Here is a 112679-nt window from a genome sequence, read left to right as displayed (position 1 = left end):
CTACGGCCTGTCGGTGATCCTGGGCTTCATCGGCGTCAAGCTGGTGCTCCACGCGCTGCACGAGAGCGGTGTGCACGTGCCGGAGATCTCCATCCCCTTCTCGCTCACGGTCATCTGCGGTGTCCTGGTGATCACCACGATCACCAGCCTGATCGCCTCCAAGCGCCAGGCGGAGCGGGAGGCGGCCGCGTCCGCGGAGTCCGACGAGGCCTCCGGGGAGGGCCCCGCGAAGGACAGCGTGGACGCCTGACCGCGCACCACCCCCTACGGCGGCTCCGCCAGGCCGCCCCGAGGACGGCCCCGCCGGACCGGATGCCCCCCCCGCAGCCGGACCGGCGGGGCCGTCCGCGTCCCCGTCCCTCTCCCCCGGCCGGGGGAGAGGGACGGGGAGGCGCCCGCCCGGCATACGGTGGTGGACCCGACCACCCCGGCAGGAGGGGCGGCCCCGGCACCCGAGGACGTGACCCGCCATCGCGCTACGACAGCAACGCCCCGCGCCGCCTCCCGCCCTGGTGCTCGACCGGACCGAGACCCGGCCCGGCGCCGCCGTCCTGATCCTGCACGGCGGCCGCGCCGACGGGCCCGGGCCCCCTCCCGCGGTGAACCTGCCCGGACTGCGGATGCGCCCCTTCAGCCGCGCCCTCGCCGCGGCCACAGCCGGCCGCGGCGTCGTGCTGGGCCGGGTCCGCTACCGGTGCCGCGGCTGGAACGGGGAGCAGGCGGACGCCGGACGCGACGCCCTGAGGGCGCTCGACGAACTGGACGCGGTGCTCGGGGCCCCGGTCCCCGTGATGCTCGTCGGGCACTCCATGGGGGGCAGGGCCGCACTGCACGCCGCGGGCCACGCCCGGGTGCGCGGAGTGGTCGCCCTGGCGCCCTGGTGCCCCGCCGGCGAGCCGGTCGCCCATCTTCGGGGGCGTGACCTGGTGCTCCTCCACGGGGATCGCGACCGGGTGACCGCCGCGGCCGACTCCTGGGCGCTGGCGGGCCGTGCACGGGAGGCGGGCGCCCGGGTCTGCGCGCTGCGGATGCCGGGCGGGGACCATGCGATGCTGCGCGACGCCGGGACCTGGCACGGACTGACCACGCGCCTGGTGACGGGCCTGCTGGGGCTGTCCCCGCTGCCCCCTGCCGTGGCGGCCGGACTGGAGGGCGGGGGCGGGGAGCCGGCGGACGCCCGGACGGTGGCCGCGGGCGGCTGAGGCATACCGAGCCCGGGGAGGCGGCCCGCCGCTACCGGCCTCGGCGGCGCCACTCCGCGAGCGAGGGCCGCTCGGCGCCGAGGGCGGTGTCCTTGCCGTGGCCGGGGTGGACCCGGGTCGCGTCCGGGAGCGGGACACGAGACGGGCCCGCGCGACCGGTATCCGGTCGCGCGGGCCCTTGCGCTGCGCGGGTGGGAGACGGATGCCGGCTCACTCGGGAGCGCGGACTCGTCGCCCGGCGCAGAGCGGGCAGCCGCTAGTAGCCGAGGTCCTTCTGCTCGGTGATCAGACGTCCGGCGATGTGCAGGTTCCCGTGGGAGTCGAGCACCGCGATGATCTTCTTCGTCGAGCCGTGATGGGTCGTGAAGTAGATCTTGTCCGCCTCCTGGGAGGTGGAGTAGTTCGAGTTCACCGAGAGCTCGATGCTCACGGGGGAGCTGATGAGCACGTCCTTCTTGGGCGAGTTCGGGTAGACCTGGTTCTGCCGCAGCCTGACACGGCCGTGGGTGTCACCCTCGTCCCAGTCCGTCGCCACTCCGAGATCGATGTCAGCCATGTGGCCTCCCCCTTCAGCTCTGGTGAATGGGTCTTCGCCCGGGCCGCTGCAGAGCGCCCGGACCACGGCTGAATCTAGGCGGAGAGTGCGGGCGCCGTCGCTGAGAGTTCTGTGTATGGCTGGATTTCTGCCTGAACGGTCTCGAATCAGCATTCAGGTCGTCAAAGGGCGGAACGGCAGGAATTCGCAGGGGCAACCGGGGGCTGCCGACTGCGCCGACGCGCACGGGTGCCGCCGGCTGTGCAGGATGCGTCGTGGCTACCAGCCTCGCGCGCGCCATTCCGCGAGGTGGGGCCGTTCGGCGCCGAGGGTGGTGTCCTTGCCGTGGCCGGGGTAGACACAGCTTCTCCTCCACCCCGTCGGGCAGGCTGGTGGTGTTGCCCACGCCCCCCCCGGGAAGTCCTAGGGTCCTGTCCCTTCGTCTCCGCCGCCTGGTGGTCGGTGTGGGGCGGCCTCGCCTACAAGTTGCGCCCCGCCCTCGCCGCCCGTATGGTCCACCGACTCGATCGTGCAGATCGGGGTGACCGGCGACCGCTCGGGATGCCTCCAGGCAATCGGCTGGTGCTGCGCACCAGTTACTACGTCTACGTCGAGCACGAGTGGCAGAACCCGGAATCGTGTTTCCTGGGTGTTCCAGCTCGGCGCTGTCCGAAACCTGTGGGAAACCCGGCGGTCCCCGGACCGACCCCGCACCGCACAACCCCACCCCGAGGGCGGGCCCGGCATCACGGGCCCGCCCTCAGTCATGTCGTGCAGGGCCGGATCCCGGCAACGGTGAGCTCAAGGAATCCCCCTTACGGTCAGCCAAGACGTGACCTTGAGTAGTCGACCTTCGGTGGCCCCTGAGGTGAGCTGAGTAACCGGCCTTGTGCCTGGCTGCCCGCGCCCAAAGGTGGGGCCGGAGCGTCCGGCTAACCCGCCGCTCCCGCGAACGAGGGCATGAGTGCCTGTTCGGGTGTGAGGCCGAAGCCGAGACTGGTGCCGTAGACCGCCATGGCGAGGGCCTGAAACATCGGGGGTGGCGTGATGGCGTTGGGGTTCTTGGTGGAGACGACCTCGATCGCTGTCTGGAGCGTGGGTGAGTACATGGTGGTGGACTCGTAGCCGGCGAAGCTGCCTTCTCCGCCGATGAACCCGCCGGACTCGACGAAGCCCAGTCCGTAGCGCCACTTGCCGGGCCCGTTGTAGTTCCCCGTGAAGACGAAGGGGACCGTGTTCTTGGTCGCTTCGGCCCAGACCGCCGGCTTGAGCAGTGCACCGGTCGCCAGGGCGCGGGACCAGATCCGCATGTCCGAGAGCGTCGAGACCATGGCTCCGTGGGCCCAGAGGCACGACGCCGGGATGGCCGTCGCGTCATCGGCGGCGGTGGGTGCCTGGGTGGGGCCCACGTCGCCCAGTCCGTAGCCGTGAGTGAAGGGTGGGGTGAGGCCGTTGCCCGACGTCGGGAGCAGGGTGCGGCGGAGTCCGAGCGGCCGGGCGATGCGCTGCTGTACCGCGGTGCTCAAATCCTGGCCGCCGGCCAGCTCCACGACGCGGCCGAGCAGGTTGTAACCGTAGTTGCTGTACGACCACTTGGCTCCGGGAGCCGCGACGGGCGGGAACTTCGCCTCCGCGTCGAGGAGCTCCTCGACGGTGCAGCCGGTGGGGATCTTCCCCTGGACGGTAGGCGAGGTGAACCCGTCGGCGAGGCCGCTGGTGTGGTTGAGGAGCTGGCGGATCGTGATCCGGTCCCCGTTGGGGACTCCTGCCACCCACTTCGAGATGCGGTCCTCCAAGGCGACTTTCCCCTCGCCCACCAGCTGCAGGACGAGGTTGGCCGTGAACGTCTTGGTCTGGCTCGCGATCTTGAACTGCATGTCCGTACGGAGCGGCGCCCCCGTCGCGAGGTCGGCGACACCAGTGGCGCTGACGAAGGTTCCCTTCGGGCTCCAGATGCCGACCAGGACCCCCGGAGTGCGGTTCGTGTCCTTGAACCGGCGGACGATCTGCTTGACCTTGGCTTCGGTCGGAGCGTCGAGAGCTCCACTGCCGCTGCCGCCCGACACCGCAGTGCCGGCGTGCGGCGACTGGCAGGCCGACACTGCCAGGACTCCGAGCAGGATCAGGGCACCGAGCGAGCGTCCTCTGTACCGGCCCATGGGTCCACGACTCCCGTGTGTTGATCTCTCCGGTCCCCGGCGAGCGAGAAGTCCGGCCGTCTCGCCAGCGTCACGGGTGGGGCGGAGGTGTGCATCCGGGTCACGCCCATCGGAGTGGCGAACGGCCCGGCGAAGCCAACGCCGGTCCGTCACCCAGGGGCGCTCGCTGTCCGGGCCTCCAACCCCTGGCCGACTGAGGAACCCGTCCCGCTGACGGGCCGCGGCGGTACCGCAACCCTGCAGACGAGGCAGCGTTCGCGGTCCCGCCGACCGTCTCGCAGCGGCCTGGGAGCGTACTCGCGTCGCGTGGGCCGTCGAGGACGCCCGCCGTACGGAGGCGTGGCGCAGTCAGGATCCGGGGCTCGCCGCCGACCTCGACACGTTCGCTCGGCGCCCGGCCGCAGTCGCTGCGTACGTCACCGGTGGCCGTCGTACGTCATCGCGTTGACGTACGACGGCGACCATCAGGAGCACACCGTGCACCAGCAGCCGTACGGCTGCGCCCCCGCTCCCGTGGTGGGAGCGGGGGCGCGGTGAGGCCGGAGTCCAGGGCGGATCAGGGGTCTCGTTGGTCGCCCCGCAGTTCCAGCAGTCCTGTTCGTCAGGGACCTCGAACAGCTCCACCCAGAAGCCTTTCGGCTTGCCCCACACGGTGCGGTCGGCGCCGCAGCACCAGCACACGAACGCGAAGTGCACGTGATCCTCCCGAGTTGCTTCCGGGGGTCAGAGTGCCCGGTCCTGGGGCCGTGGGGGTGGCTATCGGACAGGACGACCCGGCCGGGGTCGGCGGGCGGCCGGGGCCGTTGCCAGGGTCACCAGCCGCGGGCGCGCCATTCCGCGAGGTGGGGGCGCTCGGCGCCGAGGGTGGTGTCCTTGCCGTGGCCGGGGTAGACCCAGGTCTCGTCCGGGAGCGGCCCGAACAGCTTCTCCTCCACCCCGTCGAGCAGGCTGGTGAACGCCCCGGGGTCCTGGTGGGTGTTGCCCACGCCCCCCGGGAACAGGCAGTCGCCGGTGAAGAGGTGCGGGTGCCCGTGCGGGTCGTCGTAGACCAGGGCGATCGACCCGGGGGTGTGGCCGACGAGATGGCGGGCGGTGAGCTCGACCCGGCCCACCCGGAGGGTGTCCCCGTCGTCCACGGCCGTGTCCGTCGGCACCGGGATGCCCTCGACGTCCTCGCGGCCCGCGCAGGTGCGGGCTCCGGTCGCCGCGACCACCTCCGCCAGCGCGCCCCAGTGGTCGGCGTGGCGGTGGGTGGTCACGACGGTGGTGATCGAGTCGTCGCCGATCAGGCGGAGCAGCGTGCCGGCCTCCGCGGCGGCGTCGATCAGCAGCTGCTCGCCGGTGGCGCGGCAGCGCAGCAGGTAGCAGTTGTTGTCCATCGGTCCCACGGCGACCTTGGAGATCATCAGGTCCGTGAGCTCGTGTACGTCCGCCGGGCCGCCGACCCGCACCGCTCCGCTGTATGTCATGACTCTCAGCCTATAGCGGGGGCAGCTTCGGCAGGGGGCCTCCCTCCGCCTTCAGCGCCGCCCCGTCGCGCCGCCCGGACAGCCAGCCCAGCACGTCGGCGGGGGCTCCGGAGACGGTGGTCGCGGGGCCCTCGGCGCCGCCGGTGCGCCACTGCCCGGCGTCCGTGACGACCAGGGTCGGGGGCACGTCGGGCCGGCCCTCGAAGCGCTGGGCGAGGAACTCGGTCTCCCGCTCCGTGAAGGCGGGGGACAGGTGCTCCAGCTCGTACCCGAGGCCGAGGTCGACGTGGTGGAGCTCGACCTCCACGAGGCGGCGGAAGGGTACCCGGGCCGCGCGGTCCGTGACGCCGTTGCGCAGCTCCACGGTGCGCTCCCAGTCGGCGGGGAGCGCGGCCTGCGCGTCGAAGCGGGCGGCGCTGTCGCGCAGGTCGTCGAGGTGGGCGTCGAGCGGCCGGACGGCGTCGCGGGCGATGTCGGCGTCGCGGGCCTCGCCGCTGGCGTACATCGGTTCGCCGCGCAGGACGTTCACCAGGGCGTCGGCGTTGCGGGAGAGATGGGCCAGCACATGGCCGCGGGTCCATCCCGGAAGCCGTGACGCTCCGGCCGCCGCGGCGTTGTCGGTACGGGAGAGCGAGTCCAGGAGCCGGTCCGTCGCCTCGCGCACGGAGGCCAGGTCATGCACATGGTTGATCATGCGCCTGACGATAGCTCCGCCACACGATCGGGTGAAGCAGGCGGTAAGCGTCCATAAATCGAATGTGCGTGCTATACGCTCGGTGGAGGCATCCTTGAAAGCCAGGCATCCATCGATCTGGCGGCCCCACGGTCCCTGAGCACTCCGGGACGGGGGCCCTGCCTCCGCTTCTCTCGAGAAAGGTGCGGACCGGCGTGGCCGACCGTCTCATCGTCCGTGGCGCGCGCGAGCACAATCTGAAGAATGTCTCGCTCGACCTCCCGCGCGACTCCCTCATCGTCTTCACCGGGCTCTCGGGGTCGGGCAAGTCGTCCCTCGCCTTCGACACGATCTTCGCCGAGGGGCAGCGGCGCTACGTCGAGTCCCTGTCCTCCTACGCCCGGCAGTTCCTCGGCCAGATGGACAAGCCGGACGTGGACTTCATCGAGGGACTGTCCCCCGCCGTCTCCATCGACCAGAAGTCCACCTCCCGCAACCCGCGGTCCACGGTCGGCACGATCACCGAGGTCTACGACTACCTCCGGCTGCTCTTCGCGCGCATCGGGAAGCCGCACTGCCCCGAGTGCCGCCGCCCCATCTCGCGCCAGTCGCCGCAGGCGATCGTCGACAAGGTCCTCGCGCTGCCCGAGGGCAGCCGCTTCCAGGTGCTGTCGCCCCTGGTGCGCGAGCGCAAGGGCGAGTTCGTCGACCTCTTCTCCGACCTCCAGACCAAGGGGTACAGCCGGGCCCGGGTCGACGGCGCCACGGTGCAGCTCGCCGACCCGCCGGCGCTGAAGAAGCAGGAGAAGCACACCATCGAGGTCGTCGTCGACCGCCTCACCGTCAAGGACAGCGCCAAGCGCCGGCTCACCGACTCGGTGGAGACGGCCCTCGGCCTCTCCGGCGGAATGGTCGTCCTCGACTTCGTCGACCTGCCCGAGGACGACCCCGAGCGCGAGCGGATGTACTCGGAGCACCTGTACTGCCCCTACGACGACCTCTCCTTCGAGGAGCTGGAGCCCCGCTCCTTCTCCTTCAACTCCCCCTTCGGAGCCTGCCCCGACTGCACGGGCATCGGCACCCGGATGGAGGTCGACCCCGAGCTGATCGTCCCCGACCCGGAGAAGTCCCTCGACGAGGGGGCCGTCCACCCCTGGTCGCACGGCCACACCAAGGAGTACTTCGGGCGGCTGATCGGCGGCCTCTCCCAGGCGCTCGGCTTCTCGACCGACATGCCCTGGGCCGGTCTGCCCGCCCGTGCCAGGAAGGCCCTGCTCCACGGGCACAAGACGCAGGTCGAGGTCCGCTACCGCAACCGCTACGGCCGCGAGCGCGCCTACACCACCCCCGCTTTCGAGGGGGCCGTGCAGTTCGTGAAGCGGCGCCACTCGGAGGCGGAGAGCGACGCCAGCAGGGAGCGCTTCGAGGGCTACATGCGCGAGGTGCCGTGCCCCACCTGCGAGGGCACCCGCCTCAAGCCGATCGTGCTCGCGGTGACCGTGATGGAGCGGTCCATCGCCGAGGTCTCCGCGATGTCCATCAGCGAGTGCGCCGAGTTCCTGGGGCGCCTGAAGCTGAACGCCCGCGACAAGAAGATCGCCGAGCGCGTCCTGAAGGAGGTCAACGAACGGCTCCGCTTCCTGGTCGACGTCGGCCTGGACTACCTCTCCCTCAACCGCGCCGCGGGAACCCTCTCCGGCGGCGAGGCCCAGCGCATCCGGCTCGCCACCCAGATCGGTTCCGGTCTCGTCGGTGTGCTCTACGTGCTCGACGAGCCGTCCATCGGCCTCCACCAGCGCGACAACCACCGGCTGATCGAGACCCTGGTGCGCCTGCGCGACATGGGCAACACCCTGATCGTCGTGGAGCACGACGAGGACACCATCAAGGTCGCGGACTGGGTCGTCGACATCGGCCCCGGGGCGGGCGAGCACGGCGGCAAGGTGGTCCACTCCGGGCCGCTGAAGGAGCTGCTGCGCACCAAGGAGTCCCTGACCGGGCAGTACCTGGCCGGCAAGCGCTCCATCCCGACGCCGGAGCAGAGGCGGCCCGTGGACCCGCAGCGGCGCCTGACGGTCCACGGCGCCCGGGAGAACAACCTCCAGGACATCGACGTCCCGTTCCCGCTCGGGGTGCTCACCGCCGTCACCGGCGTCTCCGGCTCGGGGAAGTCGACACTGGTCAACGACATCCTCTACACCCACCTCGCCCGCGAGCTGAACGGCGCGAAGTCCGTGCCCGGCCGCCACACCCGGGTGGACGGCGACGACCTGGTCGACAAGGTGGTCCACGTCGACCAGTCGCCGATCGGCCGCACGCCCCGGTCCAACCCGGCCACGTACACCGGGGTCTTCGACCACGTCCGCAAGCTCTTCGCCGAGACCATGGAGGCGAAGGTCCGCGGCTACCTGCCGGGGCGCTTCTCCTTCAACGTCAAGGGCGGGCGCTGCGAGAACTGCTCGGGCGACGGCACGATCAAGATCGAGATGAACTTCCTGCCGGACGTGTACGTCCCCTGCGAGGTCTGCCACGGAGCGCGCTACAACCGGGAGACGCTGGAGGTCCACTACAAGGGCAAGTCCATCGCCGAGGTCCTGGACATGCCCATCGAGGAGGCCCTGGAGTTCTTCGAGGCCGTCCCGACCATCTCCCGCCACCTGCGCACCCTCAACGAGGTGGGGCTCGGGTACGTCCGGCTCGGCCAGTCGGCGCCCACCCTCTCCGGCGGCGAGGCCCAGCGGGTGAAGCTGGCCTCCGAGCTCCAGAAGCGCTCGACCGGCCGCACCGTCTACGTGCTGGACGAGCCGACCACCGGCCTCCACTTCGAGGACATCAGCAAGCTGATCACGGTGCTCTCCGGTCTGGTCGACAAGGGCAACACGGTCATCGTCATCGAGCACAACCTCGATGTGATCAAGACGGCCGACTGGGTCGTCGACATGGGCCCCGAGGGCGGCAGCGGCGGCGGCACGGTGGTCGCCGAGGGCACCCCCGAGCAGGTCGCCGGGGTGCCCGCCAGCCACACCGGCAAGTTCCTGCGCGACATCCTGGACGCCGACCGGATCAGCGACGCGGCTCCCGCGGCCGGGGCCCGGACCAGGAAGACGGCGGCCCGCCGGAAGAAGTGAGCGGGCGGCCGGAGAGGGGGCCGCCGAACCCCTTCTCCGGCCGCCGGTCCCGCCGCCGGTATCGTCGGAGGCCACAGCCTCGCGACGCGGCCGACGGCGTGCGTCGACGTTCCGACCCGTGGAGTACCCATGCCCGGCCAGACGCCCGCCCGCCGCACCGTCCTGAAGGGGGCGGCCCTGGCCGGTGCCGCCGGGCTGGGCGCCGCCGCCTGCTCCACCGAGTCCAAGCTGGGCCATGCACAGGTCCCGACCCCCACGGCCCCCGTCGACCTCGGCGCCGCCGAGGCCGTGCCGGTCGGGGGCGCCCTGCTCTTCCGGGAGCAGCGGGTCGTGGTGCACCGCCCCTCCGAGGGCGAGTACCGGGCCTTCAGCGCCCAGTGCACCCACGCCGGCTGCGTCCTGGACAAGGTGGAGGGCACCGAGGGCAACTGCCCCTGCCACGGCAGCCGTTTCGACGTGACGACCGGCAGGGCCCTGGTCGGCCCGGCGACGGTGCCCCTGCCCGAGGTACCGGTGCGCGCCGAGGGCGGCCGCCTCGTCGCAGGGCCCGAGGCGTAGGGCCCGGTCGGCACGGGGCGGCCGGCCGCACACGCCGGCCCCGGGCGCGCTGCGGGGGCCGTGTGCGCGCCTCGGCCCGCTGTCCGGGCACCCCGGGGTGTCGGTGCCCGCCAGTAGGGTGGGCGGTATGGCAGACCCCTCCAGCTACCGCCCCAAGCCGGGACAGATCCCCGACTCGCCGGGGGTCTACAGGTTCCGCGACGAGCACCGGCGCGTGATCTACGTCGGGAAGGCCAAGAGCCTGCGCCAGCGCCTGGCCACCTACTTCCAGGACCTGGCCGGACTCCACCCGCGCACCCGCACCATGGTCACCACCGCCGCCTCCGTCGAGTGGACCGTGGTCGCCACCGAGGTCGAGGCGCTCCAGTTGGAGTACTCCTGGATCAAGGAGTACGACCCCCGCTTCAACGTCAAGTACCGCGACGACAAGAGCTACCCGTACCTCGCGGTCACCCTCGGCGAGGAGTACCCGCGGGTCCAGGTGATGCGCGGCGCCAAGCGCAAGGGCGTGCGCTACTTCGGCCCCTACGCCCACGCCTGGGCGATCCGTGAGACGGTCGACCTGATGCTGCGCGTCTTCCCCGTGCGGACGTGCTCCTCCGGGGTCTTCCGCAACCACGTGCAGAAGGGGCGCCCCTGTCTCCTGGGGTACATCGGCAAGTGCTCCGCCCCCTGCGTCGGGCGGGTCACCCCCGAGGAGCACCGGGAGCTCGCCGAGGACTTCTGCGAGTTCATGGGCGGCCGCACCGGCGCCTACCTCCGCCGCCTGGAGCGGCAGATGGCCGAGGCCGCCGAGGAGATGGAGTACGAGCGGGCCGCCAGGCTGCGCGACGACATCGGGGCCCTCCGGCGCGCCCTGGAGAAGAACGCCGTCGTCCTGGGCGACGCCACCGACGCGGACCTCATCGCCCTCGCCGAGGACGAACTGGAGGCGGCCGTGCAGATCTTCCACGTCCGAGGGGGCCGGGTGCGCGGCCAGCGCGGCTGGGTCACCGACCGGGTGGAGCACGTGGACACCGCCGGTCTCGTGGAGCACGCCCTCCAGCAGCTCTACGGCGAGGAGAGCGGCGACGCCGTCCCCAAGGAGGTCCTCGTGCCCGCGCTGCCCGAGGACGAGGCCGCCGTCAGCCAGTGGCTCGGCGACCGCCGAGGCTCCCAGGTGTCCCTGCGCGTCCCCCGGCGCGGCGACAAGAAGGCCCTCATGGAGACCGTCGAGCGCAACGCCCAGCAGGCGCTCGCCCTCCACAAGACCCGGCGCGCCAGCGACCTGACCACCCGCTCGCGGGCCCTGGAGGAGATCGCCGAGGCGCTGGGCCTGGACTCCGCCCCGCTGCGCATCGAATGCTTCGACATCTCCCACCTCCAGGGCGAGGACGTGGTGGCGTCCATGGTGGTCTTCGAGGACGGGCTGCCCCGCAAGAGCGAGTACCGCCGCTTCCAGATCAAGGGCCGGGTCGGCGGCACCCAGGTCTGGCACGGGCAGGGCCAGGACGACGTCCGCTCCATGCACGAGGTGGTCTCCCGCCGCTTCCGCCGCTACCTCGCGGAGAAGGACCGCACGGGGGAGTGGATCGGCGAGGACGAGCCGGACGGCGCCGACCCCGCCACCGGGCCGCAGGCCGGGGCCCCCGGCGACGGCCGGCCCGGGAAGTTCGCCTACCCCCCGCAGCTCGTCGTCGTCGACGGCGGCCGCCCGCAGGTGGAGGCCGCCCGGCGCGCGCTCGACGAACTCGGCATCGACGACGTCGCCGTGTGCGGGCTCGCCAAGCGCCTGGAGGAGGTCTGGCTGCCGGACGAGGACGACCCCGTGGTGCTGCCACGCTCCAGCGAGGGCCTCTACCTGCTGCAGCGGGTCCGGGACACGGCGCACGACTTCGCCATCCGCTACCAGCGCTCCAAGCGCACCGGGAGGATCCGCACCGGTCCGCTGGACGCCGTGCCCGGGCTCGGCGAGACCCGCAGAAAGGCGCTGATCAAACACTTCGGTTCGGTGAAGCGGCTGCGGGGCGCGACAATCGAGCAGATCTGCGAGGTCCCCGGCATGGGCCGCAAGACGGCCGAGTCGGTCCTCGTCGCCCTCGCCGAGGCGGCTCCGGCCGCACCCGCCGTGAACACGGCCACAGGAGAGATCATGGAAGAGAACGACGGGGGAAGCCCGACATGACCGAGCACGACGGAGACGGAGCAGCAGACGTGAGTACGGGCAATACGGCCGAGCCGGACGCGGCCGCGGACGTGGCCATCCCCGAACTGGTGATCATCTCCGGCATGTCCGGAGCCGGACGCAGCACCGCGGCGAAGTGCCTGGAGGACCTGGGCTGGTTCGTCGTCGACAACCTGCCCCCCGCGCTCATCCCCACCATGGTGGAGCTGGGCGCCCGCTCGCAGGGCAACGTCGCCCGCATCGCCGTCGTCGTCGACGTGCGCGGACGCCGCTTCTTCGACAACCTCCGCGAGTCCCTGGCGGACCTCGACGCCAAGCAGGTGACCCGCCGGATCGTCTTCCTGGAGTCCTCGGACGACGCCCTGGTGCGCCGCTTCGAGTCGGTCCGCCGCCCGCACCCGCTGCAGGGCGACGGCCGCATCGTCGACGGCATCGCGGCCGAGCGCGACCTGTTGCGCGAGCTGCGCGGCGACGCGGACCTCGTCATCGACACCTCCAGCCTCAACGTCCACGAGCTGCGGGCCAAGATGGACGCCCAGTTCGCGGGCGAGGAGGAGCCCGAGCTGCGGGCGACGGTGATGTCCTTCGGCTTCAAGTACGGCCTGCCGGTGGACGCCGACCTCGTGGTGGACATGCGCTTCCTGCCGAACCCGCACTGGGTCCCGGAGCTGCGCCCCTTCACCGGGCTCAACGAGGAGGTGTCCAACTACGTCTACAACCAGCCCGGTGCCAAGGAGTTCCTGGACCGCTACACCGAGCTGCTCCAGCTGATCGCCGCGGGCTACCGGCGCGAGGGCAAGCGCTACGTCACCATCGCGGTGGGCTGCACCGGCGGGAAGCACCGCTCCGTCGCGACGTCCGAGAGGCTGGCCGCCCGCCTGTCCGCAGCCGGTGTCGAGACCGTGGTCGTGCACCGGGACATGGGGCGCGAGTGACCGGACGCACTCTCCGTCTGCGGCGGCTGCGCAGGACGACCAGACCGTCGGCACGGAAGCGCGGCGCACAGCCCAAGGTCGTCGCCCTCGGCGGCGGCATGGGCCTGTCGGCGTCGCTCGCGGCCCTGCGCCGCATCACCGGCGACGTGACCGCCGTGGTCACCGTCGCCGACGACGGGGGCTCCAGCGGCCGGCTCCGCGAGGAGCTCGGCGTGCTGCCCCCCGGCGACCTGCGCAAGGCGCTCGCGGCCCTGTGCGGGGACGACGACTGGGGCCAGACATGGGCGCGCGTCATCCAGCACCGCTTCCAGTCCCGGGGCGATCTCCACGAGCACGCGGTCGGCAACCTGCTGATCGTCGCGCTGTGGGAGCAGCTCGGCGACCATGTCCAGGCGCTCGACCTGGTCGGCAGGCTGCTCGGCGCCCACGGCCGTGTGCTGCCGATGTCCGCCGTTCCGCTGGAGCTCCAGGCCCTGGTACGCGGCCACGACCCCGCGCGCCCCGGGGAGACGGGGCTGGTGCGCGGGCAGGCGACGGTCGCGCTCACCACCGGCGAGGTCCAGTCGGTGCACCTGGTGCCCCACGATCCGCCCGCCGTGCCGGAGGCCGTGGAGGCCGTCCTTGACGCCGACTGGGTGGTTCTGGGCCCCGGATCGTGGTTCTCCTCCGTCATCCCCCACCTCCTCGTCCCCGAACTGCTGGATGCGCTGGTGGAGACCAGGGCGAGGCGGGTCCTCTCCCTCAACCTGGCGCCCCAGCCCGGCGAAACCGAGGGTTTCTCCCCGCAGCGTCATGTGGAGGTTTTGGGACGACACGCGCCTAAACTCGCCCTGGACGTGGTGCTGGCCGACGAGGCCGCGGTGCCCGACCGCGCGTCACTGGCCGATGCCGCCAAGCGTCTCGGGGCCGCGGTCGAGCTGGCCCCGGTGGCCTCTCCCGACGGACTCCCCAAGCACGACCCGGAGCTGTTGGCCGCCGCGTACGACCGTATTTTCCGGATGCATGGAAGGATCGGCCCATGGCGATGACGGCAGCGGTGAAGGACGAGATCTCCCGGCTCCCCGTCACCCGGACCTGCTGCAGAAAGGCGGAGGTCTCGTCGATCCTGCGGTTCGCGGGCGGTCTCCACCTGGTCAGCGGCCGCATCGTGATCGAGGCGGAACTGGACACGGGCATCGCGGCGCGCCGCCTCAAGCGGGACATCCTGGAGATCTTCGGGCACGGCTCCGAACTGATGGTCATGGCCCCCGGCGGCCTGCGCCGCGGCTCGCGCTTCGTGGTGCGCGTCGTCGCGGGCGGCGACCAGCTCGCCCGCCAGACCGGCCTGGTCGACGGACGGGGACGCCCGATCCGCGGTCTGCCGCCCCAGGTCGTCTCCGGGGCCACCTGCGACGCCGAGGCCGCCTGGCGGGGAGCCTTCCTCGCCCACGGCTCCCTCACCGAACCGGGGCGCTCCTCCTCCCTGGAGGTCACCTGCCCGGGGCCGGAGGCGGCCCTGGCGCTGGTGGGTGCCGCCCGCAGGCTCTCCATCGCCGCCAAGGCCCGCGAGGTCCGCGGTGTGGACCGTGTCGTCGTCCGCGACGGCGACGCGATCGGGGCCCTGCTCACGCGACTCGGTGCCCACGAGTCCGTGCTGGCGTGGGAGGAGCGCCGGATGCGCCGTGAGGTCCGTGCCACGGCCAACCGCCTGGCCAACTTCGACGACGCCAACCTGCGCCGCTCCGCCCGCGCGGCGGTGGCCGCCGGGGCCAGGGTGCAGCGCGCCCTGGAGATCCTGGGCGAGGAGGTGCCCGAGCACCTCGCGGCCGCCGGGCGGCTGCGCATGGAGCACAAGCAGGCATCCCTGGAGGAGCTCGGGGCCCTCGCCGACCCGCCGCTCACCAAGGACGCCGTCGCGGGCCGGATCCGGCGGCTGCTGGCCATGGCCGACAAGCGGGCCCAGGACCTGGGTGTCCCGGGGACGGAGTCGAGCCTGACCGAGGAGATGGCCGAGGGGCTGGTCGGCTAGCCGTCCGCCCCGGGCGCACGGCCGGCAAGCGGGCCCGGGACCTGGGTGTCCCGGGGACGGAGTCGAGCCTGACCGAGGAGATGGCCGAGGGGCCGGTCGGCCAGCCGGGCGCCCGGCCGTCCGCCGGGCGGTCGCAGGCGCGGGTACGGCCCGACACGCCCCGGCGGCGATTTTCCCGGTGGTTTTCCGACGCCTGTTCCCCCGCTTCCGTGGTAACCGTGTGCTGTTCCGTGGCCCGTGGATGCGCAGGTGGTGCGGGATGCCTCGGTTACTGCGGATACTCACGTGACTTCCGGTGATTCCCGTTGCCCGGGAGATTGCCGGCCCGTACGGCGAACGCCCTCCCCGCCCTTTGCGCGGGGAGGGCGTTCGCCTATCCGGCCTCCTCGCCCCCGCTTCCGTCCCCTCGTGCCCTGCTCCCCTGCGTTCGTGCAGGCCACAGGGCTTTGGCCGGAGCGGGGGAGAGGTGGTCCACCGGTGTGCAGGGGGGCGCTCATTCGGGCGCACATAATGTGCGGACCTCCGCTCAGAAGTGCGTTCCTCTGGGCGTGCAGGTGCTCATGAGAGCGAATTTCCGCGCCGAACCGCCGCCCGGACCGCTTACTGGCCGGTAAACGGCTTCCCCGCGGATACACCGGGCTCTCGATGTCACTCACGGGCCTTTGGAGCGGTAGGGTCGTAGGCGGTCGGGGACATCCCTTATAAAACTCGCCGGCGTCGAAACCGGCGTACCCAACGAGGAGATCGGTTCGTGACGATCCGCGTAGGCATCAACGGCTTTGGCCGCATCGGTCGTAATTACTTCCGCGCGCTGCTGGAGCAGGGTGCTGACATCGAGATCGTGGCTGTCAACGACCTGGGTGACACCGCGACCACCGCTCACCTGCTGAAGTACGACACGATCCTCGGCCGCCTCAAGGCCGACGTGTCCCACACCGCAGACACCATCACCGTCGACGGCCGCACCATCAAGGTGCTCTCCGAGCGCAACCCCGCCGACATCCCGTGGGGCGAGCTGGGCGTCGACATCGTCATCGAGTCGACCGGCATCTTCACCAAGAAGGCCGACGCCGAGAAGCACCTCGCCGGAGGCGCCAAGAAGGTCCTCATCTCGGCTCCGGCCACGGACGAGGACATCACCATCGTGATGGGCGTCAACCAGGAGAAGTACGACGCGGCCAACCACCACGTCATCTCCAACGCCTCCTGCACCACCAACTGCGTGGCGCCGATGGCCAAGGTCCTCGACGAGAACTTCGGCATCGTCAAGGGCATGATGACCACGGTCCACGCCTACACCAACGACCAGCGCATCCTGGACTTCCCCCACAAGGACCTGCGCCGCGCCCGCGCCGCCGCGGAGAACATCATCCCGACGTCCACCGGCGCCGCCAAGGCCACCGCCCTGGTCCTCCCGCAGCTCAAGGGCAAGCTGGACGGCATCGCCATGCGCGTCCCCGTCCCCACCGGCTCGGTCACCGACCTGGTCCTGGAGCTCGACCGCGAGGTCACCAAGGACGAGATCAACACCGCCTTCCAGAAGGCGGCCGAGGGGCAGCTGCAGGGCGTCCTGGAGTACACCGAGGACCCGATCGTCTCCTCGGACATCGTCAACTGGCCGGCCTCCTGCACCTTCGACTCCTCCCTGACCATGGTCCAGGGCAAGCAGGTCAAGGTCGTCGGCTGGTACGACAACGAGTGGGGCTACTCCAACCGCCTCGTGGACCTCACGGTCTTCGTCGGCGACCGGCTCTGACCTGCGCGATCGACAGATCCGCACCGAGAGCACCACGATGTGAGCAACAGGGTCCGGGCAGCGCGACGGCGCGCTGCCCGGACCCTGTCGCGCGTGGGAGGGGACCGCTCGCGTAGGCTCCCAACGCCCCGCCGGAGCCCCTGTCGCCGCGGGTCCCGCGGCGTTCGTCCGCGGCCCGTCGGGCCCGGGAGGCTCCCTGCATCCGAACCCACTCACCGATCCGGCCCGATCCGAAGGAAGAGCCCCCTATGAAGACCATCGACCAGCTGCTGGCCGACGGGGTCGCGGGCAAGCGGGTGTTCGTCCGCGCCGACCTCAATGTGCCGCTCGACGGGACGACCATCACCGACGACGGCCGCATCCGCGCCGTGCTGCCGACCGTCACCCGGCTCGCCGAGGCCGGCGCCCGCGTCGTCGTGGCCTCCCACCTGGGCCGTCCCAAGGGCGCCCCCGACCCGGCGTTCTCCCTCGCGCCCGCGGCCGCGCGCCTGGGCGAGCTGCTCGGCACCGAGGTCGCCTTCGCCTCCGACACGGTCGGCGAGTCCGCGCGGGCCACCGTCGAGGGCCTCGCCGACGGCCGGGTCGCGGTCCTGGAGAACCTGCGCTTCAACCCGGGTGAGACCGCCGAGGACGATGCCGAGCGCGGCGCCTTCGCCGACGCCCTCGCCGCCCTCGCCGACGTCTACGTCGGCGACGGCTTCGGAGCCGTGCACCGCAAGCACGCCTCGGTCTACGACCTTCCCGCCCGCCTTCCGCACGCGGCCGGGCAGCTGATCGCGGCCGAGGTCGCCGTCCTGCGCAGGCTCACCGAGGACGTGGAGCGCCCGTACGCGGTCGTGCTCGGCGGCGCCAAGGTCTCCGACAAGCTGGGAGTGATCGACCACCTGCTGGAGAAGGCCGACCGCATCCTGATCGGCGGCGGCATGGCGTACACCTTCCTCAAGGCGCAGGGCCACGAGATCGGCACCTCGCTGCTCCAGGAGGACCAGATCCCCGCGGTCCGCGACTACCTCAAGCGGGCCGAGGAGCGCGGCGTGGAGTTCGTGCTCCCGGTCGACGTGCTGGTCTCCCCCGCGTTCCCCGACCTCGGCACCAAGGCCCCGGCCCACCCGGCCGTGGTCGCCGCCGACGCCATCCCGGCCGACCAGCAGGGCCTCGACATCGGCCCCGCGAGCCGTGAGCTGTACGCGTCCAAGCTGGCCGACGCGGCCACGGTCTTCTGGAACGGCCCCATGGGCGTCTTCGAGCACCCGGACTTCGCCGGAGGCACCAGGGAGGTCGCCCGGGCGCTCGTGGACACCCCGGCCTTCACCGTCGTCGGGGGCGGCGACTCCGCCGCCGCCGTGCGGATCCTGGGCTTCGACGAGGCCGCCTTCGGCCACATCTCGACCGGTGGCGGCGCCAGCCTGGAGTACCTGGAGGGCAGGACCCTCCCCGGTCTCGCCGCCCTGGAGGACTGACCTCCGCACCCGCGGCGGGCCCTGGCCCGGGCCGTCCGCTCAGCGCACCCGTACACCCACCCCGCACCTCCCGGCGCCGCGCGGCCGGAGCCGCGGGAACCCCCGGGTGCCGAATCCGGGGGACACACCGAAGGAGCTGCATGACCACCCGTAAGCCGCTGATGGCGGGCAACTGGAAGATGAACCTCAACCACCTGGAGGCCATCGCCCACGTCCAGAAGCTCGCCTTCGCCCTCGCGGAGAAGGACTACGAGGCCGTCGAGGTCGCCGTGCTGCCGCCCTTCACCGACCTGCGCTCGGTCCAGACGCTGGTCGACGGCGACAAGCTGTCCATCGCCTACGGCGCCCAGGACATCTCCGCGCACGACTCGGGCGCCTACACCGGGGAGGTCTCCGGTCCGATGCTGGCCAAGCTGAGGTGCTCCTACGTGGCCGTCGGCCACTCCGAGCGGCGCCAGTACCACGGCGAGACCGACGAGATCTGCAACGCCAAGGTCAAGGCCGCCTTCCGGCACGGCATCACCCCGATCCTCTGTGTCGGCGAGGGCCTCGACGTGCGCAAGGCGGGTGACCAGGTCGCCCACACCCTCGCCCAGCTCGACGGCGGCCTGAAGGACGTCCCGGCCGAGCAGGCCGGGACCGTCGTCATCGCCTACGAGCCGGTCTGGGCGATCGGCACCGGCGAGGTGGCCACCCCCGCGGACGCGCAGGAGGTCTGCGGTGCGATCCGCGGACGCCTGGCCGAGCTGTACTCGCAGGAGCTCGCCGACGCGGTGCGCATCCAGTACGGCGGTTCGGTGAAGTCGGGCAACGTCGCCGCGATCATGGACCAGCCCGACGTCGACGGCGCGCTGGTCGGCGGTGCCGCACTGGACGCCGACGAGTTCGTGAAGATCGTCCGCTTCCGCGACCAGTGAGCAGGACCGGTGGCGCGCCGGCGGGCAGCCGGTGCGCCACCGGTGAGTATGCGGTGGCGCCGATCCGGCGTACCCTGGCGGGGGCCCGGCTCCGCGAGCCGGCCCCCGCATTCGTCACATCGTCCAGATCAGTCCGAGGAAGTTGGTCCAGCCGTGGTTATGGGGTTCTCGATCGCCCTGATCGTCTTCAGTCTGCTGCTGATGCTGCTGGTGCTGATGCACAAGGGGAAGGGCGGCGGCCTCTCCGACATGTTCGGTGGCGGAATGCAGTCCTCCGTCGGCGGGTCCTCGGTGGCCGAGCGCAACCTCGACCGGATCACCGTCGTGGTGGGCCTCCTCTGGTTCGCCTGCATCGTCGTGCTCGGTCTGATCATGAAGCTGGACGGCTGACACCGGGCCGATCCCTCCCGGCCGGGTTGTCGCTTCCAATCACTGGACGAGCGTGGGGCCTTACGTAGACTGGTGCACTCGCGGCGCAGCCGCTGTGGAACGCTGTGCAGCACCATCACGCAGGGAGTTACGACCGTGGCAAGTGGCAACGCGATCCGGGGAAGCCGGGTCGGCGCGGGGCCGATGGGCGAGGCGGAGCGTGGCGAGTCCGCTCCCCGCCTGCGCATCTCCTTCTGGTGCTCGAACGGGCACGAGACGCAGCCGAGCTTCGCCAGCGACGCACAGGTCCCCGACGCCTGGGACTGCCCGCGCTGCGGGTTCCCGGCCGGCCAGGACCGGGAGAACCCGCCGGACCCGCCCCGCACCGAGCCCTACAAGACGCACCTCGCCTATGTGCGCGAGCGTCGCAGCGACGCGGACGGCGAGGCGATCCTCGCCGAGGCGCTCGCCAAACTCCGGGGCGAGATCTAGGACCTGACGTCCGGCCGGGCTCCGCGCAGGCGACGGCCGGACACCGCGCCCCGGGCCCCCTTCGAGCCCGTCCGCGCCCCGCCCCCGGACGCAGGGACGCGGTGCACCCTCCCGCGGACGGAGGCCCCGCCCGGCGACCGAACGGCCCGGGCCCCTTCCACAGACGCGGACCCCCGCTGTCGGTGCCTCCCCCTACGGTTCCTCCGAGGACCGAGATCCGAGGGGGAGCAGTGGCCGTCACCGAGGCCGGAGCAGAGCGCACACCGCCGTGGCGCGGGGGTTTCGGCAGACTGTGGACCGCCGCCGTGCTGTCCCGCTTCGGGGACTCCCTGCGCACCGCCGCCCTGCCGCTGCTCGCCGTGTCCCTTACCGACGACCCCGTGCTCATCGCCGCGGTCACCGCCTGCGGATACCTGCCCTGGCTGCTCTTCGGCCTGCTCGGCGGCGCCGTCGCCGACCGCGTCGACCAGCGCCGGGCCATGTGGGCCGTGGACGTGGCCCGGGCGGTCCTGGTGGCGGCCTTCGCCGTCGCCGTCTGGGCCGGTGCCGCCTCGATCGCGCTGCTCCTGACCCTCGCCTTCGCCCTCACCACCCTGCAGACCCTCTTCGACAACGCCGCCACCGCGCTGCTGCCCTCGGTGGTGCCCACCGGTGCGCTGGGCAGCGCCAACGCCCGCCTGATGACGGCGCAGCAGGTGGCAGGCGGTCTGCTGGCGGCCCCGCTCGTGCCACTGCTGCTCGCGGTCGGCTCGGCCGTGCCCTACGCGGCGGACGCCCTCACCTACCTGCTGGCCGCGGCGCTGATCGCCTCACTCCGGCCGAACGCGCCCGCTCCCGAACGGCCGCCGCGCCCCGACGGGAGCACGCTGCGGGCGGAGGTGGCGGAGGGGCTCCGCTTCCTGCTCCGGGACCGTCCGCTGCGCGGGCTGTGCATCGCCACCACCCTGTGCAACATCGGGATGGGCGCGCTGATCGCCACCCTGGTCGTCCATGTCACCCGCTGGCTGGGCGCCGGGCCGGGCGGGTACGTGGCCGTGGTCACGGCCTTCGGCGCCGGCAGCCTGGCCGGCGGCCTGGTGGCGGCCCGGATCGCCGTGCGCCTCGGGCGGGTCCGCAGCGTGGCCGCCGCCGGTGCCGTCCAGGCGGTGTGCCTCGCGGTCCTGGGCGGGGTGCGCTCCCCGGTGTCGGCCGTCGCCGCGATGGCCGTGTTCGGTGCCATGGGCATGGTGTGGAACGTCAACCAGGCCACTCTGGTGCAGGAGCGCGGCCCCGCTCCGCTGCTCGGCAGGATCAGCTCCGCCTTCCGGACGCTCGCCGTCGCCGGGGCACCGCTCGGGGCCCTAGCCGGGGGCGCCGCCGCGGCCGCATGGGGGCCGAACGCGGCGGCCCTGCTCGCCGCGGCACTCTTCGTCCCGGCTGTCGCCTCCCTGGCCCCTCTGATCAATTAGGTTGGAGAGGCAGCGGGGCATGCACGCACGTACGAGAAGAAGTGGGCTGATGTCCGAGATGAACGCAGAACGTCCTACGAGGCTCAACCAGATGTCGCCATGGGTCGCTCTCGGCAAGCACCGCGAGCAGCTGGGCGGGACACACCTGCGGGACCTGTTCGCCGCCGACCCGGAGCGGGGGAGCGCCTACACCCTCCAGGTCGGCGATCTGTACATCGACTACTCCAAGCACCTGGTCACCGACGAGACGCTTCGGCTCCTGCGCGAACTCGCCGACGCCACCGGCGTGGCCGCCCTGCGGGACGCCATGTTCCGCGGCGAGAGGATCAACACCACCGAGGACCGCGCCGTCCTCCACACCGCGCTCCGCGCCCCGCGCGACGCCGTCGTGGAGGTGGACGGCGAGAACGTCGTGCCCGGGGTGCACGCCGTGCTCGACAAGATGGCGGCCTTCTCCGAGCGGATCCGCTCCGGCACCTGGACCGGACACACCGGACGGCCCATCAGGAACATCGTCAACATCGGAATCGGGGGATCCGACCTGGGCCCCGCGATGGCCTACGAGGTCCTGCGGACCTACACCCGGCGGGACCTGACGGTCCGCTTCGTCTCCAACGTCGACGGCGCCGACCTCCACGAGGCGGTGCGGGACCTCGACCCGGCCGAGACCCTGTTCGTCATCGCCTCGAAGACCTTCACCACCGTCGAGACGATCACCAACGCCACCTCGGCGCGCGCCTGGCTGCTCGACGGCCTCGGCGCCGGTCCCGAGGCCGTCGCCAAGCACTTCGTCGCCCTGTCCACCAACGCCGGCAAGGTCGCCGACTTCGGCATCGACACGGCCAACATGTTCGAGTTCTGGGACTGGGTCGGCGGCCGCTACTCCTACGACTCGGCCATCGGCCTCTCCCTGATGATCGCCATCGGCCCCGAGCACTTCCGGGAGATGCTCGACGGCTTCCACCTCGTCGACGAGCACTTCCGCACGGCACCCCCCGAGGCCAACGCCCCGCTCCTGATGGGGCTGCTCGGCATCTGGTACGGAGGCTTCCACGACGCCCAGTCGCACGCCGTGCTGCCCTACTCGCACTACCTCTCCCGGTTCACCGCCTACCTCCAGCAACTGGACATGGAGTCCAACGGCAAGTCGGTGGACCGCCAGGGGCAGCCGGTCGACTGGCAGACCGGCCCGGTGGTCTGGGGCACCCCGGGGACCAACGGGCAGCACGCCTACTACCAGTTGATCCACCAGGGCACCAAGCTCATCCCCGCCGACTTCATCGGCTTCGCCCGCCCCGTGGCCGACCTGCCCGAGGCCCTGGTCGCCCAGCACGACCTGCTGACGGCCAACTTCCTCGCCCAGACGCAGGCGCTCGCCTTCGGCAAGACACCCGACGAGGTGAGGGCCGAGGGGGTGCCGGAGGAACTGGTCCCCCACAAGACCTTCCGCGGCAACCACCCCACCACCACCATCCTCGCCGCCGACCTCACGCCCTCGGTGCTGGGCCAGCTGATCGCCCTCTACGAGCACAAGGTCTTCGTCCAGGGCGCCGTCTGGAACATCGACTCCTTCGACCAGTGGGGAGTCGAGCTGGGCAAGGTCCTCGCCAAGAGGATCGAGCCCGTGCTGACCGAGGGCACGGGGGGCGAGGCGCTGGACAGCTCCACCGCGGCACTCGCCGGCAGGTACCGGACACTGCGGGGGAGGTAGACCGTGCGGGGGGAGGAAGAGGTGCGCCTGAGGCCGCCGCGCCACCGGGTCGACCGCAGGGCCGTCGCCTGGTGGCGGGTGCGCTGCCTGCTGGCGGCGGCCGTGCCGGTGGCCGTCACGGGCGCCGTCGGCGTGTTCGTCGGGCCGGCCCGCCCCGGCCTCTGGTACGCGGCGGCCGCGATCGCCGCCGCGGGCCTGCTGGTGGCCGCCTTCCTCCCCCTGTGGTGGTACCGGGTGCACCGCTGGGAGGTCACCGAGGACGCCGTGTACGTCCGCACCGGAGCGCTCTGGCAGGAGTGGCGGATCGCCCCGATGTCCCGCATCCAGACCGTGGACACCGTCCGGGGGCCCCTGGAGCAGGGCTTCCGGCTCGCCACGGTCACCGTCACCACCGCCTCCGCCAAGGGCGACATCCGGATCGAGGGCCTCGACCACGCGCGTGCGGCCGAACTCGCGGAGCAGCTCACCCGGATCACCGGCGCCACCCCGGGGGACGCCACATGAGCGGCCCGGAGACCGGGTGGCGCCGACTCGACCCACGGACCGTCCTCGCCACCTCCGCCCTCGCCGCCGGCGTGGCCGGGGGCGCGGCCCTGCCCGCGCTGTTCGCCCTGGGCGGCCGGATGCCCCTGGCGCGCGCCGTGCTGCTGGTGCTCGCCGGCGCCGTGCTGGTCACCGGGGGCGGTGCGGCGGCCGGCTGGGTGCGCCGCCGCCGCACCCGGTACCGCATCGGTCCCGAGCGGGCCGAGCTGCACACGGGGGTGCTGCTGGTCAAGCGCCGCTCGCTGCCCCGGGAGCGGATCCGTTCCGTGGACCTCTCCGCCCGCCCGCTCCTGCGCGCCCTCGGCCTGGTCACGGTGCGCATCGGGACGGGCGAACAGACCGGAAGCGGCGAGTCCACCCTGCTGCTGGACGCCGTGTCCCGGCAGGAGGGCGAGCGGCTGCGCAAGGAACTCCTCGACCGCGGGGTCCCCGTCGCGGGAGGGGAGGGACACCGCGACGGCACCCTGGCCGTGCTCGACCTCCGGTGGATCCGCTACGCGCCCGTCTCCTTCGTCGCCCCGCTGCTCGGCGGGGCCGCGGTCGGCGCCGTGCTCCAGGTCAGCGAGTGGTTCGGGGTGCGGGACCGGGTGATCGGCTGGACCTGGGACCACCTCCGGGACGTGCCGCTGCTGTGGGCCGTGCCCGCCCTCGCCGCCTTCGCCCTGCTGACCGGCGTCGTCGGGGCGCTCGGCCTGTGGATCGAGATGTGGTCCGGGTACCGGCTGGAGCGGGAGCCCGGTGGCACCCTGCGGGTCCGCAGGGGGCTGCTGACCAGCCGCTCGATATCGCTGGAGGAACGCCGACTGCGCGGGGTGGACCTCGTCGAGCCGCTGGGCGCCCGGATCCTCGGCGGCATCCGGCTGGACGCGGTCGCCACCGGCCTCGCCACCGGCGGGGGCGAGCACGCCTCCTCCAACGTCCTGGCCCCCGTGGCGCCGCGCGCCGCGGCGCAGGCCCTGGCCGCCCTGGTCCTGCGCGAGCCGGTGTCCCCGGTCCGGGAGGAGGCGCTCACCCGCCATCCCCCGGCCGCGCGCACCCGGCGACTGCGCTGGGCGCTCTCGGCCGCCCTGGCCCCGGCCGCGCTCCTGGCCCTGCTCGGCCTGCTGTTCACCGGAGTGCTGCTGTGGACGGCGCTGGTGGTGGCCGCGGTGGCCGTCCCCGTCGCCGTCCTGCTGGCCCTCGACGCCTACCGCAACCTCGGCCACGGCACCTCCGGCGCCTATCTGCTCACCCGCTCGGGGACCCTGCGCCGCAGCACGGTGGCGCTGCAGCGCAGCGGGGTCATCGGCTGGACGGTCCGGCAGTCGGTCTTCCAGCGCCGCGCGGGCCTGCTCACCCTGGCGGCCACGACGGCGGCGGGCGCGGGTGCCTACGAGGTGCGCGACGCCGCACGGGACGAGGCCCTGGAGTTCGCCGACGCGGCCGTCCCGGGGCTGCTCGCGCCCTTCCTGGAGCGCGGCTCCGGGCCGCGACGCGGGGCGCAGGCACCGGGGGCGGTACCCCCGGCACGGGGTGCGCGGAACCCTGGTTGATCATGGGCGGCATGACACTGACCAGCAGACGTGCCGTCCTGTCCGCCCTTGCCGCCGCAGCCGTCGCCGGCCCCGCCGCGGCCGGTGCGACCGCGACGCCCGCCCACGCCGCCGGCGACAGCGACGCCTACCGCTCCAACAGCGACCTGTACACGCGGCTCGCGGGGCAGGAGGGCGTCCAGTTCGGCCGCCGCTACCGGCGCCACGGGTACGCGGACGGCTCCGAGAGCCTCGGCTACCCCTACCACCGCACCACCGTCATGGCGCTGCACGGCGGGGGCGTCGAGATGGGCACGTCCGAGCTGTGCCTCGCCATCGCCGGCTACCACCCGAAGACGCTGGCCCCCCTCCAGGACGGCCGTGGAGCCCACGACTACTGGATGTTCGAAGGGCTGCGCTCCAGCGGCAACAGCGAACTGCACGTCACGTCGACGAACTGCGACGACCGTGTCGCCCTGTCCATGGCCGCGTCCAGCCTGAACGTGCTCAGTCTGCACGGGTGCACGGCGGCGCAGGCCGGCACCGTGCCGCGGGCCGTCGTCGTCGGCGGGCGCAGCACCCGCTTCAGGTCGCTGCTGAAGGCCGAGTTCGACACGGTGGGCATCGCCTGGCGTGACGGCTCCGAGGTCCCCGCCCTGGCCGGGGTGGACCCGGACAACCCGTGCAACCGCACCATGCTCGGCAAGGGCGGCCAACTGGAGCTGACCACGGAGCTGAGGGCGGCCATGTTCGCCGTGAACACCCGGGCCGGGCGGGCAGGGAGCACCACGGACCTCTTCGACGACTTCGTCGGAGCCTGCCGGGCGGCGATCGCCCGTCTGGAGCAGGACCCGGAGCAGGCCGTGCTCTGAGGCCGTCCGCACCACCGGACGCACGCGGCCCCGCCCGTCGGTACGGGCGGGGCCGACGGCGCGTCAGGCCGGGTGCGACGGCAGCAGGTCCGCGGGCAGGCGGGCGGCCGCCGCCTCGTCGAGCAGCCAGAGCGTGCGCTCCGTGCCCCGTGCCCCCGCCGCCGGGGCGTCGACCTCGTCGGCGCCCGAGAGCACCGTCCACACCGCCTCGGCCTTGTCCTCTCCCGCCGCCAGCAGCCACACCTCGCGCGCCGCGCGGACGGCCGGGAGCGTCAGCGAGACACGCGTGGGCGGAGGCTTCGGGGACCCGTGGACGCCCACGACGGTCCGCTCCCTCTCCCGCACGCCTGCCAGGCCGGGGAAGAGCGAGGCGACGTGGGTGTCCGGGCCGACGCCCAGCAGCAGCACGTCGAAGGCGGGCACCGCCGCCGACCCACCGGGGCCCGCCGCTGCCGCCAGCTCGGCCGCGTAGGCCCCGGCCGCGGCATCGGCGTCCGCACCGTGGGGCCCGTCGGAGGCCGGCATCGCGTGGACCCGGGCGGGGTCGAGCGGCACACCGTCGAGCAGGGCCTCGCGGGCCTGGGTGGCGTTCCGCTCCGGGTCGCCCTCGGGCAGGAAGCGCTCGTCGCCCCACCACAGGTCGAGCCGGGACCAGTCGACCGCGTCCCGCGCCGGTGCCGAGGCCATCGCCGCCAGCAGGCCGTTGCCGTTGCGTCCACCGGTGAGGACCACCGAGGCCTTGCCGCGGGCGGCCTGCGCATCGGCGATCGCCGTGATCAGCCGCGCGGCCGCGGCCTGGGCCATCAGTTCCTTGTCGCGGTGCACGACGAGCCTGGGGGCGCTCACGAGGCTGCCGCCTTCCCGGACCGGCCGGAGTGGCGCCGGGCGCCGGGCTTCCTGCGCAGTACCGTTCCGTCCGCTTCCTTGGACTGGGAGCCGGACTCCGGGCCGGAGCCCTCCGCCTCCCGTGCCGCGGCCCCGGCCGGAGGCGAGCCCGCCGGGTCGCCCAGCCGGCCCACGCCGTAGCGGAGCGCCGAGGCGTAGGTGTCGTCCGGGTCCAGCCGGCGCAGCTCCTCCGCGATCAGCTCCGAGGTCTCCCGGCGCTTGAGCGCCACCGCTCGGTCCGGCTGGCCCTCGATGGACAGCGTGGCCAGCGAGCCGTCCGCGCGGTCGAGCACGATCGGCCCGCAGCTGGACTCCAGGCGCACCGAGGTGAGTCCCGGCCCGGGGGAGAGCGACCGGCGGACCGGGACGTCCAGCCGGTCGGCCAGCCACATGGCCAGCAGCTCGACGCTCGGGTTGAACTCCTCGCCCGCCACCTCCACCGAGGTGACCTCGCAGACCACCTGGTCGAGCGCCGCGGCCAGCATCGAGCGCCAGGGCGTGATGCGGGTCCAGGCGAGGTCGGTGTCGCCCGGGGTGTAGGCCCCCGCCCGGGATGCGAGTTCGCGCACCGGCTCCTCGGCGGAGTAGGTGTCGGTCACCCGCCGCTGGGCCAGGGCGCCCAGCGGGTCGGAGGCCGGGTCCGCCGGGGCGTTGACCGGCCACCAGACCACCACGGGGGCGTCCGGCAGCAGCAGGGGCAGGACCACGGACTGCGCGTGGTCCACGACCTCGCCGTACAGCCTGAGGACGACCGTCTCACCGGTGCCGGCGTCGGCGCCGACCCTCACCTCGGCGTCCAGCCGGGTGTTCGCCCGGTCGCGTGGCGAGCGGGAGACGCGCTTGATGACCACCAGGGTGCGCGAGGGGTGCTCGCGGGAGGCGTCGCCCGCGGCCTTCAGCGCGTCGTAGGCGTTCTCCTCGTCGGTGACGATGACGAGGGTGAGGACCATGCCGACGGCCGGGGTGCCGATCGCCCGGCGCCCCCGTACCAGCGCTTTGTTGATCTTTCCGGCGGTGGTGTCCGTGAGGTCGATCTTCATGGCCTGCGCCAGCTCCGTCCGTCGCGTGCGAGCATCTCGTCGGCCTCCACCGGCCCCCAGGTCCCCGAGGGGTACTCCGCGGGCTTGCCGCTCCGCTCCCAGAACTCCTCGACGGGGTCGAGGATCTTCCAGGACTGCTCGACCTCCTCGGTGCGCGGGAAGAGGTTGGAGTCGCCGAGCAGGACGTCCAGGATGAGGCGTTCGTAGGCCTCCGGGCTGGACTCGGTGAAGGACTCGCCGTAGGCGAAGTCCATCGACACGTCCCGTACCTCCATGGAGGTGCCCGGCACCTTGGAGCCGAAGCGCAGGGTGACGCCCTCGTCCGGCTGGACGCGGATGACCAGGGCGTTCTGGCCCAGTTCCTCGGTCGCGGTGGAGTCGAACGGCGAGTGCGGGGCGCGCTGGAAGACGACCGCGATCTCCGTCACCCGGCGCCCGAGGCGCTTGCCGGTGCGCAGGTAGAACGGGACTCCGGCCCACCGGCGGTTGTCGATCTCCAGTTTGACCGCGGCATAGGTGTCGGTCGTCGACCGGGGGTCGATGCCCTCCTCCTGGAGGTAGCCGACGGCCTTCTCCCCGCCCTGCCACCCGGCGGTGTACTGGGCCCGCACGGTGCTCGCCGCCAGGTCCCGGGGGAGCTTCACGGCTCCGAGCACCTTGGTCTTCTCCGCGGCCAGTGCGTCGGCGTCGAAGGAGGCGGGCTCCTCCATCGCGGTGAGGGCGAGGAGCTGGAGCAGGTGGTTCTGGATGACGTCCCGGGCCGCGCCGATGCCGTCGTAGTAGCCCGCCCGGCCGCCGATGCCGATGTCCTCGGCCATCGTGATCTGCACATGGTCGACGTAGGACCGGTTCCAGATCGGCTCGAAGAGGGTGTTGGCGAAGCGCAGCGCCAGGATGTTCTGGACGGTCTCCTTGCCGAGGTAGTGGTCGATCCGGAAGACCTCGTCCGAGGGGAAGACCTCGTGCACGACCTGGTTGAGCTCCTTGGCGGTCTCCAGGTTGTGCCCGAAGGGCTTCTCGATGACCGCGCGGCGCCAGGAGCCCTCCTTCTGGTCGGCCAGCCCGTGCTTCTTGAGCTGCCGGACGACCTTGGGGAAGAACTTCGGCGGCACCGACAGGTAGAAGGCGAAGTTGCCGCCGGTGCCCTGCGCCTTGTCGAGTTCCTCGATGGTGGACTTCAGCTGCTCGAAGGCGGCGTCGTCGTCGAAGGTGCCCTGCACGAAGCGCATCCCCTGGATGAGCTGGTGCCAGACCTCCTCGCGGAAGGGGGTGCGCGCGTGCTCCTTGACCGCGTCGTGGACCTCCTGGGCGAAGTCCTCGTCCTGCCACTCGCGGCGGGCGAAGCCGACCAGGGAGAAGCCCGGCGGCAGCAGACCCCGGTTGGCGAGGTCGTAGACCGCGGGCATCAGCTTCTTACGGGACAGGTCGCCCGTGACGCCGAAGATGACCAGGCCCGACGGCCCCGCGATCCGCGGGAGCCGTCGGTCGGCAGCATCACGGAGCGGGTTGGCTCCGTCAACACTGGACAAGGTAGGTCAGCCCTCCGAGGGAGCGAGACGCTTGAGCTCCGCCTCGGTCGAGGCGAGCAGTTCGTTCCACGAGGTCTCGAACTTCTCCACGCCCTCGTCCTCCAGCAGCTGGACGACGTCGTCGTAGGAGATGCCCAGGGCCTTCACGGCGTCGAGGTCGGCGCGGGACTGCTCGTACGTGCCGCGGATCGTGTCGCCGGTGATCGCGCCGTGGTCGGCCGTGGCGTCGAGGGTGGCCTCCGGCATGGTGTTGACCGTGCCGGGAGCGACCAGCTCGTCGACGTACAGGGTGTCCTTGTACGCCTTGTCCTTGACGCCCGTGGACGCCCACAGCGGGCGCTGCCTGTTGGCCTGCGCCCGGTCCAGGGCGGCCCAGCGCTCGCCGCCGAAGACCTCCTCGTAGGCCTCGTAGGCCAGACGCGCGTTGGCCAGGGCGGCCTTGCCGCGGACGGCGGCGGCCTCGGGGGTGCCGAGGGCGTCGAGCCGCTTGTCGATCTCGGTGTCCACACGGGAGACGAAGAAGGACGCCACCGAGTGGATCTTCGACAGGTCCAGGCCGCGCTCCCTGGCCTTCTCCAGGCCGGCCAGGTAGGCGTCCATCACCTCGCGGTAGCGCTCCAGCGAGAAGATCAGCGTGACGTTGACGCTGATGCCGAGGCCGATGACCTCGGTGATCGCCGGCAGGCCCGCCTTGGTCGCGGGGATCTTGATCAGCGTGTTGGGGCGGTCGACCAGCCAGGCGAGCTGCTTGGCCTCGGCGATCGTCGCCCGCGTGTTGTGCGCCAGCCGGGGGTCGACCTCGATGGAGACCCGGCCGTCCTGACCCTGCGTCCGCTCGAACACCGGGCGCAGGATGTCGGCGGCGTCGCGGACGTCCGCCGTGGTGATCATCCGGACCGCCTCCTCGACGGTCACCCGGCGGGCGGCGAGGTCCTCCAGCTGCGGGTCGTAGCCGTGGCCGTCCGAGATCGCCTTCTGGAAGATCGACGGGTTGGTGGTGACACCGACGACGTGCTGCTGGTCGATCAGCTCGGCGAGGTTGCCGGAGGTGATCCGGGTGCGGGACAGGTCGTCCAGCCAGATCGCCACGCCCTCGTCGGAGAGGCGCTTGAGTGCGTCTGTCATGAGAGTTGCATCTCCTAGTCGTCTTGTACGGGCGTCAGCGCGCGGCGGCGGCGACGGAGTCGCGCGCGGCGGCGGCGACCGCCTCGGGCGTGAAGCCGAACTCGCGGAAGAGGACCTTGCCGTCCGCCGAGGCGCCGAAGTGCTCCAGCGAGACGATCCGGCCCGCGTCGCCCACGTAGCGGTGCCAGGTCAGGCCGATGCCGGCCTCCACCGCCACCCGCGCCTTCACCGACGGCGGGAGCACGGCGTCCCGGTACCCCTGCTCCTGCTCCTCGAACCACTCCACCGACGGCATCGACACCACGCGGGTGGGGACGCCCTCGGCCTGGAGCTGCTCGCGCGCCGCGACGGCGAGCTGGACCTCGGAGCCCGTGCCGATGAGCACGACCTGCGGCGCGGCGGCCGCGCCGTCGGAGCCCTCGGCCTCGAAGAGCACGTAGCCGCCCTTGGCCGCGTCCTCGTTTCGCTCGTAGGTCGGCACGCCCTGGCGGGTCAGCGCCAGGCCGTGCGGGGCGCCCACGCCGAACTCCTTGGTGTACCGGCGCAGGATCTCGCGCCAGGCGACGGCGGTCTCGTTGGCGTCCGCCGGGCGCACCACGTTCAGGCCGGGGATGGCCCGCAGCGAGGCCAGGTGCTCCACGGGCTGGTGGGTCGGGCCGTCCTCGCCCAACCCGATCGAGTCGTGCGTCCACACGTAGGTGACCGGCAGGTGCATCAGGGCCGACAGGCGCACGGCGTTGCGCATGTAGTCGGAGAACACCAGGAAGGTGCCGCCGTAGATGCGGGTGTTGCCGTGGAGCGCGATGCCGTTCATCACGGCGGCCATCGCGTGCTCGCGGATGCCGAAGTGCACCGTGCGGCCGTACGGGTCGGCCTCGGGCAGCGGGTTGTCCGCGGGCAGGAACGACGAGGTCTTGTCGATCGTCGTGTTGTTCGAGCCGGCCAGGTCGGCGGAGCCGCCCCAGAGCTCGGGCACCACGGCGCCGAGCGCCTGGAGGATCTTGCCGGAGGCGGCGCGGGTGGCCACGCCCTTGCCGGTCTCGAACTCCGGGAGCTTCTCCTCCCAGCCCGTCGGCAGCTCGCCCGCGCGGATGCGGTCGAACTCGGCGGCGCGCTGCGGGTTGGCCGTGCGCCAGGCGGCGTACGCCTTCTCCCACTCGGCGCGGACCTCGCGGCCGCGGTCCAGGGCCCCGCGGGTGTGCGCGAGGACCTCGTCGGAGACCTCGAAGTGCTGCTCCGGGTCGAAGCCCATGACGCGCTTGGTGGCCGCGACCTCCTCCTCGCCCAGCGCCGAGCCGTGGGCGGCCTCGGTGTTCTGGGCGTGCGGGGCGGGCCACGCGATGATGGAGCGCATCGCGATGAACGACGGGCGCCGGGTCTCGGCCCTGGCCGCCTCGATCGCGGCGTGGAGGGCGGCCGGGTCCAGGTCGCCGTTCTCCTTCGGCTCCACGCGCTGCACGTGCCAGCCGTAGGCCTCGTAGCGCTTCATGGTGTCTTCGGAGATGGCGGTCTCGGTGTCGCCCTCGATCGAGATGTGGTTGTCGTCCCACAGCATGATCAGGTTGCCGAGCTGCTGGTGCCCCGCGAGCGAGGACGCCTCGGCCGAGATGCCCTCCTGGAGGCAGCCGTCGCCCGCGACCGCGTACACGAAGTGGTCGAAGGGCGAGGTGCCCGGGGCGGCCTCGGGGTCGAACAGGCCGCGCTCGTAGCGGGCGGCCATGGCCATGCCCACCGCGTTGGCGACGCCCTGCCCGAGGGGGCCCGTGGTCGTCTCGACGCCGGTGGTGTGGCCGTACTCCGGGTGTCCGGGGGTCTTGCTGCCCCAGGTGCGGAAGGCCTTGAGGTCGTCCAGCTCCAGGCCGAAGCCGGCCAGGTAGAGCTGGATGTAGAGGGTCAGGGAGGAATGGCCCGCGGACAGCACGAAGCGGTCGCGGCCGGTCCAGTCGGCGTCCGCCGGGTCGTGCCGCATCACCTTCTGGAAGAGGGTGTAGGCGGCCGGAGCCAGGCTCATGGCCGTACCCGGATGGCCGTTGCCGACCTTCTGTACGGAATCCATGGCCAGAACACGGACCGTGTCCACTGCCCGCTCGTCCACTGCGGTCCACTCGAGATCTGTGGTGGTCGGCTTGATGCTCACCCTGGGTCAGGGCTCCTCTCCGCATGTCGATCCCGGCGACGAGGGGTGTTACCGGGCGCTGTCGAGCCTACCTTTGCAGCAATCGGGGTCCCCTCGTACAAGCGTCTTACCTGTCGGCCGCGCTTCTGCCAGAGTGCGTGCCCGGCGCGCCGTTCGCCTCTCGGGTGCGTATACGGACGGCGCGGCCGGGGGGCTCAACACGAGGACACCCCCGCGAAGATCGGCGTCCGGGCAACGTCTAGAGTGGTGTGGTACGCGCAAGCGTCCACCGGGTTGTCGCTCCCCGTCACCGTTCGCAGGCGTTCGGGCGGGGCACCCGCTCGCGGAGCTTGCTGGGATTTCTCTGTCAGGGGTGTGCGTGACGGCCGTCGAGTCCCGACCCGCAGGGGTCGTCTTGGCCACCGGCCCGGGGGGCCATCGACCGTTCGGGGCCCGCGTCAAGGCATTCGTGGCGCTGACCAAGCCCAGGATCATCGAGCTGCTGCTCATCACCACCGTCCCGGTGATGTTCCTGGCGGAGCAGGGCGTGCCCGACCTCTGGCTGGTGTTCGCCACCTGCTTCGGCGGCTACCTCTCCGCGGGCGGCGCCAACGCGCTCAACATGTACATCGACCGGGACATCGACGCCCTGATGGACCGGACGGCGCAGCGCCCCCTGGTCACCGGCATGGTCTCGCCGCGCGAGGGACTGGTCTTCGGCCTCGTCCTGGCCGTGGTCTCCACCGTGTGGTTCGGCCTCCTGGTCAACTGGCTGTCCGCGGCGCTGGCGCTCGGCGCCCTCCTGTTCTACGTCGTCGTCTACACGATGATCCTCAAGCGCCGCACCGCGCAGAACATCGTCTGGGGCGGCATCGCCGGGTGCATGCCGGTCCTCATCGGCTGGTCCTCGGTCACCGACTCGATGTCCTGGGCCGCGGTCATCCTGTTCCTGGTCATCTTCTTCTGGACGCCGCCGCACTACTGGCCCCTGTCGATGAAGGTCCGGGAGGACTACGCCAGGGTCGGCGTCCCGATGCTCCCCGTGGTCGCGGGCAACACGGCCGTCGCCCGCCAGATCGTCCTCTACAGCTGGGTCATGGTGGCGGTGTCGCTGCTGCTCACCCCGCTCGGCTACACCGGCTGGTTCTACACGGCCGTGGCGCTGGCCGCGGGCGGCTGGTGGCTCTGGGAGGCGCACGGCCTGCAGAACCGGGCCAAGGAGGGGGCGACGGGCGCCAAGCTCAAGGAGATGCGCCTGTTCCACTGGTCCATCACCTATGTGTCGCTGCTCTTCGTCGCCGTCGCCGTGGACCCCTTCCTGCGCTGAGGCCCTAGCCCTTCCCGTTCCTGCGCTGAGGCCCTTCCCGGTCCGGCTCCGCCCGGCCGCGTCCGCTCCGCTGCCCCGCCCCCGTCGGGCGGGGCAGCGGAGCGGACGCGGCCGTGGGGCACGCCACGCCGCCCCGGCGTCGCCAAGCGATCTACCCGCCGGTAGCATCCAGGCCATGGCAGAAACCCAGGTTGACGAGAACGCACAGGACTCCGGGCGGGACGCGCGGGCCGCGCGCAAGGCGGCCAGGCTCGCCAAGCAGATCCGCTCCTTCGCCGACGCCCACGGGGGCGCCGAGGGCCAGCTCGCGTACATCGGCCAGACGGGTACGAGGATCGTGCTCGTCGGCGAGGACGGCGCCTGGGGAGACCTGGTCGCCCCCACCCATGCGATCGCCGTCGGCGCCGCCGAGAAGTCGGGCATCACGCTCCACGAGCACTTCGACGGCGAGTTCGCCGGGAAGGTCCGCACCGGCCCCTACGAGTGGACCCGGATGGCGGGCATCCAGGTCGGCGGGCCCTCGGCCGGCTGAGCGGAACCCCGCACCGGGCCGCCCCGAGGGGACCGGGGACCCCGCCCCTGCGGGCACCCGACCGGTGCCGCCCCCCGGTGCGCCGGTCGACCGGAACTGCCACGGCCCGCACGTGCGGAACCGGGCCCCGACGGTGTCGGGGCCCGGTTCCGCAGGCGTGTCCGGTGGGGCTCAGGCGGGGGAGAGCACCTCGCCGGACGGGGCGGGCGCGGAGGCCGCGGGCACGACCTGGCGCTCCCGGAGGCTCAGGGCCAGGCGGACCACCGCGACCCACATCACCGCGGACCCCAGCATGTGCACCCCGACCAGCAGCTCGGGGACGCCCGTGAAGTACTGCACATAGCCGATCACGCCCTGCGCCGCGACCACCAGCAGCAGGTCCCGCGCCCGGGCCCGGACGTCGTCGGGCGCGTCGACCACCCTGGCCGCCAGCCACATGGCCACGGCCAGCCCGCAGACCACCCAGGCGGCGATCGCGTGCACATGCGCGGCGGCGGTCCAGTCCCAGGGCATCCGCGGCACGTCGCTGCTGTCCCCCGCGTGCTTGCCCGAGCCGGTGACCGAGGTCCCCAGCGCGATCAGCAGGGCGGAGACCCCGACGATCGCCCAGGACAGCCTCCGCACCGGCCGCGGCACCCGGGGCCTCGGCGCGGCGTCGCCCTCCCCGGCCCGCACCCAGGTGAGCGTCGTCACCGTCAGCAGGCCGGTGGCCAGCAGGAAGTGCCCCGCCACCGTCCACGGGTTCAGGCCCGCCCAGACGGTGATCCCGCCCAGCACGGCGTTGCCCATCACGATCCAGAACTGCGACCACGCCAGCCGGGACAGCCCCCTGCGCCGCGGTGCGACGCAGCGCGCGGCGACGATCGTCCAGCCCACGGCCGCCGACAGGACGTAGGTCAGCATCCGGTTGCCGAACTCGATCGCACCGTGCAGACCCTGCTCCGGGGTGGCGAAGAGGCTGTCGTCGGTGCACTTGGGCCAGGTGTCGCAGCCGAGTCCGGACCCGGTCAGGCGGACGGCACCGCCCGTCACGATGATGACCACGCTCATCACGAGAGCGGAGAGCGCGGCACGGCGCAGGGTCCGGGGGGACGGGGTCCAGCGCTGGGCGATGTAGGCGAGGGGGGTCTGCACGGGCCCTATCGTAGGCGGGGGCTTGTGCATGCGTTCACGAGGGGTCCGGTCCGGGTGGATACGTCATCCGGACACGTGATCCGTCCAGGTGGTCCTCCTCGTCCCACCACAGCGCGAAGCGCCACCGGACGGGCTCCGGGGGAAGCACCCCCGAGCTGCGGAAGGCGTCCGCCAGCTCGGCGGCCACCGCGGCGGCGGTCCGGTCGGTCACCGCGTCCATCCCCCGCCACGGGTGCGCCAGCGGCGTCCACGTCCCGCCGTCCGCGCACACGTCGAAGCGCCAGACGGCCCGCCACGAGTGCGACCTCAGGATGCGCCGCACCTCCGCCCGCTCCAGGCCGAGGCCCGAGGCGATGGCCTCCGGCTCCATCCCCTCGATGCGCCCGGCCACCACCGCCAGCCCGAGCAGCCGCTCCGGCAGCAGCCCGCGCCCGCGCAAGCGGGTCAGGCCCTCCGCGAACGGGCACCTGCGCAGCCGGCGCTCCAGCTGGTCGCCGAGGTGCTCCAGCACCGCCGTGCGCGCCCGCTCGCCCGGCCCCGCGTCCGGACGCACCGCGCGGAACGCGCGCTCCGCCCGTACCGCCCACTCGGCCGCGTCCACCGGGCGGCCGAGCTCCTCCAGCCGGTCGCCCAGGAAGGCGTACGCCTGGGCGAGCCCCTCCCGGTTGCGTGGATCCTCCTGGTCGAGCCCCTCCCAGACCGCGATCGCGCGGCGCGTGGACTCCACCGCCGCCGCCCCCGCCAGCAGGTCCTCGGCCGGCGGCCGCTCCCCCTGCGGATGGAAGGCGTAGCGCGGCAGGCCCAGCTCGTCGCTGAGCGGTTCGGCGAGGTAGACGGCCTGGTCGACGAGGGCCCGCGCATGGGCCCGGGCCGATCGCGCATCGTGCCGCGCCCCGGCGGCGCAGCACCGGACGGCATGGGCCGCGGCCGCCAGCGCGTCGACCCGTCCGCCGACGTCGAAGTGGTGCCGGGCCAGGTCGCCGTAGCGCAGTCCGAGGGTGGTGGTGAGCGCGGGGTCGTCCACCGCGTGCGGGGCGAGGGCGGCGATCAGTTCGGTCAGTATCCGCTCGCGCTCGCCGGGTGCCGATCCGGGTCTGCCGGTCCGGATCCTCGCCCACTCCTCGTCGAGCCGCAGCGCTGCGCACCGTTCCATCCAGACCTCCACCTCGTGCCGGTCCCGAGGGGAGCATCCTGGCGCCGGGTCACTCCCAGCGGAAGAGCCGGGCGGCCGCGCCCAGTCCGAGGACGGCCCACACCGCCAGCACCCCCAGGTCGCCCCAGGGGACGCCGGAGCCGTGCTGGAGGACGTCCCGCAGCCCCTCCGAGAGCGCGGCGATCGGCAGCAGGGACAGCACGGAGGCGGCGGTGCCGGGGAACCGGTCCAGCGGCACGATCACCCCGCCGCCCACCAGGAGCAGCAGGAAGACCAGGTTGGCGGCGGCGAGCGTGGCCTCCGCCCGCAGCGTGCCGGCCATCAGCAGACCCAGCCCCGAGAAGGCCGCGGTGCCGGCCACCAGCAGCAGCAGGACGGGGAGCGGGCCGCCCCGGGGGGACCAGCCGAGCCCGAAGGCGATCAGGGCCAGAAGGGCGACCTGGAGCACCTCCGTCACCAGTACGGACAGCGTCTTGGCGCACATCAGCGCCCAGCGGGGCAGCGGCGAGGCCCCGAGCCGCTTGAGGACCCCGTACCGGCGCTCGAAGCCGGTGGCGATCGCCTGCCCCGTGAAGGCCGTCGACATCACCGCGAGCGCCAGCACGCCGGGGGCCAGGAAGTCGACGGGCTCCCCCGCGCCGGTGTCGACGACGTCGACGGTGGAGAACAGCACCAGCAGCAGGGAGGGGATGACCACCGTCAGCAGCAGCTGCTCGCCGTTGCGCAGCAGCATCCGCGTCTCCAGGGCGGCCTGGGCGGCGATCATGCGCCCGATCGGCGCCGCGCCCGGTCGGGGGGCGAAGGTACCGGTGCTCATCCGCGCAGCTCCCTGCCGGTCAGTTCGAGGAAGACGTCCTCCAGGGTGTGCCGCTCGACGGCGATGCCGTCGGGCATCACACCGTTCTGGGCGCACCAGGAGGCCACCGTGGCCAGCAGCTCGGGCCCCACATCGCCGCTGACGCGGTAGGTCCCGGGGACCGGCTCCGAGGCGGCCGTGCCGTCCGGCAGCGCCTTCAGCAGCGAGCCGAGGTCGAGTCCGGGGCGCCCGGTGAAGCGGAGGCTGTCCTCCGCCCCGCCGCGGCACAGCTCCTGCACGGTGCCCCCGGCGATCACCCGCCCGGCGTCCAGGATGGCGACCCGGTCCGCGAGCTGCTCCGCCTCGTCCATGAAGTGGGTGGTCAGCACGGTGGTCACACCGTCGGCGCGCAGTCGGCGCACCAGCTCCCAGGTGGCGCGCCGGGCCTGCGGGTCGAGGCCGGCGGTCGGCTCGTCGAGGAAGACCAGCTCGGGGCGGCCGACCACGGCCATGGCCAGGGACAGCCGCTGCTGCTGGCCGCCGGAGAGCCTGCGGTAGGGTGTCCGGCCGCAGGAGCCGAGGCCCAGCAGCTCGACCAGGAAGTCCACGTCCAGCGGATGGGCGTGGAGCCGCGCCGTGTGGGCGAGCATCTCCCCGGCCCGCGCCCCCGGGTAGACCCCGCCGGACTGGAGCATCACGCCCACGCGCGGGCGGAGCCGCGCCGTGTCCGCCACGGGGTCCAGGCCCAGGACGCGCACGGTGCCCGCGTCGGGGCGCCGGTAGCCCTCGCAGGTCTCGACCACGGTGGTCTTGCCCGCCCCGTTGGGGCCCAGTACGGCCGTCACCGAGCCCGCGGGCACGTCCAGGTCCAGGCCGTCCACGGCGGTCTTGTCGCCGTAGCGCGCCACCAGGCCCCTGACGCGCACGGCGGGCTCGTTGCTCATGCCCGGAAGTCTAAGGAGCCCGCGCCCGGACCCCGCCGCCGGGCCCCGCCGCCGCGCACTGGCGGGCCGCCCCCGGCGAGCGCGCATGGTCGGGGGCGGCGGGGGAACCCGGGCGGGGTGCCCGTCCTCCTCGGCACCTCCGGGTGGCAGTACGACGACTGGCGGGGCGTCCTGTACGACGAGGGCGTACCCCGGCGGCGGTGGCTTGAGGTGTACGCCCGCAGCTTCCGCACCGTGGAGAACAACAACGTCTTCTACCGGCTCCCCGAGGAGGCCACCTTCGCCGGATGGCGGGAGCGCACGCCTCCCGGCTTCGTCATGGCGGTGAAGGCGAGCCGCTTCCTGACGCACGTCCGGCGGCTGCGCGACCCCGAGGAGCCGGTGGCACGGCTGATGGAGCGGGCGCGCGGGCTGGGCGGGCGGCTGGGGCCGGTGCTGCTCCAGCTGCCGCCGACGCTCCGCGGCGACCCGGCCGCGCTCGACGCGGTGCTCGGCTGCTTCCCCGCCGGCGTGCGGGTGGCCGTGGAGCCGCGGCACCCCTCGTGGTGGACGGCGGAGGTCCGCGGAGTCCTCGCCGCGCACGGTGCGGCCCTGTGCTGGGCCGACCGCGGGTCGCGGCCGGTCTCGCCGCTGTGGCGGACGGCCGAATGGGGGTATCTGCGGCTCCACGAGGGCCGGGCCGCGCCATGGCCGCGCTACGGGCCCGGGGCGCTGGACTCCTGGGCGGGCCGCCTCGCGGACGCCTTCGGACCGGGTGGTGACGTCTACGCCTACTTCGACAACGACACCGGCGGCGCGGCCGTCCTCGACGCCCGCGCCTTCGCGCACCGGGCCCGCGCGCGGGGCCTGCGGGTGCCGTCGGCGGACGGGGACGGGGCCCGGCGGGACGCCTCGCCGGACGGTGCCGGGTGATCGTTCCCGCAGGTCAGCTTAGGTATGCCTAAGTGATGCACGGCACCGCGCGGTGATCGGGACGCGGCTTGTCACGCTCCGAGGAATTACGCAACAATGGCGTTGTGAAAAACGTCGGCGAGTCTCTCCAGACGGACCACGCGACCGGTGAGCGCTCCACGCGCAACCGCGTCGCGCGTTCCATCCTGGACCACGGGCCGTCCACCGTGGCCGACCTCGCCGGGCGCCTCGGCCTCACCCAGGCCGCGGTCCGGCGCCACCTCGACGCACTGGCCTCGGAGAACGTCGTCGAGCCGCGCGAGCAGCGCGTCTACGGCGCCCGCACCCGGGGCCGCCCCGCGAAGGTCTTCGCCCTGACCGACTCCGGCCGGGACGCCTTCGACCAGTCCTACGACACCCTCGCGGTCGACGCCCTCGGCTGGATCGAGCGGTCGGCCGGGGGAGGCGCGGCAGGCGAGGCCGCCGTCGCCGCCTTCGCCCGCGACCGGATCGAGTCCCAGGGCGAGAACTACCGCGCGGCCGTCGAGGCCGCGGCTCCCGAGGGGCGGGCCGAGGCGCTGGCCCGGGCGCTGAGCGCCGACGGGTACGCTGCTACGGCCCGCAGCGCGCCGGTCGGCGAGCAGCTCTGCCAGCACCACTGCCCGGTCGCCCACGCCGCGGAGAAGTACCCGCAGCTGTGCGAGGCGGAGACGGAGTTCTTCTCCCGCCTCCTCGGCACCCATGTGCAGCGGCTCGCCACCATCGCCCACGGCGACGGCGTGTGCACCACCTTCATCCCGCGCGGGTCACCCCCGGGCGGCACCGCGTCCACCACCACACCAGCATCTGCCAGCAAGGCCGGGAGGAACCCCGCATGACTCTCCCCACGGAGACTGCCCACCCCGAACTCGAGGGCCTGGGTACGTACGAATTCGGCTGGGCCGACTCCGACGAGGCCGGCGCCGCGGCCAAGCGCGGTCTCTCCGAGGAGGTCGTCCGCGACATCTCCGCGAAGAAGAACGAGCCGGAGTGGATGCTGAAGCTGCGCCTGAAGGGCCTGCGGCTGTTCGACAAGAAGCCCATGCCGAGCTGGGGCTCCGACCTCTCCGGCATCGACTTCGACAACATCAAGTACTTCGTCCGCTCCACCGAGCAGCAGGCCGCCTCCTGGGAGGACCTGCCCGAGGACATCAAGAACACCTACGACAAGCTCGGCATCCCGGAGGCGGAGAAGCAGCGCCTGGTCGCCGGCGTCGCCGCCCAGTACGAGTCCGAGGTCGTCTACCACCAGATCCGCGAGGACCTGGAGGCGCAGGGCGTCATCTTCCTCGACACCGACACCGCGCTGAAGGAGCACCCGGAGCTCTTCCAGGAGTACTTCGGCACCGTCATCCCGGTCGGCGACAACAAGTTCGCCTCGCTGAACACCGCCGTGTGGTCCGGCGGCTCGTTCATCTACGTGCCCAAGGGCGTCCACGTGGACATCCCGCTCCAGGCCTACTTCCGCATCAACACGGAGAACATGGGCCAGTTCGAGCGGACGCTGATCATCGTCGACGAGGACGCCTACGTCCACTACGTCGAGGGCTGCACCGCGCCGATCTACTCCTCGGACTCGCTGCACAGCGCCGTGGTCGAGATCATCGTCAAGAAGGGCGGCCGCTGCCGCTACACGACCATCCAGAACTGGTCGAACAACGTCTACAACCTGGTCACCAAGCGCGCCGTCGCCTACGAGGGCGCCACCATGGAGTGGGTCGACGGCAACATCGGCTCCAAGGTGACCATGAAGTACCCGGCCGTCTACCTGATGGGCGAGCACGCCAAGGGCGAGACCCTGTCCATCGCCTTCGCGGGCGAGGGCCAGCACCAGGACGCGGGCGCCAAGATGGTCCACATGGCCCCCAACACCTCCTCCAACATCGTCTCCAAGTCGGTGGCGCGGGGCGGCGGCCGCACCTCCTACCGCGGCCTGATCGAGATCGGCGAGGGCGCCCCCGGCGCCAAGTCCAACGTGCTCTGCGACGCGCTGCTCGTGGACACGGTCTCCCGCTCCGACACCTACCCCTACGTCGACGTCCGCGAGGACGACGTCTCCATGGGCCACGAGGCGACCGTCTCCAAGGTCTCCGAGGACCAGCTCTTCTACCTGATGAGCCGCGGCCTGAGCGAGGACGAGGCGATGGCCATGATCGTGCGCGGCTTCGTCGAGCCGATCGCCAAGGAGCTCCCCATGGAGTACGCGCTGGAGCTGAACCGGCTGATCGAGCTGCAGATGGAGGGCTCGGTCGGCTGACGCCGCCCCGCCCCGCAGCGATCGACTTCTCACGCAGGTACGCAGGAAGAGAGCAACACGACAGCCATGGCTGAGGCCCAGAACATCCCGGTGGGATCCACCACCGCCGGCTCCATCGCGGTGGCCGCCGAGTCGACCGTCGCCACCCGCATGAGCGCCCCCCCGTCCTTCGACGTGGCGGACTTCCCCGTCCCCCACGGCCGCGAGGAGGAATGGCGCTTCACCCCGCTGGAGCGGCTGCGCGGGCTGCACGACGGCACCGCCACCGCAACCGGCTCGGGCGTCAAGGTCGCCGTCGAGGCGCCCGCCGGCGTCACCGTGGAGACGGTCGGCCGCGACGACGCCCGGCTCGGCCGGGCCGGCACCCCCGTCGACCGCGTCGCGGCCCAGGCGTACTCCTCCTTCGAGCAGGCCTCGGTCGTCACCGTGCCCAAGGAGACGGTGCTCACCGAGCCGATCCGCATCGCCGTCCACGGCGAGGGCGGTACCGCCTACGGCCACCAGGTCGTCGAGCTCGGCGCCTTCGCCGAGGCGGTCGTCGTGATCGACCACACCGGCGACGCGGTGCTCGCCGCCAACACCGACTACGTCCTGGGCGACGGCGCCAAGCTCACCGTCGTCTCCGTCCAGGACTGGGACGACACGGCCGTCCACGTCGGGCAGCACAACGCCCTGATCGGCCGCGACGCCTCCTTCAAGTCCGTGGTCGTCACCTTCGGCGGCGACGTGGTCCGCCTGCACCCGCGGGTGGCCTACGCCGGCACCGGCGGCGCGGCCGAGCTCTTCGGGCTCTACTTCACCGACCGCGGCCAGCACCAGGAGCACCGCCTGCTGGTCGACCACAACACCCCGCACTGCACCTCCAACGCGGTCTACAAGGGCGCCCTCCAGGGCGACGACGCCCACGCGGTGTGGATCGGCGACGTGCTCATCCAGGCGGCCGCCGAGGGCACCGACACCTACGAGATGAACCGCAACCTCGTCCTCACCGACGGTGCGCGCGTGGACTCCGTGCCCAACCTGGAGATCGAGACCGGCGAGATCGCCGGAGCCGGGCACGCCTCCGCCACCGGCCGCTTCGACGACGAGCAGCTGTTCTACCTGATGGCCCGCGGCATCCCCGAGTCCGAGGCGCGCAGGCTGGTCGTCCGCGGCTTCTTCGCCGAGCTCGTCCAGCAGATCGGCCTGGCCGACGTCGAGGAGCGCCTCATCGCCAAGATCGAGGCCGAGCTGGAGGCGTCCGTCTGATGGCCTTCGTCCGAGCCTGCGCGCTGAGCGAGCTGGAGGAGGACACCCCGAAGCGGGTGGAACTCGACGGCACGCCGGTGTCACTGGTGCGCACCGAGGGCGAGGTGTTCGCGATCAACGACATCTGCTCGCACGCGAACGTCTCCCTCTCCGAGGGCGAGGTCGAGGACTGCGCCATCGAGTGCTGGCTGCACGGCTCCAGCTTCGACCTCCGCACCGGCAAGCCGTCCGGTCTTCCCGCGACGCGCCCCGTCCCCGTTTACCCCGTACAGATCGAAGGGGACGATGTGCTCGTCTCCGTCACCCAGGAGTCCTGAGTCACCCATGGCAACGCTTGAAATCCGCGACCTGCACGTCTCCGTCGAAGCCGACAACGCTTCCCGGGAGATCCTCAAGGGCGTCGACCTGACCGTGAAGCAGGGCGAGACCCACGCCATCATGGGCCCCAACGGCTCGGGCAAGTCGACCCTCGCGTACTCCCTCGCAGGCCACCCCAAGTACACGGTCACCGGCGGCACCGTCACGCTGGACGGCGAGGACGTCCTGGAGATGAGCGTCGACGAGCGCGCCCGCGCCGGCGTCTTCCTCGCCATGCAGTACCCGGTCGAGGTGCCCGGCGTCTCCGTCTCCAACTTCCTGCGCACCTCCGCCACCGCGATCCGCGGCGAGGCCCCCAAGCTGCGCACCTGGGTCAAGGAGGTCAAGGAGGCCATGGCCCGGCTCTCCATGGACCCCTCCTTCGCCGAGCGCAACGTCAACGAGGGCTTCTCCGGCGGTGAGAAGAAGCGCCACGAGATCCTCCAGCTGGAGCTCCTCAAGCCGAAGATCGCCGTTCTCGACGAGACCGACTCCGGTCTCGACGTGGACGCCCTGCGCATCGTCTCCGAGGGCGTCAACCGCGTGCGCGAGTCCGGTGAGGTCGGCACCCTGCTGATCACCCACTACACGCGCATCCTGCGCTACATCAAGCCCGACCACGTGCATGTGTTCGCCGACGGGCGCATCGCCGAGTCCGGTGGCCCCGAGCTCGCCGACAAGCTGGAGGCCGAGGGCTACGAGGCGTACACGAAGGGCGGCGTATCCCTGTGAGCGACGCGCGCACGGCGGCCGGCCGTCACACGGCCTGCGCGGCCCCGGCGCGTCCCGCGGGCGGAGAGAACAGCGAGAGGGGAGCAGTGGCGTGACGCAGTCCCACCAGGGTCTCAGCGGACTTCTGGACACCGAGGCGATCCGCAAGGACTTCCCGGTCCTCGACCGGGTGCTCCACGACGGCAAGCGGCTCGTCTACCTGGACAACGCGGCGACCTCCCAGAAGCCGCGCCAGGTCCTCGACGCCCTGACCGGCTACTACGAGCGGCACAACGCCAACGTCCACCGCGGCGTGCACGTGCTCGCCGAGGAAGCCACGGCGCTGTACGAGGGCGCCCGCGACAAGGTCGCGGCCTTCGTCAACGCCCCCAGCCGCGACGAGGTGATCTTCACCAAGAACGCCTCCGAGTCGCTCAACCTCGTGGCCAACATGCTCGGCTGGGCGGACGAGCCCTACCGGGTCGACCACGACACCGAGGTCGTCATCACGGAGATGGAGCACCACTCCAACATCGTGCCCTGGCAGCTGCTCTCGCAGCGCACCGGCGCGAAGCTGAAGTGGTTCGGGCTCACCGACGACGGCCGCCTCGACCTGTCCACGATCGAGGAGACCATCACGGAGAAGACGAAGATCGTCTCCTTCACCCTGGTCTCCAACATCATGGGCACGATCAACCCGGTCGAGGCGATCGTGCGCCGCGCCCAGGACGTCGGCGCGCTGGTGTGCGTCGACGCCTCCCAGGCGGCGCCCCACATGGTGCTGGACGTCCAGGAGCTCGGAGCCGACTTCGTGGCCTTCACCGGCCACAAGATGTGCGGCCCCACGGGCATCGGGGTGCTCTGGGGGCGGCAGGAGCTGCTGGAGGACCTGCCCCCCTTCCTCGGCGGCGGCGAGATGATCGAGACCGTCTCGATGCACTCCTCGACGTACGCCCCCGCCCCGCACAAGTTCGAGGCGGGTACGCCCCCGATCGCACAGGCCGTCGGGCTGGGCGCGGCCGTGGACTACCTGGCCTCGATCGGCATGGAGCGGATCGCGCAGCACGAGCACGCGATCACCGAGTACGCCGTGCGCAGGCTGCTGGAGGTCCCCGACCTGCGGATCATCGGCCCCTCGACGGCCGAGGACCGCGGCGCCGCGATCTCCTTCACGCTCGGCGACATCCACCCGCACGACGTGGGCCAGGTCCTCGACGAGCAGGGCATCGCGGTGCGCGTGGGACACCACTGCGCGCGCCCCGTCTGCCTGCGGTACGGAATTCCCGCGACCACGCGGGCGTCCTTCTATCTGTACTCCACGCCGGCTGAGGTCGACGCCCTCGTCGACGGCCTGGAGCACGTCCGGAACTTCTTCGGCTAGGGGACGATGTGAAGCTGGATTCCATGTACCAGGACGTCATCCTGGACCACTACAAGAACCCCCACGGGCGGGGCTTGCGTGACGGTGACGCCGAGGTGCACCACACCAATCCGACCTGCGGTGACGAGATCACCCTCCGGGTGAGGTACGAGGGCTCGCGCGTCGCCGACGTCTCGTACGAGGGGCAGGGCTGCTCCATCAGCCAGGCCAGTGCCTCCGTCCTCAACGACCTGCTGGTCGGCAAGGAGCTGGCCGAGGCGCGTCGGATCCAGGACACCTTCCTGGAGCTGATGCAGTCCAAGGGGCGCATCGAGCCCGACGACGCCATGGAGGAGGTGCTGGAGGACGCCGTGGCCTTCGCCGGCGTCTCCAAGTACCCGGCCCGGGTGAAGTGCGCCCTGCTGAGCTGGATGGCCTGGAAGGACGCCACCGCCCAGGCCCTGGGCGAGGCAGCCGACGCCGAGCCCGCCGACGCCGAGAGGAAGACGGCATGAGCGAGAACGAGACCACGGCCCTGAAGCCGGCCTCCGAGGAGGAGGTCCGCGAGGCGCTGTACGACGTCGTCGACCCCGAACTGGGCATCGACGTGGTCAACCTGGGCCTGATCTACGGCATCCACATCGACGACTCCAACGTCGCCACCCTGGACATGACGCTGACATCCGCGGCCTGCCCGCTGACCGACGTCATCGAGGACCAGGCCAAGTCGGCCACGGACGGCATCGTGAACGAGTTGAAGATCAACTGGGTCTGGATGCCGCCGTGGGGCCCGGAGAAGATCACGGACGACGGGCGCGAGCAGCTGCGCGCCCTCGGCTTCAACGTCTGACCGGCGTCCCCGCGACACCCGGCTCCGGGCGGACCTGCCGGGGCCGGGCTCGCCGGGTCGCTGCGGACAGGGCCGTGCCCGCCGGTACACCGGCGGGCGCGGCCCTTTCGCCTGACCGGATCGCCGTGGACTGCCGCGACCCCGCCCGGCCTGCCGACTTCTCGTGCCGGCCGCTGGACCGGCGGACAGTGTTCGGACGCCGACGAGGTCGTCATCGGCTCGGGCCCCGATGTGTTGCCCGGCCCGGTCTTCCTGCCCGTCCCCGAGCGGAAGACGGGGAAGAACCGGCTCCACCTGGACCTGACCCGGCGACCAGGAGGCCGAGGTGGCCCGCCTCCTCGGCCTGGGCGCCCGCCGCATCGACGTCGGACAGCTGCGGAGCGCCCCTCGGGTGGTCCTCGCCGATCCCAACACGCCGGACCAGCGGTTCTCCGGGACGTACTGGTCAGGGCGTGGAACGAACGCCCCGCCCACGTGCCGGCAACGCGCGAGCTGGGCGGTTGCGGGGGCCTCAGACGGGCCAGTGGTCGGCTGGGTCGTCCAGCCAGGCGGTGTGCCCTTCCGCCGTCACGGTGAGCCCGAACCGCTCATGGCCGGGCTCGCCCTTGTCCCGCCACCACTCATAGGCCGCCTCTGCTTCGTCCCACAGACGGCGGGTCCCGGACTGCCAGACCGACGCCGTACCCGAGTCACGGAACATCACGCACGCCCATGACCTGTCACTGAGGCTGTACAGCCACACGGGCCGTGCGCCCTCGCGCCTTTCGGCCACCACATGTGCGCAGTCGCGCACACGCAGCCCGACCGCGAACCTTTGGGGACTGAACCGATCCGCTCCAAGGAACGCGCCCTCCGTGACCGTGGTGGACGACTTGTCACGGTCTCCCACGCCGCCGTCCACGTACTCCTGGTGAACCAGCGGGGCGAGACGCTGAGCCCGTAGCTTCATGAACTCCACAGGCCCCGTGAACGCACCTGACGCGCTGCTGCCGTCCCCGGCGACCACCAGCCGGGCCACGGCGTCACCGTTGCCCCAATGGGTTCCCCACGGGACAACGATCACCCCTCGCGGCCGACACTGGGCCACCCACGCGTGCGGGATGGTCCGTAGTCCGCACGTGGCGATGATCCGGTCATACGGCGCGGCGTCGGCGCAGCCGGTGAAGCCGTCACCGTGGACGACGCGAACGGGCGTGCCGAACCGCACCAGGGCGGCGCGTGCGGCGTCTGCAACCGCTCGATCCACCTCGATGGTCACGACGTTCTCAGCGCCGAGCCTGCGCGCCAGAAGGGCGGCGTTCCAGCCGGTACCCGTGCCGACCTCCAGCACGCGGCCACCAGGGGGAACGTCCAGGTCCCGCAACATGCGGAACACCACACTCGGCATGGAGGCGGACGACGTGGGCATCTGCCCCGGTTCGCTGCCCTGGTGCGCGCCGTCGTCCCACTGCGTCACGATCGGCACGTCAGCATCCGCGTAGCCCTGCCACTCCTGCGGGTCATCGCTGTGGGACACGGGCACGCTGCGCCCGGATGCCATGTCGAACGGCCAGATGAGATTCGGCAGGAAGGCGGAGCGGGGGACGCTTGCGTACGCAGGTGCCCAGTCCGCGGAGAGGAGACCACCTGTCATGAGGACGCGCCCCAGCTCGGTGCGGCCGGGGCGGTCCTGGTGTGCGTCGGCTGTCACGATGTTCGTGACCCTACTTCTTCGGCGGGTTGGGTACGCCGGGTCCGCCGTCCGGGGTGGGCGGCTGGTGCGGGCCGGGGTAGGGCTCCCCCGGCAAGCCGTCGCCCCCGCTACCGCCACCGTTGGTCAGTACGGGCAGTGTCATGACGTACTCCCTTGTCTCGTCGGCCTGTGTACCTGCACCCGCCCTGACTGCCGACCGTCGCGCAGACAGCGGGGCGGGTCGTCCCCTTGCCCGGACTCGAACCGGGGCCTCCGCGCGCTCACGGTGATGTGACGAGCTTCCGCGCGCGGGCTCTTCCTGACTGAGCTACAAGGCGTGGTGCCCGTCCCCGTGTCGGGATCCCTCCGGCGGTGGGAAACCGGAACAAGGCGTCCGGCGCGGGGACGGGGGTCTACCGGTGCATCTCTCTGAATCGGTCCTCATACGGTCGGGCCGGGGTCCGGAGCCGGTCCCGTTCGCGGTCGGCGGCCGGACGCAGCCGGTTCCGGTAGGCATCCCACTTCGGCCGGTCGAGCGGCAAGCCACACAGCGTGCCCGTCCCGTTCGGCCATCACGCCCGGCATCTCGTCGTCCAGGTGGAACCCGAGCATTCCGGGGCGCAGGTCCGAGGGACGCGTGAAGCCGGACGGGCGGCCCCTGGCCGCAACGGCGCGTGTCACTGCGGGAGAACGGGTTGAGCCATCGTCGCCACGCCCTTTCGCCGTGCCGCTGTCTGTAACGAACCTACTCACAGCGTGGCCGCTCAGGCGTAGGCTCAACAGGGGCGGAGCCATTCCAACCGGGGCGGAATGCCGGGGAGTTGAATGTATGAGCGAAGGTGTCGAGCAAGCGAACGGGCCTGCCAACGCTGCCGCCTACTTCGGCCAGGAGGTCCAGGCGCTACGCGAGTCGCTGGGCATGTCGCAAGGGCAGTTCGCGGCAGAGCTGCACTACCAGCAGGCGCAGGTCAGCAAGGTGGAGAACGGCGTGGTGCTGGCATCGGCAGCGTTCACAGCGGCCATGGACCGCGTAGCCGGTACGCCAGGGGTGTACACCCGGCTGCGAGCCAGACTGAGCAAGGCAGGGCATCCTTCGTGGTTCGTTCCGTACATCACGCTCGAGGAGTCGGCGAGCGGCGTCACGGACTACTCCTGCACCTTCCTCATGGGGCTGTTGCAGACACCGGACTACGCGGCAGCCGTGTTCCGCGCCGCGCACCCGCGCGAGTCCGCTGACCAGATCAAGAGCCGCGTTGAGGCTCGGCTCATGCGCCGAGAGGTGATGGAGCGGGAGGAACCACCGCTCCTGTGGGTGATCGTGCACGAAGCTGTCCTACATGCCGAAGTGGGCGGCCGGTCCGTCATGCTCGCTCAGCTCGAAGGCCTCGTGTCGCAGATGGAATCACCCCACGTAACGGTTCAGGTTCTGCCCTACTCGGCGGGTGCGGCTCCCGCCCACCTGCCGTTCACGCTGCTCTCGTCCACCGGCAAGCCCCACGCGGTCTACACCGAAACGCCCACCCATGGTGGGCAGGTGGACGACACGGCTAGCGTGGTGGCTACTGCGGTCGGCACGTTCGATCGTCTACGCATGACGGCACTCTCCGAACATGAGTCGCTGGCCCGGATTCGCAAGATCATGGAGGATCACGCGAGATGAGCAACGCCCACAGCCCCCGCCCTGCTCGGTGGGTCAAGAGCACATACAGCGGTGGCGACGGGGGCCAGTGCATCGAGTGGGCCCTCGACCAGGCGACGACCACCGGTGCAGTCCGGGTCCGCGACAGCAAGAACCCGAACGGCCCCCAGCTGACCCTGACGCACGGGACCTTCGCTCAACTGGTGGAGATCGCCAAGCACGCCGAGCTGTAGCACCCACCCCGCCGGACCGGAATCCCCGTCACCCACTCCCGGGGCGGCGGGGCGCGCGTTCCTGCCGTTGGATCTTTCGATGGAAGATACTCGTGCGGGATTGCGTGACAATGCGTGTTCAACTCGGTCCGACGATGTCTGGATCGAAGTTGAACCAGTACAGGGTACAGAGGTGCCTTCACCTCGCGGTTGGGAAGGCTTCATTTCCCGAGGTGCCCCCACCTGTTCCGCCACTGAACGTCACCATCGCGTGTAAGGCGGCGGTCCGTGCCGCACCGGGCCGCAGGGCGTGCGGCCCCCGGGCCCGTGCCGGCCGCCCCGTCGGCCTCCCGCCCTAGACAGTGCCCGCCGGGCAGGAGGCGCGGGCGTCGTGGGCGCTGAGTGCGGCCCGGACCCGGACGACGTCGCTGCCCGAGGTCGCGTCGAGGCCGGTGGCCTCCGCGGCACGGCGCAGCCGGTAGTCCACCGTGTTCGGGTGGATCCGCAGCCGCTCGGCCGTGAGCTGCCGGCTCAGCCCGCTCTGCAGGAAGACCCGCAGCGTGCCGAGCAGCTCGGGGCGGCCCTCCAGCGGGCGCATCAGGTCCGCGAGTGCGTCGCGCGCCGGGCCCGGCTGCATCAGCTGGTACTCCAGCAGCACCTCCGAGAGCAGATGCAGGCCGGGCCCCCTGCCCGAGGCCGTCGCCACCCGGCGGATGTCCTGGGCGAGCCGGGCCGCGTCGCGCACCCCCTCCGGCGCGGCCGCCGCCGCCCCGGCCCGGATCTCCACCCCCGCCACCCGGCTCATGTGGGAGACCACCCCCGACAGCCGCTGCCAGTCCCCGGGGCCCACCTCCCCCGGCCCGACCCGGTGCGGCACCAGCGCGATCCCGCCGTCCGGCCCCAGGGAGGACAGCACCGCCCCGTCGGTGTGCCGTTCCAGCTCCACCCGCAGCCGCCGCAGCTTGCGCTTGGTGGCGATCACCGGGCTCACCCCGTCGGCGCTCTCGTCCGGGTGCAGTCCGATGCCCAGGGCGAGCACCAGGTAGCAGGGCGGCAGCTCGAACCCCCGGTCGCGGGCCCCGGCGCGCACGTCCCCGCCGTCCAGCAGCGCGGTCAGCACCCCCTGACGCACCAGCTGCTCCTCGCCCGCCGTGGCGTGGCGCACCGCCACGTACCCCTCGACGACCGTGGCGGTCATCTGCTCGACGAACCGCAGCACCAGCAGGGCGGTCTCCTGGACGGCAGCCATGTCCCCGGGGCCCGCGTGGGAGAGCATCCGGGCCAGGCACTCCTGGGCGCCGACGTGGTAGGCCCGGATCACGGCCTCGACCGGAACGCCCTCCTCGGCGCGCTTGGCGGCGGACTGCCGCAGTACCTGCAGGCGCTCCTCGCCCGGCAGCTCACCGGAGCGCAGGATCGCGAGGAAGGTCCGGATGCCCTGCTCGATCACGCGCCGGGTCTCGCTGCCCAGCTGCTCGGTCGGCAGCGTCCCGTATACGGGCACCCGGGCGACCAGCCGGGCCAGGACGGCTGAGGTGAGTTCCGGCAGCGCGGCGGCCAGCCGCGCCTGCAGCGGTACACCGCCGAAGGAGAGCGGCTCCCAGGCGGCGGCCTCCGCCGTCCGCTCCGTGACACCCCGATCCATGGTGAGACCCCCGACATCTCGTCCTTACTTCCCGGTAACCAAGGTCGCCGCAGCGCAGCCGGGGTGTCAAGGCGCGTGCGCCCGCGTGCTGCACGCCGTGGGGCGCCGCCCCCGCCGCGCCGGATGCCGGGCGCGGGGCGCCCCGCCCGGCACCTGAGACCGGTTCGCTCCCGCGCGCCCCGGACCGTTAGGTTTCCTGTCATGACTGACTCGCCCGACAGCACCACCGCTCAGCGCACCACCGGCGCCGTCGCCGCCGGCCTGGCCACCCTCACCCCCGAGGGCGTCGTCCTCGACACCTGGTTCCCCGCGCCCCGGCTCGCCGAGGAGCCCGGCCCCGCGGCCACCGAGAGGCTGACGGCCGAGCAGGCCGTCGAACTGCTCGGTGCGGGTGCCGCCAAGGCCGTCGGCACCGATGCCCGGCGCGGCGTCGAGGTCGTGGCCGTCCGCACGGTGATCGCCTCCCTCGACGACAAGCCGCTCGACGCCCACGACGCCTACCTGCGTCTCCACCTGCTCTCCCACCGGCTGGTCCGGCCGCACGGGCAGAACCTGGACGGCGTCTTCGGCCTGCTCGCCAACGTGGCCTGGACGAGCCTCGGCCCCGTCGCGGTCGACCGGCTGGAGGAGGTACGGCTCAACGCCCGTGCCGAGGGGCTGCACCTCCAGGTCACCTCCGTCGACAAGTTCCCGCGGATGACGGACTACGTGGCTCCCAAGGGCGTGCGGATCGCCGACGCCGACCGGGTGCGCCTCGGCGCCCACCTCGCCGAGGGCACCACCGTGATGCACGAGGGCTTCGTCAACTTCAACGCCGGCACCCTCGGCACCTCCATGGTCGAGGGCCGGATCTCCGCGGGCGTCGTCGTCGGGGACGGCTCGGACATCGGCGGCGGCGCCTCCACCATGGGCACCCTCTCCGGCGGCGGCAACGTCCGCATCGTGATCGGCGAGCGCTGCCTCGTCGGTGCCGAGGCGGGCGTGGGCATCGCGCTGGGCGACGAGTGCGTCGTGGAGGCGGGGCTGTACGTGACGGCGGGCACCCGCGTCACGCTGCCGGACGGCCAGATCGTCAAGGCGCGGGAGCTGTCCGGGGCGAGCAACATCCTCTTCCGCCGCAACTCGGTCTCCGGTGCCGTCGAGGCCCGCCCGAACAACGCGGTGTGGGGCGGCCTCAACGAGGTCCTGCACAGCCACAACTGACCATCGGCGGCCGCGGCCTGCGGCCGTCCCGGCGATCAACGCTCCGACCTGCCTCCGAGCGGTCGGCGGCCGTCGACGCTGGTCATCGTCGAGCGCCCTTCCCACGGCCCGGGGGGGGGCGCTCGACTCGTTGCGGGACACACGCCCCGCGAGATCCGGGTCCGCTGCGGCTGCGGCTGCGGCTGCGGCTGCGGTCTGCGCTTGGACGCGGGACGGCCGGGCCGCGCGCGGGAAACCCCGTCGACGGCGCGGAAGCCCCCTTGCTACGGTGCGCGGATGCCCGCGATCAAGCAGTTCCAGGTCACCTTCGACTGCGCGGTACCCGAGCGCGTCGCCCGCTTCTGGTGCGAGGTGCTGGGGTACGTCATGCCCCCGCCCTCGGCGGAGTTCGCCACCTGGGAGGACTACCGCCGCGCCCAGCCGCCGGAGAAGCAGGGCTCGTGGGCGGCGTGCCAGGACCCTTCGGGCGCCGGCCCCCGGCTGTACTTCCAGCGCGTCCCCGAGGGGAAGGCGGCCAAGAACAGGGTGCACCTCGACGTGCGGGCGGGCACCGGCCTCGTCGGGCAGGAACGCCTTGCCGCGCTGGAGGCCGAATGCGCACGACTCCTCGCGCTCGGCGCGGTCCACGTGCGGACGATGGTCGCGGACGAGGAGAACGAGTCCTGCATCGTGATGCAGGACGTCGAGGGCAACGAGTTCTGCCTCGACTGACCGGTTCTCCGGCCCCGGGACGCGCCTGCCGAGGGCTCGCCGTCCCGGGGCCGGTCCGGCCCGCGCGGGGAAGAGGCGCGGGCCGGACCGGACGCCGGTGCTACGGGCGGAAGCGCAGCACCTGCGGGTCGTGGTCGCTGTTCTGGTCGGCGAACTCCGCGTTGATGTGCACGCTGTCGTAGGCGAAGCGGCGGATCGCCGGGCTGGTCAGGATCTGGTCCAGCACCTGGCTGTTGCCGTCGTAGACGTAGGAGTAGCGCTCGGAGCGCGGCAGGGAGGTGATCGCCGCGTGGAGCACGCCGCCGTGTGTCAGCGCCCGCGTGGTCCCCGAGAACTCGAAGTCGTTGATGTCGCCGACCACCAGGACCCTGGCCCGCCGCTCGGTCGCGAGGACGTCCTTCACGAAGGTGTTGACCGTCTGCGCCTGGAGCAGGCGCTGCGCCTCCGAGGAGCGGTTCGGCGGCTGGTGGTGCGAGGTGAGCGACTCGTCGCCGCCCTTGGACGCGAAGTGGTTGGCGATCACGATCACCGGGCGCCCCCGGAAGCGGAACTCGCCCGCCAGCGGCTTGCGGCTGTCCTCCCAGGCGGCGTTCGCGGGGTCGATCCGGCCGGGGGAGTGGGTCAGCGCCGCGCGGCCCCGCTCGCGCACCACCCCGGTGGCGGTCGTGGCGTCGGCCGCGCCCCGGTCGGTGAAGGACACCCGCTCGGGGTTGAAGAGGAACACCTGGCGGATGTTGCCGCCGGGCTGGCCGCCGTCCTGGTTGTTCTCCGGGTCGACGGCGCGCCACTCGTAGGCCGGGCCGCCCGCCGCCTTGATCGCGTCCGTGAACATGGTCAGCGTCCGCTCGGCCGAGACGGTGCCGTCGTTCTTGCTGCCCGTGTCGTCCTGGATCTCCTCCAGGGCGAGGATGTCGGGGGACGCCAGGTTCTCCACGACCGCCCGGGCGAGGGCGTCGAACTTCTCCTGCGGGTCCGAGGGGTCGAGGTTCTCGACGTTGTAGGTGGCCACCGCCAGTTCGCCGGAGCGCTGCGGCCGGGTCTTCTCCGGACGCAGGCCGCGGTCGTGCACCGTGCCGAGGGTGCGGGCCGCCAGCGTGTAGCCGCCGTACTGGTTGAAGTCGAGTGGGCCCTCGGTGGTGCCCAGAAGGTCTCCGACGTTCGCGTCCGGGAAGGGCTGCTCGGCCAGCGGGGTGAGCGACTGCACCTTCAGGCGGCCGGTGTTCTGGGAGCCGTAGGAGCCGTAGACCGTGCCACCGCGCAGGTTGGCGTGCTCCCACGGCTTGACCGTCACCCACAGCTCGGCGTAGGGGTTGGTGGCCCCGACCACCCGCGAGGTGCCGATGCGGATGTTGGTGCCCTCCAGGGACTCGTAGTAGTCCAGGGCGTACGAACGGGGGCGCAGAGTGCGGCCGTTGATGCTGCCCCCGTCCTCGGGGTCGCCCTGCGGGGCGTACGCCGACGGCACCGACCAGGCCCACACGGTCACGGGGGCCGGGACCGGGTTGCCCTGGGAGAGGACGGTCACGGTCGGCTTGGATATCTGGGTCACCGACTGGTTGCCGGAGGAGGTCCCGCCGGGGACGTACTCGCCGACGGTGCCGGAGACCAGCACGTCGTCGCCGACGGAGACGGTGGGCACCGAGCCGGTGTAGACGAACACGCCCTCGCTGGTGGCCGGGTCGTCGTCGGGCCGGGTGTCCTGGATCCAGAAGCCCCGCGAGCCGTAGGTCCGCACGCCCGTGACGATGCCCGGCACGTCGGCGACCTGGCTGCCCGCGAGTGGCGAGATACGGGTGGTGCCCTGGATGTCATGGATGCGCACCGAGGGGTTCTCGGCCGCGGAGGCGCCGGTGGAGCCGGCGAGCAGGCCCGCGGCGAGCGCGGCGGCGACGAGCGCCGCGACGGCGGGGGTTCTCGGTACGACGGAGGAAGGCATCAACGTACTCCGGTGATGAGAGGTGAGGGGTTTCGCGCTGTTCCACGGTCGTGAACAGGACAAGCTCTACGCGCGTCAATCTCTTGGCTGGGAAGCCCACTTGTCAAGAGCTGCCGTCTGTACGTACAGGGAAGCGCAGGTGAACCGCCCCGCCGGGGGCGCCCGGCGGGGCGCGGCGGCCGCCCGGACGGGGCGAACCCCGGCCCCCGGGGCACTAGGCTGGACGTGCCCCGACAGAGCCCACGAGGCCGACCGGGCCCGTACGCGCGGAGGAGACCCGATCCAGATGCCAGAAGACCGCCCCGCCCTCCCGCCGGTGCTGCTGCCCTCGGACGCGGAACTGGCCCGGGACGCCCTCGCCGCCCCGCTGCTCGCGCGGGCCGTGCGGCTCGCGCGCTGGGCGGGCCCGGGGACCCGGGTCGGTGCGGGCGGCGAACTCGTCGAGGAGCAACTCGCGCCCGCCGCGCGGGAGCTGGGGCTGCCCGACGGTCCCGACGACGACGGCCCGGCCTACGCCAGCGAGGCGTGGCGGGTCGCCGTCGACACCGGCCTCGTGGACGTCGAGGACCCGCAGGACGAGGACGGGCCCGAGCCCGCCGGGGCCCCCGGCGGACCGGCGGGGAGCACGGCCGGGGAGGCGACGGGCGGTGCCGTCGCGGGGGCCAACCTGGCGCTGGTCACCCGGGGTTCGCCGAAGGACGTCCTCGGACTGTGGCTGGACGCCCTCGACGTGGCGCTCGCCGACGCGGAGGCGCCCGTCGTGGACGACATCGGCGCGCTCGTCGGCGAGGACGGCGAGATCGACTTCGAGGCGCTCGACTGGGACCCCGAGGCCGAGGCCGAGTTCCTGGAGGGCGTCCTCCTCAACCTCTACCTCCTCACGGTCTCGGAAGGCGCCGAGGCCGCGGCGGTCCCCCTCCCGGCCCTCGCCGCCTCGGTGGTCGTGCCGGAGGATATGGCGGAGCCCACCGACGAGGTGCTGGAGCAGGTCTCCGAGGCGATGATGCGCCTGGACGACCAGTTCCGGCTGCTGGAGCCGATCGGGCTGGTGGCCTACCAGCCCGTCGACGAGGCGCTGATGGCCGCCGAGGACGACGCCGACGACGGGGAGGAGCCCGCGGAGGAGGACCTCAGCCGCTACGGCCTGGTCCGCCTCACCGCGCTCGGCCTGTACGGCGTCCGCGCGCGGCTGCTGGAGGCCGGGCTCGCGGCACCCGCCGTGGGCGAGCTCGCGGACAAGGGCGCCGACGTCCTGCTGGACGGGCTCGCCCACTATCCCGAGGCCGCCGTCCACGCCGAGACCGAGCAGTGGCTCGCCCCGCGTCCGCCGGCCGAGGCCGCCCGTGAACTGCTCGCCGCCGCCCGGGGGCGCGACGAGGGCGGGCCGCTGCGCCGACTGCACTGCCAGCAGGCGCTGGCCCTCGTCGGCCCCCGGGCCGAGGCCCCGGTGCGCGCGGTGCTCGACGACGCCGAACTGGGCGGACTGGCCCGGGTGTGGCTCGCCGAGCACGGTGCCGCGGACGTGCCGCCCCCGCCCGAGTCGATGGTCTTCTGGCTCGCCGTCGACACGATCGCCGCCCAGCTGGCCGCCGGCGGAGAGACGGGCGAACTCCGGGAACTCGTGGAGGGGCTGGTGGGCCAGCACCGGGGCTTCTTCGACGCGGCCTGGCGGGTCGACCACCCGGCGACCGCACGGGTGCTGGAGGCCATGGGGACCCTGCACCCGGACAAGGGCCTCGCCAAGGAGGCCCGCAAGGCGGCGTTCAAGGCGCGCTCGCGCACCGGGGCGGCCTGAGGCCGCCCCCGTGCGCCGTGTCTGCCGGCCGGGGCGCGGATGCCGGCCGCCCCGCCCCGTGGAGGAGCAGAGGCGGCCGACGGGTCCGCCGGTCCCGTCAGCCGCCGTCGGCGTCCGTGCGGGGGAGGACGACCGGCGGTCCGGACGCCTTCGCCGCCACCGCGACACCGCCCCTGGCCGACGTCGTCGTCCTGTCGTCCGGCGCGCCCGGCTCCGTCAGGACGGCCCCGGCCGGCCGTTCCCGTGCCTCCGGCCCGGGGAGGAGGCCACCGGGTGCAGCCGGGCCGTCGTCGAAGCCGCCGTACGGGGTGTCCACCGGCAGCCCGCAGAACGGTTCCGGGCCCGGGCCCGGTCACCCGCCCCTCGCCGTTCCGCACGGTGGCGCCGGGGACTCCCGCCGTGCCCGCGGGACTCCCCGGGGCTCAGAGCGCCTGGGCCGCGGGCTTGACCATGCCGCGCACGGTACGCGACTTCACGAAGTCGCCCATCGCCGTCATCTCCCACTCGCCGGAGAACTGGCGGATCAGCTTCGCCATGATGACGCCGGTCTGGGGCTCGGCGTCCGTGAGGTCGAAGCGCACCAGCTCCTCCCCGGTGGCGGCGTCGATCAGGCGGCAGTACGCCTTGGCGACCTCGGTGAACTTCTGCCCGGAGAAGGAGTTCACCGTGAACACCAGACCCGTGGCGTCGGCGGGCAGGCGGCCCAGGTCCACCACGATGACCTCGTCGTCGCCCGCGCCCTCGCCCGTCAGGTTGTCCCCGGAGTGCTTGATGGCGCCGTTGAGGATGGAGAGCTTGCCGAAGTAGCAGCTGTCCAGGTGGTTGCGCCGGGGGCCGTAGGCGATGACCGAGGCGTCCAGGTCGATGTCCTTGCCCCGGAACGCGGGCTCCCAGCCGAGGCCCATCTTCACCTGGGAGAGCAGCGGGCGCCCGCCCTTGACCAGCGACACCGTCTCGTTCTTGCGCAGGCTGACCCGGCCCTTGTCCAGGTTCACCTTCCCCGCACCGGGCGCGGGCGCCGGGGGCGCGGGCGGGGCCTGGGGCGCGGCGGCCGGAACCGCGGCGACGGGGGGAGCCGGGGGTGCGGGGGGCATCGGAGGAGCCGCGGGGGCCGCGGCGGCGGGGGGAGCCTCGTCCACCGACACGCCGAAGTCGGTCGCGATGCCCGCCAGGCCGTTCGCGTAGCCCTGGCCCACCGCCCGGGCCTTCCACGCCCCGCCGCGGCGGTAGAGCTCGACCACCACCAGCGCCGTCTCGGACCCCAGCCGGGGCGGCGTGAACGAGGCCAGCGCGCTGCCGTCGTCGGCGTTGCGGACGGTCGCGGTCGGCTCGATGCCCTGGAAGGTCTGCCCCGCCGCGTCCGGGCTCGCCGTGACGACGACCCTCTCGATACCGGGCGGGACCGCCGCGGTGTCCACCACCACCGCGTCCGGGGCCGTCCCGCCGCCGGACCGGTAGCTGACACCGGGGCCCTGCGGCTGGTTGTAGAAGATGAAGTCGTCGTCGGAGCGCACCTTGCCGTCGGCGGTGAGCAGCAGGCCCGATACGTCGAGCCGCACCGGGGCGGTGACGTCCACCGCCACGCGCACGGCGGTGAGAGGGATGTTCGAGCCGGGGGTCATAGCTGTCATGAAAGGCGTAACGAGCGAGTCCGCTTTACCGTTCCCTTACTCTTTCGGCCCCGTGCTCCCGGGCGCTCCTCGGCCCCGTGCTCCCGAGGCGCTCCTCCGGTCCCTTCGGCGACCGGCTCGGGGGGACGCCCGTCGCCGCGGTCGGGCTCTCGTGACGCCCCGCCCCGGGTTTCCGGGCCACCGGTGCCCGGTCCGCCGCCCCGGACGGGGCGGACCGGAAGCCGGGCGGAATGCGGGGCGCCGCCGCGGTGTTCCCCCTGCGGCCGCCGTCGCAACCGGCGGCAGACCCGTACGACCTGGAGTGATGAGAGAACCATGCGTGTCGAGATCTGGTCCGACGTGGCGTGTCCCTGGTGCTACATCGGCAAGGCCCGCTTCGAGAAGGGGCTCGCCGCGTTCGCCCACCGCGACGCGGTCGAGGTGGTGCACCGCTCCTTCGAGCTCGACCCGCACCGCGCGCCGGGAGACGTCGCCCCGGTGATCGACATGCTCGCGCGGAAGTACGGCCGCACCCTCGACGAGGCCCGCGCCATGGAGGAGCACGTCGCCTCCAACGCCCGCGCCGAGGGGCTCGGCTACCGCACCGAGGGCCGCGACCACGGCAGCACCTTCGACATCCACCGGCTGCTCCACCTCGCCAAGGCCCGCGGCCGCCAGGACGCGCTGCTCTCGCTCGCCTACCGTGCGAACTTCGCCGAGGAGCGCTCCGTCTTCGACCGCGCCGTCCTGGTGGACCTGGGCGTCGAGGCCGGGCTGGAGGAGGCCGAGGTGCGCGCCGTGCTCGACGACCCCGCGGCCTACGCCGAGGAGGTGCGGGCCGACGAGAGCGAGGCGGCCTCGCTCGGCGCCACCGGTGTGCCGTTCTTCGTCTTCGACCGGCGCTACGGGGTCTCGGGCGGCCAGCCGGCCGAGCTGTTCACCCAGGCTCTGGAGCAGGCGTGGCGGGGCCGCCAGGACACCGGGCCCGCGACCGGCGCGGTGCCGGAGGCCCGGCACCCCGCCGGCCCCGGCGGGGCCGCCGCCTGCGACGCCGACGGGGCCTGCGAGGTCCCCGCCCGCTGAGGGCCGTCCCGCCCTCCCCGCCGCTCGAAGGCGAGCACGGCGGGTGCGTGCTCCGCGCGAAGGGCCCGCGGCCGGGCGCGGGCGATGGCGGCACCGTACCGGCCAACACCCGGCCCGGCCCCGCCGGTTGACCGGCGGCCGTGCGCGGACCAGGGTGATCACATGGAGACGACACCGAGCACCCCCGGCCTTCATCCGCTGGCCGCAGCCGAGTTCGCGCCCGCCTCGACCTACCTCAACACCTCGCTCTGCGGGCTGCTGCCGCACCGGGCGGTGCGCGCCGTGGGCAGGCTGGCGCAGGAGCTGGCCGACGGGCGGGCGGGCGGCTCCGGGGACTGGGCCGCCGTCGAGGCGGTGCGGGCCTCCTTCGCCCGGATCGCGGGTGTGGACGCGACCCGGGTGGCCGTCGGCGGATCGGTCTCCGTCCATGTCGGGCTGATCGCCGCGTCGATGCCGCGCGGGGCGGAAGTCCTCTTCCCCGAGGGCGAGTACGCCTCCGTGATCACACCCTTCACGGTGCGCGGCGACCTCACGGCGCGCTTCGCACCGCTGGAGTCGCTGGCCGAGGCGGTCGGGCCGGACACGGCGCTCGTCGCGCTGTCCTCGGTGCAGTCCTCGGACGGCCGCGTGGCCGATCTGGAGGCCGTCCGGGCGGCGGCCGCGGCGCACGGGGCGCGCACGCTGCTCGACGCGAGCCAGTCGGCGGGCTGGCTGCCGCTGCGCGCGGGGGAGTGGGACTACACCGTGACCGGCGGCTTCAAGTTCCTGCTCTGCCCCCGCGGGGTGTCCTTCCTGACGGTGACGGAGGAGGCGCAGCGCACGCTGCTGCCGATGCACGCGGGCACCTTCGCCGCGGAGCGGCTGTGGGAGACGGTGTACGGCCCCATCGGCGAACTCGCCCACTCGGCGCGCCGCTACGACGAGCCCCCGGCCTTCCTCTCCTACCACGCCGGGCGCCAGTCGCTGGCCCTGGTGGAGGAGGTCGGCACCGAGGCGCTCCATGCCCATGCGCTGAGCCTGGCCGACCGCTTCCGCGCCGGTCTGGAGGCCCTCGGCCGGGAGCCGGTGCAGGCGGCTTCGGCCGTCGTGGGGGTGACCGGGCTCGGCGGGTGCGCCGAGGCGCTGGCCGCCGACGGCATCTCGGTGTCGGCGCGGGCGGGGAACCTGCGGGCCGCCTTCCACCTGTACAACACCGCGCACGACGTGGACCGCGCGCTGGACGCGATCGAGCGGGCCGTGGGGAAGCGGGCCTGAGCAGCCCCGGAACCGCGCGCCGGGCGCCCGCCCCGGAGCGCCGCTCGGCTCAGCCCGGGACGGGGCCGGGCTCGGCGGCGCACTCCGGCACGGCGAGGCCCTCGGGCGCCGCGGCCTCCCGCCCGAGGGGGCAGTCCGCCGACTCCACGCAGAGGTTGGCCTCGACCTTGCCCAGCAGCCGGGCCAGCTCCTGCCGCTCCCCGGGTTCCAGGCCGGCCAGGGACCACTCCTCCAGCTCGGTCCACGCCGCGGTGACCTCCGTCAGCAGGGAGCAGCTGCGCTCGGTCGCCTCGACGAGCACCGCCCGGCGATCGGACGGGTCGGGGCCGCGGCGGACGTGCCCGGTCTGCTCCAGGCGCTGGAGCATCTTGGTCACGGTCGAGGGGTCGAGGCCGACGCCCCGGATCAGTTCGGACTGGCGGACCGGTCCGGCGCCCCACAGCCGCATCATCACGAACTCCTGGCCGGGGTAGAGGTCGAGGCGCCGCAGGAGCTTCCCGGCGGCGATGCGGTGCAGCCTGGCCACCCGTGACAGGGCGTGGCTGACGGGGCCCCCGCGCGCGGCGAACGGAAGGGCGTCACCGCAGGCTGCGTCGCCCTGGGCGCCGGACATGGGGCCTCCTCGGCCGCGGACCGCCGTCGGGCCGCGGGCTGCTCTCGGGTGGCGGGTGCCGGGCCGCCCTTCCGCCGGTGCGGCGGTCGCGGGCCCGCCCCACATGCTGTCACACATTTTATCTTGGCTGGCCAAGTAATGCGCTACAGTGACTCCCGTCGGAATCATTGGCCGACCATATAAACCTGGGAGATCCTCATGACCACAGCCTTCGACCCGGTCCTGCTCGGCGGCCGCCGGCTCGCCAACCGCATCGTCATGGCGCCGATGACCCGCAGCCGCGCCCACGGTCCCGGCCTGACGCCCACGGCCGCCACCACCGAGTACTACCGGCAGCGCGCCGGGGCGGGGCTGATCGTCACGGAGGGGATCCAGCCCTCGCCCGTCGGCCAGGGCTACCCGGACACCCCCGGACTGCACACCGCCGAGCAGGTCGCCGCCTGGCGCGAGGTCACCGACGCGGTGCACGAGGCGGGCGGGACGATCTTCGCCCAGCTCATGCACGCAGGCCGGATCGGCCACCCCTCCCTGCTCCCGGACGGCCTCACCCCCGTCGGCCCCTCGCCGGTCGCCGCCCGCGGGCAGATCTACACCCACACCGGCCCGCGGGACTTCGTCACCCCCGCCGAGCTCACCGGCGACCAGGTGCGGGCCACCATCGCCGACTTCGCGGCCGCGGCGCGCAACGCCGTCGAGGCCGGCTTCGACGGGGTTGAGCTGCACGGTGCCAACGGCTATCTGATCCACCAGTTCCTGGCCCCCGGGACCAACCTGCGCACCGACGCGTGGGGCGGCGGCGACGAGGCGCGCACCCGTTTCGCCGTGGAGGCCGCCAGGGCGGTCGCCCAGGAGATCGGCGCCGACCGCACGGCGCTGCGGATCTCGCCCGGCAACCCGTTCAACGACATCGACGAGCCGGACCCCGAGCCGGTCTACACGGCCCTGGCCGAGGCCGTCGAGCCGCTCGGGCTCGCCTATCTCCACGTCGTCGAGAGCGGCCCCGCCCAGCGCGAACTGGTGCTCACCCTGCGCAAGCTGTTCTCCGGCACCCTGGTGCTGAACCCGGCGACCGAGGGGCCGACCGGACCCGAGTCGCTGACCCTGGTCGAGGACGGCGTCGCGGACCTGGTGGCCTTCGGGGCGCTCTTCCTCGCCAACCCCGACCTGCCGCGCCGGCTGCGTGCCGGGGGCCCGTTCAACACCCCCGACCCCGCCACGTTCTTCGGGGGCGACCACCGCGGCTACACGGACTACCCCGCACTGCCCGCGGAGGAGGGCGCCGCCGCGCAGGGCTGACCCCGTACGGCCCGGCCGCACGGCGCACGACGGCACACGGCCGGGGCAGGTCTCCTGAGGAGGACCTGCCCCGGCCGTGTGCCGGCCGACGCCCGGACGGGGGCGGCGGACGCCCCGCCCGTCGTGCGGGTGCTACGTCACCGGGGTGAAGTCCCGGGCCCCGATGAACTCCGGGCGCCGCACGGGAGCGGAGAAGGGCTCCTCCGCGGTGTTCTCCACGCTGTTGAACACGATGAAGACGTTGCTGCGCGGGTACGGGGTGATGTTGTCGCCCGAGCCGTGCATGCAGTTGCAGTCGAACCAGGTCGCCGAGCCCGCGCGGCCGGTGAACAGCCGGATCCCGTGCTCGCCCGCCAGGCCGGTGAGCGCCTCGTCCGACGGCGTGCCCGCGTCCTGCATCTGGAGCGACTTCTTGTAGTTGTCCTTCGGCGTGGCACCGGCGCAGCCCAGGAAGGTCCGGTGCGAACCGGGCATGATCATCAGCCCGCCGTTGGTGTCCCGGTTCTCGGTCAGCGCGATCGACACCGAGACGGTGCGCATGTTCGGCAGTCCGTCCTCCGCGTGCCAGGTCTCGAAGTCCGAGTGCCAGTAGAAGCCGGAGGCGCCGAAGCCGGGCTTCACGTTGATCCGCGACTGGTGGACGTACACCTCCGAGCCGAGGATCTGGCGGGCCCGGCCCACCACGCGCTCGTCGCGCACCAGGGCGGCGAAGACCTCGCTGATCCGGTGCACCTCGAAGACCGAGCGGACGTCCTGGGAGCGCGGCTCGACGATGGAGCGCTCGTCCGCGCGCACCGCCGGGTCGGCGACCAGCCTCTCCAGCTCGGCCCGGTAGACGGCGACCTCGTCGTCGGTCAGGAGCTCGTCGACGGTGAGGAAACCGTCACGCTCGAAGCCCGCGAGGTCCGCGGTCCCGATCGGCCCCGCGGCACCCGGCGGGGACCAGACGACCGGGTCCTTGCGCGGGGTCAGCACCTCGCGGGCGCCCCGGGTGGGGTACAGGTCGGTGCGTTCGGGTGCGGTGGTCATGCCTCAGTCCTCCTCCGTCAGCAGCGGGTACACGCCGTTCTCGTCATGGTCCTCCCGTCCGGTCACGGGCGGGTTGAAGACGCACACGCAGCGGAAGTCCGTCTTCGGGCGGAGCGTGTGGCGCTCGTGCCCGTCGAGCAGATACATCGTGCCCGGGGAGATCCAGTGCGTCTCGCCCGTCTCGTGGTCGGTCAGCTCGGCCTCGCCCTCCACGCAGAGCACGGCCTCGATGTGGTTCGCGTACCACATCGACGTCTCCGTGCCCGCGTAGAGCACGGTCTCGTGGAGCGAGAAGCCGACCTTCTCCTTCGCGAGCACGATGCGCTTGCTCTCCCACGTGCCGGACGCGGCCCGCACATGGCGATCGGTGTTCTCGATGTCCTTGAGCGATCGGACGATCACGGTACGTTGCTTCCCTTTCGGTGGTGTTGCGGTGGGTCAGGCGGTCTCGCGGACGGCCCGGGCCAGGATGCGCAGGCCCTCGTCCAGCTCGTCCGGGGAGACCGTGAGGGGCGGCAGCAGCTTGACGACCTCGCTCTCCGGGCCGGACGTCTCCAGCAGCAGGCCGAGCTCGAAGGCGCGGGAGCAGATTCTGCCGGCGCGGCTGTGGTCGTCGAACTCGATGCCCCAGACGAGCCCGCGGCCCCGGAAGCTGAGTCCCTGGCCGCCCTCCTCGTCGACGATCGCCAGCAGCGCGCGCTCGACCTGCTCGCCGCGGGCGAGGGTCTGCTTCTCCATCTGCCCGTCGGTCCAGTAGGTGTTCAGGGCGGCCGCGGCGGTCACGAACGCCGGGTTGTTGCCGCGGAAGGTGCCGTTGTGCTCCCCGGGCTCCCAGATGTCCAGCTCGGCGCGGAACAGGCACAGGGACATGGGCAGTCCGTAGCCGCTGATGGACTTCGACAGCGTCACGATGTCCGGCGTGATGCCGGCCTCCTCGAAGGAGAAGAAGCCGCCCGTGCGGCCGCAGCCCATCTGGATGTCGTCGACGATCAGCAGCATGTCCTGGCGCTCGCACAGGTCCTTGAGGGCGCGCAGCCACTCGGGGCGCGCGACGTTGATGCCGCCCTCGCCCTGGACCGTCTCCACGATCACCGCGGCCGGCTTGTTCAGGCCGGAGCCCTGGTCCTCCAGCAGGCGCTCGAACCACAGGAAGTCCGGGACCTGGCCGTCGAAGTAGTTGTCGAAGGGCATCGGGGTGCCGTGGACCAGCGGGATGCCCGCGCCGGCCCGCTTGAAGGCGTTGCCGGTGACGGCCAGCGAGCCCAGGGACATGCCGTGGAAGGCGTTGGTGAACGAGACGATCGCCTCGCGGCCCTTGACCTTGCGGGCCAGCTTGAGCGCGGCCTCGACGGCGTTGGTGCCCGTCGGCCCGGGGAACATGACCTTGTAGGGCAGGTCGCGCGGGCGCAGCACGACGTTCTCGAAGGACTCCAGGAAGGCGCGCTTGGCCGCGGTGGCCATGTCCAGGCCGTGGGTGATGCCGTCGCGCTCCAGGTAGTCGATCAGAGCGCGTTTCAGGACCGGGTTGTTGTGCCCGTAGTTGAGCGAGCCGGCACCGGCGAAGAAGTCCAGGTAGGTGTGGCCGTCCTCGTCGTGCAGATAGCTGCCCTGCGCGCGGTCGAAGACGGCGGGCCAGCCGCGGCAGTAGCTGCGGACCTCGGACTCGAGGGTCTGGAAGACGCTGAGGGCGGGAGGGGTGATGGTCACGGCGGTCTCCAAGGGTGGGGGGGTCAGGCTGCGAGCGGGCCGATGCGGTAGAGCACTTCCGGCTGGTGCGTCCCCTCGGGGAACAGCCCGCCGTCGAAGAGCACCTCGCGGCGCAGCGCTGCGTCGTGGCGCTCCGCGAAGGAGGTGAACAGCCGGTCGGACGCGGTGTTGTCGGGCGTGATCGTGGTCTCGATCTCGCGGACCCCGCGACCGCCGGTGACCTTGGCCGTCAGTGCGTCCAGCAGGACGCCGGCCAGGCCCCGCCCGCGGTGCGCCGCGTCGACGGCGACCTGCCAGACGACGAGGGCCTCCGGCCGGTCGGGCCGTACGTATCCGGTGACGAAGGCGAGGGGCTCGCCGTCCCGTCCGCGTGCCACGATCGAGGTGGCGGCGAAGTCGCGACACCACAGCAGGTAGCTGTACGAGGAGTTGAGGTCCAGGACCTCGGAGTCGCGGGCGATGCGCCAGATCGCGGCTCCGTCCTCCACTCGTGGGGTGTCGATCTCGAAAGGCTCCGGCTCTGCGCCGGAATCCGGGAATGCGTCTCGGGCTCGTACAAGGTCTTCTTGTGCGGCGGTCATGCGAATTGAATTTACCGAGCAAATTTCGAGATTGCATCGGGCGGAGGGGTTGGGTGGCGCCCCGGTATGTGTTATCGCGCGGGCGCGACCTCCCGGCTGCCCGGGTGGCGATTTGCCCCGGTACGCACGGACATTTGGGGGCAAAACAAATTTTGTGTGGTGTCGGTCACACTCGCGAAACGTCCGTGACACGCCCCCGAAGTGTCAACGAAATCGTTGGGAATCCGCGGGTTTAGCCTCCGGAATCGGGGGCAGCAGAATGTGGGGAGCTATCCATGGGAATTCGCTCGCGGTGTTTTGCGGGTGTTGCACGGAGGATGCCCCCGCGCATTCTGTTATTACTTTCCGCATTATCCGCGCGTCGCCCGGCCGGAGGCTCCGGCGGCGGACCGCGGCGGACCGCGGCGCAGGGCCGGGCACCGCCCGGCCGGAGCCCGCTCACCAGCAGCCGTCGGCCGCCCGCAGCGCGCCCTCGACGTCCACCGCCCGGCCCTGCGCCGCGAGCGCCGCGCCGAGGGCCGCCAGCGAGGAGCGGACCGTGCCGCGGGTGGCGTCCGCACCGTGGTGGTTGACCCGGACCAGCTCCTTCGCCAGGCTCCCGCCGCCCGCCACCAGCGGCAGCGAGGGGTCCGAGGCGAGCGCCGACGCCACCAGCTCCCCGGCGTCGACCCCCTCCGGCGCCCGCAGGGTCGTCGCCACCGGGGCGGCCTCGGCGGCCTCCCGTACGAAGGGGGCCAGACCGCCACCGAGCGCCACCGCGCCCGCACGGACCGCCGCCGCGGCCGAGGCGTGGCGCTCCCGCACCGCCCGGGGCCCCTCCGCCTCGATGCGGTCCAGGCACGCCTCCAGCGCCAGCATCTCCAACTGCGCGGGGGCGTGCGGCAGTGCCCGGCGCCCGGTGTCGATCCACCGCTCCTTCCAGTCCAGCAGCGACAGGTAGGAGCGCCGCGGCGCCCCGGCGTTGGCGGCCATCCGCTCCCAGGCCCGGTCGCTCACCGAGACCGCCGAGACGCCCGCCGGGCCTCCCATCGCCTTCTGCGCGCCGATCACGCACAGGTCGACGCCCCAGGCGTCGACCCGCAGCGGCTCGGCGGCCACGGAGGCCACCGCGTCGACCATGAGGAGCGCCCCGTGGGCGCGGACCGCCTCGCCGATCTCCGCCACCGGGTTGGTGTTGCCGGTCGCGGCCTCGGCGTGGACCAGCGAGACGAAGCCGGTCTCCGGGCGGGCGGCCAGCGCCGCCCGCACCTGCTCCGCGGTGACCGCGGTGTGGAACGGGACCGCCAGGTCGACCACCTCCGCCCCGCAGTCCCGCAGCCAGTCGCCGAAGGTCCGGCCGTAGGGCCCGGTGACGATGTTCAGGGCCGTCGAGCCGCGGCGGGCACCGCCGCGGATGCAGCCCTCCAGCGGCAGGAGCGCCTCGCCCTGCATGATCACCACGTCCTGCCGGGTCTCCAGCAGGGCGGCGACCCGGCGCTCGATGGCGGCGAACCGGGCAGCGGTCAGCGGCGGCAGGTCCAGCAGGGGGTGCGTCACGGCGGTGCTCGGCTCTCTGGCTCGTCGGCTCGGCCGGCCCGGGAGGGCCGGAGGCGGGGCCCCGGCGCGCTGCCGGGGCGGGTGCCCGGCGGCGCGCCGCCGTCCGTCCGCGCCCGCGGCCGGGCGGCCCGGCCCCGGCCGAGCCTACCGAGGCCCTCGTACCCTGCCTTGTATGAGCGATCACACGGTGCTGAAGGTGGAGGGGCGGGTGCTCACGGGCCCCGACGAGGCGTGCGACGAGCTCTGGGTGGTGGACGGCCGGATCACCTACGAGCGCCCCCGCGCCGAGGCGGTCACCGTGCGCGGCTGGGCGCTCCCGGGCCTCGTCGACGCCCACTGCCATGTGGGCCTCGACCGGCACGGGCCGGTGGACGCGGCCACCAGCGAGAAGCAGGCCCTCGCGGACCGGGACGCGGGCGCCCTGCTGATCCGCGACGCGGGGTCGCCCTCCGACACCCGCTGGATCGACGACCGCGACGACCTGCCGAAGATCATCCGCGCGGGCCGCCACATCGCCCGCACCCGGCGCTACATCCGCAACTACGCCCACGAGATCGAGCCCGGCGACCTCACCGCCTACGTCGCCCGCGAGGCGCGCCGCGGCGACGGCTGGGTCAAGCTCGTCGGCGACTGGATCGACCGGGAGGAGGGCGACCTCACGGCCTGCTGGCCGCGCGGGGCCGTCGAGGCCGCGATCGCCGAGGCGCACCGGCTCGGCGCCCGGGTCACCGCCCACTGCTTCGCCGAGGACTCGCTGCGGGACCTGGTGGAGGCCGGAATCGACTGCATCGAGCACGCCACCGGGCTGACCGAGGAGACCGTGCCGCTCTTCGCCGAGCGGGGGGTGGCCATCGTCCCCACGCTGGTCAACATCGCCACCTTCCCGCACCTGGCCGACGGCGGCGAGGCCAGGTTCCCGCGCTGGGCGGCCCATATGCGCCGGCTCCACGAGCGCCGCTACGACACCGTGCGCGCCGCCTACGACGCGGGCGTGCCCGTCTTCGTGGGCACCGACGCGGGGGGCTCGCTGGCCCACGGGCTGGTCGCCGACGAGGTGGGCGAGCTGGTCAGGGCGGGCATCCCGCCCGTGGAGGCGCTCTCCGCGACGACCTGGGGCGCCCGGCGGTGGCTGGGCCGCCCGGTACTGGAGGAGGGCGCCCCTGCCGACCTCGTGGTGTACGACGAGGATCCGCGCGCCGACGTCCGCGCCCTGGCCGGACCGCGCCGGGTGGTGCTCAACGGCCGGATCGTCGGCTGAGGCCGGTGCCGTGCAGCCGTGTTGACCGGCCGTGACCTCCGGCCCGTCGCGACCGTTGAAACACTTTCGGCGCACGCACGGCCTCGGGCGCGGTGCGCCCGCACGCGGGCCGGGCGCACCACCCCGGGGGAGTGACGGACGGGGCGGGAGCGAACGCACATGCCTCGGGAATCGAATACCGAAGCGGAAACCCCCCTTTGGGGTGAACTCACGTCAGGTGCCCCTGTGTTCACCCTCCGTGCGTAAAGATCTGGGTGTCTTCGCCGCCGGACGAGGGCCCCGCGCGTCCCCGCGGGCGTTCGGCGGCGCCATGTCTTCTGTGGGGGTTCCACCACCGTGAACAGCAACACCTTCCGTGCGCCGTCCGCCCGCGTCCCCGCCCGCCGCACCACCGCCGTGCTGGCCGCGGGGGTGCTGGCCGCCGGACCGCTCGCCCTCGCCGCGCCCGCGCACGCCACCGACGGCCCGACCGGGGGCGAGGCCTCCGCGGTCGTGCTCCGCGCCGGGCTGGACGTGGGGCTGCTCGACAAGACGGTCCAGGTCCCGCTCCGGACCACCCTGAACGCCGTCGAAGCCCCGCAGAGCGCCGAGAAGACCGCGCTCAGCGTGACCCTGGACGGCGTGGACAAGGGGCGCCCGATCCGGATCCTGCGGGCGGACACCGCCACCGCCGAGGCCGCCGTGGAGGGCGGCCGGGCCGAGGCGTCCAGCACCCTGGTGCAGGCGAAGGTGCACGTGCCCGGCCTGCCGCTGCTCTCCCTGATCGAACTCCGGCAGGTCACCTCCGAGGTGAGCTGCGAGGCGGGGAAGCAGCCCACCGCCGCCGCGAACGTCCTCGGGCACGTCCGGGTCCTCGGCAAGAAGGTCACGCTGAGCGCCGGCGGGCCGACCGTGGTCGACGTCCCGGCCGTCGGCAAGGTCACCCTCGACCTGTCGAAGACCAGTACCACCTCCACCACCGCCGCGGCGGCGGCCCTGCAGCTGAAGGTGTCCGTCGACCCGCTGGAGCTCAACGTCGCCGAGGTCGAGGGCGAGATCACGCTCGCCGAGGCCACCTGCACCTCGCCCCAGGCCCCGGCCGAGGAGGAGAAGCCCGCGCAGGAGGAGACCGGGCCCGAGCAGCCCGCGCAGGAGGCCGAGCCCGGTGAGGAGGCGGAGTCGCCCGCGGAACCGGAGAACAACATCTCGGTGCAGTCCGCGGGCGAGCCGACGCAGAACCTGGCCGAGACCGGCGCCAGCTCCACCACCCCGTACCTCGCCGGCGCCGCCGGTGTGCTGCTCGTCGGGGGAGCCGCCGCGAGCGTCCTGGCCCGCCGCCGCTCACGCGGCCAGGGCTGACACCGGGCCGCGGGAGCGGCGAGGGGGCGCGGACCGCCCGCGCACCCCGCCGCTCCGCGCCCGTCCGGCGACGCGCCCGTCCGGCGCCCGGTCGGGCCCCACCGAGGGGGGAGGGGCCCGACCGGGCGGCGCCCGGACCGCTCAGCCCACCGCCGTCAGAGCCTGGTCCAGAGCCTGGAGGAATCGATTCGTCGTCGCCCTGTCCCGCACGGCCAGCCGCAGCCACCCGCCGTCCAGGCCCGGGAAGGTGTCGCCCCGGCGGGCCGCGAAACCGAGCCCCCGCAGCACCTCGCGCACCTCCGCTGCCCGGCGGACCCGGACCAGCACGAACGGCCCCGCCGCGTCCGGGACGGCGCGGACCTCGTCGAACTCCGCCAGCCCGGCCAGCAGGTGCGCCCGGTCCGCCGCGACCTCCGCCGCGGCCCGCTCCGCCTCCGCCAGCGCCGCCGGGCGCATACACGCCTCCGCGGCGGCCAGCGCCGGCGTCGAGACCGGCCAGAGCGGCTGGACCCGCTCCAGGGCCGCGACCGTGCCCGGCTCCGCCAGGACGTACCCGATCCGCAGCCCGGCCAGCCCCCAGGTCTTGGTCAGGGAGCGCAGGACCACCAGGCCCGGCACGTCGGTGCGCCCGGCCAGCGCCTCGGGCTCGCCCGGCACCGCGTCCATGAACGCCTCGTCCACCACCAGCACCCGCCCCGGGCGGGCCAGCCGGGCGAGGAGCTCCGCCGGGTGCAGCACGGAGGTGGGGTTGGTCGGATTGCCGACGACCACCAGGTCCGCCGACTCCGGGACCGCCTCCGGCCGCAGCCGGAACGCCTCCTCCGGCCGCAGCAGCACCCGGCCGACCTCGTGCCCCGCGTCCCGCAGCGCGGCCTCCGGCTCGGTGAACTGCGGGTGCACGACCACGGGTCTGCGCACCCGCAGCGCCCTGGCCAGCAGGACGAACGCCTCCGCCGCACCCGCCGTCAGCAGCACCCGCTCCTCGGGGAGCCCGTGCCGGGCGGCCACCGCGGCCCGGGCGGCCCGGGAGTCGGGATAGGCGGCGAGAGCGGACAGGGAGCCGGCTATGTGCTCCCGCAGCCAGCGGGGCGGTGTGCCGGCGCGGACGTTGACCGCGAGGTCGACCAGACCGGCGGCGCCGTCGCGCACCTCGGCGTCCCCGTGGTGGCGCAGGTCGTGGACGGGGGCCGGCGTCCCGGGCCGCTCGCCGCCCTCGTCGAGGTCAGCGCGGGTGTACATGGCCGCCGCGCAAGGGTGCAGGGGGGATCGACACGATGGGTCTCCTCGTGAACGTGGGGGGAAGAACGCACGCAGGCCATCATGGCTCGTAAGGGCCGATCCCGGCAGTGCCCGGGAGCACACTCCCGCTCCGCCGCGCGATCGCGCAGGTCGCGGAGGCCCGGCGCCCGGCCGGCCTCGACACCCGCTTGGGGAGCAGCAGTTCGCCGCCCCCGGCGAGGGCCGCGGCCTCCGCGACCGAGGGCGTGCCCACCGCCGCCAGCACGGCCGCGGATCCTCCGGGCACCTCCACCGCGGCCAACTCCCCCGCCGGGTAGGCCAGCAGCGGCACCCCCAGCCGCTCCGCCGCGCCCACCACCCCGGGCTCCCCGGCCCGGGCGTCCAGGGTGGCCAGCGCCGCCACCCGCTCCGCGGGCAGCCCCGCCTCCCGCAGACAGCGTCGGACCAGCCCCTCCACCTCCGCGAGCGGCGCCCCGCGCGAGGCCCCGACGCCGACCACCAGGTCCCGCACCGCACCCGGCCCGCTCACCGCTCGCCCCGGGAGCCGATCCGGGGCAACCGGGTGACTGGGGGGCCCGCGGGGTGCGGACGCCCTCGCGGATGGGCTAGCAAGGGCGCATGGCGGTGTTCGTCGCGCTCGGCGCGTTCCTGATGACGCTGTTCGGCGGCTGGACGGCGCAGCGCGCCACCGGCCGCAGGCCGCTGGTGCTCGGCCTCGCGGGCGGGCTGATGCTCGGCGTGGTCGGGCTCGAACTCCTGCCGGAGGCCCTGGCGGCCGCCGGCGGGCCGTTCCTCGGGGTGCCGCGGGGCCTGCTGCTGTTCGTCGCGGGCTTCCTGGTCGCGCATCTGGCCCAGCGGCTGCCCGCGGCCCGCCGGACGGCGGACGGGCCGGCGGTACGCGATCCGCGCACGGGCGTCGCGGCCGCGTCCGCGATGGTGCTCCACAGCCTGATGGACGGTGTGGCGCTCGGCGCGGCCTTCCAGATCGGCGGCGGGATGGGAGCCACCGTCGCCCTCGCCGTCGTCACCCACGACTTCGCCGACGGCTTCACCACGTACACGGTCACCAGCCTCTACGGCAACACCAGGCGCCGGGCGCAGCTGATGCTGCTCGCGGCCGCGCTCGCCCCCGTCGCCGGGGCGGCCACCACCCTGCTGTTCGCCTTCCCCGAGGCGCTTCTCGGCGGCTACCTCGGCTTCTTCGGGGGAGTGCTGCTGTACCTGGCCGCCGCCGAGATCCTTCCAGAGGCCCACGCGGAACGTCCCGCCGGATCCACCCTGCTGTGCACGGTCGGCGGCGTGGGCTTCGTCTGGCTCGTCGTGGGCCTGGCCGGATGACCGGCCACCGGCGGTCCGCGCCCGGAGCCCGCCCCCGCGCGCCCTCACACCCGGTGTCCCGCGCCCGCCCGGCAGGCGGCCACGAACCGGGACGCCGTACCGGGGCGGGACGCCCAGTGGGTGTGCAGATAGCTGGCGTGCACGCCGCCCTGGACGAAGCCCTCCACCCGCCGCTCGGGACGGACCATGCCCCACGCGGGCACCGGGCCCGCGCCCGGCTCCAGCACCGTGCGGTGGAACTCGTGGCCGCGCATCCGGGAACCCGCGGCGGCCAGCGGGCTGTCCGCCAGGGCCACCGCCTCCCGGTACCCGAGCGTCAGCCGCGGCGACATCCGCGCCTCGGCGTCGAGCACCCCGCACATCGGCCGCCCGTCCAGGGAGCGCGCCAGATAGAGCAGGCCCGCGCACTCGGCCGCGACCGGCGCACCCGAGAGCGCGAGGCGGGCGACGTCCCGGCGCAGGGGCTCGTTCGCCGACAGCTCCGGCGCGTACACCTCGGGGAAGCCCCCGCCGACGACCAGACCGCGGGTGCCCTCGGGCAGCCGCTCGTCGTGCAGCGGGTCGAGGGGCACGACCTGCGCCCCCGCGGCCCGCAGCAGCTCGACGTGCTCCGCGTACGAGAAGGTGAAGGCCGCACCGTCGGCCACCGCGACCACCGGCCGCTCCCCGCCGCCCCCGGCCGCTCCGCCCTCTGCCAGTCCGTCCTCCGGGCGCCAGGGGGCCGCGTCCAGCGGCGGGGCCGAGCGGGCCAGCGCCAGCAGCGCGTCCAGGTCGCAGCCGGCCCGCACCTGCTCCGCCTGCGCCCGCACCGCCCCGACCGCCTCGGCGCGCCGCTCGGCCACCGGGACCAGCCCCAGGTGCCGGGAGGGCGTCTCGACCGCGGGAGCCCGGCGCAGCACGCCCAGCACGGGTACCCCGGAGCCGCCCAGGGCCTCCCGCAGCAACCGCTCGTGGCGGTCGGTGGCCACCTTGTTGAGGATCACCCCGCCGATCCGGACCTCCGGGTCCCAGGACGCGAAGCCGTGCACCAGCGCGGCCACCGAGCGGGACTGCGAGGAGGCGTCCACCACCAGCACCACGGGAGCCCGCAGGAGCTTGGCCACCTGCGCGGTCGACGCCAGCTCGCCCTGGCCCGCCGCGCCGTCGTACAGGCCCATCACGCCCTCGACGACGGCCAGCCCGCAGCCCGCGGCGGCGTGGGCGAACAGCGGGCCCACCAGCTCGGGACCGCACAGGTAGGCGTCCAGGTTGCGCCCCGGGCGGCCCGTCGCCAGCGCGTGGTACCCCGGGTCGATGTAGTCCGGGCCCACCTTGTGCGGGGACACCGCGAGCCCGCGGTCGGCGAACGCGGCCATCAGACCGGTCGCCACCGTGGTCTTGCCCGCGCCCGAGGAGGGCGCGGCGATGACGAGACGCGCTACCACTCGATGCCCCGCTGGCCCTTCTGGCCGGTGTCCATCGGGTGCTTCACCTTGGACATGTCGGTGACCAGGTCGGCGAAGTCGACCAGCTTGCCGGGGGCGTTGCGGCCCGTGATCACCACGTGCTGGGTGCCGGGCCGGGTGCGCAGCACCTCGATCACCTCGTCGGTGTCGATCCACCCCCAGTGCAGCGGATAGGCGAACTCGTCCAGCACGTACAGCCGGTGGGTCTCGGCGGCGAGGTCGCGCTTGACCTGCTCCCACCCCTCGCGGGCCTTGTCCTCGTTGGCCGGCTCGCCGTCCGCGGGCGTGCGCTGGATCCACGACCAGCCCTCGCCCATCTTGTGCCAGGCCACCGTGCCGCCCTGCCCGCTGGCACCGAGGACCTTCAGCGCGTTCTCCTCGCCGACCTTCCACTTGGCCGACTTCACGAACTGGAACACCCCGATCGGCCAGCCCTGGTTCCAGGCCCGCAGGGCGAGCCCGAAGGCGGCGGTCGACTTCCCCTTGCCGACGCCCGTGTGCACGAACACGAGCGGCCGGTTGCGGCGCTGGCGGGTGGTGAGTCCGTCGTCCGGGACGACGGACGGCTGTCCCTTGGGCATCAGGCGGCCCTCCTGGCGGTGGTTGCGGTGCGGACGTCCCTCACGAGGCCGGCGATCGAGTCGGCGCGCAGCTCGTCCAGGGTGACGGCGGTGCCGCCGAGTTCGCCGGCGAGGGTGCCGGCCAGACCGAGGCGCACGTACCCCGACTCGCAGTCGACCACGACCGACGCGGTCCCCTCGGCGGCGAGCAGCCGGGCCGCGCGCAGCGCCGAGCCGAAGGCGTCGCCCGCCCCGGTGGCGCGGCCGTCGGTGACCACGACGAGCAGCGGGCGCCGCGCGGGATCGCGCAGCCGCTCCACGCGGAGCGTCTCACGGGCCTTCAGCAGCCCGGCCGCCAGCGGCGTCCGCCCGCCGGTCGGCAGCGAGCCGAGGCGGGCCGCCGCCGCGTCCACCGAGGAGGTCGGGGGCAGCGCCAGCTCGGCGTCCCGGCCGCGGAAGGTGACCAGCCCGACCTTGTCCCGGCGCTGGTAGGCGTCGAGCAGCAGCGACAGCACCGCGCCCTTGACGGCCCCCATGCGCCGGCGCGCGGCCATCGAGCCGGAGGCGTCCACCGCGAACAGCACGAGGTTGCCCTCCCGGCCCTCCCGCACGGCCTGGCGCAGGTCGTCCCGGCGGACCACCAGGCCCGCCCCGGCGCGGCCGCGTGCGCGCTGGTGGGGGGCGGCGGCCTGCACGGTGGCGGCCAGGTGGAGCCGGGTCAGCCCGCCCCGGGGCCGCCGCGCGCCCGTGGTGCGGCCGTGCTCGGTACGGGCCCGGGAGCGCCGCCCCGCGGCCCCGTCGCCGAGGCCCGGGACGCTGAACATCCGCGCCCGGAAGGGGTCCGCGGCGGGGACGGGCCGCTGCTCGCCGCCCCCCGGGCCCCCGGGGGCCTGCCGCCCGTCCGGCCCGGGGGCACCGCCGGCCTCCGGGCCGGTCCCGGACGGATCGGGCGCGGCACCGTCGGCCGCGGGGCCCTCGCCCTGCGGCGGGACACCGCCACCGCCCCCGTCGTCGCCGGGGCCGGGAGGCGGCCCGGGGTCGGGGTCCGGGTCCGGCTCGTCCTCGCCGCCGAAGCGGGACAGCGTCTCGTCCAGGGTGTCCTCGTCCAGGCCGGGCGCGTCGAAGGGGTTGCGGCGGCGGCGGTGCGGCAGCGCGAGCAGGGCCGCCCGGCGCACGTCCTCCTCCACGACCTCCGAGCGGCCCGCCCAGGCCGCCAGCGCGGTGGCCGTCCGGGCCATCACGATGTCCGCGCGCATCCCGTCGACCTCGAACGCCGCGCAGGTCGCCGCGATCTGGCGCAGTGCCGTGTCGCCCAGCGCCACCCGGGGCAGCAGCTCCCGCGCCCGGCGGACCCGCTCCCGCAGCTCCTCCTCGTCCTCGGCCCAGCGGGAGGCGAAGGCGGCCGGGTCATCGTCGAAGGCCAGCCGCCGGCGGACGACCTCCACCCGCTGGTCCGGGTCGCGGGAGGCGGCCACCTCCACCGTCAGCCCGAACCGGTCGAGCAGCTGCGGGCGGAGCTCGCCCTCCTCCGGGTTCATCGTGCCGACCAGCAGGAACCGGGAGGCGTGCCGGACGGAGACACCCTCGCGCTCCACGTAGGAGGCGCCCATCGCCGCGGCGTCGAGCATCAGGTCGACCAGGTGGTCGTGGAGCAGGTTGACCTCGTCCACGTAGAGGATGCCCCGGTGGGCGTCCGCGAGCAGGCCCGGCTCGAAGGACTTCACCCCGTCGGCGAGGGCGCGTTCGATGTCCAGGGACCCGACCAGGCGGTCCTCCGAGGCGCCCACGGGGAGTTCCACCATCCGCGCCGGACGGGAGTCCGGGGCGGCGGCCGGGTGCGGGCCGTCGGGGCACCCGGGGTCGGGCGCGGCGGGGTCGCACGAGAAGCGGCAGTCCGCGACCACCGCCACCTCGGGCAGCAGGTCCGCGAGGGCCCGCACCGCGGTGCTCTTGGCGGTCCCCTTCTCGCCGCGTACCAGCACGCCGCCCACCGCGGGGCTGACGGCGTTGAGCAGCAGCGCCAGCCGCAGGTCGTCCATCCCGACGACCGCGGTGAACGGGTAGCGGGTGCTCATGATCGCTCCTTCACGTCGCTGAGGGTTCTCGGTTCGGCCGGTGCGGCGCTCACGGCGCGCCCGGGGGGACGAACGGCAGGCCCGCGGGCGGGCCCTGCTCGATCAGCCGCAGCAGCGCACCGGTGTCGGCGTGCTCCTCGACCAGGTCGCCGAGCCGGTCGAGCTGCTCCTCGCGCAGGGCGCCGAAGCAGGTGTCCGGGGCGGGGACGAAGCGGCGCCCGGACTGCCGGGCCACCTCGCCCAGGAACGCCCGGCGGAAGCCGTCGCTCTCCAGGGAGCCGTGCCAGTGGGTGCCCCACACCGCTCCGACGCGGCAGCCGTCCAGGAAGGGCTCGCCGCCCAGCACCTCGGCCACCCCGTGGTGGATCTCGTAGCCCTCGACGGCCTCGCCGAGCGCCGCTCCGGACGGCCTCGCCAGCGTCTTCTCCCGGGCGAAGCGCACCCGGACCGGCAGCAGCCCCAGCCCCGGGACCGCACCGGCACGGGACTCCACCTCGTCGTCGATGTGCTCGCCCAGCACCTGGAACCCGCCGCAGACACCGAGCACCGGCCGCCCCTCGGCCGCCCTGCGGGCGAGGGCGTCGGCCAGTCCGCGGGTGCGCAGCCAGTCCAGCGCGCGCACCGTGCCCCGGGTGCCGGGGACGACCACGAGGTCGGCGTCGGCCAGCTCCTCCGGGCGGTCCACGAAGCGCACCACCACGCCCGGTTCGGCGGCCAGGGCGTCCACGTCGGTGAAGTTGCTCATCAGCGGCACGGCGCAGACGGCGACCCGCAGCAGCTCCCGGCCGACCGGCGGGGCCACCACCGACTCGCGCACGGCGCCGCGCAGGGAGACCCGCAGGCCGTCCTCCTCGTCGATGCCGAGGCCGTGCGCGTAGGGCAGCACCCCGTGGACGGGGCGGCCGGTGAGCCGGTGGAGCATGTCGAGCCCCGGTTGCAGCAGCGAGACGTCCCCGCGGAACTTGTTCACCAGGTAGCCGGCGACCAGCTCCTGGTCCTCGGGCGCCAGCAGCGCGGTGGTGCCGAAGAACTGGGCGAACACCCCGCCGCGGTCGATGTCGCCGACCACGACCACCGGCAGCCGTGCGGCCCGGGCCACGCCCATGTTGACGATGTCGGTGCGCCGCAGGTTGATCTCGGCCGGGGACCCGGCGCCCTCGCAGATGACCGCGTCGTGGGTGGCGCGCAACTCCTCCAGGCAGGCCATCACCGGCTCGAACAGCTCCCGCTGGCGGTCCCCGTGGTAGCCGCGGGCGCTCATCTCGCCGATCGGCCGCCCCTTCAGCACCACCTGGCTGGAGCGGTCCCCGCCGGGCTTGAGGAGCACCGGGTTCATCAGCGCCGTCGGCTCCACCCGGGCCGCTTGGGCCTGCATGGCCTGCGCCCGGCCGATCTCCGCGCCCTCCCGGGTCACGAAGGAGTTCAGCGACATGTTCTGGCCCTTGAACGGGGCGACCTTCACGCCCTGCCGGACCAGCCAGCGGCAGATCCCCGCCGTCACCACGCTCTTGCCCGCGTCCGAGGTCGTCCCCGCGACGAGCAGCCCGCCGCTCATCCCCGCCTCCCCTCCGGGGCCGCCCCGGTGGCCGCCCCGCTCCGCCGGGCGCGGCGGCGCAGCAGCGCCCCCGCGGCCAGCCGGGCGCCCGCGCAGACGGCGAGCGCCAGTGTCCCGGTCCGGCGCGACAGCCGCACCGCCCGGTCGATGTCCGCATGCTCCACCGGCCGCCCGCCGGGGTTGAGTTCCGGCCGGTGCTCGACCCGGCCGCCGTAGGCGAGGGTCCCGCCCAGCCGTACGCCCAGCGCGCCGGCGAAGGCGGCCTCCACGGGGCCGGCGTTGGGGCTGGGGTGGCGGGCGGCGTCCCGCCGCCAGGAGCGGAGCGCTCCGGCCGGGTCGGGGCCGGCGAGGGCCGCGAGGGCGGCGGTGAGCCGGGCCCCGGGCCACCCGGCGACGTCGTCGAGGCGCGCCGAGGCCCAGCCGTAGCGCAGGTGGCGCGGTGAGCGGTGGCCCACCATGGCGTCCAGGGTGTTGACGGCGCGGAAGCCGACGAGCCCGGGGACCCCCGCCGCGGCCCCCCACACCAGGGCGCCGACGACGGCGTCGGAGGTGTTCTCGGCGACCGACTCCACGACCGCGCGGGCGAGCTGCTGTGCGTCCAGGGCCCCCGGGTCGCGCCCGCACAGGTGCGGGAGCCTGCGCCGGGCGGCCTCGATGTCCCCGGCGGCCAGCGCGGCGCCCACCGTTCGGGCCTCCCGGCCCAGGGTGGTCCCGCCGACGACGGCCCAGGTGGCGGCGGCGGTGAGGGCCACGGAGGCGGCGGGGGAGCGGCGCACGGCCCGTGCGGCGAGCGCCGCGACCGCGACGGCGCCCCCGGCGCACACCGCGGTGTGGACCGCGCCGCGGGCCCGGTCGTCGCGCCACAGGCGGCGCTCGACGGCCGCGGCGGCGCGTCCGAAGGCGGCCACGGGGTGGCCGGTGCGGGGGTCCCCGATCAGCAGGTCGGCGGCGAGTCCGGCGGCGGCGCCGTACGGGAAGATCCGTTCGGCACGCACGGGGTCAGTGTCCCCGGGAGGGGTGTCGGAACGGCAGGGCTGAACCGCGGCCGGGCATGTGGCGAGTCCTCACTCAGGGTCCGCGCCCTGGTCCGGAGCGAACGGCGGCGAGAGTTCCTGGCTCCCCGGGCGACCGGGTCACAGTGGCGGGACCGCGCCGGATTTCCACCGGGCTTCCTCTCCTGTTGCCGCCGTGTATGGCCCCGGCAGTCCACCATGGCCGCGAACGCCCGTCAACTCACCCCTGACCTGCGGCGGGAGAGGATGCGGCGCCCCGTGGCCGCGGGGAGGCGCCCGGTCCGGGCCGGGCGTACCGGCACGCGGGACCGCCCCGGGTGCGCGGGGCACCCGGGGCGGTCCTCGAAGCCGTCAGGCGGACACCGCTCAGACGACGATCAGATAGATGCCGAAGGAGACGGCCGCCAGGCAGAGCGCGAAGCAGGCGTAGGCACCGGTGCGGGCCAGGGCGGCGCCCGAGCCCGCGGCCGACTCCTGCTTGGTCAGGCCGATGACCCCGAGGGTGAACAGGGCCACCAGGGCGACGGTGGCGACGAGGCTCACGCCGAAGACGGAGCCGAGGGCTACCCAGTCGATCTTCATACTGCTTCCTTAGACCGCGGCCGGACGGGCCGGCTCGGGCTCGGCCGGGGTGGAGACGGGGGACGTGGCCTCACCGGCGGGCGGCGGGGCGACGGCCGCGATGGCGGTGGTGACGACGCCCGCGGGCTCGTCGGCGGGGCCCTCCTCGGCCTCGTTGACGTTGGTGTGGTCGACCACCTGGCGGCGGGAGACGATCCAGATCGCCAGGGAGGAGGCGACGAGGAAGACGGCCACCACGGCCACGCCCCAGTCGCCCTGCTTGGTGACGAACTCGGAGAGTGCGGCGACCAGGCCGGCGGCGGGGAGCGTCAGCCCCCAGGCGACGAACATCCGGGTGGCGGTCGACCAGCGGACCACACCGCCCTTGCGGCCGAGGCCCGCACCCATCACGGCGCCGGAGCAGGAGTGGGTCGTCGACAGCGAGAAGCCCAGGTTGGAGGAGGCCAGGATGACGCTGGCGGCGCTGGTCTGGGCGGCGAAGCCCTGCTGGGGCTGGAGGTCGGTGAGGCCCTTGCCCATGGTGCGGATGATGCGCCAGCCGCCGAGGTAGGTGCCCAGCGCGATGGCCAGGCCGGCCGAGACGATGACCCACAGGGGCGGGTTGGAGCCGGGGGAGAGGACGTTGCCGGCGACCAGGGCGAGGGTGATGATGCCCATCGTCTTCTGGGCGTCGTTGGTGCCGTGGGCGAGGGAGACCAGGCCCGCGGAGGCGATCTGGCCGGCGCGGTAGCCCTTGGCGGTCTGCTTGTCGTCGGTGTTCCGGCCGATCCGGTAGGTGAGCTTCGCGGCGAACATGGCGCCGATGCCCGCGACGAGCGGGGCGGCGATCGCCGGGATGAGGACCTTGGTGACCACGACGCCGCCGTTGACGGCGGAGAAGCCCGCCGAGGCCACGGTGGCGCCGATCAGGCCGCCCATCAGCGCGTGGGAGGAGCTGGAGGGGAGGCCGACCAGCCAGGTCAGCAGGTTCCAGAGGATGGCGCCGACGAGCGCCGCGAAGATGACTTCGGGTGAGATGCCTGATTCGTCGACCAGTCCGCTGGAGATCGTCTTGGCGACCTCCACCGACAGGAAGGCTCCGACGAGGTTCAGAACGGCGGACATGGCCACCGCGGACTTGGGCTTCATCGCGCCGGTCGAGATGGTCGTCGCCATCGCGTTCGCGGTGTCGTGGAAACCGTTCGTGAAATCGAACACCAGCGCTGTCACGATCACAATCGCGAGCAGCAGAGTGATGTGTTCCATTTACCCAGGCAATCGTTTGACGTTACTGACGCGTGGACCGTAGGCAACCTGGGTGAACGGAAGGTGAACTGGGTCGGGCGTTGCGGTGTCCCCAAACAGGGTCCCGTGGTTCCGCTTGTGTGCGGGTCGCGTCGGCGGCCGTGCCCGGTGGCCACTCGAACACCCTCCGCCGTCCTCTGTGGTGCCTGTTCCACCGGGACATGGTGCTGGCAGGATCGGCCCATGACCGACGAGGCGCGCGGGGACATGATCGACAGGGCGTGGCGGGAACTGGTCGCCACCGCCCGCAGGACCGCCGCGGAGGGACTCGTCGCGGGCACCTCCGGCAATGTCTCGGTCCGCGTCGGCGACACGGTGCTGGCCACCCCCAGCGGCGTCCCCTACGACCGGCTCGGCCCCGGGGACGCCGTCGGCGTCGACCTCGACGGGACGCGGGTGCTCGGCCGGCTCGCCCCGACCAGCGAACTCCCCCTCCACCTGGCCGTGTACCGCGCCACACCCGCCCGGGCCGTGGTGCACACCCACGCCGTGCACGCCACCGCCGTCTCCACCCTGGTGACCGAGCTCCCCCCGGTCCACTACATGGCGGCCGCCCTCGGCGGCCCGCCCCGGGTCGCTCCGTACGCCCCCTACGGCACCGCGGAACTGGCCCGTCGTACCGTCCGGGCCCTGCGCGGGCGCACCGCCTGCCTGCTCGGCAACCACGGGACCGTGGCCCTCGGCGACACCCTCGACCAGGCGTTCGACCGCACGGTCCAGCTGGAGTGGATGTGCCGGGTCTGGCTCGCGGCCGCCTCCGTCCCCGGCCGCACCCCCCGCCTGCTGGACGCCGCGCAGCTCGCGGACACCGCGGACCGGCTGCGCGGCTACGGCCAGGACCCGCCCGGCGAGCGCTGAGGACCCGCCCGGGGAGCGCTGAGGGGCCGCCCCCGCCCGGGCGCCCTCCGCTGGCAGGCCCCCCGGGGCCCGCCCACACTGGAGCCGTGCGCCCGGCTACAGCGACGGCAGCGGCCGTCTCCACCGTCCTTCTCGGCGCCGGTGCGGCCGCGGTCGCCGCCGGTCGCCTCGCGAGCAGCGCCGCCCTGGGGACGCCCCTGCGCAGGCCCCTGCCGGGCGACCCCCGGCTCACCGTCCACGGCACCGGACCCGGCACCATCTCCCTGACCCGCAGCCTGGCCTCGCTGCGGCCCGGCCTCTACGGGCTGACCGGGCCGGGCGTCCACGCCGTCGTCGGGCCGGTCCTCGGCGGCGCCGCCTCCCCGGACGCCGTGGTCCGCCGACTGGTGCGCGGCCCGGACCACGGCATCGGCACCGGCGCCCGTGTCCGCCTCACCCCCCAGGTGCACAGCGGCGACCCGGCCTCCGCGCTCGGGCTGCCCTTCTCCGAGGTCCTCGTGCCCGGCGAACTCGGGGCGCTGCCCGCCTGGTTCGTGCCCGGCGACCGCACCACCTGGGTGATCACCGTGCACGGCATCGGAACCACCCGGGAGCACCCGCTCAACGTGCTGGGCCTGCTGCACCGGCTGCGCTTCCCGGTCCTCGACCTCGCCTACCGGGGCGACGCGGGGGCGCCCCGCCCGCCGGACGGGCTGAGCCACCTCGGCGACTCCGAGTGGCGCGACCTCGACGCCGCCGTGCGCCACGCCGTGCGCCACGGGGCCGAGCGCGTCGTCGTCCACGGCTTCTCCACCGGCGCCACCATGGCCCTGCGGGCCGCCGCGGGCTCCGGTCTGCGCGACCGCATCAGCGGCCTGGTCCTGGACTCCCCGGTCTTCGACTGGGAGGGCACCGTGCGGGCGCTGGCCGCGGCCCGGGGGACCCCGGCACCCCTCGTCCGGCTCGCGGTCCGCGCCGCCCTGGGGCGCACCGGACCGCACCGCGACGGCCTCGCCGAGGCGCTGGACCCGGCGGCGGTGCGGGTACCCGTCCTCGTCGCGCACGGACCCGGGGACGCCCTCGCCCCCTGGGACCACTCCCGGCGCCTGGCCGCGGAACGGCCCGACCTGGTCACCCTCCACACCGTCGCGGACGCCCCCCACGGGGCGATGTGGAACGCCGCACCCGAGGAGTACGAGGAGGCCGTGCGCCGCTTCCTCGTCCCCCTCATGTGACGCGTGCACCCCGCAGGTCCCCCGCGCCCCCGCGCGCACCCTCCCCGGCGGGCCCGGTGCCTGTCCGGACCCGTGTTCGCGGAGTCCGTTTGGGCTTTCGGGCCGTCAACGGGAAGACTGCTCCCCGTGACGTCCCGAAAGCCTGATGAGCAGTTGGCGCGCAACTCCAGACTCCGACTCGTCCGCCCCGGGTCCCTGGCCACGGCGCGGCGGGCCGTGACGACCCGGCGCACCCGTCCGGCACCCCGTCCCCCCGAGGGCACCCCGGCCCCCGCGGAGCTGGCCGGCCAGGCGCGCACACTCCTCTCCGACGCCGTCCGCATCGCCCGCTGGGCGGCGGTGGAACGCGGTCCCGGAGCGGCCCGCTCGCTTCCCGAGGCGCGCCGGCGGGCCGCGGCCGCGCTCGGGCTGACCCCGGACCAGGTGCGTACGGGCTGGGACCGGGCCCGGCTGTCCGGGCTGATCGAGATCCACGGCGACACCGCCCGGCCCGGCTGGCGGCTGCGCGCCTGGGACCGCGACGACATGGCCGTGCTGCGCGGCTGGGTGGCCCTCTTCGACGCCTGGTCGCTGGCGCACCCCGTACCGGAGCACCTCGCGCCGGCCGCCGTCGCGGAGGTCGTCGAGGCGGTCCCCCAGCTGCTCTCCCTGCTCCAGCTCTCCGCGGGGCCGGTGCACGTCCCGGCGCTGCTGGACCTGCTGGAGCAGCGGGTCGCCGAACTCCGCGAGGAGCGCTGCGACCCGCTCGACCCGGAGGGCGGCCCGGCGGCCCGCCCCGCGGAGTCCGAAGCGCCCGCCGCGGACGCGGACGTCCCCGTGCCGGTGCTGCTCGACTGGGCGCTGCAGGGCCTGGCCTCGGTCGGCGCGCTGACCCTCGGGCCCGGCCAGGCCACCCTCACCCCCCTGGGCAACTGGGCGGTCTGGGTCAAGCTGGAGCAGATCTGCGTGGCCGCGCAGAGCCCCGCCGGGAACATCGAGCAGTCCGCCGAGGACATGCTGCGCGGCTGCGCCCGCCTCACCCCGGGCCCGGCCCGCGCCGAGTACCGGGCCTGGCTCGCGGCGCGCACCGTCTCCAGCGCCGTCGGCGAACTGCTCGCCGCGGCCCGCGGGGAGGACGCCCTGCTGCGCGGCCTCGCCTTCGAGGCGCTGCGCGTGGTGGGCGGGCCGGCGGAGGCCGAGGTCCGCGCCGCGGCGGCGGAGCCCTCCCTGCGCCCCTACGCCCTGCTCTGGATCGCCGAGTACGAGGGGGCCGACCCCGAGGAGGCGGCGGAGGCCCTCACCCGGGAGGAGGCCACCTGGCTCTGGGTCGACACCGCCGCGGCCGTGGCCGACCACGGGGAGCCCCAGCTGCTGCTGCGGCACCTGGAGTCGGCCGTCCAGGGCACGGTGCCGGCCCTCATCGAGGAGGTGCGGGCGGGCGGCCACCCCCGCACCGTGCAGGTCCTCGTCGCGCTCGCCGCCGCCCACCCGGACCCGGCCCTCGCCAAGGCGGTGCGCCGCGCGGCCTTCCAGGTGCACACCGGCGGGGTCTGAGCCGGTGCCGCGGCCGGGCGCTACCCGGCCGCGGCACCCGCGGGCGCGTAGCTGCCGAAGCTCCAGACGTTCCCCTCCCGGTCCCGGGCCATGTAGTCGCGGGAGCCGTAGTCCTGGTCGGCGGGGGCCGCCACGATCTCCGCCCCGTGCTCGACCGCGCGGGCGTGGTGCGCGTCCACGTCGTCGACGTGGACGAAGACGCCCACCGGGCCGCCCCCGCGCATCAGGCGGTCGAACGCGGTGCCCGTCCCCCTGCTGCCCAGCATCACCATGCCGTTGCCGAAGGCGAGCTCGGCGTGGGCGACCGAGCCGTCCTCGTTCTCGTAGACCGCGTGCTCGGTGAAGCCGAAGGCCCCGGTGAGCTGCCGGATCGCGGCCTTGGCGTCCTCGTAGACCAGGGTCGGGCAGATGCTCGGAGAGTGGGGCACGGCGCCAACTCCTCGGATGCTCGGCGGCAGATGTGATCCGGGTCTCAGTCTGGCACCCCCGCCGCCCGGTGGCGGTGACCCCCGCCGGGGCGCCGCCCGCCGATGCCGCTGCGTGCGGCCGGGAAAGCGGCCCGTCCGGGGCGTCCCGGGCCCGCCGCGCACCGCGGAAAAGCACTTGCCCGCCCCGCTAGACTGGCCCGTATGGCTTGTCTCCTTGCGCATTAGACGGCGTCGAAGCGTCGCTCCCCGTCCCTTCCGCCGTCCGACACCGCCCTGGAGTACGTCCCCCGTGATCACCGCATCCGGTATCGAGCTGCGCGCCGGCGCGCGCGTCCTCATCGAGTCCGCCTCCTTCCGCATCGCCAAGGGCGACCGCATCGGCCTCGTCGGCCGCAACGGAGCGGGCAAGACCACCCTCACCAAGTGCCTCGCGGGCGAGGGCATCCCCGCGGCGGGCACCATCAGCCGCTCCGGCGAGGTCGGCTACCTCCCGCAGGACCCGCGCACCGGCGACCTGGAGGTGCTGGCCCGCGACCGCATCCTGTCGGCGCGCGGCCTCGACGTGCTGATCCGCCGGATGCGCCAGAACGAGGAGCGCATCGCGGTCGGCCAGGGCGCCACCCGGGACAAGGCCCTGCGGCAGTACGAGCGCCAGGAGACCGAGTTCCTGACCAAGGGCGGCTACGCGGCCGAGGCCGAGGCCGCGACGATCGCCGCCGCCCTCGGACTGCCGGACCGGGTGCTCGGGCAGCCCCTGCACACGCTCTCCGGCGGTCAGCGCCGCCGCGTGGAGCTGGCCCGCATCCTGTTCTCGGACGCCGACACCCTGCTGCTCGACGAGCCGACCAACCACCTCGACGCCGACTCGATCGTCTGGCTCCGCGACTACCTCAAGACCTACCGGGGCGGCTTCGTCGTCATCTCCCACGACGTGGACCTGGTCGAGACGGTGGTCAACAAGGTCTTCTACCTGGACGCCAACCGCTCCCAGATCGACGTCTACAACATGGGCTGGAAGCTCTACCAGCAGCAGCGCGAGGCCGACGAGAAGCGCCGCCGGCGCGAGCGGCAGAACGCGGAGAAGAAGGCCGCCGCGCTCAACTCCCAGGCCGACAAGATGCGGGCGAAGGCCACCAAGACCGTCGCCGCGCAGAACATGGCCCGCCGCGCCGAGCGCCTGCTGGCCGGCCTGGACGAGGTACGGGTCGCCGACAAGGTCGCCAAGCTGCGCTTCCCCGAGCCCGCTCCCTGCGGGAGGACCCCGCTCACGGCGGAGAGCCTGTCGAAGTCCTACGGCTCGCTGGAGATCTTCACGGACGTCGACCTCGCCGTCGACAAGGGCTCCCGGGTGGTCATCCTGGGCCTCAACGGCGCGGGCAAGACCACCCTGCTGCGGCTGCTCGCCGGGGTGGAGCAGCCGGACACCGGCGCGGTGACCCCCGGGCACGGCCTCAAGCTCGGCTACTACGCCCAGGAGCACGAGACGCTCGATCCGGACCGCACGGTCCTGGAGAACATGCGCTCCGCCGCTCCCGACCTGGACCTGGTCGAGGTGCGCAAGACGCTGGGTTCCTTCCTGTTCTCGGGCGACGACGTGGACAAGCCCGCCGGGGTGCTCTCCGGCGGCGAGAAGACGCGTCTGGCGCTGGCCACCCTCGTGGTCTCCTCGGCGAACGTCCTCCTGCTGGACGAGCCCACCAACAACCTGGACCCGGCCAGCCGCGAGGAGATCCTCGGGGCGCTGCGCACCTACAAGGGCGCCGTCATCCTGGTCACCCACGACGAGGGCGCCGTGGAGGCGCTGGAGCCGGAGCGGATCATCCTGCTGCCGGACGGCGTCGAGGATCTGTGGGGCGCGGACTACGCGGACCTGGTGGCCCTCGCCTGAGACCCCCGCCCGGAGGCCCCCGGGGACCGCCGGGGCCCCGGGAGGGCCCCGGTGATCACCCGCCCATGGATCATTCGGCCTAGGCGCACTCCGTCATCTGTGTGAGTCGATCTCGTACCCCGGCGTGGCGCCTGGCGGACGGGCCGCCTCCGCTCTCCTGCCGCCATGGACTCCACGGACCCCCTGTGACCTGCTCTTTTCGTTTCATGGCCGAAAATGAGCGCTCAAGCGTTCGATTGGAATGCGGCATTCCGGTCGTGGTGGCCGTGTCGTGCGCCGCGACGAGTTCCGCATCGACCTTGCCGAATGGGTGGCCAGGACGCCCGGGAGGGGTGATCATGAGAAGTCCAGAGCGCACTTCCCATGAGGAGGCACGGGTGGCCGAGACTCTGAAGAAGGGCAGCCGGGTGACCGGCGCCGCGCGCGACAAGCTCGCGGCAGACCTGAAGAAGAAGTACGACTCCGGTGCGAGCATCCGGGCGCTGGCCGAGGAGACCGGCCGCTCCTACGGATTCGTGCACCGGATGCTCAGCGAGTCCGGCGTCGTCCTGCGTGGACGCGGCGGAGCGACGAGGGGCAAGAAGGCTCCCTCGACCTGAGCCCCGTCAGCAGAAAGGCTCCTTCGGAACACCGTTTTCCCGATGCGGTGGCCACCCGGGCGGCCCGACGGTCCTCCGGGTGGTTACTGTGCAGTAGCCCGCTGTCGCGGGCCCACTGCACCCACGGAGGCGCCCCATGACTTCGCACGACTCCCTGCTGGACCAGGACGGTGTACGACTCACCGTCGACGGCGCCGTCGCCACGGTCACGCTGGCCAAGCCGGACAAGCGCAACGCCCAGGACTTCGCTCTCTGGCGGGCGTTGACGCAGGCCGGCCGGTTGCTCCCGGGCGACGTGCGGATCGTCGTGCTCCGCGGTGAGGGCAAGTCCTTCTCCGCCGGACTCGACCGGCAGGCCTTCACTCCCGAGGGCTTCGACGGAGAGCCGTCGTTCGTCGACCTGGCCCGCGGCACCGACGCGGAGGTCGACGCCGCCATCGCCTCCTTCCAGGAGGCCTTCACCTGGTGGCGCCGCCCCGACCTCGTCACCATCGCCGCCGTCCAGGGCCATGCGATCGGTGCGGGTTTCCAGCTCGCCCTCGCCTGCGACCTGCGGGTGGTCGCCGAGGACGTCCAGTTCGCCATGCGCGAGACCGCCCTGGGGCTCGTGCCCGACCTCGCGGGCACGAGCCCCCTGGTCTCGCTCGTCGGCTACGCGCGCGCCCTGGAGATCTGCGCCACCGGGCGCTTCGTCCACGCCGACGAGGCCGAGCGCACCGGCCTGGCCAACCTGGTCGTCCCGGCCGCCGAACTCGACGCGGCCGTCCGCGACCTCGCGGCCGCCCTGCTCGCCGCCCCGCGCGACGCCGTGGTGGAGACCAAGGCCCTGCTCCAGGGGGCGACCGCCCGCGGCTACGACGAGCAGCGGGCCGCCGAGCGGGCCGCCCAGGCCCGCCGGCTGCGCGACCTCGCCGGACTGTCGGACTGAGACGGCGCGCCCGCCCCCGGCGCTCCCGGCGGCCGAGTGCGGACGGGGGTATTCCTCCGTGCTGCCGCATCCCCGGCGCGCAACGGGGCAGGCGCACTTAGTGTGGGCAGGGGCCGGATCTCCGGCCCGTGCCCACCGCACCCGGTGCGGGGCGGCAGCCGGCCGCCCGGTCCCGCGGGGAGGCCGGAGGCCGTCCTGGCGGGCCCACCCGCGGCGCTCCGTGAAAGGACCACGCGATGAGCGAGACAGGCGAGCGCAACCGGCCCCCGCAGGCGGCCGTCGTCGAGCAGGGGGCCGACGCCCCCCGCCGGAGCGCGCCCGGCAGACGGGCCGACGCCCAGGTCCGCGGACGGACCACGATCGCCGACGGCGTCGTCGAGAAGATCGCCGGGCTCGCGGCGCGCGACGTCGTCGGCGTCCACACCATGGGCAGCGGCGCCTCCCGCACCTTCGGCGCGGTGCGCGACCGGGTTCCCGGTGCGGGCGGCAGGTCCGGTCCGGCACGCGGGGTCAAGGCCGAGGTGGGTGAGGTGCAGACCGCGCTCGACCTGGAGATCGTCGTCGACTACGGCGTCTCCATCGCCGACGTGGCCCGGGCCGTCCGGGAGAACGTCGTCTCCGCGGTCGAGCGCATGACGGGCCTGGAGGTCGTCGAGGTCAACATCGCGGTGAGCGACGTCAAGCTCCCCGACGAGGACGACGTCGAGCCCGAGCCCCGGCTCCAGTAGCCCCCAGGTCCAGGAGAGGAGTCCACCATGAGCATGGCGGTCGTCGGCATGGTCGCCGGCATGGCTCTCGGATTCGCCGGGTACTTCGGCGGGTTCGGGGCGTTTCTTCTCGTCGCCGCGCTGGGAGCGGTCGGGTTCGTGGTCGGCCGCTTCGTCGAGGGCGACCTCGACATCGGCGACTTCCTGCGCGGCCGCGGCAGCGGGCGGCGGTGATCCGCCGTGGCCGGGGGTGAGCCCGCACCGACCCGCCCGCGCCGGGTCGCCCCCGCCGAGCGGGGGTCCACCACCGTGGCGGACCGGGTCGTCGCCAAGATCGCCACCCGGGCGGCCAGGGAGGCCCTGCCCGTCCCCGAGGGCGGCGCGGCCCCGCACGCCATGGTGGTGGTGCACCACGGCGCGGCCCGCATCAGGATCAGCCTGGAACTCGACTACCCCTGCGACATCGGGGGCCGGTGCGCCCGTGTGCGGCGGCACGTCGCACGCCGGGTACGGGAACTCGCGGACATGGAGGTGCCGGAAGTGGCCGTCCAGGTCGAGCGGCTGCACTCCGCGCCGCAGCACGCCACCGCGGAGGGGAGGCTCCGGTGAGCGCCGACGCGCCCGGGGAAACCCCCGCCGAGGAGGCGGCCCCGGCCGCGGCCCGGCCGCCCGCCGCCCGCGGCAGCGCCCCCGCGGAACCCGCAGGGCCCCGGGCCGGGCGCTTCTGGTCCGCCCGCAGGGTGCCCGCCGGCCTGCTCGCGCTGGTCCTCCTCGGCGCCACCGGCCTGCTGCTGTACGACGTGGCCGCCGTCCGCGCCGACCGCCCGGCGATGCACTGGCGGCGCGCACTCGCCGACCACCTGGACCGCTGGCGCCTGGACGAGGTGGCCGTCCTCGCCGTCGCGGCCGCCGTGGTGCTCCTCGGCCTCTGGCTCCTCGTCCTCGCCGCCACACCCGGCCTGCGGGCCGTCCTGCCCATGCGCCGCGACCACCCCGGGGTGCGCGCCGGACTCGACCGCGAGGCGGCCGCACTGGTGCTGCGCGACCGGGCCGTGGAGGTCTCCGGGGTGCAGTCGGCGAAGGTACGGGTCGGCCGGGGCAGGGCCACCGTCCGCGCCCGCTCCCACTTCCGCGAACTCGACGAGGTGCGCGCCGACCTCGACACCGCGCTCGCCATCGGCCTGCGGGAACTCGGCCTCGCCCGCCCCTGCGTCCTCACCGTCCGCGTCGCCCGCCCCACGGGGAGGAGGACATGAGGCGCATGCTCCCGGTGGCCAACCGCGTGCTGCTGGGCCTGGCGGGCCTGGTGCTGGTCGCGGTCGGCGGCGCCGTCCTCGCCGCCGGGACGGGACTCGACGTGCCCTCCTGGTGGCCCTGGTCCGGTCCCTCCGACGTCCTGCTCAGCGACGCGGACCGGGCGCGGTGGCGCTCGGAGGGCTGGTGGTGGCCCGTCGTCATCGGCGTCCTGGCCCTCGTCCTGCTGCTCGCCCTGTGGTGGCTGCTCGCGCAGCTGCGGCGCGCACGGCTCGCCGAGATCCTGGTGGACAGCGGCGACGGCGAGGGGGCCGTGCTGCGCGGCCGGGCCCTCGAAGAGGCGATGCGGGGCGAGGCCGAGTCGATGGCGGGCGTCTCCCGGGCCGCGGTGGCGCTCACCGGGCGCCGCCGCACCGCGCCGGGTGCCCGTGTGCTGCTCCATCTCGAAGCGCACGCCTCACCCGAGGAGGTCCTCTCCGGTCTGGCCGACGGCGTCCTCGGCAACGCCCGCACCTCGACCGGCCTCGCCGCGCTGCCGGCCGAGGCGAGGCTGCGGGCCTCCAGGCACCGGGCCCAGCGGGTCAGCTGAGCCCCGGCGCCCCGCGGGTCCGTCAGAAGCCGCGCCGTGCGCCGCCGTCCACCGGCAGCATGACCCCGGTCAGATAGGAGGCCGCCGGGGACAGCAGGAACGCCGCCACGGCCCCGAACTCGCCGGGCGTGCCGTAGCGCCGCAGCGGGATGGCGGCCTCACCGGCCGCCCGGGCGGCCTCGGCGTCGCCGGAGAGCGCGTCCAGCTCCCGGACGCGGTCGGTGTCGATACGGGAGGGCAGCAGCCCCACCACGCGGATCCCGCGCGGCCCCAGCTCGTCGGCGAGGGACTTCGCGAAGCCCGCGAGCCCGGGCCGCAGACCGTTGGAGACCGTCAGACCCGCGATCGGCTCGTGGACGGAGGCGGACAGCACGAAGCCGATCACCCCGCCCTCGGAGAGCTCCGCCGCGGCGGTGCGGGCGAGCCGCACCGCCCCCAGGAACACCGACTCGAAGGCCGAGCGCCACTGCTCGTCCGTGTTGTCCGCGACGAAGCCCGGCGCCGGGCCGCCCACGCTGATCAGCACCCCGTCGAACCGCCCGAAGTGCTCCCTGGCCGCGGCCACCGCGCGCTCCGCGGCGGCGGGCTCGGCGTTGTCCGAGGCCAGGCCCACCGCACCCGGGCCGAGGTCGGCGGCGGCCTCCTCGACCGCCGCCGCGTCACGGCCGGTGATCACCACCCGCGCGCCCTCGGCGACCAGAGCCGCGGCGGAGGCGCGGCCCAGGCCCCGGGAGGCACCGGTGACGACGAAGACGCGGTCCTTCAGTCCAAGATCCATGCGCCCTATCCTGCCTCGTCGTGCCGGGCGAGCGCGAGGGCCGTGTTGACCAGGCCGATATGGCTGAACGCCTGCGGGTAGTTGCCCAGCAGGCGCTCGGCCGCCGGGTCGTACTCCTCGGACAGCAGGCCCACGTCGTTGCGCAGCGCCAGCAGCTGCTCGAACAGCTCGCGGGCCTCCTCGTGGCGGCCCGCCATGCACAGGGCGTCGGTCAGCCAGAAGGAGCAGGCGAGGAAGGTGCCCTCGCCGCCGGGCAGTCCGTCCACCCCGGCGCCCGCCGTGCTGTAGCGCCGCACCAGGGGCCCGACGGCCAGCTCCCGCCGGACCGCCTCGATGGTGCCCAGCACCCGCGGGTCGTCGCCCGGGAGGAAGCCGACGTGCGGGATCAGCAGCGTGGCCGCGTCCAGCTCCTCGGAGCCGTAGGACTGGGTGAAGGTGTTGCGCACCGGGTCGTAGCCCTTCTCGCACACCTCCCGGTGCACCTCGTCGCGCATGGCGCGCCAGCGGGCCGCCTCCCCGGGCAGCGAGCGGTCCGTCTCCAGGGTGCGCACCGCCCGGTCGGCGGCCGCCCAGGCCATCACCTTGGAGTGGACGAAGTGGCGGCGCGGGCCGCGGACCTCCCACAGCCCCTCGTCGGGCTGGCGCCAGGTGGACTCCAGGAAGCCCAGCAGGCTCAGCTGGATGTTCCACGCGTGGCGCTCGGCGGGGAGGCCGGCCTGGCGGCAGACGAACAGGGAGTCGATCACCTCGCCGTAGACGTCCAGCTGGAGCTGGGTGGCGGCCTCGTTGCCGACCCGGACCGGCACCGCTCCGCCGTAGCCGCCCAGCCACTCCACCTCGAACTCGGGAAGCCGCCGCTCACCCGCGATGCCGTACATGATCTGCAGGTCGGCGGGGTCGCCGGCCACCGCGCGCAGCAGCCAGTCCCGCCAGGCGGCGGCCTCCTCGTGGTAGCCCGCCGACACCAGTGACCCCAGGGTCAGTGCGGAGTCCCGCAGCCAGCAGAAGCGGTAGTCCCAGTTGCGCACCCCGCCGAGCTCCTCCGGGAGCGAGGTGGTCGGGGCCGCCACGATGCCGCCCGTCGGGGCGTAGGTGAGCGCCTTCAGGGTGATCAGGGAGCGCACCACCGCCTCGCGGTAGGGGCCGCGGTAGCCGCACACCGAGGCCCACGCGGTCCAGTCCTCCAGCGTGTGGCGCAGCGACTCGTGGGGGTCGATGAGCGGGGGCCGGGACTTGTGCGAGGGGTGCCAGGTGAGGACGAAGGCCACCGACTCGCCCGCCGCGACCGTGAAGGAGGAGCAGGTGCTGAACTGCTGGCCCCACGTCTTGACCTGGGGTTCGCTGCGCAGCCACACCGCGTCGGGGCCCGCCACCGCCACCCGGTGCCCGTCAGCCCGGCGCATCCACGGCACCACGGAGCCGTAGTCGAAGCGCAGCCGCAGTGTCGCGGCCATCTCGACGCTGCCGGTGACGCCCTCCACGATCCGCACCAGGTCGGGGGCCTCGTCGCGCTGGGGCATGAAGTCGAGGACCCGCACCGTGCCCGTGCGGGTCTCCCACACCGACTCCAGGACGAGCGAGTCCCCGACGTAGCCGCGCCGGGTGCACCGCCCGGCGCCCCGGGGCGCGATCCTCCAGTGGCCGTTCTCCTCGTTGCCCACGAGTGCGGCGAAGCAGGCCGCGGAGTCGAACCGCGGCAGGCACAGCCAGTCGACGGAGCCGGTCGCGGAGACCAGCGCGGCCGTCTGGAGGTCGCCGATGAGGGCGTAGTCCTCGATGCGTAGGGTCACGCTCTGGCGTGTTCCCGGCGGAGTCGGCCGTCAACCAGCGGCGGGGGCGGGCTCCGGGGTGCCGGGCCTCCGCGCCGCGGCCCTGTCCCGCAGTTCACGGCGGACGAGGACGACCCAGCCGACGGGCACCCCGGCGGCGAACAGCCACCACTGGACGGCGTAGGCCATGTGGGCGCCGATCGAGTCGTGGTCCGGCGCGGGGATCTGCTCGGGCCCCTCGGGGCCGGACCGCGGCTCCGTCAGCTCCAGATAGCCGCCGAGGACCTCGCGGTCCAGCCGCTCGGCCTGCTGCGCGCTGCTGATGAGCATCACCTGGCGCGGCGGGAGCCCGGCCAGGTCCTTGATCCCGCTGGTGCCGGTCGTCTCGTCGGCCTTCAGCCGCCCCGTCACCGTGACGGTGCCCCGCGGCGGGGCCGGCACCTCGGGGAACGCCGTCTGGTCGGCTCCGAAGGGGACCCAGCCGCGGTTGACGAGCACGGCCCGGCCGTCCGCCAGCACCAGGGGGGTCAGCACATGGAACCCGACCCTGTCCTCGGCGTTGGTGCGCCGCCGCACCACGACCTCGCCCTCGGTGTCGAAGGTGCCCGTGGCCCGCGCGGTGCGCCAGTAGTCGGCCCGCGGGACGGTGTGGCCCGGCGAGGTGAGCTCCTCGACGGGAACCGGTGCCGCGGCCAGGCTGTCGGCGATCAGCCCGTTCTGCGCGACCCGGCGCTCATGGCGGTGGAACTGCCAGAAGCCCAGCTCGACCATCGAGGGGACGAGGACGAGGGCGATCAGGGTGAGGATCACCCACTGCCGGGTCAACAGGAAGCGGTACACGGCTCGACGGTACCCGGCGCGCCGCGGCCCCCGGACGAGGGGGTCTCGGTCCCGTCCCGGGGCCGGCGCGCCGGGGGGAGCCCGGCCCCGGAGGGGCGGGCTCCCGTGGCTCACACCCGGTCGACGATGCCGGCCCTCCCCTCCGCCCTGGCGCAGTGGGCGCCGCAGTACCAGTGGCCCTCGGCCTCCACGCCCTGGCCGATGATCTGGACCCGGCAGTGCTCGCAGATGGGCGCCATGCGGTGGATGGCGCAGGAGAAGCAGTCGAAGACGTGCACCGCGCCCTGCGCGTGCACCTCGAAGGACATGCCGTAGTCGTTTCCGCAAACCTCGCAACGTGCCATGCGCCACAGGGTGAAACGCCCGGGCCGCCCCGGGCGAGCGGCCCGGGGGCGAGTCGCCGCGCTTTCACTCCGATGCGGGTGCCTGCGGCGGGGGAGCGGCCGGGGCGCGGCGCCCGCCCGGCGCGGGGGCCACGTCCCGCAGCGCCTGCGTGAAGGCCGCCTCGTCGAGGACGGGGGTGCCGAAGGCCGCGGCCTTGACCGCCTTGGAGGTGGCGGCATCCGGGTCGTTGGTGACCAGCAGGCTCGTCAGCCGCGACACACTCGTCGCCACGTGCAGGCCGGCCTCCACCGCCCGGTCCTCCAGCAGCTCCCGCTCGGTGGAGGTGTCGCCGGAGAAGGCCACCCGCATGCCCTGCACCAGCGGCCCGCCGGGCGTGTAGCGGCCCGGGTTCGGGTACGGGCACGGCGGGCGCCTGCGGGACGGGCGCCAGCCGCGGTGCCCGTGGGACGCCTGGTACCCCACACGCGCCGGGGCGGCGGAGTCCGTCCACTCCGTCAGCGGGCGGCACTCCAGCAGCGGCAGCCGCACACCGCCCCGCGCGGCCGCGTGCAGGCTGGGACGGAACGCCTCGGCGAGCACCCGCGCGTCGTCCAGCGCGTGGTGGGCGCGCTGCTGCACCACCCCGAAGTGCGCGGCCAGCGACTCCAGCTTGAGGTTCGGCAGCGGCAGCCGGAGTTCCTTCGCCAGGGCGATGGTGCACAGCCGCTGGCGGGTCGGGGCCTCGCCGCGGGCGCGCGCGTACTCCCGGGCGATCATGTTCCAGTCGAAGGCGGCGTTGTGCGCGACGAGCACCCGGCCCTCCAGGCGGGAGGCGAACTCCCCGGCGATCTCACCGAACAGCGGCGCCCCCCGGAGCACCTCGCTCGTCAGCCCGTGGATCCACACCGGTCCCGGGTCCCGCTCCGGGTCGACCAGGGTGTACCAGTGGTCCTCGACCTCGCCCCGGGCGTCGAGCCGGTAGACGGCGGCCGAGACGATCCGGTCGTCCCGGGCGAGCCCCGTGGTCTCCACGTCGACGACCGCGTACCCCTCGGGGTAGGCGGTCGGCCAGGTCGTCGCTGCGGTCGTTCGGTCGTCGAGCATGGTCACAGAGAATACGGGCCGCCGCCGACAGCACTCGACCCCCCGGTGCGCCCCGCCCCGGTCACCGCCGGGGCGGCGCAAGACCGCCGCGCCCCCAGCGGGTTGACGCACCCCGGGCCGGGCCGGGATGAGACGCTGTCCGCGTGAGCGACGAGAGGCGGCCCGGTGACGCGGGCGGGGCGGGGGACGCGGGCGGCGCCCGGCGTCCCGCGGCCGCGCAGGCGGGCCACGAGGCGGGCCACGGCGGACTCGGCACCCGCCTCAACTGGCTCCGCGCGGCGGTGCTCGGGGCCAACGACGGCATCGTCTCCACCGCCGGTCTGGTCGTCGGCGTCGCGGGGGCGACCTCGGAGCGCTCCGCCCTGCTGACCGCGGGCCTGGCCGGGCTGCTGGCCGGGTCGCTGTCCATGGCGGCGGGCGAGTACGTCTCGGTGTCCACCCAGCGCGACTCCGAGCTGGCCGCCCTCGCCCAGGAGCGGCGCGAGCTGGCGGAGCAGCCCGAGGCCGAACTGGATGAGCTCACGCAGATGCTGACGGACCGGGGCCTTTCGGGGGCGGTGGCCCGGGAGGCCGCCGAGCAGTTCACCGCCCGCGACGCCCTGCGCACCCACGCCCGGGTGGAACTCGGCATCGACCCGGACGCCCTCACCAACCCCTGGCACGCGGCGGGGGCCAGCTTCCTGGCGTTCACGGTGGGCGCCCTGCTGCCGTTGCTGGCGATGGTGCTGCCGCCCGCCTCCGCCCGGCTGACCGTCACGGTCCTGTCGGTGCTGGCGACCCTCGCCCTGACCGGCTGGTGGAGCGCACGCCTGGGCGCCGCACCCCCGCGACGCGCCGTGCTGCGCAACGTCGGCGGCGGGGCGGTCGCGATGGGCGTCACCTACGCGGTCGGCTCCCTGCTGGGCGCCACCGGGGTGTGAGGGGCGTGCGCCGCGGTGGCGCCCGTGCTCACCGGCGCCACCCGGGGGCGTCCGCGCCCCAGCGACCCGAGGGGGCCGCCCAGCCGGAGGGGCCTCCGTCGAAGGCCACGGCGGGCAGCGCGTGGCGCAGCCGCCCCCGCGGGGTGTCCACCTCGGTCGTCCACGGCTCCGCGTCGAAGTCCTCCTCCGCGCCGAGGTCCTCCTCCGCGGCGGACGGTCCGGAAGCCGTGCCCGGCCCGTGGAGCAGCCAGGCGGCGGTCCGTGCCAGTGAGACGTCCACCACCCGCCCGGTGCCCGAGGAGTGCCGGAGGGTCAGGGCCCGCAGCAGACCGGCGGCGAGCAGATACCCCGTGCCGTGGTCCAGCGCCTGCGCCGGCAGGGCCCCCGGCACGCCGTCGTCCCCCTCCCGCAGCGCGATCCCCGAGGCGGCCTGCACCAGGCTGTCGAAGCCCCGGCGGCCGGACCAGGGCCCGCTGCGGCCCCACGCGGAGAGCCGGCCCACCACGAGCCCCGGCCGCCGGGCCGCGAGGTCGCCGGGCAGCAGCCCGAAGCGGTCCAGCGCGCCCGGCCGGTAGCCCGTCACCACCACGTCCGCCGAGGACAGCAGCTCCTCGAACACCGCCCGGTCGGCCCGGCGCCCGAGGTCGAGCAGCGCGGAGCGCTTGCCGAGCCCGGTGTCGTCGTGCAGGTCCTGTGCCTCCGGCAGGCCGGGGGAGTCCACGCGCAGCACGTCCGCGCCGAGCAGCGCGAGGGTGCGGGTGGCCACCGGGCCCGCGAGCACCCGGGTCAGGTCGAGCACGCGCAGCCCGGCGCACGGCAGCGCCCGGGGAGCCTCCGCGGCGGGCGGCGCCCCGGCCGCGCCCAGCGCCCCGCAGAGCAGCAGCGGCTCGGCGGCGGCCGCCGCACCCTGCGGATGCGCGGCCCACTCCCGGGCGGAGCGCACGGCGACGGCGAGGCCGCCCGCCGCGTAGACCGCCTCCTCCACCCCGGTGGCGGGGCGCTCCGCGACGGCTCCGGCCACGGACGCCGCCCCCGCGCCGTCCGGCAGGCCGAGCGCCTGCCGCAGCCGGCGCCGGTGGTGCGGGTAGTTGGCGTGGGTGCGGACCCAGCCGTCGGCGGCGGGCCAGAAGCGCGAGAGCGGGGCGAAGGCCGTCGGCGGCGCCCCGTCGAGCCGTACGAGCCGGTCGCCGAGGAAGGCCGCGGTCACCGCCCCGTCGTCGACGCGGACGGCGGGCACCGGGCCGCCGCCCCGCCGGGCGGCCAGCTCCGCGGCCGCCAGCGAGCAGAGGGCGACGGTGGCCCGTGCGAGGGGCAGGGCGGGGAGCCGGGAGCGCAGGCCGCCCGTCCCCGCGGCGGTGACCCGCTCCGTCAGCGCCGGGTCGCCGCCGAGGGCGGCCCAGCCCTCCGCGACGCCCGGGGGAAGATCATCCGACATGCCGCCACTATGGCACGGCGGCCGGGCGCGCGGTACGGGCCGCCGCCCCGCGGGCACCCGCCGAGGCGGAGGGCCCCGCGGGCGGCCGGTCCCGGTCCTGCCGGGCCCGGCCCCCGCGGGGCCCTTGCGGTGCGGCCGCCGCACCCGGACCGGACCCGGTGGCCGGGTCCGGTCCGGGGCCGGCCCTCAGGGACCGGCCGCACCCGGGGGTGCGGCTACCAGCGGACGGCGTCCAGGGCGTCGGCGACGCCGGTGCCGTAGAAGCCGTTGTTGCGCGTGCCGCCCTCGCAGACCGCGTCCACCGTGCCGTCGCCGTTGATGTCGTACGGATTGGTGCACGCGGTGTCGTCGGCCTGGGCGTACAGCAGGCCCTTGACCAGCGCCGGCGGCGCGTAGGGGTGCTTCGACTTGATCAGCGCGACCACGCCCGCGACGTGCGGGGAGGCCATCGAGGTGCCTGCCTTGTACCCGTAGCCGCCGCCGGGCAGCGTGGAGAGGATGCGGCCGTCGACGGCCGGTCCCTCCGGGGCCTGGTAGCGGGTCGCGTCGCCGCCGGGGGCGGAGATGTCCACGACACCGTGGCCGTAGTTCGAGTACGAGGACTTCAGGTTCTTCGCGCCCAGCGCGGAGACCGTGACCACACCCGGGATCTGGGTGGGGATGTCGAGGCACTCGCGCGGGTTGACGACACGCTCCACCGGGGTGGTGTCGTTCGGGCTCGTGACGTCGGTGAGCTCGTCGGCGGCGAGGTCCATCCGCGAGTTGCCCGCCGCGGCCACGTTGACCGCACCCTTGCGCTCCGCGTACCGGGCGGCACGGGAGACGGCCTCGACGAGGGCCTTCTGGTCCGCGTCGTTCTTGCAGTTGAACAGCCACGGGTCGGTGTAGTAGCTGTTGTTGGTGACGTCGACGCCGTGCTCGGCCGCCCACACGAAGCCGCAGACCACGGCCTCGGTGTAGAAGAAGCCGTCGGGCTGCGAGACCTTGATGCCGGAGACCTTCACACCCGGCGCGACACCGGTGATGCCGACGTCGTTCTTCGCGGCGGCGATGGTCCCCGCGACGTGGGTGCCGTGGTCGGACTCGTCCGGCCCCGGACGCCAGGCGCCGTCCGCGGTGTTCGGCACACCGCCGACGCAGCTGACCGACGCCTTGCGGTCGAAGTTCGGGGCGAGGTCGGGGTGGGTGTCGTCCACACCGGTGTCGATGACCGCGACGGTCACCCGCTTGCTGCCGAGCGACTTCTTGTGGGCCTGGTCCGCCTTGATGGCGGGCAGGTCCCACTGGAGCGGTTCGAGCGGGTCCTGCCCGTCCACGGCGGCCTCGGCGGCGGCCGCGGCCTCCTCGGCGCCCAGCGGGCGCTCCGAGTCGATCGCCGTGTCCTTCGCCGCCGCGATCGGCGCGGTGCGGGTGGCACCGGCCGACTGCACACCGCGGACGCCGCGGATCGTCTCGGCGAACGCGGGGTTCTGCGAGTGGACGACGATCACGCCTATCCGGTCGTATGCGTACACGACCGTGCCGCCGGCCTTGGCTATCGCCTTCTTGACGGCCTTCGAGGTGCCGTAGCCGCCCTTGACGTTGACCACGTAGGACAGCTTGGGGCCGTCCGTCGACACCGCGGCGGGGACATCGTCCGTGACCGCTGCCGACGCCGTACCCGTCGGCAGGAAGCCCAGCGATGCCGTGAGCGCCAGACCGACGGGGAGCGCGAGAGCGCGTCGTCGTCCGGATCCCAGATGAGCCATGGGTTCTCCACATCATCCGTGACAACCGCCCAAACACCCCTTGCGAATGGGCGGGTTCATGACGAGTGAAGCTATCGCTGATCATGTGGGCACTTCAATGGATCCGGCGGACGGATGCAGCCGGATACCGCCGGTCCCCCCGGAGGCGGGCGCGTACGGCACGGGCGGAACCCGGCGGTACCCGTCCCGTCCCCACGCCGGGGCGGCGGCGACCTGCGGGCACCTCGGAGAACCACCCGTGTGAACCGGTTCGCCCCGCACCCCGTGCCGTTGTCAGGGAGTGGAACGACAACCCGCCACTCCCCAGGGCACCACCGTCCAGCCGACCCCCATCCGCCCCGTGTCGCGAGGAGATTCCGTGACCACCGATGCGCCGCCGCCCCCGAGCGGCCCGGACACCGCCCCCGCCCAGCCCACCGCCCAAGCGTTCGTCCGCATGCAGGAGAGTCCGGAATTCGGCGAACTCCGCCGGGCCCACCGCTCCTTCGCCTTCCCCCTGACCGTCGCCTTCATCGCCTGGTACCTGCTCTACGTGCTGCTGTCCAACTACGCGGGCGGCTTCATGGGCACCAGGCTCCTCGGCAACGTCAACGTCGCGCTCGTCCTCGGGCTCGCGCAGTTCGCCACCACCTTCCTCATCGCCTGGTTCTACTCCCGGCACGCCGCCGGGAAGCTCGACCCGCAGGCGGAGGCCATCAAGTCCCGTATGGAGGCCGACGCATGAGCCCCGCGCTGCACCTCGCGGCGGAGAACGCCACCACCGAGCACCGCGCACTGATCATCACCCTGTTCGCCGCCTTCGTGGTCGCCACCCTGCTGATCACCGTGTGGGCCGGACGCCAGACCAAGGACGCCTCCGACTTCTACGCGGGCGGGCGCCAGTTCACCGGCTTCCAGAACGGGCTCGCGATCTCCGGCGACTACATGTCCGCCGCCTCCTTCCTCGGCATCGCCGGGGCCATCGCGCTCTTCGGCTACGACGGCTTCCTCTACTCCATCGGCTTCCTGGTGGCCTGGCTGGTCGCCCTGCTGCTGGTGGCCGAGCCCCTGCGCAACTCCGGCCGCTACACCATGGGCGACGTCCTCGCCTACCGCATGCGCCAGCGCCCCGTGCGCACCGCCGCGGGCACCTCCACCATCGTGGTGTCGATCTTCTACCTGCTCGCGCAGATGGCCGGTGCAGGCGTGCTGGTCTCCCTGCTGCTCGGCATCACCAGCGACGGCGGCAAGATCGCCATCGTCACCCTGGTGGGCCTGCTGATGATCGTCTACGTCACCGTGGGCGGGATGAAGGGCACCACCTGGGTGCAGATGGTCAAGGCCGTCCTGCTCATCGCGGGCACCCTGCTGATCACCTTCCTGGTGCTGTGGAAGTTCGACTTCAACATCTCCGCCCTGCTCGGCAAGGCCGCGGAGAACAGCGGACACGGGGCGGCCTTCCTGGAGCCCGGCCTCAAGTACGGCGTGAGCGGCACCTCCCGGCTGGACTTCCTCTCGCTGGGCCTCGCACTGGTCCTCGGCACCGCCGGACTGCCGCACATCCTCATCCGCTTCTACACCGTGCCCACCGCCAAGGCGGCGCGGAAGTCGGTGAACTGGGCCATCGGCATCATCGGCGCCTTCTACCTGATGACCATCGCCCTCGGCTTCGGCGCCGCGGCGATCGTCGGCCCGGAGACGATCACCGAGTCCAACGCGGCGGGCAACACGGCCGCGCCGCTCCTCGCCCTGCACATCGGGGGCACCGACTCGGCCTCCGGCGCCATCCTGCTGGCGGTGATCTCCGCGGTCGCCTTCGCCACCATCCTGGCCGTGGTCGCCGGACTCACCCTGGCCTCGTCCTCCTCCTTCGCCCACGACATCTACGCGAACGTGATCCGCAAGGGACAGGCCACCGAGAAGGAGGAGGTCCGCGCCGCCCGCTGGGCCACCGTGTTCATCGGCATCGTGTCCATCGCCCTGGGCGCCCTCGCCCGCGACCTCAACGTCGCCGGCCTGGTCGCCCTCGCCTTCGCCGTCGCGGCCTCCGCGAACCTGCCGACCATCCTCTACAGCCTGTTCTGGAAGCGGTTCACCACCCGGGGCGCGCTGTGGTCGATCTACGGCGGCCTGACGGCGTCGGTCGTCCTGGTCCTCTTCTCCCCGGTGGTCTCCGGCAGGGCCAGCTCCATGTTCCCGGACGCCGACTTCGCCTGGTTCCCGCTGGCCAACCCCGGTCTCATCTCCATTCCGATCGGCTTCCTGCTCGGCTGGCTCGGCTCCCTGCTGTCGAAGGAGGAGCCCGACCGGGACAAGTACGCCGAACTGGAGGTCAGGTCGCTGACCGGCGTCGGCGCCCACTGACCGGGGCCCGGGACCGCTGAGCGGCCCGCCCGGCACCACCTCCGGCCCGGCCGCGTCGTAGGACCCTACGACGCGGCCGGGCCGGAGTCCGTGGCAATCTGGCCGCCTGCCCGCCGACGGACTGGCGTACGCTCGGAGGCGTCAGTTCCACCACCCGGGGAGGGGGCCAGCAGTGCTCATCGACACGTTCGGCCGCACGGCAACCGACCTGCGTGTCTCCCTCACGGACCGGTGCAACCTGCGGTGCACCTACTGCATGCCCGAGGAGGGCCTGCAGTGGCTGGCCAAGCCCGACCTGCTCACCGACGACGAGATCGTCCGGCTCGTCCGCATCGCCGTCACCGACCTCGGCATCACCGAGGTCCGCTTCACCGGGGGAGAGCCCCTGCTGCGGCCCGGCCTGGTCGGCATCGTCGAGAGGGTCGCCGCCCTGGAGCCCCGGCCGAAGACGTCCCTGACGACCAACGGCATCGGACTGCGGCGCACCGCCCAGGCCCTGAAGGACGCCGGCCTCGACCGGGTCAACGTCTCGCTGGACACCCTGCGCCCGGAGGTCTTCAAGGCGCTCACCCGCCGCGACCGCCACCAGGACGTGCTCGACGGACTCGCCGCGGCCCGGGAGGCGGGCCTGACGCCCGTGAAGGTCAACGCCGTCCTGATGCCCGGGCTCAACGACGACGAGGCGCCCGAACTGCTCGCCTGGGCCGTGGACCACGGCTACGAGCTGCGGTTCATCGAGCAGATGCCCCTCGACGCCCAGCACGGCTGGAAGCGGGAGGGCATGATCACCGCCGGTGACATCCTCGAGGCGCTGCGCACCCGTTTCACCCTCGCTCCCGAGGACGGCTCCGCGCGCGGCTCCGCGCCCGCGGAGCGCTGGGTGGTCGACGGCGGCCCGCACCGCGTCGGGGTGATCGCCTCGGTGACCCGGCCCTTCTGCCGGGCCTGCGACCGCACCCGGCTGACCGCCGACGGCCAGGTGCGCACCTGCCTGTTCGCCACGGAGGAGACCGACCTGCGCGCCGCGCTCCGCTCGGACGCCCCGGACGGCGAGATCTCCCGGATCTGGCGGCAGGCGATGTGGGGGAAGAAGGCCGGATCCGGACTGGACGACCCGTCCTTCCTCCAGCCCGAGCGCCCCATGTCGGCCATCGGCGGCTGACCGCGCCCGCTCGGCCGCCCCGCGCCCGGGGGGCCTGCCGACCCCTCCCGCGGCGCACTCACCCTCCGGTGCGCCCGTCCTCCCCGGCGCGCCGCTCCCACTCCTGAAGCGGCACCACGTCCTTGAGGAACCCGCGCACACCGAGGAACTGCGACAGGTGCTCCCGGTGCTCCCCGCAGGCCAGCCAGGTCTTGCGGCGCTCGGGGGTGTGCAGCTTGGGGTTGTTCCAGGCGAGGACCCAGACCGCCGGAACGCGGCAGCCCTTCGCGGAACAGATCGGCGTCTCGTCACTCACCGCGCCATTGTCCCAGCATGGCGACGCCGGGCAGCCACGGGGGGAGCTGCCCGGCGTCGGTCCGTCGCTCCGACGGGGGATGCGGAGCGCGTAGGAAGTATGTCACGGACAACGCCCGGACGGGCACAGGAACTTCATGATTGATCTGAGGTTTTCCTGAGGTTGGCGAACCGGTCGTCCTCGGCCGCCGCGTCCGGAGCCGCGGGGGAGATCATCGGGCGCACCGGGTCCGGCAGGTACGCAGACGGGAGCGAGGGCGCGTTCTCCCGGCCGGCGTTGGCGACGACCACCGCCACATAGGGCAGCAGCATCCCCAGGACCAGCGTGACCACGGCGACATGGCGCTCCACGTCCCACAGGACCGCGGTCAGCACGACCGCCACCGTCCGCACCGACATCGAGATCACATAGCGGCGCTGCCGCCCGCGCACGTCCTCGGCCAGCCCCCGCCGGGCACCCGTGATCCGGAAGACCTCCGCACCGCCCTGCCTGCGCATCGCGCTCCACCACCCGCTTCCGTGCCGGACCTCGTCTGCCCGGCGCTGCCGCGACCGGCCGTCCCCACGGTACGCCGCCCCGGCCCGCCCGCCGCCCCCGGGGCGCCGCCCGGAGGTACCGGGCGCGCCCCCCGGCACCGCCTTCGAGGTGCGGCGGCGCGGACGCGCGCGGAGACTTGCAGGGGTAACTGCTCACGCGGAGCCGTACGAGGAGGCAGCCATGGGCTGGTTGTGGGCGATCATCGTGGGATTCGTGCTCGGCCTGATCGCGAAGGCGATCATCCCGGGCAAGCAGCACAGTCCGCTCTGGCTGGTCACCATCTTCGGCATCATCGGCGCGATCATCGGCAACGCCCTGGCCCGGGGCTTCGGGATCGCGGCGACCTCCGGCATCGACTGGGGCCGGCACATCCTGCAGCTGGCGGCGGCCGTCGTCGTGGTCTTCCTCGGCGACATGGCCTACACCTCGCTCAAGGGCGGCAGACGCGAACGGGCCTGAGCGGCCCCGGCATCCTCGGCGCCACGGCGGGGCCGGGCGGACGCGACGTCCACCCGGCCCCGCCGTGGGAGCCCGGCGTGCGGGGCAGGTGCCCCCGCACGCGGCGGGTCACCCCGCGGCCACCTCGACCGCGGCCAGGTTCCGCTTGCCCCGCCGCAGCACCAGCCAGCGGCCGTGCAGCAGCTCGGCCTCCGCGGGCACCGCGTCCTCGGCGGTCACCTTCACGTTGTTCACGTAGGCTCCGCCCTCCTTCACGGTCCGCCGCGCACCCGACCTGCTCGGCGCCAGGCCCACCTCCACCAGCAGGTCCACCACCGGCAGCAGCTCCGCCACCCGGGCGTGCGGCAGCTCGGAAAGGGCCGCGCGCAGCGTCGCCTCGTCCAGCTCCGCCAACTCGCCCTGACCGAACAGCGCCTTCGAGGCGGCCACCACCGCGGCGCACTGCTCCGCGCCGTGCACCAGCGTGGTCAGCTCCTCGGCCAGCGCCCGCTGCGCGGCCCGCGCCTGCGGCCGCCGGGCCGTCTGCTCCTCCAGCTCCGTGAGCTCCTCGCGCGAGCGGAAGGACAGGATACGCAGGAAGCGCGAGACGTCCCGGTCGTCGGTGTTCAGCCAGTACTGGTAGAAGGCGTACGGGGTGGTCATCTCCGGGTCGAGCCAGAGCGCACCGCCCTCGGACTTGCCGAACTTGGTGCCGTCCGCCTTGGTCATCAGAGGCGTGGCCAGGGCGTGCACCTCCGCCTCCGGCTCCAGGCGGTGGATCAGGTCGAGCCCGGCGGTCAGGTTCCCCCACTGGTCGCTGCCGCCCTGCTGGAGGGTGCAGCCGTAGCGGCGGTACAGCTCCAGGAAGTCCATGCCCTGGAGCAGCTGGTAGCTGAACTCGGTGTAGCTGATGCCCTGCTCGGACTCCAGCCGCCGGGCGACCGAGTCCTTGGTCAGCATCTTGTTGACGCGGAAGTGCTTGCCGATGTCGCGCAGGAACTCGATCGCCGACATGCCGGCGGTCCAGTCCAGGTTGTTCACCATGACCGCGGCGTTCTCCCCCTCGAAGGAGAGGAACGGCTCGATCTGGGAGCGCAGCCGGGTCACCCACTGCGCGATGGTCTCCGGGTCGTTCAGCGTGCGCTCCGCGGTGGGCCGCGGGTCGCCGATCTGCCCCGTGGCCCCGCCGACCAGCGCCAGCGGCCGGTGGCCGGCCTGCTGCAGGCGCCGCACGGTCAGCACCTGCACCAGGTGCCCCACGTGCAGACTCGCCGCGGTGGGGTCGAAACCGCAATAGAAGGTGACGGGACCGTCCGCGAGAGCCTTGCGCAATGCGTCCTCGTCGGTGGACTGGGCGATCAGCCCGCGCCACGTCAGCTCGTCGACGATGTCCGTCACGGTTCTTCGGTCTCCTCGTGTGGATGGATGGGCGGCCAGTCTATGGCGTGCCCGGCAGGCGGCGACGGCCGACCGAGGGGCGGACGGGGCGGGCGCCTCCCGCGGGAGGGGACCGTCACACGCCCTGGCTGACCGAGCTCATGTTGAAGTCGGGCACCCTCAGCGCGGGCATCGCGGCACGGGTGAACCAGTCGCCCCACTCCCGCGGCAGCGTCTTCTCGGTGCGCCCCGCCTCCGTCGCCCGGCCCAGCAGGTCGACGGGCGACTCATTGAACCGGAAGTTGTTCACCGCGCCCACGACCTCGCCCCCCTCCACCAGGTAGACGCCGTCCCGGGTCAGCCCCGTCAGCAGCAGCGTCGCCGGGTCGACCTCGCGGATGTACCACAGGCAGGTCAGCAGCAGCCCCCGCTCCGTGGAGGCGGCCATCTCCGAAAGGGAGCGCCCGCCCCCCGCGTCCAGGACCAGGTTGTCCACGGCGGGGGCCACCGGCAGGCCGGTGAGCGCGGCGCTGTGCCGGGTGGTGACCAGGCGGTCCAGGCGCCCCTCGCTCACCCACTCGGTGGGCTCCAGCGCGAGGCCGTTGTCGAAGACGGAGGCGTCGTCGCCCGAGGCGTGCGCGATCACGAAGGGCGCGGACTCCAGGCCGGGCTCGCGCGGGTCGCTGCGCAGGGTCAGGGGGAGGGAGGAGAGCCGCTCGCCCACGCGGGTGCCGCCGCCGGGCTTGGAGAAGACCGTGCGGCCCTCCGCCGCGTCCCGCGCCGCCGAGGACCACAGCTGGTAGATCAGCAGGTCGGCCACGGCCGTCGGGGGCAGCAGCGTCTCGTACCGCCCGGCGGGCAGCTCCACCCGCCGCTCCGCCCAGCCCAGCCGCTCCGCGAGCTCCCGGTCCATCGCGCCCGGGTCCACGTCGGTGAAGTCCCGGGTCGAGCGGCCCGCCCAGGCCGAGAGCGAGCGGTCCGGCGACTTGGCGTTGAGCTCCAGGGTCCCGTTCGGCTGGTCGTGCCGCAGCCGCAGTCCGCTCGACGTCCCGAGGTAGGTCGAGGTCAGCTCGTGGTGGGCGAAGCCGTACAGCTCCCGCTTGCCCGCGCGGGCCCTGGCGAAGGACTCGCCCAGCGCCGGGGCGAAGCCGGCGAACACCGCGGAGGAGGTCTCGGCGGGCGCGTCGGCGAAGTCCGGGGACTCGGGTACGCCCGCCACCAGCGGCTGGGCGTCCTCCGCCGGGCCGGCGCCGCGCGCCGCCTCCTCGGCTGCCCGCACCAGCGGCTCCAGGTCCTGCGCCGTGACCGCCGAACGGGACACCACGCCCGAGGCGGTGCCCTCGGCCCCGTCGACGGTGGCGATCACCGTCAGGGTGCGTCCGCGGGTGACGCCGTTGGTGGTCAGCGCGTTGCCCGCCCACCGCAGGTTGGCGGAGGAGTGCTCGTCGGCGATCACCACGCATCCGTCGGCGGTGGAGAGCTCCAGCGCCCGTTCGACGATCTCGTGCGGCTTGGTGGTGCGGGCGCTCATCGACCGGCCTCCTGCGTGGTGTTCAAGATGGTGACGCCCCGGAACAGGGCGGACGGGCAGCCGTGCGAGACCGCCGCGACCTGCCCCGGCTGGGCCTTGCCGCAGTTGAAGGCACCGCCGAGCACATAGGTCTGCGGCCCGCCCACCTGCTCCATCGAGCCCCAGAACTCGGTCGTCGTCGCCTGGTAGGCCACGTCCCGCAGCTGCCCGGCCAGCCGTCCGTTCTCGATGCGGAAGAAGCGCTGCCCGGTGAACTGGAAGTTGTACCGCTGCATGTCGATGGACCAGGAGCGGTCGCCGACCACGTAGATCCCGCGCTCCACCCCGCCGATCAGGTCCTCGGTCGACAGGCCGCCCGGATCCGGCCGGAGCGAGACGTTGGCCATCCGCTGCACCGGCACATGCGCGGGGGAGTCGGCGTAGGCGCAGCCGTTGGAGCGCCCGAGACCGGTGAGCCGGGCGATCCGCCGGTCCAGCTGGTAGCCGACCAGGGTGCCGCCGCGCACCAGGTCCCAGCTCTGCGCCGCGACGCCCTCGTCGTCGTACCCGACGGTGGCGAGACCGTGCTCGGCGGTGCGGTCGCCGGTCACATGCATCGCCGGTGAGCCGTACGCCAGGGTGCCCAGCTGGTCGAAGGTGGCGAAGGAGGTGCCCGCGTAGGCCGCCTCGTAGCCCAGCGCCCGGTCCAGTTCGGTGGCGTGGCCGATCGACTCGTGGATGGTCAGCCACAGGTTCGAGGGGTCGATCACCAGGTCGTAGCGGCCCGCCTCGACGCTGGGGGCCCTCATCTTCTCGGCCAGCAGCCCGGGCAGCTCCTCCAGCTCGCCGTCCCAGTCCCAGCCGGTTCCCCGCAGGTACTCCCAGCCCCGGCCCACGGGCGGCGCGAGGGTGCGCATCGAGTCGAACTCGCCCGAGGTGCCGTCCACGGCGACGGCGGTGAGCTGCGGGTGGAGGCGCACCCGCTGCTGGGTGGTGACGGTGCCCGCGGTGTCCGCGTAGAACTTGTTCTCCTGCACGGTCAGCAGCGAGGCGTCCACATGGGCGACGCCGTCGGCGCGCAGCAGCCGCGCGCTGAAGTCCGCCAGCAGACCGCTCTTCTCCTCGTCGGGCACCTCGAAGGGGTTGGTCTCGTAGGAGGAGACCCACGTCCTGTCGGCGTGCACGGGCTCGTCGGCCAGCTCCACCCGCTCCTGCGAACCGGCCGCCGCGATGACCTGCGCGGAGAGCTTCGCCATGGCCACGGCCTGCCCCGCCACCCGGGCCGCCGCGTCCATCGTCAGGTCGACGCCGGAGGCGAAGCCCCACGCCCCGCCGTGCACCACCCGCACCGCGTACCCCAGGTCGGTGGTGTCGGAGGAGCCCGCGGGACGGGCGTCGCGCAGCCGCCAGGAGGCGCTGCGCACCCGCTCCAGGCGGAAGTCGGCGTGCTCGGCCCCGAGCGCGCGGGCCCGGGCGAGCGCGGCGTCGGCCAGCGCCCGCAGCGGCAGCGCGGTGAACGTCTGATCGATGTCGTGGGGCACGGCTGGTCTTCCTCCAGTGACTCACCGGGATCGCTACGGCACGCAGTGAATCACGGTTCGAGGGCGCCGTGTCCGGGAGGTGCGCCCGGTGTCGGGGACGGCGCGCGCGGGCCGGCCCCCGGGAACCCGCGCCCGGACCCGGCCGTCCGGGCGAGGCGGCGGCGCACACCGGCGCCGCGGGGCGGGCGGGGGCCTGTCGGAACCGCTGGACGGCCGAGCGCCCCGGACGCTCCCCCGGACCGCACCCGGCCCCACCCGGGCGGCGGGGCCGGGCCGCCGCCCGGGGCCCTTTCTCCGCCGTGCGTGCAGCTCACGCCGGGGCGGACCGGGCCGGGAGGCGGTGGCGCGTGCCGCGGCCGCGCCCTCGGCGGGGCGCGCGGACGGAGCGTGCTTCTGTAGGGATCCGACAGCGACGGCCCGACGGCGCTGTCAGGCCCCGATTCCCCGTACGGCGCCGCCTACCGATAGTTTGCAGACGTATCTGACTGCAGAGGGAAAGGGTGATCCGTTGAGCCGCTCGGTTCTCGTCACCGGAGGAAACCGGGGCATCGGCCTCGCCATCGCCCGCGCGTTCGCCGACGCCGGCGACAACGTCGCGATCACCTACCGGTCCGGGGAGCCGCCGGCCGGTCTCCTGGCCGTCAGGTGCGACATCACCGACGCGGAGCAGGTGGAGCAGGCCTACAAGGAGATCGAGGAGAAGCACGGTCCGGTGGAGGTGCTGGTGGCCAACGCCGGCATCACCAGGGACCAGCTGCTGATGCGGATGTCGGAGGAGGACTTCACCTCCGTCCTGGACACCAACCTCACCGGCACCTTCCGGGTCGTGAAGCGTGCGAACCGGGGGATGCTGCGGGCCAGGAAGGGCCGCGTGGTCCTCATCTCCTCGGTCGTCGGGCTGCTCGGCTCGGCGGGCCAGGCCAACTATGCCGCCTCCAAGGCGGGCCTGGTCGGCTTCGCCCGCTCGCTCGCCCGCGAGCTCGGGTCGCGGAACATCACCTTCAACGTCGTCGCGCCCGGCTTCGTCGACACCGACATGACGCAGGCGCTCACCGAGGAGCAGCGCGCCGGGATCGTCTCCCAGGTGCCCCTCGGGCGCTACGCGCAGCCGGAGGAGATCGCCGCCGCGGTCGCGTTCCTCGCCTCCGACAGCGCCTCGTACATCACTGGAGCCGTCGTTCCCGTCGACGGCGGATTGGGCATGGGTCACTGATCACATGAGCGGAATCCTCGCCGGCAAGCGCATCCTCATCACCGGTGTGCTGATGGAGTCCTCCATCGCCTTCCACACCGCCCGCCTGGCCCAGGAGCAGGGCGCCGAGATCATCCTCACGGCGTTCCCCCGCCCGACGCTGACCGAGCGCATCGCCAGGAAGCTGCCGAAGCCCGCCAAGGTCATCGAGCTGGACGTGACCAACGACGAGCACCTGGCCCGCCTGGCCGACCTCGTCCGCGACGAGCTCGGCGGCCTGGACGGCGTCGTGCACTCCATCGGCTTCGCCCCCCAGGACGCCCTCGGCGGCAACTTCCTCAACACGCCCTTCGAGTCCGTCTCGACGGCCATGCACGTCTCGGCCTTCTCGCTGAAGTCCCTGACCATGGCGTGCCTGCCGCTGATGGAGGAGGGCGGCTCGGTCGTCGGCCTCACCTTCGACGCGCAGTTCGCCTGGCCGCAGTACGACTGGATGGGCCCGGCGAAGGCCGCCCTGGAGGCCACCAGCCGCTATCTCGCCCGCGACCTCGGCAAGCAGCGGATCCGCTGCAACCTGATCTCCGCCGGCCCGATCGGGTCCATGGCCGCCAAGTCCATCCCCGGCTTCTCCGAGCTGGCGAAGGTCTGGGACGACCGCTCCCCGCTGGAGTGGGACATGGCCGACCCGGAGCCCGCCGGCCGCGGTGTGGTGGCCCTGCTGTCGGACTGGTTCCCGAAGACGACGGGCGAGATCGTCCACGTCGACGGCGGTGTGCACATCATGGGTGCCTGACCGGCCCCGACCTGCCGACGCGACGCCCCGCCCCCGCGGAGACCGGGGGGCGGGGCGTCGCCCGTTCGGCGCAACGGGCGGGGCGCCGAGGGGGCCCGGCGGTGATGCTGGAGGAGCAATCTTCCTTGTGGTGCTCCTGCGGCGCTCGGCGCCGCAGCTCGGCCGAGGGGGTGTTCTGCTCGTGCGGAGGAACCGGCGCAACATGCTCCTGCTGGGCGCGACGGCGTTTCTGCTGGTCGCGACCCCGACGGCGTCCAGGACGCTCTGGTCCGGCGGCCAGGGGGACGCGGCGCCCCCGGCCCCGCGGCCGACCCCCTACCGGGCCGACTGCCGCACGGTGGTCGACGGCTCCCGGGCCACCGCGTACTGCCACAACCCCTACCCGCGCGCCGACCTCGTCCGGCTGCACGTCGAGTGCGACCGGTGGTGGGACGTGGACGCGGACACCGCGGCCGCCCGGGTGGACCCGGCGGGCTACGTGGAGCTCAGCAGGCGCTGCTGGAAGGAGGTCCGCGGCGCCTGGGTCAGCCACGAGCCCGTCCTGGGGAGGGCCTGACACCACCCGCCGCCCCCCGGTCGGGGCCGGGCGGGCGGGCGGGCGGGCCGGGCGGCTCAGGCCAGCAGCAGCGCGCGGTCCCAGCGGCTGGTGGGCGCGGTGTCCGAGGCGAAGGTGTGCAGGGCGAGCGCGGCACCCGCCGCGCCGGTGAGGAAGCCGCCCGGGTGCTCCTCGGGCGGGCGTTCCCCCGGGGCGGTGGCGAAGCCGAACGGCGCGTCCTCGTCGGCGAGGTCCAGCAGACGGGCGGCCAGCCCAGGCAGGTGCCCGGCGAGTCGCGGATCGCCGCTGTCGCGGGCCGCGCGCCAGGTGATCTGGAGCAGCCCGGCCAGTCCGTGGCAGAGCCCCGCCTCGACCGGCGGCTCCGCCTCGCCCGAGCCGCCGCGGGTCAGCGCGGAGCGCAGCGCCACGACCGCCGCCTCCTGCCAGCGGGACACGCCCAGGGCCAGGCCGGCGAGTTGGAGGGCGCGGGCGATGCCCGGGGTGCCGTAGCACCAGGAGGGCCGTCCGGGCTGCTGCCGGGAGGGGCCCAGGGTCAGCTGGCCGGGCCACCAGGGGCCTTCGGAATCCGTCCGGCGCTGCTCGAGGAGCCACTCGGCGAGCTCGGTG

General features: G+C 73.7%; 106 protein-coding genes, 1 tRNA gene, 4 pseudogenes and 1 riboswitch (1 of these 112 running past the window's edge). Of the genes and pseudogenes, 60 read left to right on the top strand and 51 right to left on the bottom strand.

The window, feature by feature from the left end; all coding sequences use genetic code 11:
- A protein-coding gene (locus ACGF15_RS18210; protein ID WP_345614719.1) for a TerC/Alx family metal homeostasis membrane protein crosses the window boundary here: on the top strand, positions 1–250 show its end. 770 nt of this gene lie to the left of the window's left edge; only the last 250 of its 1020 coding nucleotides appear in the window; its start codon lies off the left edge, out of view; its stop codon occupies positions 248–250.
- A gap of 262 nt (positions 251–512) precedes the next feature.
- Positions 513–1202: an alpha/beta hydrolase gene (locus ACGF15_RS18205; RefSeq protein ID WP_392800088.1), complete on the top strand. Its 690-nt coding sequence runs from the start codon at positions 513–515 to the stop codon at positions 1200–1202.
- A 31-nt stretch (positions 1203–1233) separates the two neighbouring features.
- Here ACGF15_RS18205 and ACGF15_RS18200 read toward each other — a convergent pair.
- From ACGF15_RS18200 to ACGF15_RS18170, 7 genes and pseudogenes are all read right to left on the bottom strand, one after another.
- Positions 1234–1332, bottom strand: a pseudogene (locus ACGF15_RS18200) (MBL fold metallo-hydrolase); the annotation flags it as partial.
- A 126-nt stretch (positions 1333–1458) separates the two neighbouring features.
- Positions 1459–1758 (bottom strand): DUF6342 family protein, encoded by a 300-nt coding sequence (locus tag ACGF15_RS18195; protein ID WP_345614720.1) that lies wholly within the window; start codon positions 1756–1758, stop codon positions 1459–1461.
- Positions 1759–2016: 258 nt separating this feature from the next.
- A pseudogene (locus ACGF15_RS18190) lies at positions 2017–2097 on the bottom strand (MBL fold metallo-hydrolase); the annotation flags it as partial.
- Between the two features lie 572 nt (positions 2098–2669).
- Positions 2670–3896 (bottom strand): serine hydrolase domain-containing protein, encoded by a 1227-nt coding sequence (locus ACGF15_RS18185; protein ID WP_392800084.1) that lies wholly within the window; start codon positions 3894–3896, stop codon positions 2670–2672.
- A 348-nt stretch (positions 3897–4244) separates the two neighbouring features.
- Positions 4245–4592: a hypothetical protein gene (locus ACGF15_RS18180; protein WP_362610624.1), complete on the bottom strand. Its 348-nt coding sequence runs from the start codon at positions 4590–4592 to the stop codon at positions 4245–4247.
- A gap of 116 nt (positions 4593–4708) precedes the next feature.
- Entirely contained in the window at positions 4709–5365 is a 657-nt protein-coding gene (locus ACGF15_RS18175; protein ID WP_345614722.1) for an MBL fold metallo-hydrolase, read from the bottom strand.
- A gap of 10 nt (positions 5366–5375) precedes the next feature.
- Positions 5376–6059 carry a maleylpyruvate isomerase family mycothiol-dependent enzyme gene (locus ACGF15_RS18170; protein ID WP_345614723.1) on the bottom strand — a complete coding sequence of 228 codons (684 nt, stop codon included), beginning with the start codon at positions 6057–6059 and terminating at the stop codon, positions 5376–5378.
- 194 nt (positions 6060–6253) lie between these two features.
- Between ACGF15_RS18170 and uvrA the strand changes: the two genes are divergently transcribed.
- The 16 genes from uvrA to ACGF15_RS18090 all read left to right on the top strand — a co-directional run bounded on the left by uvrA (position 6254) and on the right by ACGF15_RS18090 (position 25910).
- Entirely contained in the window at positions 6254–9166 is a 2913-nt protein-coding gene (gene uvrA / locus ACGF15_RS18165) for an excinuclease ABC subunit UvrA (protein ID WP_362610627.1), read from the top strand.
- Between the two features lie 129 nt (positions 9167–9295).
- Positions 9296–9724 carry a Rieske (2Fe-2S) protein gene (locus ACGF15_RS18160; RefSeq protein WP_345614725.1) on the top strand — a complete coding sequence of 143 codons (429 nt, stop codon included), beginning with the start codon at positions 9296–9298 and terminating at the stop codon, positions 9722–9724.
- A gap of 127 nt (positions 9725–9851) precedes the next feature.
- Entirely contained in the window at positions 9852–11888 is a 2037-nt protein-coding gene (gene uvrC, locus ACGF15_RS18155; protein WP_392800078.1) for an excinuclease ABC subunit UvrC, read from the top strand.
- Entirely contained in the window at positions 11885–12823 is a 939-nt protein-coding gene (rapZ, locus tag ACGF15_RS18150) for an RNase adapter RapZ (protein WP_345614727.1), read from the top strand. The genes uvrC and rapZ overlap by 4 nt, the downstream gene beginning before the upstream one ends.
- The gene (gene yvcK / locus ACGF15_RS18145; RefSeq protein WP_345614728.1) at positions 12820–13851 is read left to right on the top strand and encodes a uridine diphosphate-N-acetylglucosamine-binding protein YvcK; all 1032 of its coding nucleotides are present in this window, start codon (positions 12820–12822) and stop codon (positions 13849–13851) included. The genes rapZ and yvcK overlap by 4 nt, the downstream gene beginning before the upstream one ends.
- Positions 13842–14831, top strand: a complete 990-nt coding sequence (whiA, locus tag ACGF15_RS18140) for a DNA-binding protein WhiA (RefSeq protein WP_256527295.1) — start codon at positions 13842–13844, stop codon at positions 14829–14831. Before yvcK ends, whiA begins: the two co-directional genes overlap by 10 nt.
- 751 nt (positions 14832–15582) lie before the next feature.
- On the top strand, positions 15583–16587 hold the full coding sequence (gap, locus tag ACGF15_RS18135) for a type I glyceraldehyde-3-phosphate dehydrogenase (protein WP_345614730.1): 1005 nt from the start codon (positions 15583–15585) through the stop codon (positions 16585–16587).
- Positions 16588–16835: 248 nt separating this feature from the next.
- Complete coding sequence (locus tag ACGF15_RS18130) at positions 16836–18047, top strand: phosphoglycerate kinase (RefSeq protein WP_362610630.1); 1212 nt, start codon at positions 16836–16838, stop codon at positions 18045–18047.
- A gap of 140 nt (positions 18048–18187) precedes the next feature.
- Complete coding sequence (tpiA, locus tag ACGF15_RS18125; RefSeq protein ID WP_345614732.1) at positions 18188–18964, top strand: triose-phosphate isomerase; 777 nt, start codon at positions 18188–18190, stop codon at positions 18962–18964.
- A 159-nt stretch (positions 18965–19123) separates the two neighbouring features.
- Complete coding sequence (secG, locus tag ACGF15_RS18120; RefSeq protein WP_360642223.1) at positions 19124–19354, top strand: preprotein translocase subunit SecG; 231 nt, start codon at positions 19124–19126, stop codon at positions 19352–19354.
- Positions 19355–19489: 135 nt separating this feature from the next.
- On the top strand, positions 19490–19825 hold the full coding sequence (locus ACGF15_RS18115) for an RNA polymerase-binding protein RbpA (protein ID WP_308315062.1): 336 nt from the start codon (positions 19490–19492) through the stop codon (positions 19823–19825).
- 230 nt (positions 19826–20055) lie between these two features.
- Positions 20056–21273 (top strand): MFS transporter, encoded by a 1218-nt coding sequence (locus ACGF15_RS18110; RefSeq protein ID WP_392800071.1) that lies wholly within the window; start codon positions 20056–20058, stop codon positions 21271–21273.
- A gap of 58 nt (positions 21274–21331) precedes the next feature.
- Entirely contained in the window at positions 21332–22984 is a 1653-nt protein-coding gene (gene pgi, locus ACGF15_RS18105; protein WP_392800404.1) for a glucose-6-phosphate isomerase, read from the top strand.
- A gap of 3 nt (positions 22985–22987) precedes the next feature.
- The gene (locus tag ACGF15_RS18100) at positions 22988–23488 is read left to right on the top strand and encodes a PH domain-containing protein (protein ID WP_392800068.1); all 501 of its coding nucleotides are present in this window, start codon (positions 22988–22990) and stop codon (positions 23486–23488) included.
- A complete protein-coding gene (locus ACGF15_RS18095; protein WP_392800065.1) occupies positions 23485–25059 on the top strand; it encodes a PH domain-containing protein in 1575 nt (524 codons plus the stop codon). The genes ACGF15_RS18100 and ACGF15_RS18095 overlap by 4 nt, the downstream gene beginning before the upstream one ends.
- A gap of 11 nt (positions 25060–25070) precedes the next feature.
- Positions 25071–25910 carry a poly-gamma-glutamate hydrolase family protein gene (locus tag ACGF15_RS18090; RefSeq protein WP_345614736.1) on the top strand — a complete coding sequence of 280 codons (840 nt, stop codon included), beginning with the start codon at positions 25071–25073 and terminating at the stop codon, positions 25908–25910.
- Positions 25911–25973: 63 nt separating this feature from the next.
- Here ACGF15_RS18090 and pgl read toward each other — a convergent pair whose 3' ends face one another.
- Genes pgl through tkt form a run of 5 tightly spaced genes read right to left on the bottom strand, consistent with a single transcriptional unit; the run spans position 25974 to position 32626 of the window.
- Positions 25974–26756: a 6-phosphogluconolactonase gene (pgl, locus tag ACGF15_RS18085; RefSeq protein WP_345614737.1), complete on the bottom strand. Its 783-nt coding sequence runs from the start codon at positions 26754–26756 to the stop codon at positions 25974–25976.
- Complete coding sequence (gene opcA / locus ACGF15_RS18080; protein WP_345614738.1) at positions 26753–27835, bottom strand: glucose-6-phosphate dehydrogenase assembly protein OpcA; 1083 nt, start codon at positions 27833–27835, stop codon at positions 26753–26755. The genes pgl and opcA overlap by 4 nt, the downstream gene beginning before the upstream one ends.
- Positions 27832–29364, bottom strand: coding sequence for a glucose-6-phosphate dehydrogenase (gene zwf / locus ACGF15_RS18075; protein WP_392800059.1), 1533 nt, complete (start codon positions 29362–29364; stop codon positions 27832–27834). Before zwf ends, opcA begins: the two co-directional genes overlap by 4 nt.
- Before the next feature lie 6 nt (positions 29365–29370).
- Complete coding sequence (gene tal, locus ACGF15_RS18070) at positions 29371–30489, bottom strand: transaldolase (RefSeq protein WP_345615736.1); 1119 nt, start codon at positions 30487–30489, stop codon at positions 29371–29373.
- A gap of 34 nt (positions 30490–30523) precedes the next feature.
- Positions 30524–32626, bottom strand: coding sequence for a transketolase (gene tkt / locus ACGF15_RS18065; RefSeq protein ID WP_345615735.1), 2103 nt, complete (start codon positions 32624–32626; stop codon positions 30524–30526).
- A gap of 352 nt (positions 32627–32978) precedes the next feature.
- Here tkt and ACGF15_RS18060 point away from each other — a divergent pair, with 352 nt between their 5' ends.
- Both ACGF15_RS18060 and ACGF15_RS18055 read left to right on the top strand, forming a co-directional pair.
- Positions 32979–33932, top strand: coding sequence for a heme o synthase (locus ACGF15_RS18060; RefSeq protein ID WP_376427202.1), 954 nt, complete (start codon positions 32979–32981; stop codon positions 33930–33932).
- A gap of 175 nt (positions 33933–34107) precedes the next feature.
- Positions 34108–34464, top strand: a complete 357-nt coding sequence (locus tag ACGF15_RS18055) for a hypothetical protein (RefSeq protein WP_256526876.1) — start codon at positions 34108–34110, stop codon at positions 34462–34464.
- A 171-nt stretch (positions 34465–34635) separates the two neighbouring features.
- Here ACGF15_RS18055 and ACGF15_RS18050 read toward each other — a convergent pair whose 3' ends face one another.
- Genes ACGF15_RS18050 through ACGF15_RS18035 form a run of 4 tightly spaced genes read right to left on the bottom strand, consistent with a single transcriptional unit; the run spans position 34636 to position 38491 of the window.
- Positions 34636–35628 carry a heme A synthase gene (locus ACGF15_RS18050; RefSeq protein WP_392800053.1) on the bottom strand — a complete coding sequence of 331 codons (993 nt, stop codon included), beginning with the start codon at positions 35626–35628 and terminating at the stop codon, positions 34636–34638.
- Between the two features lie 4 nt (positions 35629–35632).
- Positions 35633–36751, bottom strand: coding sequence for a hypothetical protein (locus ACGF15_RS18045; protein WP_345615732.1), 1119 nt, complete (start codon positions 36749–36751; stop codon positions 35633–35635).
- A gap of 49 nt (positions 36752–36800) precedes the next feature.
- Complete coding sequence (locus tag ACGF15_RS18040) at positions 36801–37568, bottom strand: ABC transporter permease (RefSeq protein WP_345615731.1); 768 nt, start codon at positions 37566–37568, stop codon at positions 36801–36803.
- Positions 37565–38491: an ABC transporter ATP-binding protein gene (locus ACGF15_RS18035; RefSeq protein WP_392800049.1), complete on the bottom strand. Its 927-nt coding sequence runs from the start codon at positions 38489–38491 to the stop codon at positions 37565–37567. Before ACGF15_RS18035 ends, ACGF15_RS18040 begins: the two co-directional genes overlap by 4 nt.
- Before the next feature lie 117 nt (positions 38492–38608).
- On the opposite strand from ACGF15_RS18035, the gene ACGF15_RS18030 reads away from it, so the two are divergent.
- The 10 genes and pseudogenes from ACGF15_RS18030 to ACGF15_RS17985 all read left to right on the top strand — a co-directional run.
- Entirely contained in the window at positions 38609–39403 is a 795-nt protein-coding gene (locus ACGF15_RS18030; RefSeq protein ID WP_392800046.1) for a DUF72 domain-containing protein, read from the top strand.
- A 104-nt stretch (positions 39404–39507) separates the two neighbouring features.
- A complete protein-coding gene (locus tag ACGF15_RS18025; protein WP_392800043.1) occupies positions 39508–40260 on the top strand; it encodes a helix-turn-helix transcriptional regulator in 753 nt (250 codons plus the stop codon).
- On the top strand, positions 40257–41678 hold the full coding sequence (gene sufB, locus ACGF15_RS18020) for a Fe-S cluster assembly protein SufB (RefSeq protein ID WP_256526882.1): 1422 nt from the start codon (positions 40257–40259) through the stop codon (positions 41676–41678). The genes ACGF15_RS18025 and sufB overlap by 4 nt, the downstream gene beginning before the upstream one ends.
- A gap of 66 nt (positions 41679–41744) precedes the next feature.
- The gene (sufD, locus tag ACGF15_RS18015) at positions 41745–42926 is read left to right on the top strand and encodes a Fe-S cluster assembly protein SufD (RefSeq protein WP_362609078.1); all 1182 of its coding nucleotides are present in this window, start codon (positions 41745–41747) and stop codon (positions 42924–42926) included.
- Positions 42926–43243 (top strand): bifunctional 3-phenylpropionate/cinnamic acid dioxygenase ferredoxin subunit, encoded by a 318-nt coding sequence (locus ACGF15_RS18010; protein ID WP_256526884.1) that lies wholly within the window; start codon positions 42926–42928, stop codon positions 43241–43243. The genes sufD and ACGF15_RS18010 overlap by 1 nt, the downstream gene beginning before the upstream one ends.
- Positions 43244–43250: 7 nt before the next feature.
- Positions 43251–44015, top strand: coding sequence for a Fe-S cluster assembly ATPase SufC (sufC, locus tag ACGF15_RS18005; RefSeq protein WP_256526885.1), 765 nt, complete (start codon positions 43251–43253; stop codon positions 44013–44015).
- Between the two features lie 91 nt (positions 44016–44106).
- Positions 44107–45375 carry a cysteine desulfurase gene (locus ACGF15_RS18000; RefSeq protein ID WP_345615727.1) on the top strand — a complete coding sequence of 423 codons (1269 nt, stop codon included), beginning with the start codon at positions 44107–44109 and terminating at the stop codon, positions 45373–45375.
- A gap of 8 nt (positions 45376–45383) precedes the next feature.
- Positions 45384–45869: a Fe-S cluster assembly sulfur transfer protein SufU gene (sufU, locus tag ACGF15_RS17995; RefSeq protein ID WP_345615725.1), complete on the top strand. Its 486-nt coding sequence runs from the start codon at positions 45384–45386 to the stop codon at positions 45867–45869.
- Positions 45866–46204, top strand: a complete 339-nt coding sequence (locus tag ACGF15_RS17990) for a metal-sulfur cluster assembly factor (protein WP_345615724.1) — start codon at positions 45866–45868, stop codon at positions 46202–46204. Before sufU ends, ACGF15_RS17990 begins: the two co-directional genes overlap by 4 nt.
- Positions 46205–46278: 74 nt before the next feature.
- Positions 46279–46613 (top strand): annotated as a pseudogene (locus tag ACGF15_RS17985) (VOC family protein); the annotation flags it as partial.
- 102 nt (positions 46614–46715) lie between these two features.
- Here the strand turns inward: ACGF15_RS17985 and ACGF15_RS17980 are convergent.
- The 3 genes from ACGF15_RS17980 to ACGF15_RS17970 form a co-directional block, all read right to left on the bottom strand.
- Positions 46716–47894, bottom strand: a complete 1179-nt coding sequence (locus ACGF15_RS17980; RefSeq protein WP_392800036.1) for a methyltransferase domain-containing protein — start codon at positions 47892–47894, stop codon at positions 46716–46718.
- A 13-nt stretch (positions 47895–47907) separates the two neighbouring features.
- Positions 47908–48039, bottom strand: a complete 132-nt coding sequence (locus tag ACGF15_RS17975; protein ID WP_360642183.1) for a hypothetical protein — start codon at positions 48037–48039, stop codon at positions 47908–47910.
- An 81-nt stretch (positions 48040–48120) separates the two neighbouring features.
- Positions 48121–48214 (bottom strand) — tRNA-OTHER (locus ACGF15_RS17970).
- A 491-nt stretch (positions 48215–48705) separates the two neighbouring features.
- Here ACGF15_RS17970 and ACGF15_RS17965 point away from each other — a divergent pair.
- Together ACGF15_RS17965 and ACGF15_RS17960 are read left to right on the top strand one after the other, a co-directional pair.
- Positions 48706–49536, top strand: a complete 831-nt coding sequence (locus tag ACGF15_RS17965) for a helix-turn-helix transcriptional regulator (RefSeq protein ID WP_362609071.1) — start codon at positions 48706–48708, stop codon at positions 49534–49536.
- Positions 49533–49748: a DUF397 domain-containing protein gene (locus tag ACGF15_RS17960; RefSeq protein ID WP_362609069.1), complete on the top strand. Its 216-nt coding sequence runs from the start codon at positions 49533–49535 to the stop codon at positions 49746–49748. The genes ACGF15_RS17965 and ACGF15_RS17960 overlap by 4 nt, the downstream gene beginning before the upstream one ends.
- Positions 49749–50082: 334 nt before the next feature.
- Here the strand turns inward: ACGF15_RS17960 and ACGF15_RS17955 are convergent, their stop codons facing one another.
- The gene (locus ACGF15_RS17955; protein ID WP_392800031.1) at positions 50083–51372 is read right to left on the bottom strand and encodes a PucR family transcriptional regulator; all 1290 of its coding nucleotides are present in this window, start codon (positions 51370–51372) and stop codon (positions 50083–50085) included.
- A 201-nt stretch (positions 51373–51573) separates the two neighbouring features.
- Here ACGF15_RS17955 and dapD point away from each other — a divergent pair, with 201 nt between their 5' ends.
- The gene (gene dapD / locus ACGF15_RS17950; protein WP_345615722.1) at positions 51574–52575 is read left to right on the top strand and encodes a 2,3,4,5-tetrahydropyridine-2,6-dicarboxylate N-succinyltransferase; all 1002 of its coding nucleotides are present in this window, start codon (positions 51574–51576) and stop codon (positions 52573–52575) included.
- A gap of 276 nt (positions 52576–52851) precedes the next feature.
- A complete protein-coding gene (locus ACGF15_RS17945; protein ID WP_345615721.1) occupies positions 52852–53286 on the top strand; it encodes a VOC family protein in 435 nt (144 codons plus the stop codon).
- Positions 53287–53386: 100 nt separating this feature from the next.
- Here the strand turns inward: ACGF15_RS17945 and ACGF15_RS17940 are convergent, their stop codons facing one another.
- Positions 53387–55222: an endonuclease/exonuclease/phosphatase family protein gene (locus ACGF15_RS17940; RefSeq protein ID WP_345615719.1), complete on the bottom strand. Its 1836-nt coding sequence runs from the start codon at positions 55220–55222 to the stop codon at positions 53387–53389.
- Positions 55223–55508: 286 nt separating this feature from the next.
- Here ACGF15_RS17940 and ACGF15_RS17935 point away from each other — a divergent pair, with 286 nt between their 5' ends.
- The gene (locus tag ACGF15_RS17935; RefSeq protein WP_392800026.1) at positions 55509–57017 is read left to right on the top strand and encodes a hypothetical protein; all 1509 of its coding nucleotides are present in this window, start codon (positions 55509–55511) and stop codon (positions 57015–57017) included.
- 422 nt (positions 57018–57439) lie between these two features.
- On the opposite strand, the gene ACGF15_RS17930 is transcribed toward ACGF15_RS17935, so the two are convergent.
- Complete coding sequence (locus ACGF15_RS17930) at positions 57440–58639, bottom strand: TerD family protein (protein ID WP_392800023.1); 1200 nt, start codon at positions 58637–58639, stop codon at positions 57440–57442.
- 324 nt (positions 58640–58963) lie between these two features.
- On the opposite strand from ACGF15_RS17930, the gene ACGF15_RS17925 reads away from it, so the two are divergent.
- Both ACGF15_RS17925 and ACGF15_RS17920 read left to right on the top strand, forming a co-directional pair.
- Complete coding sequence (locus tag ACGF15_RS17925) at positions 58964–59710, top strand: DsbA family oxidoreductase (protein WP_345615715.1); 747 nt, start codon at positions 58964–58966, stop codon at positions 59708–59710.
- A 162-nt stretch (positions 59711–59872) separates the two neighbouring features.
- Positions 59873–60964, top strand: coding sequence for an aminotransferase class V-fold PLP-dependent enzyme (locus ACGF15_RS17920; protein WP_392800020.1), 1092 nt, complete (start codon positions 59873–59875; stop codon positions 60962–60964).
- Between the two features lie 49 nt (positions 60965–61013).
- Here ACGF15_RS17920 and ACGF15_RS17915 read toward each other — a convergent pair whose 3' ends face one another.
- Positions 61014–61577, bottom strand: coding sequence for a MarR family winged helix-turn-helix transcriptional regulator (locus tag ACGF15_RS17915; protein WP_345615712.1), 564 nt, complete (start codon positions 61575–61577; stop codon positions 61014–61016).
- A gap of 198 nt (positions 61578–61775) precedes the next feature.
- Here ACGF15_RS17915 and ACGF15_RS17910 point away from each other — a divergent pair, with 198 nt between their 5' ends.
- On the top strand, positions 61776–62873 hold the full coding sequence (locus ACGF15_RS17910; RefSeq protein ID WP_345615711.1) for an alkene reductase: 1098 nt from the start codon (positions 61776–61778) through the stop codon (positions 62871–62873).
- A gap of 132 nt (positions 62874–63005) precedes the next feature.
- On the opposite strand, the gene thpD is transcribed toward ACGF15_RS17910, so the two are convergent.
- From thpD to ACGF15_RS17885, 5 genes are all read right to left on the bottom strand, one after another.
- Complete coding sequence (gene thpD, locus ACGF15_RS17905) at positions 63006–63902, bottom strand: ectoine hydroxylase (protein ID WP_345615710.1); 897 nt, start codon at positions 63900–63902, stop codon at positions 63006–63008.
- Positions 63903–63905: 3 nt separating this feature from the next.
- Positions 63906–64304, bottom strand: a complete 399-nt coding sequence (locus ACGF15_RS17900; protein WP_256526899.1) for an ectoine synthase — start codon at positions 64302–64304, stop codon at positions 63906–63908.
- 36 nt (positions 64305–64340) lie between these two features.
- Positions 64341–65609 carry a diaminobutyrate--2-oxoglutarate transaminase gene (gene ectB / locus ACGF15_RS17895; RefSeq protein WP_345615709.1) on the bottom strand — a complete coding sequence of 423 codons (1269 nt, stop codon included), beginning with the start codon at positions 65607–65609 and terminating at the stop codon, positions 64341–64343.
- Positions 65610–65632: 23 nt separating this feature from the next.
- Positions 65633–66190 carry a diaminobutyrate acetyltransferase gene (gene ectA / locus ACGF15_RS17890; protein ID WP_345615708.1) on the bottom strand — a complete coding sequence of 186 codons (558 nt, stop codon included), beginning with the start codon at positions 66188–66190 and terminating at the stop codon, positions 65633–65635.
- Positions 66191–66628: 438 nt separating this feature from the next.
- A complete protein-coding gene (locus ACGF15_RS17885) occupies positions 66629–67726 on the bottom strand; it encodes an aminotransferase class V-fold PLP-dependent enzyme (protein WP_345615707.1) in 1098 nt (365 codons plus the stop codon).
- A gap of 172 nt (positions 67727–67898) precedes the next feature.
- Here ACGF15_RS17885 and ACGF15_RS17880 point away from each other — a divergent pair, with 172 nt between their 5' ends.
- Both ACGF15_RS17880 and ACGF15_RS17875 read left to right on the top strand, forming a co-directional pair.
- Positions 67899–68984, top strand: a complete 1086-nt coding sequence (locus ACGF15_RS17880) for an amidohydrolase family protein (RefSeq protein WP_362609090.1) — start codon at positions 67899–67901, stop codon at positions 68982–68984.
- A 336-nt stretch (positions 68985–69320) separates the two neighbouring features.
- A complete protein-coding gene (locus ACGF15_RS17875) occupies positions 69321–70322 on the top strand; it encodes an SCO1860 family LAETG-anchored protein (RefSeq protein ID WP_392800012.1) in 1002 nt (333 codons plus the stop codon).
- A gap of 141 nt (positions 70323–70463) precedes the next feature.
- Here the strand turns inward: ACGF15_RS17875 and cobC are convergent, their stop codons facing one another.
- Positions 70464–71561: an Rv2231c family pyridoxal phosphate-dependent protein CobC gene (cobC, locus tag ACGF15_RS17870; protein WP_345615704.1), complete on the bottom strand. Its 1098-nt coding sequence runs from the start codon at positions 71559–71561 to the stop codon at positions 70464–70466.
- A 91-nt stretch (positions 71562–71652) separates the two neighbouring features.
- A pseudogene (locus ACGF15_RS17865) lies at positions 71653–72090 on the bottom strand (cobalamin biosynthesis protein); the annotation flags it as partial.
- Between the two features lie 89 nt (positions 72091–72179).
- Here ACGF15_RS17865 and ACGF15_RS17860 point away from each other — a divergent pair.
- Complete coding sequence (locus ACGF15_RS17860) at positions 72180–72899, top strand: ZIP family metal transporter (protein ID WP_345615703.1); 720 nt, start codon at positions 72180–72182, stop codon at positions 72897–72899.
- 44 nt (positions 72900–72943) lie between these two features.
- On the opposite strand, the gene ACGF15_RS17855 is transcribed toward ACGF15_RS17860, so the two are convergent.
- From ACGF15_RS17855 to ACGF15_RS17825, 7 genes are all read right to left on the bottom strand, one after another.
- Positions 72944–74323, bottom strand: a complete 1380-nt coding sequence (locus ACGF15_RS17855; RefSeq protein WP_392800007.1) for a cobyrinate a,c-diamide synthase — start codon at positions 74321–74323, stop codon at positions 72944–72946.
- Positions 74317–74925, bottom strand: coding sequence for a cob(I)yrinic acid a,c-diamide adenosyltransferase (cobO, locus tag ACGF15_RS17850; protein WP_345615701.1), 609 nt, complete (start codon positions 74923–74925; stop codon positions 74317–74319). The genes ACGF15_RS17855 and cobO overlap by 7 nt, the downstream gene beginning before the upstream one ends.
- Positions 74925–76979, bottom strand: a complete 2055-nt coding sequence (locus ACGF15_RS17845; protein WP_392800003.1) for a putative cobaltochelatase — start codon at positions 76977–76979, stop codon at positions 74925–74927. Before ACGF15_RS17845 ends, cobO begins: the two co-directional genes overlap by 1 nt.
- A gap of 49 nt (positions 76980–77028) precedes the next feature.
- Positions 77029–78534: a cobyric acid synthase gene (locus ACGF15_RS17840; RefSeq protein WP_392800000.1), complete on the bottom strand. Its 1506-nt coding sequence runs from the start codon at positions 78532–78534 to the stop codon at positions 77029–77031.
- On the bottom strand, positions 78531–79529 hold the full coding sequence (locus ACGF15_RS17835) for a cobalamin biosynthesis protein (protein WP_345615698.1): 999 nt from the start codon (positions 79527–79529) through the stop codon (positions 78531–78533). Before ACGF15_RS17835 ends, ACGF15_RS17840 begins: the two co-directional genes overlap by 4 nt.
- A 111-nt stretch (positions 79530–79640) precedes the next feature.
- A riboswitch (cobalamin riboswitch) is annotated at positions 79641–79710 on the bottom strand.
- A 203-nt stretch (positions 79711–79913) separates the two neighbouring features.
- A complete protein-coding gene (locus tag ACGF15_RS17830) occupies positions 79914–80129 on the bottom strand; it encodes a hypothetical protein (protein WP_345615697.1) in 216 nt (71 codons plus the stop codon).
- Between the two features lie 9 nt (positions 80130–80138).
- Positions 80139–81374, bottom strand: coding sequence for an inorganic phosphate transporter (locus tag ACGF15_RS17825; protein WP_345615696.1), 1236 nt, complete (start codon positions 81372–81374; stop codon positions 80139–80141).
- Positions 81375–81596: 222 nt separating this feature from the next.
- Between ACGF15_RS17825 and ACGF15_RS17820 the strand changes: the two genes are divergently transcribed.
- The 3 genes from ACGF15_RS17820 to ACGF15_RS17810 all read left to right on the top strand — a co-directional run bounded on the left by ACGF15_RS17820 (position 81597) and on the right by ACGF15_RS17810 (position 85018).
- Positions 81597–82271, top strand: a complete 675-nt coding sequence (locus ACGF15_RS17820; protein ID WP_345615695.1) for a class II aldolase/adducin family protein — start codon at positions 81597–81599, stop codon at positions 82269–82271.
- An 86-nt stretch (positions 82272–82357) separates the two neighbouring features.
- Positions 82358–83485: a hypothetical protein gene (locus ACGF15_RS17815; RefSeq protein ID WP_345615694.1), complete on the top strand. Its 1128-nt coding sequence runs from the start codon at positions 82358–82360 to the stop codon at positions 83483–83485.
- A gap of 126 nt (positions 83486–83611) precedes the next feature.
- Positions 83612–85018 (top strand): hypothetical protein, encoded by a 1407-nt coding sequence (locus tag ACGF15_RS17810; protein WP_392799994.1) that lies wholly within the window; start codon positions 83612–83614, stop codon positions 85016–85018.
- Positions 85019–85038: 20 nt separating this feature from the next.
- On the opposite strand, the gene ACGF15_RS17805 is transcribed toward ACGF15_RS17810, so the two are convergent.
- On the bottom strand, positions 85039–85446 hold the full coding sequence (locus ACGF15_RS17805) for a VOC family protein (protein ID WP_345615693.1): 408 nt from the start codon (positions 85444–85446) through the stop codon (positions 85039–85041).
- A gap of 289 nt (positions 85447–85735) precedes the next feature.
- On the opposite strand from ACGF15_RS17805, the gene abc-f reads away from it, so the two are divergent.
- The 8 genes from abc-f (at position 85736) to amaP (ending at position 91411) form a co-directional block, all read left to right on the top strand.
- A complete protein-coding gene (abc-f, locus tag ACGF15_RS17800; RefSeq protein ID WP_256526916.1) occupies positions 85736–87334 on the top strand; it encodes a ribosomal protection-like ABC-F family protein in 1599 nt (532 codons plus the stop codon).
- Positions 87335–87711: 377 nt separating this feature from the next.
- Positions 87712–87933 (top strand): helix-turn-helix domain-containing protein, encoded by a 222-nt coding sequence (locus ACGF15_RS17795; RefSeq protein ID WP_256526917.1) that lies wholly within the window; start codon positions 87712–87714, stop codon positions 87931–87933.
- A gap of 136 nt (positions 87934–88069) precedes the next feature.
- Entirely contained in the window at positions 88070–88861 is a 792-nt protein-coding gene (locus ACGF15_RS17790) for an enoyl-CoA hydratase/isomerase family protein (RefSeq protein WP_345615692.1), read from the top strand.
- A gap of 236 nt (positions 88862–89097) precedes the next feature.
- Complete coding sequence (locus tag ACGF15_RS17785) at positions 89098–89589, top strand: Asp23/Gls24 family envelope stress response protein (RefSeq protein ID WP_345615691.1); 492 nt, start codon at positions 89098–89100, stop codon at positions 89587–89589.
- A gap of 27 nt (positions 89590–89616) precedes the next feature.
- Positions 89617–89802, top strand: a complete 186-nt coding sequence (locus ACGF15_RS17780; protein WP_345615740.1) for a hypothetical protein — start codon at positions 89617–89619, stop codon at positions 89800–89802.
- 6 nt (positions 89803–89808) lie between these two features.
- Positions 89809–90177: a hypothetical protein gene (locus ACGF15_RS17775; RefSeq protein WP_256526922.1), complete on the top strand. Its 369-nt coding sequence runs from the start codon at positions 89809–89811 to the stop codon at positions 90175–90177.
- Positions 90174–90824, top strand: coding sequence for a DUF6286 domain-containing protein (locus ACGF15_RS17770; protein ID WP_392799987.1), 651 nt, complete (start codon positions 90174–90176; stop codon positions 90822–90824). The genes ACGF15_RS17775 and ACGF15_RS17770 overlap by 4 nt, the downstream gene beginning before the upstream one ends.
- Before the next feature lie 5 nt (positions 90825–90829).
- A complete protein-coding gene (amaP, locus tag ACGF15_RS17765) occupies positions 90830–91411 on the top strand; it encodes an alkaline shock response membrane anchor protein AmaP (protein ID WP_392800401.1) in 582 nt (193 codons plus the stop codon).
- 22 nt (positions 91412–91433) lie between these two features.
- On the opposite strand, the gene ACGF15_RS17760 is transcribed toward amaP, so the two are convergent.
- The 5 genes from ACGF15_RS17760 to ACGF15_RS17740 all read right to left on the bottom strand — a co-directional run bounded on the left by ACGF15_RS17760 (position 91434) and on the right by ACGF15_RS17740 (position 96226).
- Positions 91434–92189, bottom strand: coding sequence for an SDR family oxidoreductase (locus ACGF15_RS17760; RefSeq protein ID WP_345615688.1), 756 nt, complete (start codon positions 92187–92189; stop codon positions 91434–91436).
- A 5-nt stretch (positions 92190–92194) separates the two neighbouring features.
- Complete coding sequence (locus tag ACGF15_RS17755) at positions 92195–93979, bottom strand: glycoside hydrolase family 15 protein (RefSeq protein WP_392799983.1); 1785 nt, start codon at positions 93977–93979, stop codon at positions 92195–92197.
- 30 nt (positions 93980–94009) lie between these two features.
- Positions 94010–94798 (bottom strand): SURF1 family protein, encoded by a 789-nt coding sequence (locus ACGF15_RS17750; RefSeq protein WP_345615686.1) that lies wholly within the window; start codon positions 94796–94798, stop codon positions 94010–94012.
- Positions 94799–94908: 110 nt separating this feature from the next.
- The gene (locus ACGF15_RS17745) at positions 94909–95142 is read right to left on the bottom strand and encodes a hypothetical protein (RefSeq protein WP_005319131.1); all 234 of its coding nucleotides are present in this window, start codon (positions 95140–95142) and stop codon (positions 94909–94911) included.
- A gap of 64 nt (positions 95143–95206) precedes the next feature.
- A complete protein-coding gene (locus ACGF15_RS17740) occupies positions 95207–96226 on the bottom strand; it encodes a DEDDh family exonuclease (RefSeq protein WP_345615685.1) in 1020 nt (339 codons plus the stop codon).
- A gap of 281 nt (positions 96227–96507) precedes the next feature.
- On the opposite strand from ACGF15_RS17740, the gene ACGF15_RS17735 reads away from it, so the two are divergent.
- Positions 96508–97146 (top strand): VIT family protein, encoded by a 639-nt coding sequence (locus tag ACGF15_RS17735; protein ID WP_345615738.1) that lies wholly within the window; start codon positions 96508–96510, stop codon positions 97144–97146.
- A gap of 28 nt (positions 97147–97174) precedes the next feature.
- On the opposite strand, the gene ACGF15_RS17730 is transcribed toward ACGF15_RS17735, so the two are convergent.
- Positions 97175–98581 carry a CoA transferase gene (locus ACGF15_RS17730; protein ID WP_392799978.1) on the bottom strand — a complete coding sequence of 469 codons (1407 nt, stop codon included), beginning with the start codon at positions 98579–98581 and terminating at the stop codon, positions 97175–97177.
- A 215-nt stretch (positions 98582–98796) separates the two neighbouring features.
- Positions 98797–100329 carry a S8 family serine peptidase gene (locus ACGF15_RS17725; RefSeq protein WP_345615683.1) on the bottom strand — a complete coding sequence of 511 codons (1533 nt, stop codon included), beginning with the start codon at positions 100327–100329 and terminating at the stop codon, positions 98797–98799.
- A 358-nt stretch (positions 100330–100687) separates the two neighbouring features.
- Between ACGF15_RS17725 and ACGF15_RS17720 the strand changes: the two genes are divergently transcribed.
- The 3 genes from ACGF15_RS17720 (at position 100688) to moaA (ending at position 103834) form a co-directional block, all read left to right on the top strand.
- Positions 100688–101053, top strand: a complete 366-nt coding sequence (locus ACGF15_RS17720) for a DUF485 domain-containing protein (RefSeq protein WP_256526931.1) — start codon at positions 100688–100690, stop codon at positions 101051–101053.
- Positions 101050–102672, top strand: a complete 1623-nt coding sequence (locus tag ACGF15_RS17715) for a cation acetate symporter (RefSeq protein WP_345615682.1) — start codon at positions 101050–101052, stop codon at positions 102670–102672. The genes ACGF15_RS17720 and ACGF15_RS17715 overlap by 4 nt, the downstream gene beginning before the upstream one ends.
- A gap of 172 nt (positions 102673–102844) precedes the next feature.
- Positions 102845–103834, top strand: coding sequence for a GTP 3',8-cyclase MoaA (gene moaA, locus ACGF15_RS17710; protein WP_345615680.1), 990 nt, complete (start codon positions 102845–102847; stop codon positions 103832–103834).
- A 58-nt stretch (positions 103835–103892) separates the two neighbouring features.
- On the opposite strand, the gene ACGF15_RS17705 is transcribed toward moaA, so the two are convergent.
- Complete coding sequence (locus ACGF15_RS17705) at positions 103893–104129, bottom strand: hypothetical protein (protein ID WP_345615679.1); 237 nt, start codon at positions 104127–104129, stop codon at positions 103893–103895.
- 134 nt (positions 104130–104263) lie between these two features.
- Positions 104264–104626, bottom strand: coding sequence for a DUF3099 domain-containing protein (locus tag ACGF15_RS17700; RefSeq protein ID WP_362607177.1), 363 nt, complete (start codon positions 104624–104626; stop codon positions 104264–104266).
- A gap of 220 nt (positions 104627–104846) precedes the next feature.
- Here ACGF15_RS17700 and ACGF15_RS17695 point away from each other — a divergent pair, with 220 nt between their 5' ends.
- Positions 104847–105125 (top strand): GlsB/YeaQ/YmgE family stress response membrane protein, encoded by a 279-nt coding sequence (locus ACGF15_RS17695; protein ID WP_345615677.1) that lies wholly within the window; start codon positions 104847–104849, stop codon positions 105123–105125.
- Positions 105126–105233: 108 nt separating this feature from the next.
- Here ACGF15_RS17695 and tyrS read toward each other — a convergent pair whose 3' ends face one another.
- From tyrS to ACGF15_RS17680, 3 genes are all read right to left on the bottom strand, one after another.
- Positions 105234–106502, bottom strand: coding sequence for a tyrosine--tRNA ligase (gene tyrS / locus ACGF15_RS17690; protein ID WP_256526937.1), 1269 nt, complete (start codon positions 106500–106502; stop codon positions 105234–105236).
- Between the two features lie 115 nt (positions 106503–106617).
- Positions 106618–108012 carry a metallopeptidase TldD-related protein gene (locus ACGF15_RS17685; RefSeq protein WP_345615676.1) on the bottom strand — a complete coding sequence of 465 codons (1395 nt, stop codon included), beginning with the start codon at positions 108010–108012 and terminating at the stop codon, positions 106618–106620.
- Positions 108009–109532 (bottom strand): TldD/PmbA family protein, encoded by a 1524-nt coding sequence (locus ACGF15_RS17680; RefSeq protein ID WP_345615675.1) that lies wholly within the window; start codon positions 109530–109532, stop codon positions 108009–108011. Before ACGF15_RS17680 ends, ACGF15_RS17685 begins: the two co-directional genes overlap by 4 nt.
- 508 nt (positions 109533–110040) lie before the next feature.
- Here ACGF15_RS17680 and fabG point away from each other — a divergent pair.
- From fabG to ACGF15_RS17665, 3 genes are all read left to right on the top strand, one after another.
- Positions 110041–110745 carry a 3-oxoacyl-[acyl-carrier-protein] reductase gene (gene fabG, locus ACGF15_RS17675; RefSeq protein WP_345615674.1) on the top strand — a complete coding sequence of 235 codons (705 nt, stop codon included), beginning with the start codon at positions 110041–110043 and terminating at the stop codon, positions 110743–110745.
- Positions 110746–110749: 4 nt separating this feature from the next.
- On the top strand, positions 110750–111517 hold the full coding sequence (gene fabI, locus ACGF15_RS17670; RefSeq protein ID WP_345615673.1) for an enoyl-ACP reductase FabI: 768 nt from the start codon (positions 110750–110752) through the stop codon (positions 111515–111517).
- Positions 111518–111719: 202 nt separating this feature from the next.
- Positions 111720–112073 carry a hypothetical protein gene (locus ACGF15_RS17665; RefSeq protein WP_345615672.1) on the top strand — a complete coding sequence of 118 codons (354 nt, stop codon included), beginning with the start codon at positions 111720–111722 and terminating at the stop codon, positions 112071–112073.
- A gap of 56 nt (positions 112074–112129) precedes the next feature.
- On the opposite strand, the gene ACGF15_RS17660 is transcribed toward ACGF15_RS17665, so the two are convergent.
- The coding region (locus tag ACGF15_RS17660; RefSeq protein ID WP_392799967.1) for a lanthionine synthetase LanC family protein at positions 112130–112679 on the bottom strand (550 nt) is incomplete at its 5' end.

This window comes from Streptomyces sp. NPDC048001, assembly GCF_043203115.1.
Lineage (GTDB): Bacteria > Actinomycetota > Actinomycetes > Streptomycetales > Streptomycetaceae > Streptomyces > Streptomyces sanyensis.
The sequence above is the reverse complement of the archived record's forward strand: the minus strand, read 5'-3'. Positions and strand labels throughout refer to the sequence as shown.

Excerpts from the sequence above, each read along its gene's own strand:
- ACGF15_RS17745 (WP_005319131.1), bottom strand. The coding sequence starts at position 95,142 with ATGGCACGTTGCGAGGTTTGCGGAAACGACTACGGCATGTCCTTCGAG.
- ACGF15_RS18175 (WP_345614722.1), bottom strand. The coding sequence starts at position 5,365 with ATGACATACAGCGGAGCGGTGCGGGTCGGCGGCCCGGCGGACGTACAC.
- sufC (WP_256526885.1), top strand. The coding sequence starts at position 43,251 with ATGGCAACGCTTGAAATCCGCGACCTGCACGTCTCCGTCGAAGCCGAC.
- ACGF15_RS17780 (WP_345615740.1), top strand. The coding sequence starts at position 89,617 with ATGAGCATGGCGGTCGTCGGCATGGTCGCCGGCATGGCTCTCGGATTC.
- ACGF15_RS17820 (WP_345615695.1), top strand. The coding sequence starts at position 81,597 with ATGACCGACGAGGCGCGCGGGGACATGATCGACAGGGCGTGGCGGGAA.
- ACGF15_RS18050 (WP_392800053.1), bottom strand. The coding sequence starts at position 35,628 with ATGCACAAGCCCCCGCCTACGATAGGGCCCGTGCAGACCCCCCTCGCC.
- ACGF15_RS17930 (WP_392800023.1), bottom strand. The coding sequence starts at position 58,639 with ATGACCCCCGGCTCGAACATCCCTCTCACCGCCGTGCGCGTGGCGGTG.
- ACGF15_RS17935 (WP_392800026.1), top strand. The coding sequence starts at position 55,509 with ATGCCAGAAGACCGCCCCGCCCTCCCGCCGGTGCTGCTGCCCTCGGAC.
- ectA (WP_345615708.1), bottom strand. The coding sequence starts at position 66,190 with ATGACCGCCGCACAAGAAGACCTTGTACGAGCCCGAGACGCATTCCCG.
- ACGF15_RS17760 (WP_345615688.1), bottom strand. The coding sequence starts at position 92,189 with ATGGATCTTGGACTGAAGGACCGCGTCTTCGTCGTCACCGGTGCCTCC.
- ACGF15_RS17960 (WP_362609069.1), top strand. The coding sequence starts at position 49,533 with ATGAGCAACGCCCACAGCCCCCGCCCTGCTCGGTGGGTCAAGAGCACA.
- ACGF15_RS17785 (WP_345615691.1), top strand. The coding sequence starts at position 89,098 with ATGAGCGAGACAGGCGAGCGCAACCGGCCCCCGCAGGCGGCCGTCGTC.
- ACGF15_RS17740 (WP_345615685.1), bottom strand. The coding sequence starts at position 96,226 with ATGCTCGACGACCGAACGACCGCAGCGACGACCTGGCCGACCGCCTAC.
- ACGF15_RS18095 (WP_392800065.1), top strand. The coding sequence starts at position 23,485 with ATGAGCGGCCCGGAGACCGGGTGGCGCCGACTCGACCCACGGACCGTC.
- fabI (WP_345615673.1), top strand. The coding sequence starts at position 110,750 with ATGAGCGGAATCCTCGCCGGCAAGCGCATCCTCATCACCGGTGTGCTG.
- ACGF15_RS17860 (WP_345615703.1), top strand. The coding sequence starts at position 72,180 with ATGGCGGTGTTCGTCGCGCTCGGCGCGTTCCTGATGACGCTGTTCGGC.
- thpD (WP_345615710.1), bottom strand. The coding sequence starts at position 63,902 with ATGACCACCGCACCCGAACGCACCGACCTGTACCCCACCCGGGGCGCC.
- tpiA (WP_345614732.1), top strand. The coding sequence starts at position 18,188 with ATGACCACCCGTAAGCCGCTGATGGCGGGCAACTGGAAGATGAACCTC.
- ACGF15_RS17975 (WP_360642183.1), bottom strand. The coding sequence starts at position 48,039 with ATGACACTGCCCGTACTGACCAACGGTGGCGGTAGCGGGGGCGACGGC.
- ACGF15_RS17990 (WP_345615724.1), top strand. The coding sequence starts at position 45,866 with ATGAGCGAGAACGAGACCACGGCCCTGAAGCCGGCCTCCGAGGAGGAG.
- ACGF15_RS17725 (WP_345615683.1), bottom strand. The coding sequence starts at position 100,329 with ATGGCTCATCTGGGATCCGGACGACGACGCGCTCTCGCGCTCCCCGTC.
- ACGF15_RS18170 (WP_345614723.1), bottom strand. The coding sequence starts at position 6,059 with ATGATCAACCATGTGCATGACCTGGCCTCCGTGCGCGAGGCGACGGAC.
- opcA (WP_345614738.1), bottom strand. The coding sequence starts at position 27,835 with ATGAAGATCGACCTCACGGACACCACCGCCGGAAAGATCAACAAAGCG.
- rapZ (WP_345614727.1), top strand. The coding sequence starts at position 11,885 with ATGACCGAGCACGACGGAGACGGAGCAGCAGACGTGAGTACGGGCAAT.
- ACGF15_RS17915 (WP_345615712.1), bottom strand. The coding sequence starts at position 61,577 with ATGTCCGGCGCCCAGGGCGACGCAGCCTGCGGTGACGCCCTTCCGTTC.
- ACGF15_RS17965 (WP_362609071.1), top strand. The coding sequence starts at position 48,706 with ATGAGCGAAGGTGTCGAGCAAGCGAACGGGCCTGCCAACGCTGCCGCC.
- ACGF15_RS18010 (WP_256526884.1), top strand. The coding sequence starts at position 42,926 with ATGGCCTTCGTCCGAGCCTGCGCGCTGAGCGAGCTGGAGGAGGACACC.
- uvrC (WP_392800078.1), top strand. The coding sequence starts at position 9,852 with ATGGCAGACCCCTCCAGCTACCGCCCCAAGCCGGGACAGATCCCCGAC.
- ACGF15_RS17665 (WP_345615672.1), top strand. The coding sequence starts at position 111,720 with ATGCTCCTGCTGGGCGCGACGGCGTTTCTGCTGGTCGCGACCCCGACG.
- ACGF15_RS17925 (WP_345615715.1), top strand. The coding sequence starts at position 58,964 with ATGCGTGTCGAGATCTGGTCCGACGTGGCGTGTCCCTGGTGCTACATC.
- ACGF15_RS17910 (WP_345615711.1), top strand. The coding sequence starts at position 61,776 with ATGACCACAGCCTTCGACCCGGTCCTGCTCGGCGGCCGCCGGCTCGCC.
- ACGF15_RS17945 (WP_345615721.1), top strand. The coding sequence starts at position 52,852 with ATGCCCGCGATCAAGCAGTTCCAGGTCACCTTCGACTGCGCGGTACCC.
- ACGF15_RS18040 (WP_345615731.1), bottom strand. The coding sequence starts at position 37,568 with ATGAGCACCGGTACCTTCGCCCCCCGACCGGGCGCGGCGCCGATCGGG.
- secG (WP_360642223.1), top strand. The coding sequence starts at position 19,124 with ATGGGGTTCTCGATCGCCCTGATCGTCTTCAGTCTGCTGCTGATGCTG.
- pgi (WP_392800404.1), top strand. The coding sequence starts at position 21,332 with ATGAACGCAGAACGTCCTACGAGGCTCAACCAGATGTCGCCATGGGTC.
- sufD (WP_362609078.1), top strand. The coding sequence starts at position 41,745 with ATGGCTGAGGCCCAGAACATCCCGGTGGGATCCACCACCGCCGGCTCC.
- ACGF15_RS17920 (WP_392800020.1), top strand. The coding sequence starts at position 59,873 with ATGGAGACGACACCGAGCACCCCCGGCCTTCATCCGCTGGCCGCAGCC.
- amaP (WP_392800401.1), top strand. The coding sequence starts at position 90,830 with ATGCTCCCGGTGGCCAACCGCGTGCTGCTGGGCCTGGCGGGCCTGGTG.
- dapD (WP_345615722.1), top strand. The coding sequence starts at position 51,574 with ATGACTGACTCGCCCGACAGCACCACCGCTCAGCGCACCACCGGCGCC.
- ACGF15_RS17790 (WP_345615692.1), top strand. The coding sequence starts at position 88,070 with ATGACTTCGCACGACTCCCTGCTGGACCAGGACGGTGTACGACTCACC.
- tal (WP_345615736.1), bottom strand. The coding sequence starts at position 30,489 with ATGACAGACGCACTCAAGCGCCTCTCCGACGAGGGCGTGGCGATCTGG.
- ACGF15_RS17940 (WP_345615719.1), bottom strand. The coding sequence starts at position 55,222 with ATGCCTTCCTCCGTCGTACCGAGAACCCCCGCCGTCGCGGCGCTCGTC.
- ACGF15_RS17715 (WP_345615682.1), top strand. The coding sequence starts at position 101,050 with ATGAGCCCCGCGCTGCACCTCGCGGCGGAGAACGCCACCACCGAGCAC.
- sufB (WP_256526882.1), top strand. The coding sequence starts at position 40,257 with ATGACTCTCCCCACGGAGACTGCCCACCCCGAACTCGAGGGCCTGGGT.
- ACGF15_RS17695 (WP_345615677.1), top strand. The coding sequence starts at position 104,847 with ATGGGCTGGTTGTGGGCGATCATCGTGGGATTCGTGCTCGGCCTGATC.
- ACGF15_RS17840 (WP_392800000.1), bottom strand. The coding sequence starts at position 78,534 with ATGAGCGGCGGGCTGCTCGTCGCGGGGACGACCTCGGACGCGGGCAAG.
- ACGF15_RS18055 (WP_256526876.1), top strand. The coding sequence starts at position 34,108 with ATGGCAGAAACCCAGGTTGACGAGAACGCACAGGACTCCGGGCGGGAC.
- ACGF15_RS17730 (WP_392799978.1), bottom strand. The coding sequence starts at position 98,581 with ATGTCGGATGATCTTCCCCCGGGCGTCGCGGAGGGCTGGGCCGCCCTC.
- ACGF15_RS18130 (WP_362610630.1), top strand. The coding sequence starts at position 16,836 with ATGAAGACCATCGACCAGCTGCTGGCCGACGGGGTCGCGGGCAAGCGG.
- whiA (WP_256527295.1), top strand. The coding sequence starts at position 13,842 with ATGGCGATGACGGCAGCGGTGAAGGACGAGATCTCCCGGCTCCCCGTC.
- ACGF15_RS17955 (WP_392800031.1), bottom strand. The coding sequence starts at position 51,372 with ATGGATCGGGGTGTCACGGAGCGGACGGCGGAGGCCGCCGCCTGGGAG.
- ACGF15_RS18195 (WP_345614720.1), bottom strand. The coding sequence starts at position 1,758 with ATGGCTGACATCGATCTCGGAGTGGCGACGGACTGGGACGAGGGTGAC.
- ACGF15_RS18045 (WP_345615732.1), bottom strand. The coding sequence starts at position 36,751 with ATGGAACGGTGCGCAGCGCTGCGGCTCGACGAGGAGTGGGCGAGGATC.
- ACGF15_RS18160 (WP_345614725.1), top strand. The coding sequence starts at position 9,296 with ATGCCCGGCCAGACGCCCGCCCGCCGCACCGTCCTGAAGGGGGCGGCC.
- ACGF15_RS17830 (WP_345615697.1), bottom strand. The coding sequence starts at position 80,129 with ATGAAGATCGACTGGGTAGCCCTCGGCTCCGTCTTCGGCGTGAGCCTC.
- ACGF15_RS17825 (WP_345615696.1), bottom strand. The coding sequence starts at position 81,374 with ATGGAACACATCACTCTGCTGCTCGCGATTGTGATCGTGACAGCGCTG.
- ACGF15_RS18035 (WP_392800049.1), bottom strand. The coding sequence starts at position 38,491 with ATGAGCAACGAGCCCGCCGTGCGCGTCAGGGGCCTGGTGGCGCGCTAC.
- ACGF15_RS17700 (WP_362607177.1), bottom strand. The coding sequence starts at position 104,626 with ATGCGCAGGCAGGGCGGTGCGGAGGTCTTCCGGATCACGGGTGCCCGG.
- ACGF15_RS17845 (WP_392800003.1), bottom strand. The coding sequence starts at position 76,979 with ATGAGCACCCGCTACCCGTTCACCGCGGTCGTCGGGATGGACGACCTG.
- ACGF15_RS18185 (WP_392800084.1), bottom strand. The coding sequence starts at position 3,896 with ATGGGCCGGTACAGAGGACGCTCGCTCGGTGCCCTGATCCTGCTCGGA.
- ACGF15_RS17685 (WP_345615676.1), bottom strand. The coding sequence starts at position 108,012 with ATGAGCGCCCGCACCACCAAGCCGCACGAGATCGTCGAACGGGCGCTG.
- ACGF15_RS18090 (WP_345614736.1), top strand. The coding sequence starts at position 25,071 with ATGACACTGACCAGCAGACGTGCCGTCCTGTCCGCCCTTGCCGCCGCA.
- cobC (WP_345615704.1), bottom strand. The coding sequence starts at position 71,561 with ATGTACACCCGCGCTGACCTCGACGAGGGCGGCGAGCGGCCCGGGACG.
- cobO (WP_345615701.1), bottom strand. The coding sequence starts at position 74,925 with ATGCCCAAGGGACAGCCGTCCGTCGTCCCGGACGACGGACTCACCACC.
- ACGF15_RS17880 (WP_362609090.1), top strand. The coding sequence starts at position 67,899 with ATGAGCGATCACACGGTGCTGAAGGTGGAGGGGCGGGTGCTCACGGGC.